Source organism: Enterococcus sp. 1001283B150225_161107_E12, from assembly GCF_015556925.1.
Classification (GTDB): Bacteria; Bacillota; Bacilli; order Lactobacillales; family Enterococcaceae; genus Enterococcus_B; species Enterococcus_B mundtii.
In genome coordinates this window covers 57,672-173,014 of the sequence record NZ_JADNNI010000002.1, presented here as the reverse complement: position 1 = coordinate 173,014, position 115,343 = coordinate 57,672, and the positions used below count along the sequence as shown (strand labels likewise).

Below are 115,343 nucleotides of genomic sequence, written 5' to 3'. Positions count from 1 at the left end.
ATGGAAGTTTCTTTGAAATCATGCCTCATAAGATTCTTAAAGGTAGAGCAATGACTGAAACCGAATTACAATCACAAAAACAAGTCGCTCTGATCACAGCTGACTTGGCAGAGTTTTTTTTTCAGTATCGCAACCCTTTAAATCAACTGATTGAGATTAATGGAACACCTTTTCGAATCATCGGTATCGTAGAGTCTGAAACGGATCAACTTTCAGGGAAATATGCTTTCATTCCTAGAAATAGCCAACGTCTAGTTGAAGGGAAACTTGATCAAAAGCCAACGGTATTGTTTCAGGCTACGAATGCAGAAGTGTTAGAATCAGCTGTCGTTCAGGCTAGCCATGAACTGACAAAAAGCATCCCACCATCAGATTTTGTTTTTTCCATTCGAAATTATGATGAAGTAAAGAAGATGACTGATGATATCAATCGTTCAAATATGATTTTATTGGGCGGAATTGCCAGTATTTCCTTGTTAGTCGGTGGGATCGGAGTCATGAATACGATGCTGGTCAGCGTGACAGAGCGAACTAGAGAGATTGGCTTAAAGAAGGCATTAGGCGCCAAGCGAAAAGTGATTTTGCGACAATTCCTGACAGAAGCAATCGTCTTATCAGTAATTGGTGGATTGATTGGTATAATTTTAGGCACGATCATCAGTCTGGTCGCCCTGAATCTGCTCAATTACCCACTGACGATATCTCTGCTTTCTATTTTGATCAGTGTTACTTTTTCGATGCTGATCGGTACTATTTTTGGCTATTTACCCGCCTATAAAGCGTCAAAATTAAAACCAATCGAAGCATTACGATATGAATAAACAGGAAGGTGTTTTTATGAAAAAAAGAATGTTATCCATTCTCTTCTTAGCGATAGTATTGACTGGCTGTGGTACTAGCTCCAACCCGTCACAGGTAAACAATGACAACGTCCCCACCAATGCACAAATCACTCCCCCACAAAAACAAACCGAAACGAGTCAAAGTGGCGATGATGAGCAAAACAACAACGAGCAAACAGATTTTGATCGTGCCAATGATTTACTTGATCAAGCAGATGAGTCTGGGATTCTTGTGTCTATGAATGGTGATCAATTTGAACTAGAGATCACAAAATTTTATCAAAAAAATGAAGATGAAGATTCCTATGACATGGCCGTTTCCTCTGACGAAAAATTAAGCTTTACTATTACCAGTGAGACTGAGATTACAGTCGTTATTTATGATGCACAAACTCAAAACTCTCGAATCGTTGAAGGCTCAAGAGCAGACTTACAGCTTGAAAGATCCGTCAATCTTTATGGTCAACAAGTTGGCGATACCTTTATTGCCACCAAAGTCATCGTCATGCAAGTCAATTAGATAGCTAGAAAAGCTGGTTGATTAGAAAAAAAAACTAAATGTACCACCCTTATACTTTAAAATCACACACCAATCTATCTAGATTGATACTTCGATCCTATCCAATTGTTTGGAGAATGATATGATCCTAGTTTTCTAAGTTTTTCAACAAAAAAAGTGCGGGTAGAAAACAAGACTGTTTTCTACCCGCACTAAGTATTAAAGAACTACTTTTTAGAAACACTACAAGCTTCTATGCTCTCTTTTTGAATGCATCAGCATATCATTTACTGTTTTGCTTGATCAATGGAGATATTATGCAGATTTTCAACTAAGGTTCGATGTTCACGAGGTCCGGTTGACTCTGGTGCTTGATCGAGCTGTTCAATCAAAGTCAATTCTTCTTCTGATAATCGGAAATCAAAAATGGCGATATTTTGCTTCATACGATCCACATGGACAGACTTAGGGATCGTGATGATCCCTAGCTGTGTTTGCCAACGTAGGATGATTTGTGGGACAGTTTTATGATATTTTTCAGCTAATTCTTTTAAAACTGGTTCATCAAAGATCCCATCTTTTCCTTGGTTAAAGGGACTCCATGCTTCAGTCACGACATCAAAATGCGTGGCTGTTTCTCTTTGTTGTTTTTGTTGACGGTATGGATGTTGTTCGATTTGGTTGATCACTGGCTTGATCCGATGATTCAAAATCAAATCAGTCAAACGACCTGTTGAAAAATTGGAGACTCCGATCGCCTTTACTTTGCCTGCATCATAGAGTTCTTCCATGGCACGCCATGCACCATAATAATCATTGTAAGGTTGATGGATCAAGAAAATATCAATATAGTCTACCCCTAATTTTTGTAAAGAACGTTCATACGCTTTGTATGCGCCCTCGTAAGAAGCATCAGTGACCCATAACTTGGTTGTAATAGTGATCTCTTCTCTTGGAATCCCACTTTTTTTGATTGCCCGACCAACGGCTTCTTCATTGTAATAAACAGCCGCAGTATCAATCAGGCGATAGCCAGCATTCAGGGCTTCTAAAACGACTTGCTCACATTCTTCTTGATCCCAGATTTGAAAGACACCAAATCCAAGTACAGGAATTGTCAATCCGTTGTTCAAGGTCCGTGTTTCCATCATTGATTTCCTCTCCAAACTCCACGTTATTTCGTTAATTCAGCAACGACTTTTTCTCCTAATAAATGTGCAGACTGTGGGTTTTGTCCTGTTAATAAACGCCCATCTGCATGAACAACTTCAGTAAAAGCTTTCCCTGCCTGATAATCGGTCCCTTTTTCCTTCAATGAATCTTCGGTCAGGAATGGTACGTTATTCGTTGTTCCGTTTAATTCCTCTTCTTCATTACTAAAGCCAGTCACTTTACGTCCAGCTAAAATGGACTGTCCGTTTTCATCAACGACAGGTAATAAGCCTACGACACCATGACAAACCGCTGATACGATCCCATTATTTTTGTAGATCGCAGAACCAATCTCTGCTAATTTTTCTGATCCGGGGAAATCCCACATCGTTCCATGACCACCGGCATAATAAATCGCCGTATACTCTGTTGGGTCCACTTCATCCGGACGTAACGTTTGACCTAACGCACGATTACGAAAGTCTTCATCTTGGTAATAGGTCCAATCCACTTGGTCCATATCTAATATACTTTTTGGTTCCAATGGTACGTATCCGCCATTCGGGCTAACAAAATCAGCTTCGATCTTTTTTTTGACTAATACATCATAAAAATGAGTCAATTCACTTAACCATAAACCTGTTGGACGCTCGATATTGTCGTATTTTTCTACATTTGTCAAAACAATCAAAACTTTCATTTTTTCAGCTTCTTTCTTAGATATTGATGGTTGATCCATAGCGTTGATCAAGAAAATTATACAACGGACTTGGTAAATACAAGTCTTTGTATGCTTCAGAAAAAGGTTTCGTCACAAATTCAGCATCTCGACCTTCTAATAATTTGACTGCCCATTCTGGATCTACCAACATTTGTTGACCTACTGCTACGAGTTCCGCATGAGCTAACACAGACTCGACATCTTTGCTGTTACGGACATTACCGACACCTACTAACGGGATTTTCCCTTGAATCGTTTCGTGGACATATTCAAGAATTGATTTTTCGTTGTAGGTCTCAGAACGAGCCACACGATCATAGGTATTCAATGAAACATGCAGATAGTCTAATTTCGTTTCACGTAATTGTTCCATCAACCAAATCGTTTCTTCAAAACGGATACCTGGTGTTTCAAATTCTTCTGGTGAAAAACGATAGCCAACAATAAATGGTTTGGTTGCGTGTGTTTCAACTGCTTGGAAGACAGATTTCAATAATTCTTCAATAAAATGATAACGTTTCTCTAAAGAACCACCCCATTGATCTTCTCTACGGTTCGAATGAGGAGAAAAGAATTGTTGGATCAAGTAAGTATTCGCACCATGTAATTCTACTCCGTCAAATCCTGCTTCAATGGCTCTGCGTGTTGCTTCGCCAAATGCTTGGATCGTTTCACTAACTTCTTCATCACTTAATGCCCGAGGTGTTTCGGCATCTGGACGTTCTGCCGGAATCGCACTAGCAGATACGATTTGTTCTCCTGATAATGTCGCACGACTTGTCATACGGCCGCCATGGAAGATCTGCACGATTGCTTTGGCACCTTCGCCTTGAATGGCTTGTGCTAACTCGCTTAGACGAGGAAGCATTTCATCATGGGCGATACTCAATTCACCTGGCCAACCTTTACCGATGTCTTGCACATTTGCCGCACCAGTGATCACGGCGCCTAATCCTTTTGAGCGTTGTGCATAATATTCGATCTCGTCTTTTGTGATTACCCCATTAAAAAAGCTAAGTTCTGTAGTCATTGGTGATAGCATCAACCGATTTTTCAGCTCACTACCTGATGGAAATGTGATTGATTCATTGAATTTTGCCATTCTTCTTCCTCCAATATGACGAATGTCACTTATTTTTTCTCGTATTTATTTAACCATACGATTAGTTGTACATGCAACTGTTATGTTTAAAAAATTTTATTTTTTTTGTAATTTATTGGTCGCTTCATTCAGCTCTTGAGAAAGCCGCTCGCTCTCGGCAGCACCTAAAACAACTTTATATGCGTGGTGCAGCTCATCCCAACTACTGTCGATCTCTTTGACAAATTCACGACCTTCATCAGTTAAAAATACCAAAGATAACCGTCCTTCTGTGACCGTTTTGACATAGCCTTTATATTCTAATTTTTCTACGAAACGTGCAATCGTTGACGGCGCTGAATACAACATCTGCGCGATATCTTTTTGAGGAATACCGTTTTTTTCTTTCAAAATCAGTAAGATAAATCCATAAGTAGGTGCAAGTCCCGTTTTCTTGAAGGCTTCATCAGCTAATTTGTTCAATACTCGATCGAGCTTCTTCACACTAAAAAAAAGACATTCTTCTAACGAACGTTCAATTGATTTCCCCATTTTTACACCTCCTGTTAGCGTACATATCATAGTATGATTTAGTTGATTTGTCAAAGAGGAGAACATTGATCGTTTTGTACCATACCTTTGATACTATTTCCAATGAAGTCCTTCACCTAAAAAAATGGAAGTGGGACATTAGTCCTCTCCCACCACCTAAAACCGAATAAACGGCGGGAGCAGAAGTAACCTCTTCGGAAATAAGGCGCCATCCACAAAAATTTGAAGAACAATTTTCGTGGATGGCGCCTTATTTCTCGAGGCTAAACACTTCTGTCCCGACCTCACTATTACAATCTATCCTCTATGCAAACTCGACTTTCAACTCTTTTCCTAGAGCATGAGCAAGTTTTGATAACGTATCGAAACTTGTATTGTTTCCTCACTCAATACGGGCTACTGTCGATTGAGGTAAAGAAGCCAAATCTGCTAATTCACGTTGTGTCAATCCGGCAGCTTCTCTAGCATTCATCAAAGCGATTGCGCTTGATAACTTAGCATTCTCTGTTTCAAAATTATTTTTGAATACTGGTTCTTTCAATTTTTTTCTAGATAACCATCAAATTTAACTGTTGCCATTACCCAATTTTCACCACAAATGCTTCATAAGGACGTAATTCGATTTCTCCTACAGGTACTTCTCGATCATAGTTGGCAATGATCAGTTCTGTTGTTTCTTGTGGAACAGTTAATTCTTGTGTTTGCTCGGATAAGTTACAGACAATCAACCAACGTTCTTCATTTAGTGTACGATAATAAGCAAAGACCTCAGCTGGAGTTTCTGTCAACAATTCATATTCTCCCCAAACGATGATTTCATTGTGTTTGCGTAACTCGATCAAGCGTTTGTACGTATGGAAAATCGAAGAGGAATCTGCGACTGCTTGTTTCGCATTGATGGTTTTGTAGTTTGGATTGACGGATAGCCAAGGCGTTCCTGTCGTAAATCCACCATGTGCTGTTTCATCCCACTGCATTGGGGTACGCGCATTGTCACGCCCTTTGGCATTGATAGACTGCAAGATCTCTTCTTTACGATAGCCAGATGCAAGACGCTCGTGATACATATTGATCGTTTCGATGTCTTTTGCTTCTGAAATGTCCTGGATCGGAGCATTCGTCATACCTAGTTCTTCTCCTTGATAAATGTAAGGAGTCCCCTTCATCATGTGTAGTAAAATAGCAAACATCTTTGCACTTTCCACGCGGTATTCTTGATCATTTCCCCAACGTGAAACGATTCTCGGTAAATCGTGGTTATTCCAAAATAAGCTATTCCAACCTTCATCACCTAATGCTGTCTGCCATTTGGACAAGACTTGTTTCAGTTCTGAGACATCTAAAGCTTTTAGATCCCATTTATCCTTGCCTGCTTGCTGGTCCAAAGTCATATGTTCAAATTGGAAGATCATGGATAGCTCATTTCGTTTGGGGTCAGAATAAAGCTTCGCGATTTCTGTCGTTGCCCCCCAAGTTTCTCCTACCGTCATCAAATCTTTATCTCCGAAAGTTGCTTGATTCATTTCTTGTAAATATTCATGGAGTCGAGGACCATTATTGGTAATTTCTTGATCCGGTAATTTGCCGATCGTATCGATGACGTCCATACGGAATCCACCAATTCCTTTGTCGATCCAAAAATTCATCATATCATAAACTTCTTGTCTGACCAGCTCGTTCTCCCAATTCAAATCAGGTTGTTTCTTGCTATATAGATGCAAATAATATTGACCTGTCGTTTCATCAAATTCCCAAGCCGGTCCACTAAAGATCGAACGTAGTGAATTAGGCACGTCACCATTTACTGGATCACGCCAGATATAATAATCTCGATATGGATTGTCTTTGCTTTTTCGTGATTCGATAAACCATGGATGTTCATCAGAAGTGTGATTGACGACTAGATCTAAAATGATTTTGATGCCTAATTTCTTCGCTTCCTCAATCAGTTCGTCCATTTCAGCCATCGTCCCAAATTCAGCCATGATTGCTTCATAATCGCTGATGTCATAGCCATTGTCATCATTTGGTGATTCATAGACTGGGGAAAGCCAGATCGTATCGATCCCTAGATAGGTTAAATAATCTAATCTTGAAATAATCCCTCTTAAATCACCGATTCCATCTCCATTCGTATCTTGAAAACTACGTGGATACACTTGATATACAACTGATTGATGCCACCATTTTTTCTCCATATGATCCTCCATTTGTTTTGTCCTATTCTTAAAGAATTGTAACGCTTACAAAAACAAGAGTAAACAGGCAGAAGAATGTTACCGATAACATTAAAATCTGGGGTTTAGAAATAAAAAAGAGCGTGGAGAAAGTTTCAATCAATGGATTAGCGCCTTAAAACAGAAACTATTGATTGAAATAAGGATAAATTGTTATCAACATGCCTGTTTAGGGTGTACCCTAGATAGACATTATATAGAACATTTTTCACATGTATGGGCGAATTTTATCTTAAAATCATAAAAGTATGCTTTTCTATAATTAATGTTCTCAAGAATAAGTAATTTTTAATAATATTTACATTAAGCGTACTTAAATTTTTATTTGAAGTTCAGTAACAAAATCCCCATCATAAAAAAAATCCAAGAACTCGTAAACGAATGTTCTTGGATTTTTTTCAATCGTAACAGATGATTAACTGATAGTTAATCACCACCAGCAAAAATTTCTTCTTTATTATAAATCGGCGTATGATTTTTCAAATCTTCAAGGGTTCCTACCTGTCTACCTTTAGAATAAAAACCATCTAATAAACCTAAGGATTGGAATATCGTCTGCTTATATGCAATTTCGGCATTCCATTCCGTAGTATCTAGAATCTGTAAAGCTTTATGGATCGCTTCAATGCCCGATGCTCCTGGCGCACTGATCAACACTCCATGACTGTTGAGTAGCAACATATTTGGTAAGGCTACTTGTTCTTTTTTCATGTAATCAGAAACTAATTCTGCTAATTCTGGCGAGCAATTAGGTTCAAAGTCTAACACAGGAATATAGCCGATTTTTTGGGTCGCTTCCGTTAAATTAGGCATATCCAAGCCGGCGGTTGCCCAAAACATCGAGTGTGGCGAATGGGCATGTAAAACCGCTTTTATCGCTGGATTCGTATCATAAACCGCTTCGTGTAAGTTGATTTCTCGTGTAAGTTGACCTACCCCATCAATCACTTTTCTTGTATGAGGCTCAACGACTAAGATTTGTGCTGGTGAGACTTCCCCTAAATAAGCTTCTGACATCATAGTCGGTGTCATAATAATGTATTCTTTCCCTACTTCATCAGTTGTTCTAAAAGAGAAATTACCGCCTGCCACATTCGTATTCTTCCTTGTAAAGATCAATTTTACGATTCGTGCTAAATCTTCCCGCTCTCTTTCAAAAATCATCCGTCCATCTGACATATTCAAGACCACCTTTTTTATTTTTAAAGCGTTTTGTTACGTATGATTGTTTGTACAGCTGCTCTTATTTTAGATGCTTCTTCATCCTGTTTCTTTTTCCGTTCATCGTATTCTTTGAAAAGTACTGGATTGCCATATTTATATACACAGACTGCTAGACCAATAGCTACGACATTAAATAGGTACTGTTGTGTCACCAAAGCTAAGAGATAGCAGCCAATTGCTAGTAAAAGAAGCAGTTGCCATTTTATTTTTTCGCTCTTTCCCATTTTTGCCGCCCCTTTACTTTTTGAAAATTTTAGCCATTCGTCGCACGTACTTGCGTAGATTGTGTACCTTGTTCTTCGTATCTTTGACTTGGCACCTTTACCTTGCTCATATATTTATACAACCAAACAAACATTGCGATAAACAGAACTGACCCGATGATACCCAAGATATTTCCTTTAAACGCTTCTGCAAACAAGATTCGAAATTCCGGTCCTTCGATCGAAGACCAGGTAATTTGTTGGCCTTTTTGTATTCCTTCAACTGCACCGGTTCGATCTGCTAAGCCCGTTAAGATTGGAGTTAAATAAGTGGCTGCATACAGATAAATTGGCATCGAAATGACCCCCATGATCAGCATACGAACCAAATTTCCGCCTGTGAGTAATAAACCACCTACTGCGATCGAATAGTTGATAATTCCCGCTAAAGGTAAAACAGCATTTCCCGGTAAAACGATTGCATAACCAATAAAGACTGGTACTAATAAGATCGCGGCGACCCAAATCTCAGTGCGACCAGCTAAGATAGGCCAATCTAACCCAATATAAATTTCCCGGTCTTTAAACCGTTTTTTCATCATTTCCGACATTGCATCGGCAAGTGGTGAAAGAGACTGCATAAACATTTTTGAGATCATTGGGAATAAAGCCATTGCTGTAGCGATTTGAATAGCTAAATTTAATGAACCCGAAACCCCATAAGCTGCGGCCAACCCTAAACCCAAGCCGATGAGAAATCCCATCACCGAGTTTTCAGAGAAGATACCGATTTTCTTTTTTAATGCTTTTGTATCGGCGCGCCGGTTAAAGAAAGAAATTTTATCCATGATCACATTGATTGGTAATAAGAGTACTGCTGAAATATTCATTAAGTGTGTTACGGTTACTAAAGGGATACCTGTCAAATCCTCAATATGGCGTTGGAACATATCCCCCATCTTAAGTTCCAATATGACCTGGATGATGGCAGTAACAAACCCAGCCAGTAAACTACCACTGACAAAGTAGACAAGATAGGCCGTTAGTGCTTTGCCCCACACATTCCACATATCGACATTGAGCGTCTTTGTCCAGTTAAAAATCAACATAATAAAATTCACACCGAGAACAACTGCGAAGAAAATAAATGCATAGGACCATGACCAGGTGATACTCGCCGCTCCAGTCCATCCTAGATCTAGCGCCGGCAAATTCAATCCCGTATTTTTTGCCAATGCTTCAGATGCTGGACTAACTGCGTTTGACATAAAACCAATGACCATCGACATCCCTGTAAAAGCAATGCCTAACGTAATCGCGGACATAAATGCTTTTTTGAATTTCATACCCGCAATCAAACCTAGGAGCAAAATGATTAGTGGTACAAAAATGGCGGAACCCAAATCTAGAATATAATTGATAACATCTTGAAATAGTTGCATTTTTTTCACTTCTTTCTTTTGATAAGATTTTTTTGTGCTAGGCAATCAATTCCTTGATCTCATCATAAATAGCATCCATACCCATGCCCGTCAGAAACGGAATTCCGGCAAAAACATGTACTCCTAACTCTTCTGCTTTTTCCAATACTTCATCATCTGGCTGTGCAACGTAAACATAAATCCCTGTCAATGGCAATTCATTTTGGATAGACTTATAATCCACTGCTTCAACGGGGAAATCGATCCCATCGTCTTCAAGCATCCCAGCGATTTTACTTGCGATCGTTTGACTTGTTGCAACACCACTCCCACATGCTACGATTAATCTTTTTTTCATCTTAAAATCCTCCCCAAAATTCATTTTATATTCTGCGTTACCAATTGATAAATTACTTGTGCCTCTCGCGCTTCAATGAATGCCTTTACAAATTTTCCATCCATAAACAATGCCATTAATGATTGTAATAAGCCGACTTGTTCTTTTGGTTCTTTGATTCCTAAAAAAAAGAGATTCCTTACCAGCATTTCTTGACTATCTCCCATTTGCTTTATCTTCACCTCAGTACTTAGACGTACAATAGCAATAAAAGGCTTTTCGACATACGCTGGTTCTGAATGAGGTAAGCCAATGTTTAAATACTGCGTAATCAGCCCAGTTGGAAAAACTTGTTCTCTTGCTATTAATCCCTTTAAATAATTCTCATTAACAAAAGCTTCTTTCTGTAGTCGTTTCGCTACTTCTCCAAATAGATCTTCCAAATTGTCTCCTTCCAAATCGAGAAAAATCAGCCTTTCATCAAACATACTCGTGTAGTCCACCTATTCTTCCTCCTCGTTCAACTTACATGATAAAAAATGTTAATGTTTGTTAAGATGTGTTTCACAATGTAAATATACAATAGTATTTATTCGTTGTCAACGCTTTCTTTTTTGTCAGTTTTTTCTAAATGTCGGCTCTTTTCTGCAAATAAAATTAACAAACTTTAACACATCCAAACATTTATCCTTGCTTTTTCTGAGTGTAAATGCTATTAATTAATGTATAAAGAAAGTTGAAAAAATTAACTTGAAAGATCGTTAATCCAACCCGAGGTGAAACTATGTTAAAGAAAGAACGGCAAGAAAAAATTTTAGCGTTAGTGAATCAGCATGACTACTTATCCATTGCAGAAATAGCTAAAACATTAGACGTTTCCGGTATGACTATTCGTAGAGATATTACAGAGTTAGCGGATCAATCTTTATTGGTAAAAATTTATGGTGGCGCGCAAAAACTAGAAAAAATCGAGCATGAGCTTTCTACCCAAGAAAAAATCGATACAAATGTTCTTCAAAAAAAATTCATCGGAAAAGTCATGAACAGTATCATTTCAGATAACGACACTATTTATATTGGTGCCGGAACAACGACGCTCCATGCTTTACCTGAACTAAAAAAAGCAAACTTATTCGTGATCACAAATAGTTTGCTCGCCTTTAATTACTTAATTTACAATACAAATTATCGTGTACTGTTGACAGGTGGGGAATTTTCCCGCACAACGGAAGAATTTTATGGAGAAACCGCAGAAAAAAGTTTTGAAAATTTAAATATCGATTTCGCTTTTGCTGCTACAAATGGGATCTTCGAAAACAATATCACCACTGCGAATCTTGTTGAAGGTTCGATCCAACAAGTTGCTTTCGAACATTCCCGCAAAAAATGCATCGTTGCAGATAGCTCTAAATTTAATCGTTCCGACGTTTACACCTTTTACTCCCTATCTGATGTCGACTATTTAATTACTGATAATAAACTTTCTGAGACTACTTATGAGCATTATCGTTCCTTTACGGAAATCCTTAAGGAGGAAAAATAATGATTTTAACGATTACAATGAACCCTTCGATGGACTACACCTATCTTGTGCCCTCACTACAATTGGATCAAGTGAATCGGGTGGATAACCCGCATATATCAATTGGGGGAAAAGGCATCAACGCTGGCAGAGTCATCGCACAGTTAGGAGAAGAAGTTTTATTAACCGGTATTTTGGGAGGAAATGTTGGCAAATCGATTCTTGATTCTTTACTAGCTGAAGAACATTATTTATTAGATTTTCTCACTATCAATGGAAATTCTCGCAATGCGATTACGATCATGCACGACGGAAACACCCATACAGAGCTGGTAGAAAAAGGACTTTACTTATCTGATGAAGATGAGAAACTTTTTTATCATCATCTCTCCATGTTAATTGAGCAACATCCGATTACCGTCGTCTGTATTTCTGGCTCAGTAAACTCTGCGAATGGTCACTTTCACGCTCAATTGCTTCAATTTATCCGTAAAGCATTAGGTGAACAGATACCGATTCTAATGGATATATCTGGCGAACAACTAAAAAATTGTTTAGCCCAAACGAATGCTCGTCCGAATTTTGTTAAACCAAATCAGCATGAATTAGAAGAGCTGATTGGACGAAAATTATGTTCATCTCAAGAAATTTTTACTGTGCTAGAGAGCACTCTTTTCGAGGGGATCGACACCGTTATGGTTTCCCAAGGTGGCGATGGGGCAATCGTTAAGTACCAATCCACTTTTTTTAAGATTGAGATTCCTAAAATTGCTATTGTAAATACAACAGGTTGTGGCGATTCAACAGTTGGTGGAATGGCCGTAGCATTGAATAAACAGTATCCAATTGAACAAGCATTGTCCTATTCGATGGCTTGCGGCATGTCTAATGCGCTCTCGAAAACAAACGGTACGATTGATGCCGCGCAAGTCGCTGAATTCAGCAAAAAGATCCACCTTTTCAAGATCAAAGAATAAATCGCTACATATTCTCTGTTCCCTTGACTGTTCAAAAAATTCTTTGATACAAATAAAAAAAGCCCTGGATAAGTACAACTGATTTTTCCAGTTTTTCGGCTCTATAATTTATGGAACAGAATAATCAATTCTGATTCATAAATTATAGAGCCGAAAAAAGCCAGACAATTGTCTGACTATAACAAACCTACTTATTTTTTTTGTTTAGCAATTAGAAGTCTTGATCAATGAATTGGTAACAATTTTCACAATGATATTTTTTCGTTTGAATATTGAACTGAATCAGTTCACAACAAGCATAATCGAACGATACAGCCGCTCTTCGTTCTAATACTTATAATGGACGTCCCCAAAAAGTATAGACTAATTGTTGTTCTTTCATTTACTTCGTTCCTCCCTAAAAATATATTTATTCGTAGCTGGTATGATGACTCATTTAGCCAATGATACCTCTCAACGTGTGAATCTGACCTTAGAATGCTCGTATGAACACGTTTTTTATATAATAGTTCTCTCTTTTGCTAAATAAACATCACTATCAATTTTATAACATAAAACAAAATACTGAAGTAGTGTACAAGAGACGTACATAACTAAAATCCCTCTATATTTTCTCACGAGTTTAAAGAAGCCTTCTTTCAAAATAAAAATTGTCTACCGAAACTCTTACGGTAGACAAAATCAGTAAATTATTCTTCAACTCGCTTATATCCGTATCCCTCATACAGTTGGATAACAGATTCCACGGAATAAGTCGAATCCTTAGTATCTGTGATAGATACTAGGTCAGCAACGTTAACTTTATTTTCTTCACCAAGAAATAAGTCTGAGTAGCCAATTATAGCAGTAAATTCAGAATTCAACTTGTTCTCAGTTCCACCGTAATACCTCTTTACGCTGACAATCTTTATCAGATTTCCATTGTTTGTTGCAGAATGAAAACTAAACTGTGAGTCAGTGCTATTTCTAGCAAATTGTCGATAAGATAGACCCTCCTCTTTTATCTCAAATCGAGATCCGTAAGATTTTTCCGGGCTCCAATCTTTATATGATCTATTCACTTCTTCATCGATCATACGTTAATATCGTCTAAATTAACATTATCAGTAGCTTTTTCGGCAACTTCATCTAATCCTTTAACTTCAAAACTAGGATCAAAAGTATCATCTAAAAGATAACTTCTATCTGCCAAACGATTCTCTAAATCTTCTGATATATCAATTTTTGCTAGATCCCATTCTTAAATTTCCCATCATCAACTAAAGTAAATTGAATATAACGTAAATCGTCCGGAAGAGTATTATCAATTGTTGCAGTGCCAAGTCCACTAACACCGTTAAAGTTAACAACTAAATATTTTTCAACCTCTCCTGTTATTAACTTCTTTGGTTCATCAAGACCTTTAATAACTATTTCTTTATCCCCACCGACTAAATTTTTAACTTTTGAAGAATCAACTTCAAGTGTTAATTTAGCACTATCTCCATTGGATAACTCTGAATTTTTATCTAAATTTATACCTAACATTTCTTCAAGTTGTTTATCATCATAATAGGCGTTGTTACTTTCAAAGGTTAACTCCTTATCATTCTCAACCAAATAATTACGAAGACGTTCATGATCAACAAAATAACTAGCAGTTCCTCTAGTATCTAACCCCTTAAAATTGACATCAACAAAGTCTATCATCTCGATATTCCCTTGCCCACAACCCGACAATAGAACCACACTAATAACACTACCTAAAAACAAAAAATTTTTTCATCACTAACTCCTCACAATTTTCGTAAAAATAACAATATTTGAAAATATTACTTATTTTATGAGATTTTACTATAATTATATCATAAGGATTTAACACTATAGGAAAGATATTAAAGCTGTTGCTGTTGCTTTTTAGGATCAATACTTGGAGGATCTAGAATATAGAAACAAAAATAAACGGTAAGGGTAAACAATAAACATTATAAACTTTTTAACTTTCAGTTTTGAGTAAACTCAATTATACTCACACAATATCTTCCTGCGATTTACACAAATTTACACCTTATTCATTCACTAATTCTTGATTGAATAACTAGATTTCAGACCATCTAAACTCTTTTCCAAATAGAAAAAGGCATTCTTATTGCTGAAAATATCGATCGAATTGATTATCTGGAATGTTTTCTTGATCCAGATATTACTTCTCTTTTAAGTGGAGGATACAAAGCAACGGGCAAAAAAATATATGAGAATTCTTTAATGGACTTGTAGAGACATAAAAAAATTTTGGTATATTTTTGATCTCTCAATAGAGTACAACAAATTTAAAGGTGACTTATTTCAACCTCTTGATATATTATTCTCGTACATTATGATTTTTTACCGAAGAATTTCTAACTGATCCTCTGGAGACGTTTGGCTCTATAAACATTGACATAGTTAAAGCTTTCTCTTTAATGTTATTAAAATTCCTACTTATTTTTTCTTTATCTTTTTCTACATTTTTTCTAATATCGTTAACGTTTAATCGTATCACCGATATTTCTTCCTTAGTCAAATGATTGACTCGAACTTTCTTTCCTTCTAATTTTATAAACTTTTTAAATCTACTAAAAAGACTCTTTTTTTTATTGTTATCATTGAGTGATACTTCAATCTTATAAGAAGCTACTCTTTTAAATTCTGGAATGCTATTAGTGAAATGTTTATTTAATATTTTACCATTTTCTATCTTCCTCATAACTTTAATGTCTTCTGGATAGTTTTTTCTATCATCTTTTAAATAACAATACATTTTATATTGATCTCTTAAATAGTTGCTGATATCAGTTCCATACCCCATTTTTTCTAACCGGAAACAAGCAACTTCTGTAAGAATACCGTTTAAAGAATCCGTTCTACCTTGTTTATCAGTCGCAAAGATCAGCTGCCCTGGAGAACTTTTTTCTGAGAGTACTCTTTTTAGTGAAGCTACTACCTCTTTCATTAAACAGTTCCCTTGTATATATTGGCTTGATGTAACATTGCGTCCATAATGCTCGCTCTTTGCTATTTTACTAAGAAAGTGTAACGGTTGATATTTTATATCAGAAGGTTTAAATCCTCTATCTGTAAACCCACTTGCAATAGCTTTAGCCATTGAATTAATTCCATCAGGAGTATTATCTATTTTATAGAAATAATTGCTTACAATATAATTTCTTCCATAATTATCGAGAATTTCATTTGCTTTTTCAAGACGTTCAGGAGGAGAAACACCCGCTTTGTCAAATATTTCCACTTGAATTTTTTCATCGTTTTTTTTTATGATGCATGACACTTCATGCGCTCCAGTTCCAGTTCTAAAACCAGTTGGCACTACTAAGAAACTATCATCATTATGATTGATAAGTTGTTCAGTATAATGAGATAAAAGAGTAGCATTTTGGGAAGCATAATAGCTTCGATCTAAAGAAGACTTTATTAAATCAATATTACGATGTTGAAGTTCTTCTGGGTAAGATTCAATAACCTGTTTTACGAGTGGAAATATTTCTTTTTGAACATCTAATTTATCTAACGTATTTCCTTTAAAATTAAAATTTTGAAGGAATAATTCACATATATCTTTACCATACCTTTTACTCTTCATGTACTCAGTTCTTTTTTTATCGATTTCTGCGATTAATTTTTTTTCTTCTTTCTTACTAATCATTATGTTTCCCCCTGGCGAATCTTCTTAAGCATGGAAGATTTTAACTAACACTTCACTAACTTATCTAAAATTAATACAACGATTTTAACCATAAATACACAGCAAATTATTTAATTTATAAAATGAGATAATACATTATTGATTTTGTTTCTAAATTGACCATATCTTCTACTTAAGTTTCATTATCAATATGTTTAAACTTTCTCTCTGTTTTCATTCAACTAAATTATTTGGTAGTTAACTTAGTCCTTTAATATAATAATCAGCTAATCTGTGATTTTTTTGTTTAATACCTTGGGTGCCAATTACTATATTCTCGTTCTTTCAATAAAGTATAGTATATCTAACACAGAAAAATGTAATCCTTCTTTTTCATAGACACATGAAAAAACTTTCATTGGTGTAGATGATGAATTATTAGGGTGTATTTTAAATAGTTCGAGAAAGTAGGTGAAAAATTGAAAGTTGCATACATTCGTGTCTCTTCCCTTGATCAAAATGAACAACGCCAAATTGAAGAAATGAAACAATTTGGAGCAGAAAAAATTTTTATTGAGAAACAATCAGGAGCCACAATTTCAGAAAGACCAGCTTTTCAAAAAGCTTTAGATTTTGTACGTGAACAAGATACTTTTATTGAGAGGCTATTGATCGATTAGGAAGAGATTATAATGAAATTATTGCTTCAGTTAATTACCTAAAAAATAATAACATCCGACTGATCATTACTAGTCTACCTATCATGGCTGAATCAATTAGTAATCCTCTCCTAGATAAGTTCATTAAGGATTTAATCATTCAGATTCTTGCCATGATTGCCGAGCAGGAACGTACAGAATCTAAATGACGTCAGGCACAAGGAATTAAGATTGCTAAAGCAAACGGTGTTTACAAAGGGCGACCTAAATTATATAGTGCAGACACAAAAGATCCCCAACGTCGCCTTGTTTATAAAAGCATCGTTGAGGATCTGAATAAGGGTGTTGCTATTTCAACAATTTCAAAAAACTACAATATTACTAGACAAACAGTTTATAGAATTAAACATGAAATCAACAATAAGAATGACTATATAAAAACAAATAATCATTAACCAATGAAAAAATTCTTACCAAAATAAGAGTCTACGCATTTAAGTTACTCCAATCAGGCCATCGATCTATTATACTACATTGAAAATCATGGAGTGATTCGGTTCCTTACTGCGATCGTACCCACATAATTCTTTGAAGTAGGTGAGATAGTCACTTTCAACGATTCTAAGTATTTCTTTCACATCTAGAAAATTATCAAAGTTGAGCAAATCTGCTAATAGCCTCATCTTGGCATCGATTCCTAAGATCTCCGGAAATATTTCCCAAAAATTTTCCTGACAGATCTGACTCACTAAGGTCTCCAATTGTTGGATCTGGGTGTTTAAATAGACCTTTAGGTCTTCACTTGCTCGCTTTTCAGCCTCTTCAAAGATACTTTTAAAGCCCTCCAGATACGCTTTTTTTGTAAAAAATGTCGTCATTTTTTTCATTCCTTCTTTTAAAATGTTTCCTGATCGATCAGTGGATTCAACTGATGCTTGACTCTTGCCCAATCTTGCGCCGTAGGAATACTGCTCATAAGAATATGATCCGTGTCAAGAGCGAAATCCAAAAGATACGGTCGATAGTTCGTTACAATCAAATCAACATGCACATCATTTAAACGTTCCGGCGTCAATTCTTGAAGCTGCATAAACACAGCTTATGATATTCTCCTAATAGTACACGTGCCTGCATTCGAATCGATTGAACTATTAAGTAGTCACCTTCTAATAAAAATAAAACTTTTTTGACCGGTTGGTAATAGTGGAACAATAAGTTCATATATGTCGTAAAACTCACCACGATATCTTCAAAATATTGGGCAGAAAAACTGAGTACTTGGGCGTGTTTTAAGAGGAATTGTTTATGGGCCTCATAAATCTGTTTATCGCTTTTCTTCACCATCCAATGGATTTCTTCTAGCTCTTTGTTCAACACCGGACCCACTGCTTCATTCATCAAACGCGAAATGAAAAAAGAGGTCATAAACTGTCCTAGAGTATTCGTATCCCACTGTTCAAAGAAAGGGTCAGAAAGGTAATCTGACACGATAAACTGAAGATCCTTCCAGTGGCTGAATCGTTGGTTAAAAGTTTGTTCTTGGTCCACACGATGAATCGTCCGTTTGGAAATAATCAATAAATGGATCCAAGCAAATTCTTCTTTTGGTAGATAAATCTCATATTCCTCTTTGATCCTTTCTTGTAAAGAATAAAGCAACTGAAAATCTTTTTCTTGATAAATGCTTGCTTTTAGCCATTCAGGTAAGGACACAAAATGGTTTTGATGGACTCGGACCATTGCGATATAAAGATGGTAATAAAAGGCTGAAATCGTGATTCCTGTACCCAATTCATACTTCCCCAATTTACCAGACAGTTCATTCAAGACCAACGTATGTAAGCTTTCTGGCGGACGGATTGTATACGGAGTCTGTTCACTGCTATAATAAAAATCAAAAAAGAACTTTCGGATATTGACTTCTTCCCCTAAAAAATTGACTGGATTAAAAGCCAATGTTAACTCATACTCAGCTAATACCGGTCGGATTCTTAAAAAAAACCTTCGTAAAGTACTCTCTGCGTAACTGTATTGGTGAGCTAAGTCAGCTATTGTAAAATCTTTTCCACAAAAAACATTTCCCACGATTTCAAATAGCACTTCGTTTTCCAACAGTTGTTCTTTTTTCTCTTGGTAGTCACTACGATTTCGTTCTTCAAAATGATACCCACTGTAATTCGAACGTAATTCGATGCTTGTACCAAAATATTTTTTGAATGTTTGAATATCTTTTATTAAGGTACGTTGTGAAATAGCTAGTTGTTCACTCAGCTCTCCAATCGTAAAACGCCGTTCTTGTTCCATCACACTTAACACCTGCATCCATCGCTTGACCTCTGCGCTGGTAATAAAAGCCATCTGAAACTCACGCAACTTTTTTCCTCCTCACTTTTTCAAATATTTATCTTTCCTGACCGTTAAATCATCTTGACTCAGAAAATACAGAGAGCACTTCAGCGATTTTCTCCTTGCTAGGTACGTAGGGAAGTTCAATCGTTGCACGAGCGTTTCTAGCTTGTGGTTGATTCACGATTTGTACATAGCGTACTAGTCCGAGCGGATTCATTTGGGCAGCTTCAACCGCCTGTAAGCCAGATTTTTTTAAAATCGTTTCAACTTCCTGTTTGATCCATCGTGTCAAAGCACGTGGGCCTACTAGCTGATAGGAAACATAAATCGTCTGGCTATATTTTTTCTTCTCGGCTAAAAAACGTTTCATGAGTGCGTCTAAAGGAGACGGTTTCTCACGGCTTGCATACGGCACTTGTGCTGGTGCTTCAAGTGTAGGCAACTGGAAAAAGGCCTCCATTAAAAAGAGGAGTGTTTCGAAAAAACCATAAGTCAGACCTTCGGTCTCACGCATTGGTAACTCATACTCACTCACAGGTGAAAATGTGTGGATAAATACTTGTTGTGTCATAGGGTTCAGAAACTGGCGTTCATCTAATGAGAGGAGGAACAACGCGGCTTTTTCTGATCCTGGAAGAGCCACACTGACCTGTTGATCCAAAGCCTGGGTTAGAGTCGTCTGAACTTGTTTATATGCCACTTTTTCATGTAAGCAATGTCCCTGGTCAACCCGTTGCTTGGCTATTCGCAGCCATTGATTAAACAAAGTTTGGTCTAGGTGCCAAGGTCCTTCTCGAATCACCACTTTCTCCTGATATAGGTCCTGAATATGTTCTGAAAGAAACCTGGGATACAATGGTAAGGTGAAATAAAAATCATAAAGAAATTGGCGAATCTCCGCTTCTTCCCCCCATAGTTGATTGGTTTTAGATTCAATTTTTATCCCATAATAGTTCGTTAATAACGTTTGAAGCTGTCGTTTCATCCGTTGAAAGCTTGTACTCGAAACATCAAGATGTGCCACCCACTGTTGATTGTCTAAACACTTTCCCGCAGCCAACTGATCCACCAAGAGAAAAAGTTTCTCTTTATCCAGTAACGCTTGTTTCTCCTTATAATACCCTTTAGGGTTAAGAAAGGAAAAGTGATAGCCCTTCTCATCACCGATCAAATGGATCCTCTCACCAAAGTAGTCCTTGATCTCCTTTATGTCCTCAATAATCGTCCGTCGCCCAAAACCAGTTTGCTCAACTAAGGTGTGGGCGATAACGTGTTCCTCTTCTTCTAACGTTGCCAATAAGACCAACCAGCGTTTAGTCTTATCCGCCATGACTAAATGATCAAATAAAATGTGCATATTTTATCTCTCCTTTCTAAGAAGAAAAAGAAAAGAGCCGCAGCCCTTCTCTTTCTTGTGACTAATTGTCGGGAACTACACTTAGTTCCCAAGTGAGTGTTGTTTCATATGTGCTTGCTCTTGGATTCGCGGTTGGAGGGACTTCAAGTGCCACGCTTTCGCTTGCACTTTCACCGTCACCAAACCGATAGATCCAGGTACCTAACCCTTGGCCGTCAAGCGCGGTCAAAAGTTCAGTCTTTTCTCCTGGAATTAAGGTGACACCGCCTTGATTATACAACATCGGCTCTTCACTTCCGTGCATAGACTCCAATTGTTGGTTAGTTAAAAACAAACGTGCCCCTCTTAGTTCATTTTCCTGTAGATCCGTAAATTGACTGTTTTGCGTAACTGCTAATTGCCAGCCGTGACGTTCCTCTTCTGGCCGTCGATCACTGATCTGGATATAATTTGGTCGCTCTTCAGCCTCATTAACGGTTCCATCAGGATTTAACAAGCGTTGCGGTTGCGCATAATACCGCTTCGTTCTCGTAGAGATCGCTTGTTGACCAAATGTGAATTGAGAAGCAAAATCAATGCTTAATAAACCTTGTTCTTCTTCGAGCTCAGGTTTATTTTCTGGATCGACTTCAATTTCGGGATTCATCGGATCCTTAGGATTAGGTGGTCTTCTCGATTTTTCAACAATCGTACTTGCATTAGCAGATTTTCCATTTAGGTAGGCATAAGCCGTCACTTCGTTTCCTTCAGTGAATAGTGAATCTTTAGGTAACTCATATAAATAGTCTCCATTTTCATCAGTAGTCACATGATATTTATCGGTTTCCGAAAAATTTGGTGATGGAATTTCACCATCTGGTATTGCTGGATCACCAGAGAACCGTATTACACTGTGCGGAGAAGCCTTGCCGGTAATAGTATAAGAATTTACTTCCAATGCGTCTTCTGTTAGAGGGTCAATAGTTATCTCCACATCTGGTATTTTTTCAAAGAGTATTCTCTGAACGTTACGTGTAGTGAAAGCTTCATTGAAGCTAGTCATCGTCTCTTGAAAGATAGAAGAAACATTCGTGATTGTTGGATTTATCGTATTGTAACGAAGAATTAAATTAAAAATAGGGGTCCAAAAATAATCGGGTTCTTCTGTAAAATTATCTCTATTCCATTGCTTAACAGATTGAACATCAATATCCAATTGCCCTGTACTTCCTGTAATATTAATCAGTCCATTAGTTACAGAACCTGAGATCTGGTTTGTCCGTTCTAAATTAACCTTTTTTGCATCAGAAAATTCAAATTTTGAATTTGCCGAAGCAAAAAATAGTAAATTTTGATTGATTGAATTACTGTCACTTTTTATGTCCATGGATCCATCTTTAGCAATTTTAAAGTTAGCAGCACCTGCGACATAAATGATGCTAGAAGATGCACTTCCCCGACCTTCAGCATTTATATTAAGTTCAGCATCTGATCCCACTAAAAGCGAACTTCCCGCATTCATAGAAACTAAGTTACGATTGACTCCATTACCTGTGAAACTGTGATTCGTAGATTCAATATTGAATTTTGCCCCATCATTAACCTCTAAAGTAGAGGTAGTACTACGCAAAGTTAGTGCTGCAAAATTCCGAGTCGTATCAATATTGATTGCTGATCCTTCATTCATTATTAAATTTCCATTTGCAATATCAATGCTGGATCCAGTCTGCGCATTCGCATTCGCACTGGCTACTGTACCGTTTGATTCTAGGTTGAAGGTAGCATTTTTTTCAAGTGTAAGACTACCTGACTGGTTACCTACGCCAATTACGACATTACCAGAGTTTAAAGTAGAAAAATTGACAACAGCATCTTCTTTAATTGTTAAACTGCGTGACTCAATATTTATAGAATTGGGAGTATTCACAGCAAAGTTCGTTCTAAAAGGTGAATTATAGCTTGCTACTACATGGTTATTAATTTTACCATACAGATCTACATGGGTATAATACGGTGCAAGCATTTGATTACCCACAACAGACACATCTTTCAACGCTATTCTGGAGATCTGTTGCTGTGCCAACGTGAGTCCTTGCTGAACTGACCAAAATCCCCACCAGTTACCTGAATAAATAGTCGCATCGTTAAAAGTGATATCCCATGGTGATTGTGCATTATGGGTAGCTCCCATCGGAACAAGTGACACTGAGCCAAAATCTATATGATGTCCATTCCCATTCACTACTAATTTTCTCGAACTATTTGCAGGTGTTAAATAAACAAATTGTGCAGTTCCTGATGGATTAGAACCTACGCCAGTAATAAATCCCGATACAGTGGAGTTTGCTGGAACTTCAAAGTCTTTTGTCACTTCTATTGTCGTAATAGAAGGCGTACCTAAAGCCCGGCCAAAGTCTGTCCAGTTAGTTACCTCAGCTATTCCTTCTTCAGGAGAAATATAGGAAACAGCCTTGTCAATTTCAACTTCATCATCTGTAGCTGTATGTTTATTTTCTGTACTTTCTTTGGCTTCAGTTGATTCATCTTTATCTACATTAGTTTTTCCATGTTCATCCGTTAATATTGTTTCCACTGGCTGTATATAAATTTGTACTTTTGCTTCATCGATGACGGCTTCATACCTTCCTGCTTCTTCGAATACCACCGGAAAAATGAATGTTTCTTGTATTTTTTCAGAATGAATTATCCAGTAATTTTCTTTCTTGGATTCTTCGATCGTAACGCCTACTGGCATATCTTCTTCAACAATCCTAGCTTCTTCAGACAATTTTACGGTTGCTTCATTTATTTTTTTATTTGCATGAAATGAGAGAATGATATTTTCTCCAACTTTGCCTACAATAGTTGAATCAATAGTCGAAAAAGAAAGAGGTAAATCTTCAATTTCTATCAACTCAGGAATATTAGGGAGAACTTCTTCACTAAAGCCATCTAGTGTGGTTTGATCTTCTTGAATATCGATTGCATTTACTGAAGATAAACTGACGGATGCAACTGGAAAAATGAGTACTTGAATAAATAGTAATCCTATACTAATAACATTCAAAAGATGGAAGAGTTTATTTTTCATTACGACATTTCCTTTCTATCTCTATACGAGGAAAATTTGTATACTTATAATTCTTTTTCACTTTCACGTGCTCTTTTCTTTTGCCACATCAGGTAAAGAACAAGCCCAAGCATTAAAATGAGCAAAATAATCGCACCGATCATCCACCAATTGACACCAGAATCAATCATTACGTCTTCTCTATTTAACTTGCGGGCTTCATCGGCTTCAATCGTAAATTCACGCGTCCATGACCATTCATTCTCTCCCGATGTAGCTGTTAATTCTAGGACATAGTTCCCACTTCGAAAACGGTCACCTTCTAAAGAAATCGGGAAGTTGAAATTAGAATTTGGGGCCATCTGCATCATTTCTTTCTCAGCCTTATAGAGCACCTCGTTCTCCCCTGCTCGTTTCACGGTAGCTTCCACCGCCAATTGATTGACAAAAGTGGGCGTAAAGTTTTGTAGCGTGGCACTGATCACATTGCGATAGTTCAATTGATCCGCAAACACATCTAATAGTTCCAACTCCGGTTGTACCGAGTCTCGGGTATTACTGACGACCACACCTACCACATGGGCAAATTCATTCTTGATAGCTACGCCTTCTCCTTCTGGAACATCACTATCTTCCTCTTCTTTTACTTCGGCGATTCGTAAACCGCCAGCTAAATACCCTTCAAAGGGGTCTTTAGGCATCTGTAAAGGAATGTCTATGACCTTTGTTTCATTTTCCGCTACAGTAATGACCTCCGAAGGAGTCATCAACTCATCCAAAGAGTAGGGTAAGGTTGGATCCACTTCTTCGGCATCTTTGCCATACTCGACATTCCCCAAAGTATTCGTATAAGCTGTATGTGGTGTCACCTGAACGTTGATTGGTTCTGAACTGGAATTGCCGACTTCTACTCGCAAAGTCTCTTTTTGCCCGGGTGAGAGCAATAACTCATAGTATCCTTTGCTTTCATCCACTTGGCTCTCTGGAAAAAGAGGGGTAACGTACGTATTTAAACCAGCTTCTTCGGCCTGGACCGTCGGATGTGGCAAGAAAAAGAAGAGCACCACTATAAGCAACCATAGACTTTTTTGCATCGTTTGTTTGTGTATCATTTGTCATAATCCTTTCTAAAAAAGCAGCGTCACAGAAATCTGTAACGCTGCCAGTGACTAATAGAACATAGAAATAAGAATGGTTACTTCTTAAACCTCTTCAGGTGCCTCATTATCTGGTGTTAGTTCTAATTCCCATGTCAATGTAGAGGTATACGTTACTGCATCTTTGGCAGTCGAGCCAGGAACAAACAATTGGATCGCCTTATTTTCGACGACATCTACTCCATCTTCAACTTGTTTTGCGAGCGTATCATGATCTCCCCAAACAACGGAAGAAGTTCCACCACCCTTTCGGTTAGCAGCCGTCATGATCGGCACGGCATCTTCATTTGGAATCAACTCTAAACCACTTGCGTGAATCGTTGGTTCCTGATCTACATCATTCACACTGTAACGAAGAGAAGGATCGAATAACGTGATTTGGGCGCCTTTTAACACACGATTTAGAGTATCAGTTTCTGCTTGAAATTCACTTAAACTCACGCTCAGTTCCCATCCTTCATTGGTACCGCGGGTGTCTTGAACTTGTGCCATACTAATATAAGGAATCATATTTTCTTCGCCTGTTGTTCCGACTTTCTGTTGCATTTCCGCAATCATGTTGTAATGTTCATCAGTAGTTGAGATAACTTTAGTCCCAAAGTTCATTGTTGGAACTGTTGCAATAGTTAGTGGTCCTGTACCAGGAATTGGTGGAATCGTCACCTCTGGACCTTCCGGATCAGGTTCTACTACTGTGTCTTCAATATTTGGAGTGAAGGTGACCTGACCGGTCGTTGTTGTTTTACGTACTTCTTTTGAATCTTGGTCTGTATCTTCAGCAAAGACTTGTACTCCTCCTGCGAAAATCGTTGTTGATAATGCGGCTACAGTTGCTAAACGAATAAATTTCATACTTAAATTCCTGCTTTCTTTAAATTAATTTTTGGATATTGCTTTTCTTTTTTTACTCCCTACGACTAATAAAACGCCTGCCACTAAGAAACTTCCGATCCACATTCCGAGTGAGCTATCGGTCATATTGGTTTTCGGCAAAGTGCCTCCTGGCTTTTGCGGGCTAGTGCTAGGGGGGGGATCTGGTGGTCCGATCGGTTCATAGGTACCTGTAAATCCAATAGATCCTTCTGACTCGACGGATCGGACCTGTGTACCATACACCTGCAGCGGAAATTGTATCGCTATTATTAGGGACATTAGACCAATCATAAGACCAATAGTTTTTCGCATCTTTCCTCCTCCTCTAAGATTTATCTCAAAAACGACTGTTTTTAATAATTTTTAGTGAAAAAAAAGTCATATCTTCCAGCCTTCTTTACAATCATTATCTTATAACAATTTATTTAATATTAAAAATCACAATTTTCACCTCATTATGCATATTTAGAAAATAAATCCTGAAAAGAAATAAGATCACGAATTCATCAGAATGAATGCGAGAGAATAATTAGCGTGCAAGAAAAATAACAGGTAAGGATCAACCACTTAAAGATTTTCGACCCTTACCTTTTATTTTTCTTGCTCAACTTCGATGTCATTTTCTAATTTAAGTGTTCAATAGCTAAATAGAAAGTCCAACAGGGCACACCCTGTTGGACTTTTTTGAACATCAAGAAACATACAATTTTTAATCTTTAGATACATTGAACATTTTATTTCCATATAAAGTAACCACAGCTAGTTTTTAATTGTCTGCATCATAAGTACAAAACAAACTTGATTGCCCGCATCTAAATATCCCCCCCACGTTACATTCCAAATATATTTCTTGATTAACCAATCACTTTGTCAGTCATCTCAGATGTAAATGTTAATATAGTAGAATAAGTACCAGCTTTAAATGTATTTGGCGAACCAAGGATACCTAGTTCTAACCTTGCTAGTTCTTCTGTTTGTCCAGCTGTATAGTCATAAGTTCTGAGAGTATTATTAACTGGTAGTGCATTTCCATCTAAAGTAACATAAGCATTTATAGTTGTTGTAGGATCAATGAATCTTTTAAGTTCAATTTCTCTTGCATCAATTAAACCATCAGTTAACGAAATTGAAACTAATTTCATTGGACTCAAATTGTGAGAAACAGAGTTGATTGTTAATGGCACAGATCCAAAATTATCTAAAACAACCTTAGAAGGTATTGAAATAACATACTCACTTCCAACCTCGTATTCCACTTCAGTTTGGTCATCTGCTTGTACGATGCCACTAAATAGACTTAAAGACGCTAGCACTGTAAATCCTGTAATAATTTTTTTAATCATAAATATTCTCCTTTTTTTCTGATTTGATTTTCGTTCTATTATAGTTTTTTACCTCTATTACAATTCTATAACCCCACTTTCCTTATCTGAATCCCTATAATTAATGCAATCAGATTACAAATAACAACCAAACAAAATGTATAAAGTATTTTTTTAGTTTCATTCATGTACTTACTCCTAATAAAAATCTATGGTGAAATTTAAAATCCCTTCGTAGGTTCCTGCTAATTCTTTTTCTTCAGCTTGCTGAATGTATAAAGTATTTTCTTCCTTTTTTATACCTGCTACTTCTAATACATTAGTTGATTCAGGATATTCTTTTTCTTTAGTAATCTCCTTCTCAAGTATCCGTGTACTATCGTGTATATTTCTTAATGACACTTTTTCATCTGTTGAAATGATCAAAGTCTTTGCTTCCACATAATTTTCCGCAACTACCTTTAATTGATTAGTTTCGTTTAGATTTATAGTTGCTGGTATGCTCACGGTATAGGCTGGAGTATATTGTGCATACAATATGAGTGAGCTGGAGATAGGAGTTTTGAAATCATATGGATTTTCTCCATCTTTGTCTGTCGACCAATAGTCAAATATATATCCCTTCTTTTCTGGTATATCAGGAACAATCCAATTTTTACCGATAATACTTCTTTGACTATCAACTTCTGACCCTCCTATCGTATCAAATGTCAAGGTATGCAACTCTTCGATTCGATAGGTGTTGCTTACTCCATTTTTATTATGAAAAGCAACTAATTGATCACTATCTATTATTTCATCATTTGTGTCTGCCCATACGTATCCTCTACTAAGATCGGGCATATACATAAGGGGATTTAATGTTACTCTAGAACCAATCGTAATTTTGGTAGATAAGGTACCTTCAAAGAATTTATAAACTGAAACATTAGACGGTATAATCCAATTATCAATATTTAATTCTTTTAAATTCGTCATATTTCTAAATACATACTCTGCTTCTCGCAAATTGTTTGTCACAAAATGAGATAGATCTAATCTTTCAATGCTAGCTAATCCAGAAAAGCACGCAGAAATTTTTTCTACATTTGAAACATCAAATCCTTGTAAGTTCAAGTTTGTTAAACTAGTCATTGCTGAAAACATATACTCCATATTTTTAACGTTTTTCATTTGAAAGTTTGAAACATCTAATTCAGCAATATTAGACACATTTTGAAACATAAAACTCATATCAGTTGCTTTTTCAGTATTAAAGTTTGAAACATCCAGTTGAGTTCCTTTATAACCTATAAACATTGAACTAAAATTAGTAGTATTTTCAGTGTTGAATTTGCTTACATCTATTGAACTTATAGAATTACAGCCTTGAAACATTCCTGATAAATTTATTGCCTTACTCACATCGAAATTAGCTACGTCCAACTCTTTAACATTTCTACAAAATGCAAACATTTTACTAAAATTAATTGAATTAGTGGTTTTAAATTTAGAACAATCAATTTTTTCTAATTTCACACAATTTTCAAACATAGAAGCAAAACTTGTTGAACTACTAGTATCGAAACTAGATAAATCTATCGTTTCTAATCTTTCACAGTTATAAAACATCAAAGCAAAAGACTTTGCATTCCCTGTTTTTAATTTTTCCAATCCTTCGACTGCTATTAAATTGCTACAGTTATAAAACATCGTACTAAATCCGTCACTATTGTTGGGCGGATCTATTTCGTCAGTAATAATGACTTTAGTTATTTGACTTCGCCAAGAGTACCATGCAGAAAAAGATCCTGACCATGTTCCTCCCCCACAGACAAGTACCCCATCTTCGTACAGAGTCCAAGTAAATCCAGTTCCATTTTGACCTGAAGCAATTACCTCTGCTTCTTTATTTTGTGTCTTTATAACTTCTATTGAACTTTCTTTTACTTCTTCTTGATCTACTGATTCAGAGACTGTCGACTCATCAGACTCTTTTACTTCCTCCGAAGCTTCCTCTAACCCTGATTCAGCGTCTATCTCCACAGATGATTCAATATCCTCTAATTGATCATCTTGTATTTCATCAAGTACTTCACTATCAATTGTATCTTCAAATAAAACTTCATTTTCAACCGCATAACTTATATTGGCTGGAATACTTAATCCCACCAGAATCATTACTATTAAAGTTTTCCTTTTCATCGTTCGCCTCCGTTTCAAATAAACCAACGCCTCAGAACAATTAATAATTTAACAAAATTAGATTCCCTTGAGGTTTACAAAAACGAACCGAGTGTACATTTATTTCATATTGTTAAATTTTTAAACAAAAAAAGAACTTATAAAGAATCATCCTTATAAGTTCTAGCATTCTATACAAATTAAAGAGGGGAAAATTTTAATTAAAAACTAACAGGGTATACTCTGTTGACCTCTATAAATGGGACTTTCTGACCTAATTATTTGGGTTACTGAAAGAGCTGTGGAATGGAGAATCAAAAAGAGAGTGGGACATTAGTTCTCTCCCACCAACTAAAACCGAATAAACGGCGAGAACAGAAGTAACCTCTTCGGAAATAAGGCTGAATACCTCTGTCCCGACCTCCTAAAAGGTAAATACACGAAATTACTTAATAGACTTTTTTCCTGAATATCTATTTATAACAGAATTGATATCGAAAAAAACTATGTATTTATAATCCGCTTAATCATTAGTAAGAAACTAACATTACAAAAAAATAAGAACCAAAAACTACAGGTTTCCGGTCCCTATTTTTGGTAAAATTTCAAAGGGTATCATGTACGGTCTTTTTAAATTAATATTTCTTTTTTTAGATACCTGCCAGTTTTTGACTCATGGCAATCTACAATATCGGTAGGAATTCCACTGAAGAGAATGTTTCCGCCGTCGTTTCCTCCACCAGGGCCTAGGTCAATTATCCAGTCACACGCAGCTATCAACTCTAGTCTATGTTCGACAAGAATAACTGTATTAATTTGATTCACTAATTTTCTTAATAAGCTGAGCAGTTTTTGTATATCTTTATGATGTAAACCCGTGCTGGGTTCATCTAATACGTAAATATTTCCTTTTTTATGAAGTTCACTAGCAAGTTTTACTCTTTGAACTTCTCCTCCAGATAATGTACTAGTAGGTTGACCTAACGTTAAATAGCCAAGTCCTACATTAATTAAGCTATTGAGCAAATCGTTTATCTTTTCTGATTGAAAGAAAGATATTGCTTCAATAATTGTCAAATCCATCACTTCAACAATACTTTTACCATTAAATTTGTAATTCAACGCTTTACTATTATAACGATTGCCCTTGCATTCTTCACACACTACAGTGACCGAATCAGCAAATGCCATATCGTAAGAAATCGTTCCTTTTCCCTTACATATTTGACAAGCCCCTTTAGAGTTGAAGCTGAACCAACTTGCTGAAACGTGATTTTTTTTTGCAAATAGATTTCTTATTTCGTCCATCACACCAGTATATGTTGCCGGAGTGGAACGAATAGAAGTTCCAATGGGTTTTTGATCAATCACTATTGCCTCAGGATAGCGTTTAACAAATTCTTGTCTAATCAAAGAAGACTTGCCCGAACCGGCGACACCTGTTACTGCGGTCATTATTTCTTTAGGAATAGTAACATCTATATTTTTCAGGTTATTTTGACTTGCATTTAAAATTTCATATCCTGTACTCCATGGTAACGGATTTTCATTCAGTTCTATTGTTTGTCGAAGAGCACTTCCTACAGAGGTATTCGATTTTTTTAAACTCAGTAGATTCCCTTCGAACACAACTTGCCCTCCTTTTATACCTGCCTCTGGTCCTAATTCAACAATATGATCAGCAAGAGCTAGCATCTGTTGACTATGTTCGACTATAAGGACATTATTTTTTTTATCTCTAAGATCAACAAGTAAATTCCCAATCTTTTCTGCATCAAAGGGGTGTAGTCCTGCTGTTGGCTCATCAAATATATACGTTATATTATTCAAGCTACTTCCAAAATTACGAACAATTTTTATTCGTTGTAACTCCCCCCCAGACAATGTATTAGTCATTCTTGATAACGAAAGATAGCCTATCCCAACGTCAATCATTTGAGTCAACGTAGGAATAAGTTGTTGCACGATTGAAGTTCCTATAGGATTCTCAATTTTTTTCATCAAAGGCAATAATTCTGAAATCGTCACATTCATAAAATCAATTATATTATACCCATTAATTTTAGATACCAGTGCATTAGGATTTAATCCCGTCCCATTACAAACTGAGCATGTCTTTTCATAAACATGTTCAGCAATTTCTATCTGCAAGTTTTTCTTCAATTTTGAAATATCCCTATTTACATAAAGCCTTTGAAAGCGAGGGACTACACCCTCATAATCAACTTTGTCGATTCGTCCAGAATTATTAGATCTTATTTCAATTTTGATAGGATCATTTGATCCATAGTATAATATATCCAACTCTTCTTTTGAAAAAAATTTCACCAATTTGTCAGGATCTAATAGAGGATTATTTTGATATAAGTGGCTTTGCCATCCTGAAGAAAACTGACTGAATCGTATTGCCCCTTCATGCAAACTTTTTGTTTTGTCAAACAAACTTTCAACGTTTATATCCAATTCTTTACCTATACCAGAACATTTAGGACATGCACCTGTAGGATGATTGGTGGAGTATGCCATAGACCCTCCTGCGCTTGGATTTCCTACACGCGAAAATAGTAGTCTTAATAACGGAGAAACATCTACAGCTGTTCCTACGGTCGATCGACCATTATGTCCTAAAGATTTTTGATCTACGACTATTGAGGGAGTTAGATTATATATCCCTTCAACATTCGGTCTTTCATAATTTTTCATTTTATTACGAACATACAAAGGATAGGCAGCCTGCCATTGGCGACTACTTTCTTTTGCTATCGTATCAAAAACTAAAGAACTTTTTCCAGAGCCTGAGACACCTGCAAAAACTACTAATTTATTTTTTGGTATAGTGATATCTACATGTTTCAAATTATTCTCAGAAGCATTTATTATCCTAATATCATCATTATCGTTGTTCTTCATAATCTTTCCTCCAATCGTTTTATTCCCTGTGACTGATCAATTTTCAACTATAAGCACTATAGATATTTATCTAGGATTTCTTTAGGAATTTTTTTGCTGCCATCATAGAATATATCATCCTCAGCATTTATCTTCCTTAACAATTTTGCGGGAGATCCAACAACAATGCTATCTGGTTCTACATCACGTGTTACAACACTTCCTGCTCCTACAATCGAGTTGTCCCCGATTGTTACACCAGGAAGAATAGTCGCTGCAGCACCGATCCAAACATTATTGCCAATATGAACTGGCTTGTTAAACTGGAGCTTGTGTTTTCTTAACTTCGGGGAAACAGGATGGACTGCAGTTGCTATAGAAACATTAGGACCAATCATACAATCATCACCAATAAAAATATCACCATCGTCTACAAAATTCGCATTAAAATTAATAACTACGTCTGTACCAACATGTACATTCCTCAATCCACAGTTTGCAAAAATTGGAGGAATAATGTATAACCCTTCATTATATGTTCCAAGCACTTCTCTCAATATCTTTTCTCTCTTTTTATGTCCTTCAGGTGTTTCTGAAGTATGATTAAACTCACTTATTTTTTTCACAAGTTCTCCCTGATATTCAATTAATTCACTATCTACACTGTCATATATTTCTCCGCTATTTAGTAAATCATGATATTTTTCCTTATTATTCATTTTACCAATTTCTCCTTTTTCTAAATATTAAATCAACTAGTTCATATTCATTCAAAAAAATAAATTTTAGTATTTCACAAAAATGAATACTTTTTTATCCGACTAAGGCATTATACATCCACAATGCAATTAAAATAAGATAAAATCAGATGTTTATATGGTAAAATAGTACCAATTATTTCTTTTCAACAATAATTTAATTTAGGAGTAGGTTTTAAATGGAAGTGAAAATGCTAGAATTACAAAACGATTTAAGAGAAAGAATTTCCCATAGAAATCAATATATCCCTGTGACAACATGTGTAGATCATTTTGATGACTATTTTAATAGAACATGGGAATGTCATTGGCATGAAGAAGTGGAGTTTTCAGTTGTTTTAAAAGGAAGTGTTGAATATATTATTTTCTCTAGTGAAAAAAACACAACAACCGTCACTTTACATCATGGGGAAGGAATCTATGTTCCTTCTGGTAAATTACATAGTGTTAGAGCATTGCAAGAAGGAACTATACTCGCAGGTTTAGTATTTCCCATTAGTTTTTTTGAATTAACAATCTTCGATAATTTTTACTTTAATAATATAAGCAAAGTGTTCGATTCCCATTTTCCATTCATATATTTAAATACTGAAGAATCGATTGATATATCAATAACTGAAAGCATCATAGAAATTTGTGGATTAACTGGTACTGAAACAGGTTTTGAATTATATTGTATTGAATTAGTTTCTAGAATATGGCGTCTTTTGACATCAAAAATGAATCATCTCACAGAAAAAACTATGTTTTGCGAAGAATCGATTCAAACACAATATATGAAGGCAATGTTAACATTTATCCACTCAAATTACGGAAAATGTATCACGGTCGAAGAAATTGCCAAACATTCAGGAATTAGTAGAACTGAATGTTTTCGCTGCTTCAAAAAGTTTCTAAAAAAAACACCTATGGAGTATACGACCAGCTATCGTTTATCAATGGCAACAATGCTATTAACAAGTACGAGCCGAACAATAAAAGATATTTCAAGCTCGTGTGGTTTTTCCACACCAGAATATTTTGGGAAAGTATTCAAAAAATATTTGGGAACAACGCCTGGCCAATACCGCAAGTAAAGGAACCATGATAATAATTATGTTATTATTAAAAAATCATAGTCTTAATACTATCGCGCTTTTTTAATCAAAAACAAGAACCTTTGAAAAGATACATTAAAGAGATTGCACCCTGACTAAAATTAAATGGCCCTAAACTTATAAGTTTCTGAACCCATAAAATATCTCAACAAAAAACTATAAATTACATGTTCAACTAAATGTTTGTTTAGTATGCATTATCGATTCTGAAAAAGAATTCGTTTCTTAGATAATGATTATCCTGCTAATTTTTCTTCATATCGATTAAGATTGTCAGCGAGCGGATAATCATAAAACATTGAAAATCATGGAATGTTTCGGCTCCATGCTAAGATTAAACCCACACAATTCTTTGAAATAGGTACAATAATCTGTTTCAACCATTCGAACAATATACTCATTCGAAAAATCATCAAAGACAATCAATTCTGAGAAGATGCCTAGCTTCGCATCAATCCCTAAGATTTCGGGTAAGACTTTCCAGAAATTTTCTTGAGAAACTTGTGATACTAACTTCTCCAATTGGTTCATTTGGCTCTGTATATAGTCCTTCAGGACTTGGCTTTCTCGTTTCTCTACTTCTTCCAAAGTACTTTGAAACCCTTGAAGATAGGCTTCTTGGGTAGTAAATACCGCCATAGTTCTTTTTCCTTCTTTCTTTTAAAAAACGATCCGATCGATCAATGGATTCAACTGGTGTTTGACCCGTGTCCAGTCTTGCACCGTAGTAATACTATTCATTAAAATATACTCAGTTTCCAGCGCGTAATCCAAAAGGTACGGCCGATAGTTTGTGACAATTAAATCAATCTGTGCATCATTCAAGCGTTCTTGCGTCAATTCCTTTAGCGGAAGAAAGAGTAAATTGTAATGGTCACTCAAAAGTTCTTGGGCTTGCAGGCGAATCGATTGTACCACCAAATAATTCCCCTCCAGTAAAAACAAAACCTGTTTGACTGGTTGATAATAATGAAATAACATATCCATGTATAACGTAAAACTGACGGCCACATCTTCAAAGGTCACTGCTGAAAAGCGAAGTGTCTGCGCATGCTTTTGTAAGAAGTAGGAATTGATCTCATGGAACTGTCCATAGGTTTTCTTGACCATGACACGGACTTCTTCTAACTCTTTACTCAATACCGGACTCAACGCTTCATTGATCAGATGTGAGACAAAAAACGAGTCCAATTTTGACAAAAAAACATCAAAATCAGACTCGTTTTTTATTTTCGAGAAAGGACGACTGGACTGTTCCACACTCTTTTAAAAGCGAATGAACACTCAAGTTCTACCTAAATCAATCAAACATTCAAGATCCACATGAATCCTATAAAGACAAAGAACAGCGCGTACATGATCGGTGAGACTTCTTTGCCACGTTTTGCTGCTAACATGGTGATTGGATAAAAGATGAATCCTAATGCAATCCCATCTGAGATACTATAAGTCAACGGCATACCGATCAAGATCAAGAAAGCGGGAATCGCAATCTCCATTTTTCCCCATTCGATCTGACGTAACGATTGGGCCATCAACACACCAACTAAAATCAGCGCAGGTGCAGTTACTTGAGAAGTCACGACTGATAATAATGGTGAGAAAAACAACCCGAACAAGAATAAAATCCCTGTTGTGATTGCAGTTAATCCAGATCGTCCACCAACGGCGATCCCTGCGGATGACTCAACAAAAGCCCCAACTGGCGATGTACCTAACAATGAACCAGCTAACATCGCAGTAGAATCCGAAGCTAATGCTTTCCCAACACGTGGCATTTTGTTATCTTGCATGAAACCAGCTTGGTTTGCTAGGCCAACCAATGTTCCAGCTGTATCAAAGAATGTCACTAACAAGAACGTCAAAACGACTACCCACATTTGTAAGCTATTGATATCACCAACGTGTTTCAATGCAACTAAGAAAGTGGGTTTCAAGCTAGGTGCTGCCGCAACAAGCTGTGAAGGCATAGGAATCAGTCCAGTGACTAGTCCTAGAAGCGTGGTTGCTACCATCCCGATAAAAATCCCTCCTGGTACGCGACGAACTAACAATACCGCGGTAATGACTAATCCAAAAATCGTCAACCAAGTGGAACCGACACTCAATGAACCTAAGCCAACAAGCGTTGATTCATTTGCCACGATCAAGCCACCTTCACTCAAGCCTAGAAAGGCAATAAACAAACCAATCCCGCCAGAAATCGCAAACTTCAAGTCTGTTGGAATGGCATCAATGATCATCTCACGTAATTTAAAAATGGTGATCAAAATAAAAATCAACGAAGCGACAAACACCCCTGCCAATGCTGTTTCCCATGGAATCCCCATACCTAAACAGACCGAGTAAGCAAAAAAGGCATTGATTCCTAGCGCAGGTGCTGTTCCAATCGGGTAGCGTGCAACGACCCCCATCAAAATACAGCCAATGGCACTGGCTAATGCTGTCGCAGTAAACACTGCCCCTTCATCCATCCCCGAAGCACCAAGCACTGTTGGATTGACAAATAAGATATATGCCATAGAGATAAATGTCGTAAACCCAGCCAGTATCTCACGTTTCACCGTCGTATTCAGTGCGTCAATCTCGAAGTAGGAAAGTATCTTTTCCTTCATCGTTCATCCCCCTAAAACCGAACATTTATAAAAAAGTTCTTACTATATTAGATTTATTAATAAAACAACGTGTTTAATATTATCCCAAATAAAGAAATAAGTAAACAAAAAATTCGGATTTAATCAAAAATCCGAACATTACTATTTACCTATTCCGCTTTCATTTAGAGAAGAGTATGTCGATTACTAATAAATAAAACTAAGTACACAATAGTTGAAGAAGCTTCTATCTATGGGTTTCTTTACCGATTCGCTTTTGTTCTTCCGCACGAAATTGCTGATTGTCGATTTGGCTGATCGGTAAATTACTCCCTTTTCCACGATAATCTAATGAATTTAAACCACCGAAGCCTGTATCGACCATTTTATTCCATCCTTTGGCAGGATTTTTCCCAGATTTCAAATTCTTCATTCTCAATTTATCACTCTTTTTCATCCGTTGCTTTTTGAAATAATCTTCAAGTGTTTCAGTGATCGAGATTTTCATCTTCTGTCTCCCTTTCATCTACTTTTTCTGTCGATTCTAATTTTGCCATCACAAAAAAATTTCCTTCAGGATCGGAAAAGTTAAACGTCAACAAGCCATTATTCTCCAAAATTTCACCAGCTGTTTCGATTTGTTCGTAAAGTTCGTCAAACTTATCTGTAAAGAAAATCATAGACGGTGGTGGTCCTAACACTTCTGGTGAAAATCGTTCAACGAATGTCCGAGGAAAAATAGCCAACTCCAATTCTTGCGACATACGCAAGACAATGCTTTGATATTCCTCTGGCAATTCCAACGTTTCAACTATTTCTGCCTTCAATTGCTCAACGAAAAACCGACTGACTAATGCGACATCTTCGACATATAGCATGACACGAGATTTATGGATCATTTGACAACGCCTCCTCTAAATAAAAGCTTGTTTTCATTATAGCACGAAAGCGGAAACACACTTAGTGGAAGTTACTGCTATTAAGCACAAGATGATTGAGCGAACGTTGCTTATTTTCGTGTTAAGCGATCAAAAGACAAATCACCCGCAATCTTCAAGTTTGCTTTGTTTGAAGATTACGAGTGACTCCATCGTTTTGGTTATTTCCTACGTGTCCGGTCACAAAGTGATTTCTGGTTGTTCTTTCGTCACTGTTTGTCTAGTACTCGTTACACCAAATGTTCGTTCAATGTCTTCTTGTAAAGCAGTCATTGCTTTTCCGGCAACTTCTGCTTGTTGTGCGTTGACTGCCTCGATCACCAACACAGCGTTCGTCGTTTTTTCTGTTAACATAGTCCGTTGCGCTTCACGCCAGTTAAAGCAGCGACAAACTGCGCCTTCTTTATCATAATAAATGATTTCTTCTGGTAATGCGGGCGCATCTGCTTCTGCGCCTAATGGCAAGAAATTTTCTCCACCTTGAGCTTTACCCAAATGAAGATCCCCAACGATCGTGTCAAGATCTTCTCCGCCACAGGGTACGCCAAAGCGCAAAGAGATACTATTATAGATATCCACTAACGGACTGATCGGGAAAAATTCGCGACCTTGACTGGCTCTTTTTAGCAGTGCCTCGATCGATGAACGTGCACCTTTTTTTGTCTTGAACTGGGTAAACGCTTGACGCCATTGTGCAATCACTTCATTTTGACTAAAAGGTTCTTCTGTTAAATAATTTCTTGCTTCTTTAGCAGCACGATTTAATTTGTCATAGTAATCTGCTTTGTTTTCTTCAACGACTTCGTTATTGATCCCTTCTACCGTTAGGATCTCAATTTTTGCTTCTGGGAACACTTCCCAAAATGATGGATCTGCTACAAATTTTTTCATTCGTTACACCTCATTGATTTTTTTGACTAAAATATGATCGATCTGTGCATCGTCTCCCATATAAAACACATGTTGTCCTTGGCGTATGAAACCATGCTTACGGTAAAAAGCTTGGGCTGGATCATTATGTTCCCACACACCTAACCACACAGCTGTTTTTCCCTGTGCTTTCGCTTGAGCCAACGCCCAGTTCATCAAGTGAGTGCCGATCCCTTTTTTCTTATAGGATGGTCGAATATAGATCCGTTCGATTTCTAGATGATCCTCAGGCATTTCCTCGGATTGTGCTTTTCCTATGTTCAGTTTTAGATAACCCGCAATTTCGCCATGATCTAGCGCCCAGAAAAAAGCTGATTCTGGATGGATCAGTTCTTTTGTCAATCGCTGCAAATCATATGCTTGCGAAAGATATGCATCCATATCTGCCTGCGTGTTATATTCGCCAAAAGTATCTGTGTACGTTTCAATGCTGATTGCTTGAAGGCGTTCCACTTCACTTCCCACAATCGGTCTGATTTCTACCTTTCCCACTCCAACATCCCTTTCAATACAGGCGTTTATTGCCCTTTTTTACAAAATTCCAGTCTTCGCTGATATTTTTCCTTACGTGTGTCAATAATCTTTCCAACTGTTGGATTTCTTCTTCAGACAAGCCAGCTAAAGCGACTTTCGTAGAATGATGGTGTTCTCGGATGATCATCGGATAAAGTGCTTCTCCTTGGGCTGTTGGATAACACCTTTTATTTTTCTTGTTCTGTTCGTCCGTTACACGTCGAATCAAGCCATTACTTTCCAGCTTTTTCAGCGCACGGGCAGTTGTCGTTCGATCGACTTTAAGCATTTCGGCTATTTTTTCTTGAATGATGCCTGGATTTTCACAAATCCGAACGAGATACAGGTATTGCCCCCTCGTCAAAGCGACTTCCTTGAACTCAATATTACTGATCGAATCTAACGCTCGTGCTATCGCGCCGATTTCTCTTATGATCTCAGCCATCTCTTCTCTCCTTTAGTTGTACTTTTATTGTACTGATTTTTGTTGCAAATGCAACAAAAACATATTGATCAGTCAAAATAAGGCAAATGACCTGTCGCTAAGATCGCAAGCTGTTCTTCTGTCGTCCGTTTTTGGGAAAGAGTAGGTAAATCGTCCAATGCAAAAAAGGCGCTGTTTGAAGTTTCATTATTTGTGATAAAAGAACCTCCGATGATCGAACATCCAAAAATGACTTTATAGTATTGAAAGGCTTGTGGAATATCTTTTCGGGTATTGGTATCAAAAATCGCCAGTAGTTGATCCACCGTCACCGTTAGCCCGGTTTCTTCTTTCACCTCTTTTTCGATATTTTCCTTTGGTGAATAGCCGATTTCCGCAAAACCGCCCGGCAATGCCCATTCTTTTGTATGGCTGTCTTCCACTAACAGTACTTTATCCTCTTGTTTGATAAAGGCACGTACATCGACTTTGGGTGTTGGATACCCTTCATTTTGTTCTAAAATAAATTCAAGGCGTTCTTCGATTTCCTTGTCGCCATTACTTAATAATGATAAAGCGATCGCTTTCAATTCTTGGTAACGTTCTTCGTCAAATGGATCTTTGCCATAGAAGAGACCGGCTTCTGCGATCGCTAATAAACGTTTGTATTTTTCGTTTTTTGTTGTCATTACAATTCATTCCTTTCAATAAATCCACGCTGTTATCTCTTACTCCAAAACTACAAGAAACCGCTTATGTAAGTCAAGGATTGTGTTATAATTTGTTTTAAAAGGAGGGATGTTGGATGTACTCGCTCATGCATCAAATCATCACTGAAAAAGATTTACAACGACAAGTCACGTTGATTGAACTACTTTTAAACCATCCCAAAATCACTGTCAATGAGCTTGCTGAAGAAACAAATACAACGGAACGTACGATTTTTTCCGACTTACAAGTCATCCGCTCACAATTACCTGATGGCTGGTTGATCGATAGTGATCAGTCAGGGATTCGTTTACTCAACCAACAAAATCTACTTGCCAATGATCTGTGGGAATTGTTTCTAAAGCAATCCGTTAGTGTACAATTGATCAAAGAACTATTGTTTACAAAGGAATGTTCCACAACCAATTTCTTAGCAGCCAATGGACTTTCTTACGAAACGCTGAAACGCCATACAAGAAAAGTCAATCGCCAACTCCTTCGTTATGGGTTACAGATCAAGCTGACAAAATATACAAGTACGATGAGTGGTTCTGAGAATGCGATCCGCTTGTTTTATCATCGTCTTTTGATGCCATTTACTCATAATAATTATTTTTTTGAAGATTATTCCATCCATGAATCCCATTACTTTCGTTTTTTGAAACGCTTGAAGCAAACCCCTTTTTCTGTTGAAACAGAAGAGATTTTTGGCATTTGTTGGTTTTTCATCAACACGATACGTGTTAAGGCAAACTGCCGTATCGAGGACTCTTTCTTTGAACCTGAGGATACTCTTTATTCCACATATGCCACTGAATTGACCGCACTTTATGAATTAGAAGGCGTTTATTTACAAAAAAATGAATTGATTTTTGCCTTCTTTTGCTTTTTAGAAAGTTGGAATTACAATAACCAATACCAAGAACCCGTAGCAGATATCTTGCAAAGTTATCCTTTTTCGGGCAAGATCAAACAATTCGTTCAAGATTTAGCTGATACGTTGCACTTAGAAGAATTAAACGAGACAAAACTTGCTGATAACCTGATCTTGTTATTGTTGAAATATCATGAATCACCTATCTTGATCGAGCAGTTGAATTTGCAGTATCACTATTTCTTGGAAGAATATGAGCAACAATATCCACAGTTGTACCCATTCAAACAAGAATTACTTGAGCAACTGAAACAAGAGTTACCTGTCCAAGAAGACGAATACTTTCTACGCCTACTATCCTTCTTGATCCAACAAGCGATCTTATCCATTCGTCCAAATAAATTGAACCTGTATTTCTTCTTTCAAGGCGAACCCTCTTGGAAAGCCTTTTTGCAACAAGAATTAAATGATTACTTTGGGAAACGAGTTCAATTGATCCCAGTAGAATTATCTCAACTTTCTGACATCACGTTCCATAAAAGCGACTTGTTCGTCTCAAACACCCCCCTCGACCAAGTCCCGATACCAATCATCTACATCTCTACCATACCAACAAAAAATGAGCTCGACCAATTGACCGAACTCACATTTAGAAGTTATTTGTAAGGTTGTGAAAGAAGCGATCAGCACTGAGTAATAAGAAAGAAAAATCGAAAATGGCTTTTTCATTTTTGATTTTTTTGGCTTATTATTGAAGTGTTGCTTCTTGAACACCGTTTATCTAGGTTGTGAAAAATCCGTTCAGCTCCAAGTATTAAGGCAGAAATTGAGAAAATAGCTTCTCATATTTTTTCGATTTTTGACTTAATATTGAAGGAGCTGGCTTTTGAACACCGTTTATCTAGGTTGTGAGAAAAGCGTTATGACCTGAGCAGTAAGATGGGAAATCAGAAAATAGCTTTCCATATTTTTTGATTTTTCAGCTTAATGTTGAAGGTCAGCTTTTCGAACACCGTTTATCTAGGTTGTGAAAGAAGCGATCAGCACTGAGTAATAAAACAGGAAAATCGAAAATGGCTTTTTCATTTTTGATTTTTTTGGCTTATTATTGAAGTGTTGCTTCTTGAACACCGTTTATCTAGGTTGTGAAAAAGCCGTTCAGCTCCAAGTATTAAGGCAGAAATTGAGAAAATAGTTTCTCATATTTTTTCGATTTTTGACTTAATATTGAAGGAGCTGGCTTTTGAACACCGTTTATCATGTTGTAAAAGAAGCGTTCAGCTCCAAGGATTAAAACATAAAACGCGACAGCCTTCCTCTACTGTAACCTAGGGGAAGACTGCCGCTTTGCCTTTATCTCTTGAACGATCGACGATTCTCAGTTACCGGCAAAAGCTTCTCTTTCTTTTCTTTTGATCCATGTTTTACTGATTCGTTTCTCAACTTCTACGATTGTAAATAATAGAAGTACATTTGCAAGGATTGGTAAATGTTGAGCAAAGCTCAAACTTGTTGTTTCAATGACTTGTTGCGCAAAGGGTAGATAAATGACTCCAGTTTGGAGGACAAATAAAATACCTAATGAAATAAATAAGAATTTATTTTGGAAGAAGCCTTTATTCAATGAAGCATCGACTTGCTCACGGCAATTGATCATATAGACGGCTTGGGCAGCAACAATGTTTTGTAAAAGAACAGTTTGTTGTAAGGCTTGACCTTCAAACTGCATTGCCAACCAATAAGCTGGGATAATGATCAAGAGGGACACATAGAAAATCCGGAAAACATTGTACTTAGTCAAAATCCCTTGGTTGGGATCTCTTGGTGGCCGACTCATCGTGTCTTTACTTGCTTGTTCAAAACCTAACGCATAGGATAACGTGATTGTTGTCACCATATTGACCCATAAGATTTGGATCGGTGTCAAAGGCAATGGCTGATTCGCAAGTAATGCCCAGATGATCACCAAACCTTGTGCTAAAGATGTAGGTAAGAAGAAGCTGATCGTTTTTTGTAAGTTATCTAAAATCCGGCGTCCTTCTTTGACTGCTTTAGCGATCGTATGGAAGTTGTCATCGCCTAAAACCATATCTGCGGCTTGTTTACTGACTTCACTTCCTTTGATCCCCATAGCGATTCCCACATCTGCTCGTTTCAATGCGGGCGCGTCATTGACACCATCACCGGTCATCCCAACGATTTCACCATTCTTCTGCAAAGCTTCTACGATCCTTAATTTATGCTCCGGAGTCGTTCGAGCAAAGACATCGACTTTGCTCACTTTCTTCGCTAAATCTTGATCAGAGAGTCGATCGATATCGATCCCTTCAAGGACATTACTCGTATGCTTCAACCCGATTTGATCAGCAATTGCTTGGGCTGTGTCTTTATGGTCACCAGTAATCATTTTCACCGAGATCCCTGCTTGCTGACACTCTCTTACCGCTTGGATCGCGCTCTCTTTTGGTGGATCAATGATTCCTGCAATCCCAACAAATGTCAGTTGTTGCAACTGTGCATGGTCTAATTCTTGCTCAATAGGCAATTGCTTGTAGGCGAACCCTAATACACGTTGGCCTTTTTTTGCTAGTTGTGATGCTTGGTTGATCCATTGTTGCTGTTCTGATTGTGACAAAGAAGATTTCGATAATAAAACTTCTGGCGCTCCTTTGACAAACACTACTGCATGGTCCTGTTCTTCATGCAATGTTGCCATATATTTATAACTTGAGCTAAATGGCAGTTTAGCAAGCGCCGTTTTTAGGGGAAGATTCTGTTCAGCTGTGTATCGTAATAAAGCCAGCTCAGTTGGATTGCCACTCAACGTTTCAACTACTTGATCATCTTTCGTTTGCACTTCTTGACAATTTTTCATGATTTCAAGTAAGCGTGTCTCATCTTCTGTCATTGTTTCCACAACAGTCATTTCATTTTTAGTCAACGTACCCGTTTTATCTGAACAGATCACCGTCATTGAACCAAGTGTTTCAACGGAAGGTAGTCCTTTGATAATCGCTTGTTCTTGTGCCATTTCATTGACCCCCAGTGAGAGGATCATCGTCAATACCGCTGGCAAGCCTTCGGGGATCATAGAAACGATCAACGCAATGATCGTTGAGAATAAAAAGTTCCATTCTAAGCCATACCTAAATGAGGTAAAGAAAATCAAGAATAAACTTAGAAAAACGATTCCTCTGAAGATTTGCTTGTTCAACTGATGGATCTTGCGAACCAAAGGGGTCGTTTGTTGTTGAACTGATTGTAATGCCTGATTGATTTTACCAATCTCTGTCGTATTCCCTGTTTCAACGACGACACCAAGCGCCGATCCAGCTTGGACAAGTGTACCTGAAAAAGCCATATTGAGTTGATCTCCTGCGCCTAATTCATCGACTAACGGCTCACTCATTTTCTTTACCGCATCGGATTCACCGGTCAACGCAGCTTCTTCGATCATCAAACCATATGTTTCGACTAAACGAATATCGGCAGGCACGACATCTCCAGCTGTTAAACTAACTATATCCCCTTGCACGATCTCAGTGGCAGGGATACTTTTCTTGACGCCTTCAGAAAGAACCACTGCGTCTTGACTCATTAAACTTTTTAGCCCATTGAGTGACTCTTCTGCTTTTCTTTCTTGCCAATAACCAACAAAACTATTGATGATCACTACAAGTAAAATAATACTACCTTCAATATAATCACCCGTTAAAAACTTCAAGACAGAAGCCACCATCAGGATGATCATCAACAAATCCGTAAAATGCTTCAAAAACTTCCGAAGCGGACTCACTTTCTTTTTTACTTCTATTTCATTTCGTCCTTGTATTTCTAAACGACTGGTACGTTCTTGATTTGAAAGACCATCTTTGGTCGTCTTTAATTTATTCATTGTTTGTTCAGCAGTTTCTTTGTACCATGTCATCGGCAATCCCTCCTGTATTTCATTTGATAATACTTATTATACGTAAGAAGGAGGGTTTCTTATGTCGATTATTTCAGGCAAACATGAAATAATTAGTGTGATTTAATATGAGCCAGGTTTCTAGGTTTGCTTTTCAAACGAAATTTTCCCCTTTACTCCGATTGCTTCGTTGATTTTTGTTCACTCAATTTGTTTTTTATTTCTTGTTCCCAAGAAGGTTTTCTAATTTTTTCGATACATAATGGGGCAACAAAAAGAATGCCGCTGATCAATGCGACAGCCACAAAGTTGATCCATGTACCAGCTTTTAATGTAAGTCCGACAGAAAAAACGATTGCTGCAAATAAGACTAACACAACAAGCCATGCACCGAGATTCCCATTTCCCTCTTTTTTACCGATTCGAAATGGACGAGGGATAGTTGGATTTGTTTTTCTAAAACGTAAGAATGCGACACCCATGATAAGATAGACGATACAATAAATCACTGTCGTTGCATTTACTAACATCAAAAATGCTTGATTGACTCCTGGAATCAATAAATAAAATAGGGCAAACACAGAAATGATAATAGATTGTGTCAAGATCACCGCTTTTGACACATCAAATTCATTGGTTTTCCAAAAATTGAAACGAGGAGGATACGCGCCTTTTCTTGCACTTTCTGTAACAGTTTTGGCTGGACCAGAAGCCCAAGCAGACAATTGTACAGCGACACCGACAAATACAAGTAAGCTGAATAGGTTCACAATCATATGTGGCAAGCCAAGAATTTGGCAATCGATCGAAATGGATTGGGCAATATTATTCAACTCCATTTGACCCTTTGGTACGACATTGGCAACGACCAACGCATTCAGCGTGTTTACTACAAATAAAAAAACTAACGCAGCGAAAATACCGCGTATATAAGTTTTAACTGGATGTGCCAATCGAGTGATATAAACAGAAGACATTTCGATTCCAGTAAAAATGAACATGATCGGTGCAAAATAAACGAATGATTTTGCAGTACTTGGATCGGGAACTAAAAGATCCCAAGAAAATTTTCCTAATGTTCCATTTGGCATGATACCGACCTTGATCCATGCTGCGACACCCAATAGGAGCATCAATGCCAACGGGATATACAACCCCAACCAGACACCGATTTTCCCGCCAATTTTTGCCATGTCGAATTTTAAGTTCAATAGTGTGATGATCCAATAAACGACTAAAATCACGAGTAATGTGAATTTACTATTCAAGCCCAATGGGACGTTATTGACCATGTTGCCAAACAATGGGGCAAGTGCTGAGGCAACCATGACCATCCCTGGAAACATTTGAACCCATAAAAGCCAAGAGACGACAAATCCCCATTTTCTACCGAGGGATTGAGAGACCCATAGTTCTGGCCCTCCCTTTTGAGGAAACATCCCTGCAAACTCTCCTGAAATCAGAGAGATCGGAAACGCATAAAAGAGTACAGCAACTAACATATAAAACAACATCGTCCAACCAGTGGCAGCGACATCAGGAATATTACGGACGCTTGCGACTAAAGCGCAAGTCATCCCAATAAACGTTAACGTTGACAGTTGTTTGGTAGATTTTGAGTCTGTCATGATCGATCCTTCTTTCTATCACTAAAACTACGCAAGAACTTCTCTTAGTTTTTCTTCCATTGCGTGTTTGATGGCTTCGGTGTAATAATCAAAGATGTTGTCATCGGTTAAATACGGAGTCATGATAGCAGCTCGCAACAAAGTAACTTGTTGTTCTTTTTGCCATTCCTCTTTTGGAACACCCATGCTTTCAACAAATGCCACTGGAGAATCGCCATAATCCGCTTGCGTGAAGGTCGTATGAGAAGTGATGAAGCGTTCTGCGTACACATCCCCTTCCATATAAGAGGACACATCGAACATTTTTTCATTCAAACGGTTGATTTCTTTTAAATCCGTACAGCCTTGGACTTTGAATGCCCAATCGACCATATTGAAATCTGGGTGATTCAATGGATAGACTTCAATTGTTTTGCCATTGACAGTAAAGCTTAATTGACCAAGAAATTCTCGGAAACGTTGAGCAGCTTCGATTGATGCACCGATCAATTGACCATAACCAGTGACATTCAAAGGGAGAACTTGGTGCGCCGTCCAAACTGCTGCAGCCGTTGCCCCAGCTTTTGAGCCTTCTAAAATATAGGCACCTAACATATCAGGAGCTTTAACCGATTTTTCAAATACATAAGGTGCAAAATAAGAGATGATATTCCGCATACTTTTATGTTTGATCGTGATTCCTCCAGCCGCATAAGGAACGTAACCCATCTTATGGGGATCAACGGTCACTGATTCTGCTTCACTGATTGCCTTGAATCCTTCATAAACACTTCGTTCGATTTTCACTTCATGATGGAAAACATGATGTTCTTCATAAAATTCTGCTAATGATGCGTAAGGCACAAATTCATACGCTTCATTCATGAACAAACAACGAGCATAGCCACCATAAGCTGCATCCACATGAAGGTAGAAATAAATGCCTTCATCTTTCAATTTTTCTCTAAGTTCAACGATTTGATCGACACGATCGACTTGTCCTTCTTCTGTTGTACCTACAACAGCGACCACACCTAGGATGGGAATATGTTGGATAGCTAGTTCACGAATCGTCTTTTCCAATACTTGGACATCCATTCGGTAGCAGTCATCAACGGGGATCGCGATCATTTGATCCAACCCGACACCACAAATATCTAATGCTTTCATCCATGAATAGTGTTTGGTTTGAGGAACAAGCCATTTGCCCAATTCTTGGATGTGTTTCCCACTTCGTGAAGATGCAGCTTTGACATTGTCTAATTCTTCATCAGTAAATGTTTCGATCATTTCTAAGATTTCTTCTACAGATAGATTAAGTAATTCCCAATCCGAAAGGTCCTTCACTTTTTCAGGGTAAGTTTCTTTGACCGCTAAAGGAATTGATTTGATACAACGGGCATACCATAGACCTTCTAAATTCGCAATCGAACCATCCGCTGTCAGATGTCCCCAACCATTCGGCATACTGAACAGCTTCGCAAAGTCTTCTCCGATTTCTGCTTCCATTTGTGATGTGGCCATTGAGGATTCCAATGCCACGTTATTAGGATTCCAAAGCATCGCAAAGTGATAAGCCAACAAAGCTGGCATCAATGTTTCTGCATTCATTTGTCCCCAATAACGTCCGGCTGAATGCCAAGGAATTGAACCGGCACGCATTCGTTCACTGACTTCATCTAAGACTTCCATCATATGTTGTCGAGTCGCAAGATAAGATGTTGTTGATTTGTCTGCTTCACTGATTGCGGGAAGGTCAGCTGGTAAATAATTTTCACGCCAACCTAAATGTTCATCCACCATCTTATTCAATAACATTTTATACACTTGGCCATTTTCTGTTTTGTCGCCAATAAAGACGGCTTTGATATCCATATCTTTCATGATTCATTTCTCCTCTCTTATTACCTGATCACAGGAAATAATCAGCCGGCTGTTGTTTCTTGATCAGTTTACGTGTTTGACTATACGCTCAAATTTTAAAATTTTTTTTTAATAACATCTATTTACACTCCTTACTTTGAAGACAAAAAAAATAAAGTCTGATTATTCTGTATTTTCAGCTTAAAAAAACGAACGATGTGACTAAACTTCCTGCCAAAGAACGGTTTACTATATTGATTATAACGTTTAATTCACGAACAAAAAAAAGAAATCCAATGTACTTATTCGTTGAAAAATAGTCATATTTATTTTTTCTATTTGGTTCTTTTTATCAATCAGTTCCCAATTTTTTTAAATAAAACAGATACAATAACAAATATAAGTAAATTTAGCATCTTGTTTGCTAAGAAAGATTAAGTGATAGGTGCGTATCTACAAAAAACATGGCATAATAGCTAAGTGCTTGTGCATGACTATACAAATAGGGAGGATTCCCCATGATTGAACATTATCTTGAGAAAAATCTCTTACGCCAACTCTTTCTTTGTGGTCAGTTTTATGTAAATAAAGAAGTCCATCTTCCAACGACAGCTACTTTGTTACATGTTTGTCAAACCACTCTACTTAATGATATCAAATCATTAAGTAGAGAATTGAGCGACCAAATCATTTATCAATCAAAAGAAAAAGAAACCTATTCTTTATACTTCGCACCAACAACTTCTCGCTTCCAATTGATGCAACGACTCTCTCGACCGTCTTTATTTTTAAAAACCTGCCTTCTTTACTTAGAAGATGAACCAGATTATATTCAATTGACTGAACTCGAATTTATTTCAGTCAGCAAAGCTTATGCATTGAAGAAACAAGTGTTAGACTACTTTCAAGCATGCGATATCGCTATTGAACATCATTCCCCCCACTTTACTGACATCGAAAGACGCTTGGTTTTGCTAAATGTGAGCTATCGGACAGGCACATTGCCAGACTTCTCTCTTCCTCGCTCCTTTGATGTCCAAGCGCAAGAATTTATTCAAGCAGTCACTAAAAAAAGTGGACGTATCTATGATCGGGATACCCAAGAGATTTTGCAAACAGGCTTTCTGATCAGTCTGTTCTATCAAAAAGATGCCCCGCTATCAATCGATCAATCATTCATCGATGAAATCAAAAAGAGACCGATTTATCATTTCGTTCTTGCTGCTTGGGAAGAAAGTCCGTTCAAGCAATTTTTTCAACCAAATGAATTTTATTTTATTCTGATACTGTTCAATCTATGTGATTATGGATTTGATTCTTATGAAGCAATCGAAGATGATTTTGCCCAATTGCATCAGGTCTTTATTGAAAATAATCCAGAGACAAAACAATTGATCCAACGATTTGAACAACATTTTGACCATCCTTTTCTTGGAAACAAAGCTTTTGAGCGTGCGTTGATCCGTATTTTGCGTTCTGCTTGGAAAAACTATCAATTGTTCTTACCTGAAAAATTTCATTTATTGACCGATGAACAACGAGAGTTATTTGAAGAAGTAAAACGGATCGTTAGCGATTGGAGCCATGCACTTCCTTATCAATTAAAGATCAATCCAAATTGTCTGCGGTCATTCGTTATTGAATTGACTGGTATTTTACGCTTAGATAAACAAAAATTAACTGTGCGGATCGTGACCAACTCAGATATCAAATATCTGATTTATCGCGAAGCTTTAGAGGCCGTTACGACATGTGACATTTCCGTTGAGCCAATGATTTATAAACAATTAAGTAAAGAAGCTCTCGATTTTGTGGCAGCCTCTTCTAACCGGCTGTTGTGTGAACGTACACTCTACACCCCTGTTGCCTTGTCCATGGAACATGTTATTCCAATCTCAGTCGAAACAGTGGAACAAGCGATTATATTGCTTGTAAAAAATAGTTCATGAGGGAGGCTTTCGTAATAGTAACTCTTGCACACATTTATTCTGTCGAATAAAGCGTGTGAAAAAACTAGACAGTTCCATAAAAAAAGCTAGAAAACCAAAAATTCATCCTACAAAATTTTGGTTTTTCTAGCTTTTTTTATAATCGTTACTTTCTGAAAAACTATTTATTCAATTTTAAGAGACGTGATCACTAATATCATTTGCACATTCTGTCTATGATGATCCTGCAAACTTAGACATCCGCTGGACCGATTTCTTTATTCAAAAAGTAAGAGATGATCGTACGAATCACCACTAATGCGGCCAACTGAAAAATATCTTGTAATGTCGGTTTGATGATTGACTCGATGATCCCAGCAGAAATCAATATCTCTAAACTCAATAAGATATACCCACCTAGCATTTTTTTGATGCCATTATTTTGATGAATCCGTTCATTTTGTTTGAATGACGGGTTCAAGGAATCTTTCAAAAAATCTTTGATCGAAAGAAAGCCACCCCATAATAAGACCACAATAGCAAAAATATCTAAAATCAAGACCAACCATTCAAGATATGGATAAAGAAGTGTCATCCAACTGATCTCCATCAAACTTCCCTTCTTTCATGCGATACATGACTCGCGATTTCTAAATTTAAGAAATAAGAGATGATCGTGCGAATGATAATGATCAATGCTAATTTTAAAATGTCTGTCCAAGTTGGTTTAATGACAGATTCAATGAGATCTGCCACGATCAGTACTTCTAAACTCAACAAAATATAACTAGCTAGTAGTTTTCGAATATCCGCATTCCGCCGATTACGCATCGCATAATCTTTGATCAATGGGCGTTCCATTATCAAATTTTTTAAAACTAAAAAAATACCAACCAATAAGACTAAAATCGAGAAAATATTCAAAATCGCAGTCACCCATTCCAACAAATGGACCAACGTTTCACTAAACATCTTTACACCCCACTTTTTCTTCTACTCCTATCCTACTAAGAGTATGGAGTTTCGTCCAGTTTGAGCAAAACTAACTATTAGCTATTGAACGCTGAGCTTCATCTGACGTTGCTGAAAAATATTGCCAATCAAAATAAGATGTTTCTTTTTATTTATTCGGTAAAATATGGCATATTTGTTTCCGATTAATATACGATATGTACGTTCATGAAAATGATACAACGCAGATATTTCTTCATGCATTTCGAGAAAATTTTTAGTAAGTTCGATTGATTGATAGATCATCCTTGTAAAATGTCGAATATTTTCTTTAGATAAAAATAATTCATTTCCCCATCCATTGATCAACTGCTCTAACCCCTGGCGAAAACTCTCCGAATACACGATCGTATACACCATCTACTCACCTCAACCATACTTACTAAAAGTATCTTTCATTTCAGATTCGGAAACTACTAAACCTTTTGAGAAATCAGTAAATGCTTTTTCTATTTCTTTACGGTCTTGTTCTCTCATCACTTCTTTTGTATCAATTATCAATGTTGTACCTTCTTTCGTATAGCTCAAAATATTCCCCTCATGTAACCTAAGTTCCTTAGGTAAAATGATACCGACACTATTCCCAATTTTTCTCACCTTTAAACTCTTCATCTTTTCCACACCTTTCTGATTCACATGAATTAAAACGCGTTATAACTCATTCCCAAATTTTTTTTTACTTCTCTTTGTTAAGAATTTATTACAAAACACACGAAAAAACAGACACTTCCTCCAAACTGTCAAAAACCCAGGTTGTTTCCTTACCCTATCATTTGGCTTATTTTTCTAAACGCTCTATGCTTTGAAGTAGAAATAGTTCACAAACCAAAAGGAGGTTTTTTTATGAACAAGAAATGGTTGAAAGTAGGCATTGGCTTAGGACTAGTCGCTATAGGTGCTGTTTATCTTGGCAAAAAAACAGGCTTACTAGAAGATGATAGTCACCTTTATGACGAATTTGAATCAATCTAGAAAATTAGCCAGAATACAATGATTTAGGAGATATTGGAGGATTGGACAATGCAAAAAAAGAAAGCAATTATGATTGGTGCAGGAATCGCGAATATGGCAGCAGCTGTTTATTTGATCCAAGAAGGCAAATGGCGTGGAGATCAAATCACTTTCTACTCCTTAGATGACCATGGATCAAATGATGGCGCTCCTGTGGACACAGTTACTGATGAATATTGGAACAAAAATCACCCATTAGAAAATCAAAAAGGATACGTTGCACGTGGTGGACGTATGCTGAATTACCGTACGTATGTCGATTTGATGGATCTACTCAGTCGCATCCCTTCTGCTACAGAACCGGGCATGACAGCCGAAGAAGATACACGAGATTTCGATGCCAAACATCCGACTTTTGATAAAGCTCGTTTGTTGGAAGGTGGCAAGGGAATCATTGATGGCGGTAAATTAGGATTCAACAATAAAGATCGCGTATTATTAACGAAACTGATCGCCATGCCTGATTCAGAAGAAGAAAAATTAGATAATGTGACGATTGCTGAGTATTTCAAAGATGATCCTCATTTCTTTGAAACAAACTTCTGGTTTATGTGGGAAACGACTTTTGCTTTTCGAACACGTAGTTCTGCACAAGAATTACGTCGCTATATGCACCAAATGATTTATGAGTTTACTCAAATCGAGCATTTAGTTGGGGTCAATCGGACACGCTATAATCAATACGAAAGTATTATGTTGCCACTGATCAATTATTTGAAAGAACAAGGTTGTAAAATCATTTTGAATCGTCGTGTCATTGACTGGGAATTCAAAGAAACAGCGATGCAAGATGAAATCACTGTGACTGGCTTGAAAATGATCAATACAAAAACACAAGAAGAAGAACATGTCGTCGTTGATGGAGATACTGGCGTATTATTTACGAATGGTTCGATCACTGATTCGGCAACACTTGGCGACTACGAAACACCCGCAGAGGAAAATATGGATTACGGTGCTGCTTCTAGTTTGTGGAAAAAAGCCAGTGAAAAATTCTACAATTTAGGTAATCCAGATAAATTTTTCGCAGATCGTGACGCAAGTGAATGGGTCAGCTTTACGTTGACAACGAAAAATCATGTGTTGCTAAACGAGATCACACGTATCACGACACAAGAACCAGGTAATGCGTTGAATTCATTTATTTCAACAACACCGATCACCCCACTTGGTCAAAAAGATGTCAATATGTCGATCGTCGTGCATCACCAACCGCATTTCACTTCACAAAAACCGAATGAAACAGTGATTTGGGGCTACTTCTTGTATCCAAGACGTCGTGGTGAATTTGTCGACAAAGAGTATATTAAAATGAACGGAAAAGAAATGTTGGAAGAATTGCTTGGTCAGCTTTCAAAAGTTGATCCTGGTCCAGTAAACATTCGCGAAAAAGAAACCGAAATCTACGATAGTGTCATCAATAATATTCCGGTTTACATGCCATATGCTTCTGCCTTATTCAACAATCGTGCGAAAAGTGATCGACCAAAAGTCATTCCTAAACATTCAACAAACCTTGCCTTTACCGGTGAGTTCGTTGAACAGCCTTACCAAATGATCTTTACCGAACAAAGTGCTGTTCGTTCAGGAGAAATTGCGGCATTCCATTTTGCAGGTATTCCAATGTCACGTTTGGTGAAAACACCACGTTATGACAAAGATATCCCTACGTTGATGCGTGCAGCGAAAAAAATGTTTGATTGAGGTTCACTAAAGGAGTTCACTTTCCTGTGCTACTTCAGTCCTAAAACAAAAGTCCTCCACCTATTTCCATAGGTAGAGGATTTTTGTTGTTTCGCTACTTTTGATTTTGCCCGACAGTTCTTTTTTTGTTTTCTCTTCTCGCAAGGAGCCATGCGAAGCCGCCCACAACAATCTCACTTCCTCCGACCAGTAAAACAATCAAAGTAAAGTTAGAAAGATATGTTCGCATCAAGACTTGAAGTGACTCCATTTGCTCATCCGTCTGCAAAATCTGCGCATAATATAAAGTTGCGGCAAATGCTAGACTTATCAGTCCAGCGCCCATCAGACTACACGCAAATTTTTTGATACGTGAACGGATAGAGCCTGGATTGAAATACATGAACCCCGCTAAGATCAATAGGCTCACACTCACAATGCCCCAAGCATAGTGAAGTACCTGGTGGCTCAGGTCATTGATTCCTCGAATAAAAAGATGCAGATAACTTGGTTGGACACTCCGTTCAAAGATCCCGCCGATCATATGTAAAGCGAGTTCTTCTCCCGCAATCCCTTCTTCAATATTGATCTCATGTTCTGTTTTATATGTATGGATCGTCTCTTTGATATGTTCTTCCAACTCCGTTGCTTGGATCAAGCTTGGTTGCTTGCCGCGATAAGTTTCTTTGACAAAATGCTCGATATTCTTTTTGACTAATTCCTCAGATACACTGTCGGCAAGTAATTCTGGAGTGACTCTTGCTTCTTGGTGGTAGCTCTGGACACGACCATTGATCTCTTTCGTTACTTTTTGTATGTAGTTTGCTTGTTTGATTTGCTCATTCATAAATCCTTCATTTGCTAAAGTCGTATAAAAAAGTCCGCCAATCGATAAAAAAAAGAGCAAGACTGTACACACGACTCCTATAATTATTTTGATTAATCGACTATTTCTCATTTCTCTCCTTTCCTATGTCAGCACAAAAAATTGTTCTTTTACGTTTTATTTTTTTGAAAACCAACTACTCTAATTATAACTTTCAGTCAATAAAACTACAACTTCCTTTTTTCGTCAAAAGTTATTTTACTGTTTTAAACTAAAACTAAAAGCGCGTTTCATTGTGAAAAAAAGTAACATTCCCTTAGAATGAGTTTATAAATAACTATCGTTAGTTTTATTAACGAAAACAGGAGAGGAGCACTACGATGAAAGCAGTCACTTGGCAAGGAAAGCAAAAAATGGAAATTAGAAATGTTGATGATCCAAAAATTTTAGCACCAACCGATGCAATCATCCGTATCACTGCAACAGCGATTTGTGGATCTGATCTCCATCTTTATCACCATGGGGAATCCGTTATGGAAAAAGGCTATGTTGTTGGACATGAACCTATGGGGATTGTCGAAGAAGTTGGTTCCGAAGTGAAGAAGTTGAAAAAAGGGCAACGTGTAGTTATTCCTTTTAATATTAGTTGTGGCCATTGCCATTTTTGTGCAAACCATATGGAAAGTCAGTGTGATAATTCCAATCAGGAAGAATTATACGGCGGATTATTCGGTTTTGGTAAATTGAACGGAAATCACTGGGGTGGTCAAGCAGAGTATCTTCGGGTACCTTTCGCCGATTCTACGTCATTTATCGTTCCAGATAATGATTTACCTGATGAAAAAGTTTTATTTTTATCTGATATTTTACCAACCGCTTATTGGAGCGTTGCAAATGCAGGGGTTAAAAAAGATGATACAGTCGTCGTCTTAGGTTCAGGTCCTGTTGGTTTATTTGCACAAAAATTTGCTGTGATGGCAGGAGCAAAACGTGTCATTGCGGTCGATCCTGTCAAACATCGTTTGGACAAAGCGGTCCGCTATAATCAAATCGAAACCTATCTATTAGACGACGTGAACCAAGCCGGAGATGATTTATATGAGTTAGCTCGTGGCGGTGCAGATGTCATCATTGATTGTGTCGGAATGGATGGTTTAGAGCCAACAAAAGAAAAAGCTAAAAATTTAATTAGCTTACAAAGTGGAACGATCTCACCTATCCAAATGGCTGCTAAAGCGGTGAAAAAATTTGGTACAGTACAAATCACTGGTGTTTATATGACACCTGCTTCTTCCTATCCACTTCAAGAATTCTTTATGCGCAATATTGACGTCAAACATGGGCAAGCACCAGTTGTCCACTTGATGCCAAAAATTTATGACATGATTGCAGAAGGAATGTTTGATCCAACTCAGATCATCACTCATTCAATGCCGTTAGAAGAAGCGGCTCGAGCATACGAGATTTTTGACAAAAAAGAAGATAAAAATATCAAAGTTGTTTTGAAACCGTAGAAATAAAAACTAGTTAGGTGATTTTATATGCCAAGAATCAAACGAAATACCCATGATGTCGAGATTGGCAAAGAAGAAGATATTGAGATCCGCGGACGGCGTTTTCGCTTGTATTTTCAAAATCGTTACACGCTGATTTCATTAGCTGTCGATTTGCTGACAGGAATCTTTTATGTCCTGGGAAGTGTTGCTTTGATCACGAAAATCCCTGATTATTACAGCAATTACTTATATTTAGCAGGCGCCATCTTCTTGACCACTCGCCCCATCTTGCGTATCGTACGTAATATCTTTATCTATGATGAAAAAAAACAACGAAGAGAACAAGCCAAACAAGAGAAACGCGAGATTTGAACACACCTCTCGCGCTTCTCTTTTTAGTTTATTGTAGCGATTTGATACAACCGGGCAGTTGTTCCACTTTCTTCCTTGACCATCGTTAAAAATGACCAATCGTATCGTTCATAAAAGGAAGTGTGGTCTGTAATCAAATAAAGTTGTTTAAACCCTAATCGATGCATCTCTTTTCTGGTTTGTTCCAATATCCACTTCGCTACTCCCTGATTACGATGCTCCGGTTCAACATATAAAGCACAAAGATTAGGTGCTAAATCTGGACGGTCGTGGAAGTCATTTTCGATCACGCCAACTCCACCAACGATTGCTTCATTTTTATCTAGAACGACGTACCATTGTGGAATACTTTCCTTCGCAATGATGCCAGTACGAATACTTTCCTTATACACTACAGCAGGAATTCCCCATTTTGAGGAAAACCAACTTGCGGTTTCTTCCATTAGCTCTGGGTGTTCATTTAACTTGATCCATTGATACATATTCAATTTTGCAACCTCCAGTCATTCTATACGCAGTGTCAAATTAGACCATGAAGTACTTTTATCTGTTGCTTGGATTTTTGCTTCTTTTTCTAACCTAAGCTAGAATAGAAATCAAAGGAGTGAGCGAGATGATTGCACACAAAAGAGACGAGCTCCATGTTGTTTAGTGGTATAAAATAATGACATGGAGGAAACAATTATGACAAACATTTACGACGATCAACAATTTTTTGATCAATACAAAGAAATGCCTCGTAGCAAAAAAGGCTTACAAGGTGCTGGAGAATGGCCAACGCTTGCAACTATCTTCCCCAATCTCCATGGACAAACAGTCCTTGATCTTGGATGTGGCTATGGTTGGCACTGTCGTTACGCTGCTTCGCAAGGGGCAAAAAAAATCATTGGTGTCGACTTGTCTGAGAAGATGCTAGAAGAAGCCCGAGCTCGAACAAATGACACCACGATCAGTTATATAAAAGATGATATTTCAACGATTCAGTTTGCAAAAGACTCGTTTGATGTCGTGTTCAGTTCTTTAGCTATCCATTATGTGGAAAATTGGGAGCAGCTCGTCAAGCATATCCATCACTTTCTAAAACCGAATGGCCAATTTCTTTTTTCAGTTGAACATCCTGTTTTTACAGCGGATGGTCGGCAAGATTGGATTTATACAGAAGACAGTCAGATCATGCACTTTCCAGTTGACCATTATTTTGACGAAGGGGAGCGTGACACAAACTTCCTAGGATCTTCTGTAAAAAAATATCATCGAACGATTACAACTTATCTTGAGACATTATTGTCTAATGGCTTTCAAATCAACCATGTGCTTGAACCAATACCACCGTCACATATGTTAGATATGCCTGGTATGAAAGACGAATTAAGACGACCGATGATGTTGATTATTTCTGTGACAAAAATGTAGAGGCGAATCATCGATCCAAACATTCTTAGTCCATCTGCACAAATTTTATTAAGCGTCTGGAAATAGGTTGCCCCTATTTCCAGACCTTTTTTATCAACTTGAGAATGATTTCTGCCCTTTCAACCTTTCAATCACTTTCTATCACTGAGTTTTTGATTTCTTCTTGTTTCTTTTTAGCGAATTTAGCTAGTACCAATTCATAAGAAATCAAAATCATTTTCTCGATTTCCTCGTCTGACAATTCATCTTTGCCTAACATGATCGAATTCCAATGTTTCTTATTGGCATAGTAACCAGGTATAATGATCTCAGGGTACATCGTTCGTAATTCCTCGTTTTTTTCTGGAAAATGTTTTAACGTGATCAATGCTTTTTCATTTGCTTCTGGACTCATCATCCCAAACTGTTTACCATCCAAATCAAAATAAAGCGTTTCCCAATCTTCACGAAAATATACCTTAGCTCCTGGAAGTGTGTTCCCATATGCTTGGAATCGTTCGATCCTTTTTTGAATATCTGTTGTATTCATACGCTATCCTCCTATTCAAATAAAATGCTTACAAAAACTATACGTTGCTTTCTGAAAAATAGCAATGATAACAGTAGTAACACAAAAAAACGGAAAGCAATCACTTGCTCTCCGTTTTTTATTTCTTACGCGTTCAATGCGTCTTTTTTCATTTCTTGGATCGTTGCTACTTTAACGAATGGTAGATAGATCAGAATTGAAATCAGTAAGTTGACCGCAGATAACACTGCGCCTGAAAGACTGTTTGTTGCTAAAAATCCGCCGATCACTGGTGGTGTTACCCATGGTGGCATTACTGTAGCTGCTGGTACAAGTCCTGTTGATGTCGCAAAGTACGCAACAGTTACTAAAACCATCGGTGTTAAAATAAATGGGATAAACATCACTGGATTCAAGACGATTGGTAGACCAAACATTGTTGGTTCGTTGATGTTGAAAACACCTGGTGCAATCGATAAGTTCGTTACGACCATATAAGGTTTGTTTCTACGTCCTACTAAATAGATCGCAATCAGTAAGCCTAGTGTCGCACCTGTACCACCTAAATTGACAAAGCTGTCAAAGAAAGGTTTGTTGACGATAAATGGTGCACTTTGACCGTTAGCAATCGCTTCGACGTTTGCTTGGATCGCCGGCGCATTGATGGTTTGCATCAATGGATCGACCATGTTTGCTCCATGTAATCCGAAGAACCAAAGGAACGGTGTAATAAATGCAAGCAATAATGCAGATGGATAAGAGTTAGCAAGACCCATAAATGGTTCTTGAACCACCGTGTAGAATGCTCCGACAATATCAGCAACACCGAATGCTGCAAAAATTGCAGCGATTAGTGCGAAAAATGAGATCGTGATCATCGCTGGTAATAATGACGCAAATGCTTTTGCTACTGCTGGTGGCACTCCGTCTGGCATTTTGATGATCAATTTTTCATTTCCACTTAAACGAACAAAAATCTCTGTTGAAATAATTCCGACAATAATTGCAATAAATAATCCGTTTGAACTCATACCTAAAGCGCCGCCTAGTGCGAAGAATGAACCTAATGAAATCACTCCGGCAGATACGCCATCTTTACGGTAACCGTTTGCTAAATGATAAGCTAATAAGAACGCAATCAAAACAGAAAGAATCGCAAACGTTCCGTTCCAAGCAGCCGCACCGAATCCTTTCCATGCTTCACCACCAAAAATCGAATTCATCAATTCTTGGAATCCAGGGATCGGCAAGTTATTGATCATTACAGCTAAAGCGCCTAAGATCATTAATGGCATACTGACCATAAAAGCGTCACGAATGGCCACTAAATGGCGTTGCGCACCGATTTTTGATGCGACTGGTATAAAGTGTTTCTCCATAAATGCTACAAAGCTATCCATATCTTTTCCTCTTTTCTCCTTTAAAAAACTTTTATTTAAGCATCTATACGACGGTATAGATCAATAATTTCTTTTGCTAAATCTGTAAACGCGATCGATGTCATCAAATGATCTTGACTATGAACGGTCAACAAAGTAACTTCCATGTGTTCCCCTTGTGCTTCTTGTGTTAATAACCCTGTTTGCGAATGATGTGCTTGAACCAATGATTCTTCTGCATCTTTGATTTTTGCATCTGCTAATTCAAAGTCACCTTTTTTCGCAGCCGCGATCGCTTCCATTGCATCGCTTTTTGCGTTGCCGCCGAACATGATCAAGCCCATGATCGCTTCTAAATTTTTTTGATCTTCCATTTTCTTCCCTCTTTTTCTTGTTTTTATTTATTAATCAATGATTCTGCTTGTTCCAATACTTTTGCCCCGTTCATCATGCCATAGTCTTGCATGTTGATAACATCTAACGGAATCCCTTTTGGTGCTAGTTTTTCAGCAAATTGACTTTGCATGAAACGTACTTGTGGTCCTAATAATAAAACGTCTACATTTTTTGATTCTAGTTGGCTATCAGCTTCTGATGCTGAAACTGCAAAGATATCCGCTTCTACGCCTTTTTCTTCTGCTGCTTTTTGCATTTTTGTCACTAATAAACTTGTACTCATTCCTGCAGAGCAGACAAGCATGATTGTTCTTTTTTCCATTGTGAACACTTCCTTTTCTTCTTCTTACACTTTTATATAATGCAAGTATCGTGCCAACTTTGAAATCGCTTTATCAAGTTGGTATAAAAGGGTTTTCATGTTAATTTTTATCAAGCACACTCTATTTTTTACATTGCACACTATTTTTAGTGTGCAAAAAGAGAGGATGGAGTATTAAAAACCACCAAGTAAGTATAGCTACTCCTTACTTGGTGGTTTTCAGTGATTGTTTGATAGAATAAATCAACAAGCAGTTACTTCGTTGACTTATTTTTTGATTCAATTGCATCGATTCTTTTCATAAATTTCAATTCTTGTAACACTTCGATAGAAGTAACACGTTTCTTAGCCAACACTTCTAATTTTTGTCGTTTGTAAACCCATGCGCTTTTATTGATTCCTGTCACCTCTTCAACCTCCAAACTTTTTCTTGCTGAACTAATCCAACGTTTCCCTCTTCTTATTCCTTAAACTTTCGCTGATGTTTTCATTTAGCTGAGTCATCGAACTGCACCATACTTCGATATTCCTTGTTCGAAAATCTTCAAATTCATATAACCTCTGTTTTAACTCGTTCTTCAAACAATGGATTCTTTCTTTTTCAATAGATAGCGCTTCTTTTGCTTGGGTGATTTGAATCGCATCCGTTAACTTTTCAGTCTGTTTGGTTGGGGAAGACCCTTCTAACACCTTTATCTTAGACATTTTTTCTTTTAATATAGAAGAAACAGTGGCATTTGCTTGGATCAAATTGATTAATTCAGTTGTTTTCTTTGCGTTCTCACGTATTAGCTCTTGAATCCTATGATTCTTTGCTTCCTGTTCTACCTTGAGCTTTTCCAAAAAAGAATCAACTTCCGCTTTATTATATCCTCCGACTAAGTTCGTGGTGAAAGTAGGGGAAGTCGAAAGGTTGTCCGAACTATTCACTCCCATCACTAACCGTTTGTTTGACTGCATTTATCCAGTTTTGCCATTTCCCCTCAGACAAATTATTGATGGCACGTTGATATTCTGAAATGATTTGCAAGCGGACATTGTTTGCTTCACTTTCTAACTGGATGATTTCTTTCGTCCTTTTTTCTTTTTCACTTTCTAGCTTCGTCATCTGTTCTTCATAATAAGTGTTCGCTTCACTGACTTTTCCATTTGCTTCAGCTAATAAATGATAGGCTTCGGCTTTGATATTATTCCCTTCGACCTTTGCTTCTTTGAGAATATTTTCTTGTTCAATCCTTGCTTCCTCTACGATACGTCTGGCTTCTAATTCAGCATTTTCTTCAATCTTCAAGGCGGCATCTTGCGCAATAATCAAGGCATTTTCAAAGCTTCTTTTTTTCGCATGTACATCTCTGCCCTCTTTACTTGCTTCATCCAACTTAGCATTTAATTCATTGATTTCAGCTAAATAATCACTTTTTTCTTTTTCAAATACTTTTACTAAATTCTCTTTTTGATTTTCTGCAAGCGTCAATTTTTTCTCTAATTCTGTGGTTGTCTCTTTCATCACGTCATAATCATTTGCTGCGTGTGTCAAAAAATCATCCACATCTTGTTTTTTGTACCCCGCGAGAGAAACCGTGGGGAAAGTGATTTTCCTTAATTGCTCTGCATTAAAGTTCATAGGTTACTCCTTTTCATAGTTGTATGATTTCAAACGGATCGATTAAAAATCGTTGTTCCATACTGGCATCTGTTGATAGCTCAAAATGCAAATGTGGTCCAGTTGAATTCCCCGTCGAACCAACAAAACCAATCACTTCCCCTTTTTGAACGACTTGCCCTGGTTCAACAACATTGACACTTTGATGCGCATATAATGTAAATAATCCGTTCTCATGACGTATCGAAATGACATTTCCCCACGAAGCGTGATATTCGGATTTTATAACTGTTCCTGCTTCACTGGCAAAGATCGGCGCTCCGGCATTGGCTGCTAAATCGATCCCTCGATGGAACTCCGCTCCTCTCATACCGTAGTGACTCGTAATCGTAAAGTGTTCCAACGGGTTGATAAATCCATTTTCTCCAATCATTAGTTGATCGATTTCAATATCAAACTTTTCCAAGTCATAGACATCGATCAATGCATCTAATTTTTGATAATAGGACGTATCAGTGGCATATCTGCCCGTTAGAAACCTTGTAGCCTCTTGATATGAAGAAGTATTCGAACGCCAGACACCAGAATAGAAATCAGCATCTTGAGTTAATCCTTCTCTTAATAATTTGGCGTAATCTAAAAAGCTTTCTTCGTAGGATTCATAAGATTTGAAACGTGCGCTAAGTGTGTATAAGTTTCCTGTTCCATCATCCTCTTGTGTTAAAAATTCCACCGAATTTTCCTCGGTGTAAGCTTTTATTCCAAAGAGATTATAATGAGGAGATGCACTTAATTGACTACTTCCACTACCCGATTCTAAAATGGCTTGAGCAATCATCACAGATGCATATAGATCGTTGCTTAAAGCAACTTTTCTAGCCTCCGGCGCAATTTCTTGAATAAAAGCTTCCGTGGTCGTATTGGCAGAAAACCCTCTAAAAAAGGGACTACTCTGTTCGGTTCGGGCAATCGGTCCTTTGGTTATCGTTATGCTTTCTACGGTTTCAGTTGGCACCGTCTCAGCAGGGGCCGCTCCCAAAGATGTTTCAGGTGGAGACGTCCATACTTCTCCCTCTGATTCCGTTTGAACTGGGATTGACTCAACACCATTCGTGCCTGAATCCTCATTACCCTTTATTTCTGATCCTATCGGTGGAGGCGTTGTTGGCATCTCAGGTGTGATTGCTGGAGGTCGTGATATTGGTGGTTTAGGCGTTTCTGGCACAGATGGTTGAGGGAAAGTTGGTTCTGGTTCCGGATTGTCCGGCAAATCAGGAATAGGTGAAGGAGTAGTCACTTCATTATCTTCTTCTGTAGATACTTCCTCCTCCTCTTTCGCTTCAAGTCGCTCACTATCTGAGTTTGTGGTACTTTCTGATAAGACCATCTCATCGATTGGCGAAATGGGTGTATCTTCCATTTCTATCGTATTCGTAATGATTTGATCAGCTGATACAATACTATGACTAAAACTACTTGCCACCGTACCAATGACTATAAACGCCCCAGCGATCTTTCGTTTATACACATTACTTTTTTTGATACTTGTACTTCTTATAGTTATTTTCTTACCATTTTTATATAATATTTTTTCTTTTTCCATAAAAAGTTACTCCTTTGACTATCCCATTGATTTTCAGCGATCCTATTTTATCTCCTACATACAAGTAGCTAACAGCTTAATATCCTTACACTAAACTTAAATGGATCTAGAGTGTCAGAGAGTTTCATATATGACACTACTCTTCTACGATTTATTAGGTACGTTCTAAGAATTTTTTGTACAAATTTTCACAGAAATCAAAATAATACACCAATTCTTAAAATTTTCTTAACTTGAAAATAGGTTGACTCATTCATAAGCAAATAACTTTATCACTACATCAAAAAAAATTACACTTAAGATAATAAAATATTATTTTTAAATAACAAAATAAAAATAATTAATGTTATCTAAAATTAAATATATATTAGATTAACCTTATTATTATAATGTTTATATTTAAAATAGTTAGATATAATTTTATTTATCAATACAAAACATAACTTATTTTAAAAATAAAATAACTTATATATTTTTATTTTCCAAGATAAAAGAAAGGGTGAATCCGATGATCAACCATGTAAAAACTCCTCTTGCTTTGGGGGAATTATTGAATGATATTAGAAAAGAAAAAAAAATTTCAACAAAAACGATTTTTGCTACAGGAATCACAAGACCTACTTATTATCGCTTTGTTCGCGGAGAAGGTGAAATCAGTCTAAACAATTTTTTAAAAATCATTGACATTCTTGGGATCGAATTAACTGAATTTGAAGAAGTAATCCCTTTGATCAAACAAGGTTCTAAAATTTTAGAAAACCAGTTGGCTGAAGCCCTTGCTAAATTTGACTATCTTGAAATCGCAAAAATAAAAACTCAAGCGTTGGACCAATTTGTTAAAACAGATGGTTTAGGTTATCAATATGTATATTGGCGCGCTGGTCTAATCCACAGCAAGTTCATTGGCGCTTATCAAGAATACGAAACATTGATCCAACAAGTAAAAACTTATTTAAATAGTATTGATCTATGGACAAACATCGAACTAAAACTTTTTTCTTCAATTACGGAAACGCTTAATTTTGAAGAATATGATTATTTTTTTAAACGATTTTTATACCGCAGAACGAATCATGAAGAAGTCTTAGACCCATTAGTCTTGGATCTATTGTATTTTGGGTATTACGAAACAGCCCTAGATTCTTGCCGTAAAAGCAATGTCACCGTTGCAACGACATTTATTTTGAAACGAACACCTCACCGTTTTAATTATCGCTTTCGGATTTGGCGATTATTTTTATATGCTGCAAAACTAACGCTTCATGGTGAATTGGAAAGAGGGCAAAAAAAATATAGTCGATTACAAAAAATCATCGCCTATGTCTTCCGAGACGAACAAAAAGGGGTTTTCGAAATCAAGACACTCAATACCTTATGGGAAAAAGTAGAGATCATTGCACAAATGTCCGAGTAATGACAATCACCTATTCCATCAGGTTACGCTTTTTATAGCCATTGGTCTGATTTTTATTATCTACTTAGAAGCTACATTTGCTAAAAGTTTTTTAGTAAATCCAATATTTCATTTACTTTATTCTTTTATGGATGTTCATCTAGTACAATCAACCAGCAAACGTAAATTAATCTTATTACCATCATAAACTCACCTTATTCTAATGATAAAAGTGTCATTTATGAAACTTTTGCTTTGGAGATCACTTTCATCCTCTACTCTTGACCTATGTATGTAAGCAGGCATACATGTTCAATCACTCAGCAAATCTAACGTACACACACATTTGGACATGCATTGCTTGATAGTTGAGGAGGGAGAAAATGAAGAAGAAATCCATAATAAAAACATTATCAAAATTAGTATTTGCTACAACACTTTTATCAATCGGTCTATCTTCTATTGACCATTCGTTGCGATTACCTCATGTACCAATCGCCTTAGCTGAAACAGTTGATAACGCAATTGCCAATGAAACATCTAGGCGAAGCTTAACGATCTGGAAGTACGCGATCACTGACTTTAGTGAGTTGGAACCTCGAGGAGACGGAACCCTCACCAATCCAGATAGAGAGTTGATTCCTGGAATCAACTTCAAAGTGGAACGGGTGAAAAAATTATCGAGTGGTAGCTCTTTAACTGATCCAAAACAACAACAATTGGGCACAGATTACGAAATCGACACCACTTTCAACGCCCAGACAATTACAACTGACACAAGTGGAAAAGCAACGCTTGACTTAGGCATTGGTCGAGCCAATGATGGCATCTATTTAATTACTGAATTACCAGATGAACGTACAGGCGAAAATTTAGCTACAACCGATGGAAAAAAAATCGAAACAGCTGTTTATCCTTTTTTTGTGCATATTCCCCAAACTAGTCGTACCGATTTATCTTCATTGATCTATGATGTACAAGTTGAACCAAAGAATATTTTAGAAGATTTATTGCATCCTGACAAAACAATCAATGGTGAAAAAGGCGATTCTGTTCAAGCCGGACAATCCTTTCGCTGGGAATTGACTACTAACATCCCAGCAGGTCTCTGGCAAGTCGCCAGTCAAACAGGAACGATCGATATTTTAGATGCCGCTGGACAGACGGTGGATACTGTCGAGATGATCGCTGGTCAGCCCATTGTATATCGAGATACTAGTGGGTTATTACAGCCAAATTTTTCAATGGTAGACGAACTGAATAGTGACTTAACTTATGTTCCAGATAGCGCAAAAATGCAAGTTAGACAAGCTGGTGGTGAATGGACAGACTTGGCGCTTACCGATTATACGGTCTCGTTTGATGCTGAGACAAATAGACTGACAACCACTTTGACAGAAGCTGGTCTGATCAAAGCCGGATCAGTCGCAAATGGCTATACTGATATCCGTACGGTGCTTACCACGCATGTTCCAGAATATTGGAACAATATTGTTGAAAATACCTTTACTGTCAACCATCAACTTCCGGGCCAACGACCAAAAAGTACAACACCACCAGAAACAACGAATCCAAAATACTATACTGGTGGCTTTGATATCGAAAAAATTTCAGAAAATAGCGGGACTGGTCTAGCTGGTGCCGAATTCAAAATTGCCACCTCTGAGAGTAATGCGAACAATAAAACTTTTATTGCTAGTAATGGAAATAGCTATGCAGAGGATGCCAATTTACCATCAGGGATAACTTTCTTAACTTCTACTTCTGATGCAAATGGTCACGCGACTTTTGATGGGTTAGCCTTAGACTGGACGGATGCCAATGGTAATAATTACGTGGAAAATCACGAGGTTACACGCGACTACTGGGTTGTCGAGACTACTGCTCCTCAGGGCTACGAATTATTGAAAGCTCCCCAAAGAGTAACTGTCGATTTGACGACCGCAGATGATGCAACGATTGAGCTGACAGTCACTAATAAACCGCAAACAAGCTTGCCATTTACTGGCGGTATAGGCAGAAATCTGATCATCACAATTGCACTTGTAGCCATCGTTATTGGCACAACAGTGGTCATTATCCACAAAAAGCGAAAACAGACGTAAGTCCAGAATGAAAGGAGACTGCAATGAATACTAGTTTTTCTAGACTCAAAGTAAAACCTCCTATTCTAATAGTGATTGTTTTAGCGATTATCCTTGGTATAATCGCTAAAGTCGTTATTGTAGGTGGTCCCCTTCGAGCCAAAGAAGAAGCACATTTAGTTGAAGTAATCAATCAGGATCAAACCTTTATGACAAAAGAAACACAAATTTATGATGATCCTGCAACCATCACGATCAGAAGTACTGAAAATCGTTTACTCGCTCTCCCAGCTAGTACGGATTATGCAATCACCACCTTAAATGAGGAACAGGAGCAAACCATCCCTATCTATTCCACCGAAAATTTTGTTCAAGAAGAAGAGCTGGCTCGTCTAGGTATTGGTGTAGAAACGACGGAAACAACCGTCTCCTCAACTACTGCGTCCATGGTTGAGCCTGCCCTCCCTACAATTGAACAAGCAGTAGCAAGTGATGTAATTGGTGTAGCATCCGAGGAAAACTCGGAGCAACCGACTATTTACTTACGCTTAGTCAAAGATCAGCCAGTCACTCTCGTTTTTCGGGAACCAACGAAAGATATGAGTATCGTATTGACGGATGTTTATTCTCAGCAGTATCAATCCCTTTTTCAATGGTTAAGACCAGATGATGTGACTGCATTAGAAGAAACATCCGAATCCCACGTTGAAGAAACGTCATCTTCAGCCGAAGACTCAGACTACGAGGCCCAAACAGAACAAGCTGAAACCCATGATGAAAGAAACGATACAGCACTTCCTCCATTTGAGGAAACTATCGCCGATGAGAATATCTTAGTGGTCGAAACAAAGGAAACTGATTTAACAATGGAAGAACTTCTCGAAGAAGAGTTCCCTGCAGAAGACTCCATCATTACACCAAAATTAGTGGCTGAAGAAATAGATACCAGCGAAGAAACTAGCAGTAATCCTATCGTCATCAAAGATGCCAAATTAACGATGGCCACTGGTACAGACAGTTTTGATTCCCACGATGATCCTGGCTATGATAGTTCTCCAAATAACGATATCGTTCGTTCCAATGATCAAATCTTATACCGACTTGGCTTCTCAATACAAACACAGTTACCAAACGATTACACAAATATCCGCTATCGTGTCGTTAGCACCTTGCCTAACGCGACTACCCTGATTAATGATGCGCCTTTTATTAATGGAGAAATTGCCAATGGCACGTATATTGATACAGGCATCGGTGATGGCACCATGTATTCTGAAGGCATCATGGAATCGATCATCAGCACTTCGGGACAAGTTTTCGTGCCCATCGTTGTCAATGTGTCTGGTGCAAAGAACGGAACGATCATGCAACCCACGTTCAAATTGCAACTGATTGATGCCATAAATATAAATACTGGTGAGTTAGAAACATTTAATCACACTTATACAGTCGAACATTTAGCAAATCTAACTGCGCCGCCAACAATCGTTTCTTCCGCACCTTCTATTGCTGCAACACTCGTCCGTGGCGAGCAAACGACTTATCAAATCTATGATCCTAACGCTACAAATAATGATTCGGTATACAACCTAGGATTAGTCATTGAGCTAAAAAATCTAGATGGACGAAGTATCGGTGATATTCGCGGTTCCACCTACCCTGAAGGACCGATTACTTTTGATCTTATTCAAAATGTCACCGGAACTTTGGGAAATACTCAAATACCTGTAGATCCATCTGAATATGACTCCGCCCAAACACGTTTCTATTCTGTCACAGATGCCGATCGAACGACTGCTGATTGGCAAGCAACCACAGAAGGTAGTCCGTATGAAGCAACATTTGATCCGACAATATTAGCGCACCCATTGCCTGTACCCCACGGAAAAACAAATGAACTTTACTTTTCTGAACCTTATAGTGATCACAAAAAAATCGGGGTGTTCAACTCTGGTAATGTCATGATTGAATTAGGAAATTATCAAGAATCTTGGGAAATCTCAAACTATAAAGGAATCAAAAATATCTATACTTATGACACTTTAGGTCATACCTTTTCAAACAAAGCTTTTATCAGCATTGAATTTATTTTTGACTGGGATCATTCGAGGTTACAGGAATTAATGTTAACAAACAATTGGTCGTATTACACATTAAACTTAAGTATTCCTACTTTAAATTATGATGGAGTAACTACTACTAATGACGCTAAAGTACATTTTAGTAGTTATATGATTCCGACAGGAGATATTTCCTCCGGTCCAAACTTCGTCGTTTTAAATCCTCCAGATCCCATAACAGGTAAGATACACAGTTGGGGAAATCAGGATATTGGATTCAATACGTGGGAATTTAATGTTGGCAAACCGACTCTTATGAGAGGACAAAAATTACATTTAGGAGGCTGGTTTGTCACACAGAATGTTCCTGGAACAGCAACCTCTGACCAAATTTTCCAATGGAATTCCAATGGATTTGAGTATGATATTTCTAGACAACCGTATACACAACGTTATTATCCAAACGAAAGTGATTACTCTTATTTAACGTATGGTGTTAGAAATAATGGAAATGCTATGCCCGACTTAACCGTCCCACATATTGATACAATCGTTTCAAATTACACTTGGTACGACACTCCCCAAGAAGCACAGGAAGCTGGGGTGATCAGTGCCGTCCGATTCCAATACCATATCAATAACGAGCCTACCTTTTTACACTGGAATGGCGTTCCAATAAGAGTCATCGGTCAATCAGGCGCATTGGATGAGGAGGGCGATCCTTATGTCCACCTATCACGTGCTGCTCTCAGAAATGATTCAGGTGTTGTTTTTAAGCAAAGCCCTGCGGAAAATAATCTTACTTTCTTTCCAGCTACTTGGGCCGCGGATGGTTCTAATGTAACCATTCCCTACGATAGTAGTATACCAAGTGCTGTTACTACGCCTTTTCTTGGTACAAATGCCTTTATTAAGAATTTTGGAATTGAAACAGAAACACTTGTATCGAAACCTTTGTATCAATCCGACGAACAAATCGATGTCAAAGTTCGAGGAACATTCTCTGGATCGGAAGAAGTTGATTATGATAGTGCGCTGAATACCATTCTTCCAAAAGGAATCAATTACCTAGCTGGTTCTTCGAAAGATGAACATGATAATCCTTTACCTGATCCAATCATTATCCAACACGAAAACGGAGAAACGACATTGCGTTGGGTGTTTCCTGACTCCTCTATTACAGAGGGGATTGAAGTGAATTTCACGGCTATCAGTGATAGTTCGCAACTAGCATTCAATGACATGGGCTTAACTCATTCACTCGTCATACGTAGTGTTGGTGAAATGTGGATTTCCGATACTCCAGAAATTACAGATACCCGTGCCGAATCAGCTCGATCATCTCAAGACCAGTTCATTCAAGAGCTTGTCCAGCAACTAACAATAAGCAAGTCCGTCAACAAAACATCAATTGAAACAGGAAATCAAGAAATGAATCCTTTGACCGAAGCGGATGCTGATACTTCGTTCACTTATTCGATCACTTCAGCCAACAGTGCCTTACAACCCGCTCATGATTTTCGTCTGATGGATATCTTACCGTATAACGGTGATTCTCGTGGCTCTTCTTTCAATGGTACGCTAGAGGTTCTTTCAGTGGATATCGACACAGAAGGATATACGATGTATTACACCACCGAACCAGTAGAAGATGCGACGAACCCAAATGAGATCGACCTTGCTACATGGACGGAATACACACCCGGTTCAACACCTGATGAAGAAATCAAACATGCCACAGGTTTTATGATCACTAAACCAACTGTTCCGATTGGTGAATCGGTCACTCTCTCCATCACTGTCCAACCAGTTGACCAATTACCGGGTGACCAATATCGAAATACCGCCCATATGAATGCGCAAATCGACTTACCTGTCCATTCACAAGAAACGATTACCCGAGTATATGGCAGAGAGTTGAGCGGGTTCGTATGGTTAGACGAAGATCGCGATGGTCTATACGATGATGGCGAGGAAAGGCTAGCAAATATCCCTGTCAAACTCTATCGAACAAGCCTGACTCACCCAAGCGAAGTAGCCGATCAGTTGGTCGAGCATAACTTGAAAGGAACATCATTTGTTGACAGTAACGGAAATGCCACACTAAAAACAGATGCAAATGGTCATTACAGTTTTAATTATCTACCAGAAGGAACCTATGTAGTAGAATTCCAAATCGGCGATCAAATCGAACGAAAAGAAGTTGCAGTAACGAGGCCAATGGTTGGTGAAGATCCTTCCATCAACTCAAAAGCAAATCAAACCACCCTCCGAACCAATGAGTATATCGCTGAACCTTTAGCCAATTTACCGGGAATGATCACGACAGATGATTCTATCTATCATATTCCTTATTTGAATCTAGGGCTTGTCAGTACACTTGGAGAGATTTATTTGTATAAGTTAGAAGCAGGTACCGCTGTAGATGATGATCAGGATGATCAACCAGATATCAATGACGAAAATCAGTTGATTGGAGGAAAGAAACTGGCTGGCGCTGAGTTTTCCCTCCACGAAAAAGAATCAGGCGTGATCCTCCAAACGAAGACAACTGACGCGAATGGTCGTATTCATTTTGAAGAGGTTCCCTTCGGTACCTATGAGTTGGTTGAAACAAAAGCACCCGATGGCTATGAACTATTGAAACAACCAAGCGAGGTCACATTGGATGAAAACAACACGATCGTTCATCTCTTTGCCGAAGATGAGCTGATCACTGAATTGCCTTTTGCCGGTAACAGTTCAATCATGCAACGTGTCCTTATCGCAGCTGCTAGTTTATCCCTGATTGGTTTAATCGGATTAGGTACAAAATACCAATTGGAGGAAATGAATCGAAAAAAAACAGGAGGAAAGAAAGATGAACCCAAAAAAAGATAATCATTCCATTTTATTTATTCGCCTCCTGTTGGTTCTACTATTCCTCTTCGGTGGTTCAATTGGAAAATGGACTACTCCTGTGGCATACGCAGAAGAAGCCTTCCAATTAACCATTGTAAAATATAAGCTTTCAGAGCAGGAAATGGATAATCACCTACTTCCTTCTGAGCCAACTGGCTCCTTAGAAACGGGATTAACGAACGAACAGGGACAGGCATTAACCCCCTTCCCTGGGATTCGTTATCAAATCAAGAAGGTCACACCGAGTAATGATGCCAGTGATCCTTTTACGGAAATCCCAAGTTTTGAACCAATCGAAATCATCACGGGGTCAAACGGGCAAGCGACTATTCCATTGACTGAAGGACTCTATGAAGTCACCGAACTTGCAAACGATGCATTGTCTTCCCCAGCTAAGCCAGTCGTTGTCCAATTACCTGCAATTACTGCCGATGGCACTCGTTTAGATCAATTGTTTATTTATCCAAAATCAAGCGTGGTCGTCTCTCCTGAAGAAGGAGCTACTCCTAGATCGACTATACCGAAACAAGGGCAAGCGACTACAAAAAGGATTCCACAAACAAGTGGGAATCTCGGTTCACTTTTTCCGGTTTATTTTACACTGGCATTGATCATCTTACTAGGGATCGTCACAATCGTTAATTTTAAACCAAAAGGAAAAAAAAAGCCTTAAACAGTCTAGAACCAATTGTTTCTAACCTAAGAAGTAAGAAGAAATTCACAAAAATCGAGTGTTGATTTTTGTGGATTTCCGCTTATTTCAGAATTTTTTACAACTCTCGTTTTTACATTTCCGAAAGCAGAAAAGAGAAATGACTTTGCTTTTTTCGCAAATCTAAAAACAAAAATAATGAAATGAAAATGAGGTGAACAACCTTGATTGAAAAAGAAAAGAAGTCTGTTCTTTTGTTATTTGCTTCACTATTGATTCTTTTAGGAACGCTCACTTTGATCTATCCGATTTTTGCGAACTATCTCGCAAATCGTGAACGTAGTACTGCTTCCATCAATTACCATCAAGCATTAGAACAGCTAACGAAAGATGAATTAGGGCATAAATTCGAGCAAGCAAAACGTTACAATGAATTGATTTATAAAGAACAACAAGGAGACTTGGTTGACTTCGATGAAATTGAGTACCAAACATTGATCAATACCGCTGGGGTAATGGGTACACTAGACATTCCCGCTTTGGCAATCGAAACCATGCCTTTTTATCACGGCACTGATTTTTTGACACTTAATCGTGGCTTAGGACATTACGAAGCGAGTTCGATTCCAGTGGGCGGTGAAAACACACGATCGATCATCACTGGACATAGCGGTGTCCAAAACCAAGTTTTATTTACTGATATCATCCATCTTCAAATTGGCGATCTATTCTTTCTCACGATTTTAGGTGAACGCCTCGCTTATCAAATCGAATCCTTTGAAGAAGTCTTGCCTACTGAAGTCGATAAAGCCAAAATCATCCCTGGAAAGGATATGGTCACCTTATTGACTTGCACGCCACCAGGAATCAATACGTATCGATTATTAGTAAATGGTGTCCGGATTCCTTACAACGAAGCCGTTAATCGACAAGTTGAAAAACGAAATTTCTGGAGTTATCAAACCATTGTATTAGGCTCTTTCAGTGTTTGTCTCACTCTCGCTACCCTACTTATTGTTCGTTTTCGTTATCTAGTCAAACGCTTCCGCTCTGAAGACCCCTTTGTCAAAGAAAAATCCAGAAAAAAATTGCTTCGCCTTTATTTCTTGACCAAAGGGCTCTTTATTACTTTAGTTCTTTCAATGGTTGCTTTACTAAGTGTCGGAATCTATGGCTATACACAGATCCAGAAACAACAAGAAATGGAGAGCATTGATATAGGACAAAATACAGACCTTTCAACGTTCAATTTGCCAAAAATAGCGGAAGCTAACTACTCTGAAATCGGCATTGCGAGTGTCAATCTCAGTAATTTTTCCAAAGCGAAGATCAATTACCAACAAAGCATCAATGACTGGGGCATCGGAAAAATAATGATCCCAGAAGTAGCGATCGACTTACCGATACTTGCCGGTATGAATAATGACAACTTGATGAATGGCGTAGCCACTTACACGCAAAATCAACAACTCGGCAAAGGCAATTATGTCCTCTTGTCACATAATGTATTTGAACAAAATGTCTTGCTTCATCAAATCGCTCAACTTCGTCTCAATGCAAAGATCTATGCGACAGATTTCAACGAGCTATTTGTCTATGAAGTGAGCTACAACGATGTCGTTGTTGATACAGAAATCGAGTTACTCGAAATCAAAAAAGAAGCACCACAAGCTATGATCACTTTAGTGCGTTGTGAAGGTGACATCGGCACACGTTTTCGTCGAGTCGTTCAAGGGAATTTAAGTAGCGTAAAAAGTCTAAGCACCTTATCCGCTACTGAATTAGCACAATTAGGCTTAGAAAAAAACCGTACAAACATAGATGGTACGATTCTCGCGGACTCTCCCGTCCATCCCATTAATTCGTGGTCAATGTCCGTGGCGTCTAAGATCGTCGCCGAGCCATTACAGACCTTGATCCCGATCGTTTTTTTCTTATTGATACCGATACTGTTGTTCCATCTTGTTTAAGTGTTTTCCCCCATTGAGCAAAACATCTTCAAAAGAACTACTTATAAAGGAGGTCTCTTTCATGCTTATCAACAGTATCTTATCCCTTGTTGTGTTGGCTATTTTATTTTTCTTGGGAATTCAAATGATAAAACAAGTGAGATTGATTTTGCTAAAAAAGAAAGCCGGTGATCAACCGCTTCTATATAAAAAAATCAGTATTTATGAACTGAAATTATTGAAAAAACAATTTTTTTATCTTTTGATCATTAATAGCTTGCTAACTATTGCATTGGCCTTTTGTGTCTACATGCTGTTTGAACTACAAAATGCTCGAATAAATGACCATCAGACAATCCTTGAGTTAGTTGAACGGGTCCAAGAACTAAAAAATCGATTGGACTAATCAAAAAGAACAAGCAAGTAAAAAAAGGGGGCTGTTTTCTTGTTTATTTGGGTGAATGGTCAACTTCGAAAAAGGAAAAAGAAAGGACCCTATTTCTTAATATGTCTGCTTCTATGCGTTACGTTTACTTATTCGCTTCACCGCTATCACTTTCATCAAGTTACTGGAACATCAATGGAGGATACTTTAGTCAACGGCAACATAGTGATCGTGGACAAATTTTCTTCGCTTACACGTTATAGCATCATCGCTATTCAGCGATCCTCTACGGATGAAATCGTAAAAAGGATTATCGGAATCCCAGGAGATTCTATAAAAGTACATGGGAATGAACTGACCTTGCATTTAGGCAACAAGCCGCATTCTCCTACAGAGATTTTTCGACTGAGTCCAGAAGCAGTCGCGCAAATGAAACATTTGACCTATCTTCCTGAAAATACCTATTTTGTTTTAGGCGATAATCCGGATATTTCTGAAGATAGTCGGACATTTGGACTTGTTAGTCATTCTCGTATTTTAGGAAAAGTTATTTTTAAATAAAAGGAAGTGTTTGACAACTATGGGTAAAAAAAAGAATGATGGTTGGTTTTTCTCAAAAAGTTTATTAGATGAAATTTATCAACTACCACTAGAGGAAGAGATTGATTTGGAAACTGAGGAAGAACTACATGAACCATTCACAAGAAAAATAAGCGAGCTAACGCTAGAAACAGCGACAGTGTCAGAAAAAAAAACAGAAATCGATAGCCACTCGTCTCCCGTATCTTTAATAAAAACCGGAGAAGATGGGCGTATGTTGTATGTGAAGGCTCCTTCTGTTGCGTCTGAAACAAATTTGGAACAAATAGAACAGGAACAAAAAAAGCAAGACGATAAAACCTTCACTTTAGAAGAACAAGCAGGCAAGTTATTGTACCAAGTAAAAAAGAAGTGAAGAAAAACAATCTGCGCCGTCTGTCTCTACACCACCTCTCAAACACAAAATACGATAGCAGAAGCAAGAAGAGGTTGGAACAGAAGTGTTTAGCCTCGATAATTAAGGCGCCATCCACGAAAATTGTTTTTCAAATTTTTGTGGATGGCGCCTTATTGCCGAAGAAGTTACTCCTGTTTCCGCCTTTTATTCGGTTTTAAAATATGCTAGAGGACTAATGCCCCAGACACTCTTGCTTATGTTGTAGCCACTTCAACAAGATTTTCTCACACGTTAATTTTCTGCCAAAATCGTTTCGATCGTTGCTAGTTCTTCTGGTGCAAAGACGAGATTATCTTTCATTTTGACACTTTCCTGCAACTGACTCAAACGGCTAGCACCGACTAAGACACTTGTCACTGATGGTTGTCGCACATTCCACGCCAATGCCATCTGAGCCAATGTTTGTCCTCTCGCTTCCGCCACTTCCTGTAACTGTGTGATTTTACGTAGTGTCGGTGCAATCTGTTCTTCTGAAAGAAAAGGGATTTCTTTTCGATGGGCACGTGAATCTTCAGGAATACCATGTAAGTAGCGATTCGTTAACAAGCCTTGTGCTAAGGGACTAAACGTGATTGCACCTAGTCCATTTTCAGCAAGAACAGGTGCTAAGTCCGTCTCAAGTAATTCTCTTGAAAACAGATTGTAACGCATTTGATGGATCACGAAGGGTGCATCTTTTTTGCGTAAAATTTCCGCCATTCGCTGTGTGTCCGCCCCATTGTAGTTAGAGATACCGATATAAAGGGCCTTTCCTTGTCGAACTAATTGCATCAATGCCTCTGCGGTTTCTTCCAAAGGTGTTTCAGGATCTGGACGATGATGATAGAAAATATCCACATAGTCCAAACCCATACGTTGCAAACTCTGGTCACAACTGGCAATGATCGACTTACGAGACCCCCAATCGCCATAAGGGCCATCCCACATATGATAACCTGCTTTACTAGAGATAATCAGTTCATCTCGATAGGATTTGAAATCTTCTTTAAAAAGTCGCCCAAAGTTTGTTTCAGCTGCTCCAGCAGGTCCACCATAATTATTGGCTAGATCAAAATGGGTGATGCCTAAATCAAAAGCCCCCCTTAAAATTTCCCGCTGATTACTGATGGGATCATATTCCCCAAAATTTTGCCATAACCCTAAAGACAGTAAGGGCAGCTTTAAGCCAGATCGACCGCTTTTACGATACTCCATGTTTTCGTAACGCGTTTTATCAGCTACATACATTTCATTCACTCCTTATTTTTTATGATTATCACAGAAGTCTTCCACTCCGAAAAAATAAGGAGTTACTTCTGGAATGCCGTTTTTCATTTTCAAGGATAGCAGATGACTACTAACCCAGCTTTTTGATCCATCTCTATTTCAAGTACCCATGTAACCTCGTCTACTTTCAAGTGATACATCAGCTCTGGCAGAAAACGCCATCATAATTGTGTTAACTTATTTATTTCTTGGCTTTTTTTCCCCAATTGTGCGTCATTCTTTGCAAAAATGCTAATTGACGACGGGTTTTTTTTATTTTTTTGTAACGTTTTGGTTGCTTCTGGTAAAATTGTTGATGGTAATTTTCAGCCGGCCAAAAAGCTGTCGCTGGCAAAATAGCTGTAACTATCGGTTTTCTGTAGCGACCTGATACGCTTAATGCTTGTTTCGACGCTTCAGCAGTTTTTTGTTGCTCTTCATTTTGAACAAAAATGATTGGGCGATATTGTTCTCCGCGGTCTTGGAATTGTCCAAATTCATCCGTCGGGTCCGTTACTTGCCAATAAATCTCGACTAGCTCTTGATAACTGATCACTCGCTTATCAAATATGATCTCCACTGCTTCCACATGACCAGTATAGCCGCCACTGACTTGGTCATAATTAGGGGAATCAAACTGCCCACCTGTGTACCCGGACATCACAGAAACAATCCCTGCTTTTTGCTCAAAAGGCTCTACCATACACCAAAAACAACCGCCAGCAAATACTGCTCGTTCTTGAACAGTCGGATCTGTCATTTCGTGTTTAGAAAAATCATACCGCGCTTCCCCTAACGGATCGCCGACCATTTGCAAATAGAAATCCATGACGTCTGGCGTTAGATTTTGTCGTAAAGCTAATGGTCGTAAAGAAACTTCCAACTTTTCAAGTACCTCTTTTAGAGAAACAGAAGTTGCTAACTCTTCTTTTGCTGTAATTAGTTGTTGCCGTTCCCAGTCTCGCGTGTTTGGGTTTAAAATCAAATTATAGAGAGTGGTGATTTCTTCCTCTTTCTTCATCGGATCTCCTCCTCCCAAAGTGTCCACTGTCGATCCAAGGAAACAGGAAAAAGCTGAGATTGCTTTTTCACTATTTTCTTTGAATCATTTAACATCTCTTAATAATACACTTCATCTAGAAAAAGCGCATGTGCGGGAACTGTCTCGCCTGCTTGCTGTCTGACTTTCGTTTCAAAAATCGTATCGATCAAAGATAAATCAGCTTTACCTGAACCAATATCTAAAATCGTTCCCATTAAGATCCGTACCATTTTATACAAAAAACCATCTCCTACAAATGTAAAATGAAGCATATTGCCTTCTTGTTGGACCGATAATTCTTCAATTGTACGTACTGTTGATTTTTTTGTTTTTTTCAATGCTGAAAATCCAATAAAGTCATGTTTTCCTTCTAGTTTCCGACAAGCTTCTTCCATTTTCTCCAAATCAAGTGCCTTCGGATAATCAAAACTATGGTTTCTTTCAAACACTGTTGGAATCGGTGCATTCCAAACGTAGTAACTATATTTTTTCCCTTTTGCATTATATCTAGCATGAAAACGTTCAGGTACTTCTTCCACTTTTTTCACCACAATATCTCTTGGCAAATAACGATTGAGGAAATCCAGCATCTCCATTCGACTCATTGTACTAGCTGTTTTGAAGTTAGCTACTTGACCTCTGGCGTGTGTCCCAGCGTCTGTTCGGCCAGAACCGATAATCTCAATCGTTTCACCGGTCATTTGCGAAATGATCGCTTCGATCTTTCCTTGGATCGTTTTTTCATCATTACCAAGTCGTTGCCAACCAGAATATCTTTTTCCATCATATTCGATCGTTAATTTTATATTTCTCATGTATTCTCCTTCTATTGGATCAAATGGTCCATTGTTTTCATTTAGTGTCAGTATAGCAGATAACACCAGCTTCTTCTCAAAAAAAAAACGCAATCCAGAAATTTCTCTGTTTTGCGTTTTTTTCTTTTATAATTTTGATCAACCTAAGAATTTGAAGACTTCTTCCCGGTCGTAAAGTTTTAAGACTTTTTCAAATACCAATTGCGTAAATAAAGCAGCCGCGACTGGTACGACGAACCAACAAATCAACACCATCACGATATTTAGTCCAGCATCTAATGAAGCAAGAGGGCCAACTAAACCAACGATCCCAAAGCCCGCAGAAGCTGGTGTTCCTGATACAGAGAAAAGTGCAACAGGTATCGCTGTGATAACCGCACTTACTAAACATGGAACTAAGATGATCGGTTTACGGAATAAGTTCGGCATCATCATCTTCATCGCACCTAACGCAATCGCGATCGTGACACCTGATTTATTGACACGCCAAGAATTGACGATCAACACAAAGGTTGTTGCTGCGACACCCATAGCAGCAGCACCAGCAGAGACACCGTCTAACTGGATTGCTAAACCAATCGCCACTGTTGAAATCGGTGAGATGATCAAAAAGGCAAATGAACAACCGATCAAAATAGACATCAAAAGAGGTTGCAATGTCGTGAAGTTATTGATACCTTCACCGATTGCAGAGGTGATCGCTGTCACATAAGGGAATAAATAAAACCCAATAAGACCTGCGCCCACACCGACTACGATTGGTGTCAATACGATTGCGACTGACCCAAAACGATCGCCGATCAATAGGATCAGACCAACAGCAATCGCTGCAGTAATCATAGTATTGATGATATCTCCTGTACCTGACCCTACATATACACCTGCTTCACCAAGGTCTGGCATAAAGCGGACAACACCAGAGCCGACAAATGCAGCACCAGCTACTACCATCATTTGCATCGGATTAAACCCAAATTGTAACCCGATCAAACCACCAATGATCAACGGTGTCGCTAATTGGAAGATCACAGCTAGTTGTGCGATCGTCACAGCAACAGGATATTCACTGAAATACTTTAAAATAGCTCCTAAAACAGCATTTGGAATCAGTCCTACGATGATCCCTGTTGCTGTTCCAGCTAATACTTTGTTCAAAAAAATTCTTGGCGTTAATTTATTCGTCGTATCCATTTATTTGTTCCTCCTATTTCGCCTGTAAAATCTGTTCTTTTGCATGCACGAGCGCTGTCAAAAAGTCACAGTAAGGCGTAGCGATCCCGTATTTCTTTCCTTTACGTGAAATCGCACCGTTGATATAGTCGATTTCTGTCAATCGGTTGTTTTTGATCAAATCTTGATGCATCGATGGGAAATGCATACCGATCGTCTCAGGATCAAAACAAGTTTCACAGTGTGCGACTGCTTCTTCCACATCTAAATCAATATTTTCTGCTTTTGCTACTTGACCAAATTCATTTACGATAGCAACAACCATATCATGAGCCGTAGAAGTACGACCAAGTCCTGCCATGTTCACGTCTAAAATCGTACATAAGCCGTTCATCGTGCCATTGACACAAGCTTTACGATAGATCGAGTAATGGATATTACTTGAATACTTCGCATTCAAACCCGATTCAGCTAAAGTTTCTGCCAATTCTTTCGCAGCTTCTTCTTGTCCGTCTCCTAAGTTTTGTAGTTCTACTGAACCACTACCAAATAATTTCACACGTCCAGGACCTTCTAGGCCTGCCGTCCACATTGTATTACCAATAAAAATATTTTTCATTGGTACAAATTTTTCAATAATATCTTCATGGCCGATTCCGTTCAATAAACAAAGGACTTTTGTCTCATCTTTGATCATTGGACGAATATCTTCCAACATTTTTTCTAGTTGCATTGCTTTCGTGAATAAGACGATCAAATCAACTTTTTCTACGTCATTGATTTCTGATTGAAGAACGACTGGGATATCGACAACGATGTCCTCACCGTTAAAGTTAGCTTTCAATCCGTTTTCTTTGATCGCTTCTACATGGTCTTTCCAACCATCGATCAATGTCACGTCATTTCCACCTTTTTGCAACATGAGTCCAAACCGACTCCCCATTGCACCTGCACCAGCAATTGCTATCTTCATTTCTTTGTTCTCCCCCTTTAATTTGGTTATACGACGAATAAGCAAATAATTCCCCTTACGATCATTCAATCATTCACAATGTCCGCTAGTTATGACTGATTATTCGCTTGAAAAACTATTTTACTTGACTCATTTTCCCATTTCCTTTGATTTATTTCAAATAGCCTGATTGATTGCTCACAAACGTAAGCGTTATCTAATCATTTTAAGCCCAATTGGATGGGTTGTCGCACGACACTAAGGAGTATTATACACTAAAAACAGCCCGTTTTTTTAATATAACCCTAATTTTTTTTGTTAATTTTCAAATCAATTATGTTATATAACTAATCAGATACGATTGTGAATCACCACACGATATTATCCGAAAAATAGGATATCTGGTACTTTATAGACATATATTTCGCTAAAAAGTCTATTCCTCCTATTTGTTACAAAAAAAAAGCAGCTACCAGAAAGAATCACTGGCTTGCTGCTTTTCATTACATCATCTTGTCTATTTTTTCTTCAATCAGGGTGCCGCATCAATCGATTGATATGCACACCTAGATAGGTGACTTCCTCATTCGTGATTTCCTGTTGGATCATTTTCTGGATATACTGCCTTACTTTGTCTGCATTTTCCATCGCCAATGGATACAAGATACACATTTGTTGATATAGCCCATCATCTTGACCATCCAACATCTTATTCGCAAACAACCGTTCAACGAAAAAACGAACATGAGTAATAAAGCGACTATAATGGATCGAGTCTGGAGCAATGTCGATCCGAATCGAATATTTTACTAAGTTGACGATGCCACCAATCATTTTCGCTTGCTTCATACTATCGGTTCCCTGACTTTCTTGAGACAATGAATTAATGACATGAAAGGCGATATTTGCCGCTTCTTCAATGGGTAACTCGACATCGGATTTTTCATTGAAGATCGTTAGCGCTTGCTCGGCTGCTTGATATTCTTCCGGATAGTAATTCTTGATCTCCCAATATAACCGGTTAGTGATGATGATTCCTTTGGTCATACGTTCAACTGAAAAATGTAAATGATCAGGTAATGTTAAATAAATACTAGAGTTTAACCGTTTCCCTAGTCGTTTTTCCATACTAGAGACCATTGCTTTCGTTAATTCAAAATAGGTCAAAGGAACCTCTTTGATCAAATCCAATAATTGCATGGCTTTGCCTTCATCATAGGGCAGATAGATTTCATCAATCGAATCATCCGAGATGATCTCACCGGGCTTTTTGCCAAAACCAATCCCTTTTCCTAAAGCAATCATTTTTTGCTGATTGCTGTCGATCAATACCACACTGGAGTTAAGCACCTTTAGTATTTTCCTCATGATAGCCTCCTTCGGTCAAGGTTACTCCTTGAACGCATCGAACAGTTCCTTCACTCGATGGATCGACCGTTCGTTCTAATAACTTCTTTATACCAGTAAAATGAATCTTTACGCAAGCGATCATAACTTCCATTTCCTTCATCATCCGCATCTACATAAATGAATCCGTAACGTTTTGACATTTGAGAGGTTCCGGCACTGACTAAATCAATAGGTCCCCAACTTGTATACCCAATCAAATCAACCCCTTCATCGATGGCTGCTTTCATCGCTTTGAAATGTGCAGTAAAATAAGCGATTCGATAGGGATCATGGATTTCATCGTCAATCACTTCATCAAAAGCTCCCATGCCATTTTCAACGATCATCAAGGGTACTTGATAACGGTCATATAATTCTAGTAAAGAAATTTTCAAGCCTAAAGGATCAATTTGCCAACCCCAATCTGTCGCTTCTAAATAAGGATTTTTAACACCCAAAACGGTATTCCCCGGTGTCCGCTCTGCCTTTGGATCTGCGGATTCACACATAGACATATAATAACTAAACGATAGGAAGTCTGCCGTATGTTCTTTCAATAATTCTTTATCACCAGGTAACATGTCGATCGTGATATGACGGTTGGCTAAGTCTTTCAACACGAGTGGCGGATACGTACCTTTGACTTGAACATCCGCATAAAAATGATTGTTCATATTCTTTTTCAATGTTCGTTCCACATCTTCTGGTCGACTCGTCAACGGATAGGTCATCAATTTGGTCAACATACAACCAACTTGGCTACCAGGGATCTTTTCATGGCAATGTTTCGTTGCTAAAGCCCCTGCCACAAATTGATGATGTAACGCTTGATAGATAGCCGCTTCGATTTTGTCTGGTTCGATCGTATCAGTCAAAATCCCGGCAGTCGTAAATGGGTGTCTAAAAATACTATCCACTTCATTGAACGTCAACCAGTAATGAACGTACTCCCCAAATTCGTCAAAACAAGTATCTGCAAATCGAACAAAGTCATCCACCACACTTCGTTGAATCCAACCGTTGCCTTTCATCGCTAATGCTAATGGCATCTCATAATGAGACAAGGTCACAATCGGTTCGATTCCTAAGCGCTTCATTTCTTTAAAAACTTCTTTGTAAAATGAGACACCTTCAGGATTAGCTGTCTTTTCATCCCCATTTGGAAAGAGTCGGGACCAAGCAATCGACAAACGTAATGTAGTAAACCCCATTTCCGCAAATAACGCTAAATCCTCTTTGTAACGATGATAGAAATCGACCCCTCGTCGTTTAGGGAACCACTTGTCTGTAGGGTCGGCTATTGCTTCTTCTACTTTTTCGATCGTCACACCTACATGAGCTGCGTAATCTTTATTGTCTACATTGGGTTTGTAGGTTGCAACATCGGCCACAGATAACCCTTTTCCACCAATATCCCATGCCCCTTCTACTTGGTTTGCTGCAATTGCACCTCCCCATAGAAATCCTTCGGGAAAACCTGTTTGTGTCATATCCATTTTTCTATTCCTCACTTTCATTTTTTCATTTTGCTAAAGCAGAAATCATCAATAACTCAGTTTCGGGTGTCACTGATTGATTTTCTACTTGACGATCAATGTGATACTCCTTCTGATTGGTCACGACCACCACAACGACTGGATCAAATCCTGCTTGTTTGATTTTTTCAATATCAAACTCAAGTAAACGCTCGCCTGGTTGCACCATCTGCCCTTCTTGAACAAGGGCATGGAAACCTTCACCTTGTAACTTGACTGTATCGATTCCTACATGAATCAGTAATTCTACTCCGCTCACCGTTCGTAACCCGATTGCATGACCTGTCTCAAATAGCATGGTCACTTGTGCTTCTTCAGGAGAAAAAACAATACCTTCTTCTGGAATGACCCCGACACCTTCGCCAACCATCCCACTAGAAAAGACATCATCTGGGACTGTTTCAAGAGGAATCACTTGCCCTTTGACTGGGCTCACGATACCCCAAGCTCCTCCCCTACGACTCTCGTTCTCTTCTTGTGTGGTTGCTTCTTCTTGATCTTTAAAAAATACCAAGCCACCTACAAACGACACAACAAAAGAAAGAGCTGTACAGACGAATGCCCAGACAAGATTCATCGGTTGATCTGCACTGGCAAACATAGTGATACTCGCAATCCCTGGTCCAACCAATGCGAAGGCTTCTAAAGCCATGATTCCGGCAAATATCCCGCCGATGAAACTAGAAACCATCACGATACTCAATACCCGTTTGTGTAAGATCGTTACCCCATATAATGCGGGTTCAGTGATACCAAACAAAGCTGAGATTCCTGCAGAAATCGCTGTTTGTCGCAATTTCATATTTTTTGTCTTTAAACTTACGGCAAAACATGCACCAGATTCAGCGATATTATGTGCCAAAGAAGCCGGTAAATAGAGCATCTCTTTTCCTAACTCTCCCATTGAAGAAACAGCATAAGGAATCATCGCTTTGTGCATGCCAGTAACGACCATCAATGGTAGAACTGCGGCAAGTAAGCCTGTTGCTAACCAGCCTAATCGTTGATATAACTCGACGATCAAATACGAGAATGCGCCACCAACGTTATATCCTAAAGGGCCTAAAATCAGCAGTGCAACTGGAACAGTCACTAATAAAGCAACCATCGGAACAAAGAAAATACGAATCGGCTTCGGAGAAATTTTCGTGACATATTTTTCGACGATACTGTAAAATAACACCGTTAAGATTGCTGGGAAGACTTGAGAAGCATACGCAATATTTTCAATTGAGAACCCTAGAAAGGAGGTTCCGTCTGCTAGAAGGGTTGCCATCTCTGGTAAAAGCAAAGCACTTACTGCTGAAACAGCTACGATTTCATTGACTTTTAGCTTTCTTGCTGTCGTCATCGCAACTAAAATCGGTAAGAAGTAAAGAGGCGCTCCTCCGATCAAATTCAATAGCAGGTAAGTAGATGAGTTTGTATCCATCACACCCAATAAAGATAAGAGCAGTAAAAGTGATTTTAAGACACCGCCACCTGCAATCGCGGGAATCAACGGTTGAAAGACTGAAATGATAAAATCAAGTAAAATTGTGCCAACAGGTTTCTTTTCTTTGTTTATGTTCTGATCTGCAGAGATTTCTCCGATCAATTTGGCTAATTCGTCATAAACTTCCACTACTTCATTCCCAATGATTACTTGGAATTGAGCATTGCTACGAACACCAATGACCCCATCTAAGCGTTCTAACTCTTCACGATTTGTTTGTTTGACATCTTTCAACGTAAAACGAAGTCTAGTTGAACAATGTTCCAAATGAATGATATTTTCTTTTCCGCCAACGAATTGTAAAATATGCTTTGCTAAAGTTTGATAATCCATTTTTTCCACTCCTTCTTTCGTTTTCCTTTTTCGCTGCGCAGACAAAAAAGAAAAAAGCAGGCAAGACCATAAGAAATAACAACAAAGGATTCTTTGTGTGTCTTTCTTTAGGTCCTGCCTGCTTTACCAGTCACATGCCTGTTTTATTTACATTTACTATAACAAGTATTTTTTAAAATTGCAACCCCTTTCTTTTTATTCATTTAGCCACGGTTAAAAATCTCATAATCGATTTCATCGACTGATTTTGCCACTAGGATCGCTGAATACACATCAGAATTGACATTCAAAATCGTGCGCAACATCCCTACTAACCATTCGACACCGCCAAAAATGGCAATACTTTCAATAGGTAACCCCATTTGCGGCACGATGATGGCTAAAGAAACTAGCCCCGCACCAGGAACTACCGCATTGGCTAAAGAAATAAAAGTAGCTAAAATCGCAAGATAGACCATGGTCGTCCATTGAAACTCTACTTGGTACATCTGAGCGATCGTGATCACCGTCAGTGCCATGTGCATTGCTGAGCCATTACTGTTCAATGACATCCCTAATGGTAAGACTAAGTGACTGATTCGCTTACTCAACCCTAATTTATGTTGTGCTTCTTCTAATTCGATTGGTAAAGTGATGGCTGAAGAAGTCGTTGCAAGCGCCATGATCGACATATTCTTCATATTCATGATCAATTTTAACGGATGTAATCGGCCGTATATACTGACAACAACTAACCATCCCAGTAAGAACAATACTGTAGCTAAGCTATACACCAGTAGATATTTCACCATTGGCAGAATGACTTGTGCGCCTAATTGGCTGATACTGCTACTCACCAAGGCAAATATCCCAATAGGGGCAAAATGCATCACATACTTGATGACTTGGATAATCACTTCGTTAAAATCAATGATTAGTTGAAACAACTTCGATTGGGGCTGTTTTTGTCCATAGTGATTCAAGGCTAGGCCGAAAAAAATCGCGAAAACAATGATTTGGATAATCGAACCTTGCGTAAGGGAGTCAAAAATATTTTTAGGCACAAACTGGAGAAATGTTTCTTGGATCGACAGCTCTTGCGCCTCGATCGTAGGACTTAATCGCTCTATATGTTCCATGCCAGATCCAGGCGTAAACAAAACAGCCAATAACACACCCCATAAAGCTGCCAATAAGGAGGAAATCCCAAAGATGAGCAAGGTGCGTGTCCCAATACTTGCTAATTCCTTCAAATCAATACTACCTAAAGCTTGAATGATCTGACCAAGGATCAATAATGGAATCGCCATCTGCATCAGTCGTAAAAATACTTCGCCAATCGGTTTTAACACAGACGCACTCATAGGCCAGAACATCCCCACCAGAATACCTAAAGCCAATGCAAGGCTAATTTGAGTGATCATGGCATTTTTTTTCATCACTCGTTACCTCGTTTGTTGAATCACTGTTCCCGCACCTTCAGTCAAATGGTTCAATTTTTCAATGGAAGTAATGACTGCTTGACGTTTTGGATCACTTGCAACAAAACGGACCGCTGCCTCTACTTTTGGCAACATACTTCCAGCTGCAAAATGACCACCAGCTACGTATTCTTTTGCTTCTTCGGGAGTCATCGTCCCTAAGGCTTGTTCTTCTGGTTTTCCATAGTTGATATAGATATGCTCGACACCAGTTAAAATGATCAAACGATCGGCACCCATAGCGTCTGCCAATACGGCTGCTGAGAAATCTTTATCATTGACCGCTTCCACGCCTTGATAAAGCCCAGATGATTCAATCACTGGGATACCACCACCACCTGCACAAATCGTGACAACATTAGCTGCTACTAATGCTTGGAGTGCTTCTTTTTCCACAATTTCTTTTGGTTGAGGAGATGCAACGACTTTACGGTAGCCATGTCCTGCATCTTCCACGTATGTTCCTTCATTCTTTTGTACCGATTTTTTTGCCTCCTCTTCTGTATAAAATGGTCCAATCGGTTTCGTTGGCTTCTGAAACGATGGATCATTCGGATCAACTAACACTTGTGTCACGATGGAGACGACCGGTTGGTTGATCCCATGTTGCGTAAACGCATTGGTTAACGCTTGTTGTAACCAATAGCCAATACTTCCTTGCGTCATTGCGACACATGTATCCAAGCTCATTGGAGGATTTTTTGCGCTTATTCCTGCTTGTTGCTGCAATAATAAATTGCCAACCTGCGGACCATTGCCATGACAAAGAATGACTTGTTCTCCTTGTTCAACAAAAGCTGCGATAGCTTCAGCCGCCTGTTCGACTACGGCTTTTTGTCCTTTATCGGTTGGATCAGTTTCTAAAATAGCATTCCCACCTAAAGCAATCACATTTAATCCCATGTCTTTCCTACACCTCTTTCTATTACTTCAGCGTTTGTGTACGATCCTCTTTTGCCAATAGGGCAAAGAGAATCAACCCGATGATCAACAAGACACAAGAGAGGTAAAAACCAACTTGCATCGAACCTGAAGTATCTGCTAAATAACCAGTAACGTAAGGCGCTAAAATCGATCCTGACATCCCGATAAAATTATACGCACTTAACGTCGTTCCTAAGGCTGCTCTTGGTGCATGTTTCGTGACAAACGTCACCATGATCGGGTCAAGTGCTAATTTCCCAGTCAATCCATAAAGAATAAGCACTGTGATCAATAAGGTACGATTGGTAACAAAAGCGATAGCAAAAACCGAAACGATTGCTAATGGAACCAAAACAAACACTAGTTTCTTCGTCGCTCCTGTCTTATCATTGACCCGTGCAAAGAGTAAGGCGCCTGGTATCGATGCCCAAGGGACTAAAGAAGAAATAAAGCCGACACTCGCTCCAGTAAATCCACGTTCTGCAATCAAAAACTGCGGCAACCAAGTGAGAATCACAAAATTAGCATAAATGCTGGTAAAACATAAAATAAAGGCTGCTACTAAGTTACGATTTGTAAAAATCTGCTTCAAAGAAATTTTTTCTTTTGGACCTTCTTCCACTTCCGCTTCTTCACCCGGACGGATCACTTTTTCTTTCAACAATACATAAAACAAAATGCCGACAATCAATGTAGGGATCGCCATAAGATAAAAAGGTTTGCTCCAATCATCTCCGTTTTCTAAGACCAATTTACTTGATAGAAGATAACCGCCTGATGTTCCAAAAGCCATACCACTATTAATGATGGCATTTCCAATCGTCCGTTTACTCTTTGGAATCGCTTCTGTCGACAAGGCAAACTGTGGACCGTAGTAAGCACCTTGCCCGATCCCAGCGATGGCACGAATCACTAAGAATAAAATAAACGTCGTGGCTAATCCGGTGAAGTATGTCGCTACTGCCAAAAGTAAAAATCCCACTGTGATGACTAACTTTCGTCCAATTTTGTCTCCGACGATCCCAAAAGGAATCTGAGCGATGGCATATGTCAGAAAGAAAATACTATTTGCTAAGCCTAATTGCGTATTGCTTAAACCGAATTCTTCCCCGACCACCCCCATGATCGGGTTGAAAATCGTTCGTGTGGCATACATCAAGATCCAACCAATAAAAAAGATTACTACTACTTTGATCCAGTAAGTATCACTGACTCTTACTGCTTGTTTTTGTTTACTCGCTTCCATGTTTCACCCTCACTTTCTTCTCCTTCGATTGCTTGTAGCGCCAACCAAATACCAAAAGCTAGATCCTTTCCCGAAGAATGACCGATTCTCATGATTTTCTCTAACTGTTCTTCTATTTTCCCCTCTTGATTTTGTGCTAAGTCTGAAAATAATTGATACACTAGTGAGTTGGCGTACCCCTTTGTCGCACAAGTTAGATACGCTTGACTGATTGCAGTCGTTGCCGTTTGGGCTTCTCCCAGAGCAACCGCTAGCGCGATTCCTCTGGGATCTGAAACAGTCCCTAAAACAAGCTGATAGCCCATCAATAGGTCATCACCACTAGGCGTCAACCCTTTGCCTCTGCCTAAAAGATAACCAACGACTTCTTGCCATTCAGTTGTCGTCCACTCTCTGTTTGGCTGTGCCATTCGAGCAAACAGCGTGGATGCACGTTTATCTACCGGTAACCCGATTTTTGTCTGCCAGTTTTTTTCAGCCAAAAATGGTTTCAATAAAAGTAGTTGTTTTTTTGATAGCCCTAACGTGAAGACGTTGAGAGGAACCAGCCGACACGGTTTTAATGTCACTTGTCTGACACTTGAAATACTGTAAATCGTCAATACATCATCATTTATTTTTACACGATTTCCTGTTTGAAGAGCCGAAGCAAGTGTGTTAAATCGATATTCAGGAAGATTGATACCAAAACTAGATAGATAGTCATGAAAACAGGCGATATTGATCAATTGTTGCTTTATTTCAACATTAAAGGAATGCTCAAATACGCTGTGGATCACACCTATTTTTCCAAATTGCAAAAGTGGAGATAAATACTCGCTCATTTGAATTTCTTGATTACTCAACGTTGATCCCTAGCTCCTTAGCATAGGCCTCTAAGGCTTGTTCAAAGCAAGCGAGTGGTGCCCGAACTGTACCTGCGCCAATTTGCCCCACTCCAGCATTTTTGTGCGCGATTCCAGTATTTATAACAGGAGTGATTCCTGTTTCCACCACTTTGCGAATATCGATTCCTAAGCAAGTTCCTTGAAAATCCCAAGTTGGTATCGAAAACGTTGGGTTATGCCCTTCGCAGATTTTCGCCATTTCATTTGAGGTTGCTAACGCATCTTCAAAACCACCTGCGCCAACAAAACGGGTCACACCTGGTGCTGCCACCATGGCCATTCCTCCTACACCGACAGTTTCTGTGATAGCACTATCGCCAATATCGGGATTACCATCTTCTTCATTGAATCCTGTAAAGTACAAGCCCTTTGGTGTGTTTACAGGCGCTAGATGCCATGTATCGCCTGTTTCTGCGATTCGAACACCAAAATCAACACCATTACGTGTCATCGTTGTCACGATTGTTCCTTTAGTCCCTTGGCGCGCACCATCGACGATTGCTTTTCCCGTAGCCATCATGATATTCAAGAAAAATTGATCCGTATCTGCTAAGAACTTGATTACATCATATTTTTGTTCTTCAGGAATCTCCGTTTGAATGATCAATGGAGCGATTTCTTTCAGGAAATTCAAAGAAGCAGCAATATTTCTTTGATGGAATTCATCCCCCATCGTAATCGACCGAGCGATCAAAACATTTAGATTCAATCCTTCCTCGGTGAATGCCAACGCTTGATGAATTGTTGGTCCTAGTACTTCTTTGATCCAATCTAAGCGATCAACGACTTCTTGGGAATACGCACCAAAACGTAATACCTTACCGATACCTTCATTCAAGATACAGAAGGCTTGATTGCCTTCTTTCCGGTTTTCAACAATGAAGACCGGCATATCACCAGAAGTGATCCCTCCCATCGGTCCTACTGCTTGTACATGATGACAAGGAATGAATCGCACTTCATTTGCTTCAAAAAGTGCTAATGCTTCTTCTTCGTTTTCTGCCCAACGTTCGAATAACGCTGCACCTAGACACGCGCCTCGCATCGGTCCGGTCATCGCCTCCCAAGTGATTGGCGGACCTGCATGCAATAGTGTTTTTTGCTTTGGATCATTTAATTCAGGAATCACCGTTTTTGCAGGGACCACATCGACCAGAAACGGCTGTGCGTTCTTGATTTTTTCTGTCACTTTCTGATTTTCTTCGTCAATTTGCTCCTGATGCTCTTCCAACGCATCTAAAATTTTGATCATTTTCTTGTTACCGCTTGCGCGAGGCCGCCAATCCAACTGGACTGTTTGTCCACCATAGGTGACAATCGATTCGGTGAAGCTTTTCAAACCGACATTCACTACACGCGGTTTCGTCGTCAATAATTCCATGACTTGCTCACTCGGTTGTGGTACAGCAACTGTTTTTCCATCATATGCTAAGACTTCTTTATCTGCTTCAGACAATCTGATGCCTTTTAACAACAATGCCAGTTGAACCGCTTTAGCATTACTCTCTGCGACAAAAACACCTGCTTCTTTCAAGCGTTCCACTGATTTTTGGTAGTCTTGTGGATCATTCTTCGTCCCACAGACTGTCGCCACGAAATAAAGTTCACGTCCTGCTTTTTCCGCTTCTGACTGCGCAGATTGGAGCGTTGGTAACAATGCACCCACCATGTCTTCATGTGCACCATATCCTAAAACAATATCAAATAAGATGACGCCAGTTTCTTCTTCCTTGGCGTACTCTTCTATTTTGTGGATCCGGACTTCCGGATCGATCATTGGATGTGGTTTCCCTTGTGTATAACTATCATCTCCTAAATCAATCACTTCATAACCTTGAGATTTCAAGATGTACCCATCTTCTTTGACCAGACCACCTAAATCTAATGCTTCTGAAATCAGCATGCCTGCTTCAGCTGCGAGCGTTCCTCCAGAATATAGCCCTTTGACGACTTTTTCTTTAGCAAGCGTCAAGACATCCGGTTGTTCTAGTGCTTCAAAGTAATTTTTTTTCACTGTTGCTTCGTTTGCTAAATCTACAGCGATACGGGCAGTTTCCTCTAACGTGTGTGCCAGATAGACTTTTCCTTCGTGATTCGTTGGTTTTTCTCCTAAAAATATAGCGACGACTGGTTTTGAAATACTCTGCAATAATTGCACTACTTCGTCACGTACCTCTTTTGCAGGTGGCTTAGAAATCACACAGATCACATCTGTTGGTTCATGGTTTTCAAGTGCCACGATTGCATCTTTGACCGTTATTGCTCCCACCTTGTCGCTCAGGTCACGACCACCGGTACCAATAGCATGAACCACACCTCCACCTAGACGATCAATGATTGTCGTCACTTCTTGGATACCCGTACCAGATGCACCAACTACGCCAATATTTCCAGGTGCGACAACATTCGTAAAAGCAATTGGAATACTCGATAAAATACCTGTCCCACAATCTGGCCCCATCATCAGTAATCCTTTTTCATGCGCTAGTTTTTTCAGACGGACTTCATCTTCGATCGCAATATTATCCGTAAATGAAAAAACATGCAGATTATTCTTCAACGCACGTGCCATTTCTGCTGCGCCGTATTCCCCCGGAATACTAAACAAGGCGACATTTGCATCTGGTAATTGTTTCAATGCTTCTTTCCACGTGGTCACTGATTTATTCGGTTGCGCTGTCTCTTTTGCTGATAGATCCGCTAAAAAATCATCAATCATTGGCAGTACCTTTTCCATGATTGATTCATCCTCACTCTCTACCACGATCATTAAATCGTTCGCAGACGCAGTTTGTGCCTTTTCTGTTAAAAGTGACGTGTTATTCAAAATATCTTTATTAGCATCCGTTCCCATCATGATCTGGCTCATGTTGACTTCCTCAAGCGAATTGATTTGATTAGTCAATAGCATCAAGTTGATGGAATCTTGATAATTATTTGGTAAAACAACCGTTTCTAACATAATGCCCCTCCTTATTCATTCTTACACTGTCATTGTAGAAGATTAAGAAAGTGTTTTCATCGGACGTATTTCTAAAAGAATGCTATACTTTTTATCCATAAAAGGAAAAAAGGAGAATATGATGAAATTAAGGGAGTTATTATTGCTAGGTGAACTAAAAAAAGGGAAGATTCTAACGAATGAGATCGGTTTAGATAATGAAGTCGAAACTGCAATGGTCTTAGAAGCCATTGATATCGAAAATTGGAGTAAACAAAATCAGCTGATCCTGACCTCGTTTTATGCATTGAACGACTTGTCAGAAAAAGAACTGGAAGATTTTTTCATCAAGATGTGTCAAATCGGGATCAGTGGTCTTGTGTTAAAAACCGATCGTTTTATCAAGGTGATCCCCGAATGGTTTATTGCATTGTGCTTCAAATATGAAATCCCATTGATCAAAATCAGCCAAGAAATCAGCTATGAAAAAATTCTATTAACGATTTATGAGCCGTTACTCAATGCACATGCCCATACTTTACGAACCTACTATGAAGCACGCCAAAGATTCAACCGTCTAGAAAAGCAGTTTTCTTCTTTAGAAACGATCATGCAAGAGTTTTATCAAATCATCGAACTTCCTTTTTCCTTAAAATTGCTTGATAAAGAAATCGAAATTTGCGAAGGGCTGGTTCCAACCGATGCCATCGTACTCTCACGTGAATCGCTACCGCAAACAGATTTCATGAAAAACGATTATTCTTTACTGACACTTTATGCTCAAACAGACTCGAAAAAACGCTATGCATTAGAGATTGCGATTTTCAATAACTACTCTCTCAATTGCTTATTGCTTGTTTATCTGAACAACCAACAAATCAAAGAAACCGACCTAGTCATTATCGAAAATGCCATTGACGCCTTGCAAGAAAAATTCAATACAGAAAGCCTATTGAAAAAAGAACGTTATACCCGTTTAAATAATTTAGCTGATGCGATTTTACAAAATACACCACGAAATCCTGAAGAATTAGATAGCTTGCTACAAGAAGCGCATATGCAGTCAAAAGATACTTACCAGACAATCGTCTTTTCAACTAAAGAGATGCAAACGCAATTAATGAAAAATCGCATCCTTACACTTTTACGGACACTGAAAAAAGAGGCGATTTTCTTTGACCAACATCAATATTCAGCTGTTTTATTCAACTTTGCTCAATCGGAAGGGCCTATCACTAAAGATCAGATTTCACGTCTGATGGTAGAAATACTCGCAGAAAATGAACAAGTAACCTTTGCCATCAGCCAAGCAAAACCACGACAAGAAATCAAGGAATTGTTGTTTGAATGTTTGGATATTTTGAATTTCAATACCTCATTTTACAACGGTCCTGTTGTGACATCCGAAGATATCGGCATATTCAAACATTTTATTCGAGAAAATCAGATAGCAACATTGCAAGAAGCAATCCCTCGAAAATTGGCGCAGTTGGCTCAAACAGACTATGACTTATTTGAAACTTTTTATTGTTTTTTACAACACAATCGCAACTACAAACAAACAGCAGAAGCAATGTTTTTACATGCTAAAACGATTCGTTATCGTCTCCACAAAATTTCCGATTATTTATCAATTGATTTAACAAATCCGTTACAAATGGTCAATCATGAGATTGGCGCCTATATTATCAAAATGAGGAGACAGGCAAATGAAAGAAACCAAACAACTACTCGATGACATTACAGTAACCATTTATCTTGCTCAGAGCGATACACCAAAATATATCCTTTATCTGCATGGCGGCGGATTGATTTACGGATCAAAAGGTGACATACCCCATACACTAAAGGATCTCTTTCTAGCTCATGGCTATACTCTACTAACTCTTGATTACCTGTTGGCACCAAATACATCTGTAACAGAAATCATTGCAAAACTAAATGAAAGCTTTGATGTCTTAAAAAAGACAATCATCCATGAACACCCCTTTGGTATTTGTGGACGTTCTGCGGGAAGTTATTTGATGTTCCACCTAACCAAATATTTGCTTATGGATAAAAGGATTTCACCCAATTTCTTAATCAATTTTTATGGATATACTGATTTTGAATTTCTGAAGAAACAAACCAATCCCACCACACACACATTAACAGAAGAAATGCTTATAGGCATTGATCAACAAACACCCACGGCAGACGATCCACTGATGGGTCGCGCCTTACTTTATCACTACGGACGACAACACGGGATCTTAGCCGATTACTATCACTTACCGAAATCACTGGATTGGTCGGATTATGCCATTCGTGAAAAAGAACTTGCAGCTTTTCCTCCTTGCTATAGTACCGCCAGTACCTCAGACCAAGAAGTACCTTTTGCTTCAAGTAAAAGGATAAGCAAACAGATCTCGAATAGTCGATTCAAACCTGTTTATGATCTAGAACATGACTTTTTGAAACAAACAAACGAGCCACAAGTCCAAACAGTCTTAAAGAAATTATCAGATTGGTTATCCACCAAAGAGTCGCTTTGACATATGGCACGGAAATCCAGTAATAAAAATAAAAAAGCCTATCTCTCAATAAATAGGAGGATAGGCTTTCACTTTTTACGATTCATTCAAAACTTGAATCAATCAACTAGATATTAATTTTTATTGATCATTCGCCACTCGCCACTCTAACTCGTCTAACAGCGGCGTATAATCCACTTTGGAAAAATCAGTCACATCGAATGTATAAAGCGTTCCAAGTTCAAAGTGTTCATACTTTCGATCATTTATAACAGCTCTAAATTCTTCTTTGGTAATATGATTGGTTCCTAACGATCGATCGTCCAACGTATCTCCATAATGATAATGGTCCATAATATAACTCAAATGACGTTCAGGATCGCGATCTCTTTTATAACGTCGTTGCCATAGTACATCAAAGTCTGCGTGCAAGCGAATCGTGATCACTTCATAGCCATATTTTTTTGATAACGCTTCTAATGGTCCTTTTTGTTTGTCACTGAAAGGATACTCTGAAACAATCACTTTCTTCCCTGCTTCCATGTACAGTTCCAATGCCTGATAAAAGAATGGATACACCTTGTTTTTTTCTTGCTCTGCTCGTTCAGCTAAATTGTCGAACCCAATTGATTCAGCGTAATACTCTTTGACTTCATCTAAGGTAAGACGATACATCGTTGGAAACCGTTCGAACAGTCGTTCCATCAAATAAGTTTTTCCTGTTCCCGGACTTCCTGCCAAAAGAAACAAATATTTTTTCATTTTAGCTCTTTTCTGCATAGATCTCACTTCCTGTATTCAAAAACAAGCCGATTTTATGTTTGATGATTGCCTTCACTGCTTCATTGGCTGGGATCACGTTGTGGCGTAATGATCGGCTGACTTCTGTTTCACCAAAGCTTTCTTTTGCGGTTTTCGTCCAGTTGACAAGTAGCTCTGTCCCAACATTGAATTTACGGATTCCGTGATTGATCAACTCTGGATAATCTTCCTCTTTCACTCCAGTACCACCGTGGATGACCAAGGGAACATCGACTACTGCGTCGATTTCTTTCAGGAGTGGTAGATTGACTTCTGTTTTTGATTTGAATTGCCCATGATTTGTTCCAATAGCAATTGCTAATGCGTCTACTTCAGTTGCTGCTACGAATTCTACCGCATCTTCTGGTTTGGTATACACTTTATCATCTTCTGCCACATGGATTCCTTCTTCCGTCCCACCAATCGTTCCTAGCTCCCCTTCCACTGAGACACCACGAGCATGGGCGTATTCAACGACTGCTTTTGTTTTCAAGATATTCTCTTTAAAAGGTAAATGGGAACCATCATACATCACCGAAGTATAACCGCTATCGATTGCTTGCTTGATATCAGAGAAATCACGCGCATGGTCCAGATGAAGGACAGCATCCACCATTTCTTCTTCAGCGATCGTTTTCACTACATTGACTAAGACATTCATCCCAATATATTTCGCCGTATCCACACTTGTTTGGATAATGATCGGCGCACCCATTTCTTTCGCTGCTCGTAACATTTCTGGCAACATCTCCAAGTTATGCGCATTGAATGCGCCCACGGTAAAATTCAAAGCTTCTGCTGTTTTTGTTACTTCTTTTAATGTCGTATACATTTTTTATAGCCACCTTTATTCTTATTTATTCCCTGTAATCGTGAGTTGTTTAGCAATTTGTCGCATCTCGTCCATTTTCCCCATATAATGATCAATTCCTTGATCGTTCCCAGCTCGTGCAGCTTCTGCTCTTTTTGCATTATATAAAGACATCAACTTCTTGTACCCATCATTGATACTTTTCTTCAGTGATAAACTTTTTTCAAGCTGTTCGATTGCCTGATCGTTATCCCCTAATTCAGCGAGTTTTAGTCCTACTTGTTCAAAAAGAACAGCTAGTTGGTCTGTTTCTTCTGTCTGGTCGATATCTTTCTTGAGTCGTTCGATTGCTGTTTGAAGTTCTTCTTTTTCTTCGCTGGAAAGCGTCTGTATTACTTCAGGTTGCTCTTTTTTCTTTTTCAAAAAACCAAACATCATGATCCCTACTTTCACATTAGAATGCTTTTAAAATCGGACTTAAGATCCAAGCGTAAAGTAGCGCTACCACTACTGTGTCGACATCTGTCGCTGTCGCACTAACAAATCCCATTGAATTGAAAATCGTTACTAGTAATGCTGGCAACAAGGTAATAAAGAAACCATGAGCGATCCCGCCAATGATTGCTCCTCGTCGTCCACCAACTGCATTACCAAAAATACCCGCTGTCCCCCCAGCAAAGAAATTCGTCAACATCCCTGGCAGAATCATCGCTAATCCAAACATCGGTAATGTAAACATCGCAATGACCGTACCGATCGTTGTGGTGATGAACCCTAAAATCACTGCATTCGGGCTATAAGGGAAGAATACCGGACAGTCTAACGCTGGGATCGCATCAGGAACTAGTTTCATCGCAATCCCACGAAACGCTGGAACAATTTCGCCTAGTAATAAGCGTACCCCTGAAAGTAAGACGTATACACCGACAACAAACTGGATGGCTTGTAAAAAGGCAAACATGATGTAGTTTTGCCCCCCTGATAGCTCAGCCGCAAACGTCTCTCCTGCAAATAACACAGTCACAATATAAAGTGGTACCATCACCACCATGACGGATAAATACGTATCTTGTAAAAATTCAAAGTGAGCAGGCAATTTGATGTCTTCAATCGATTTCTTGTTCTCGCCTTTTTCACCAAAAATTTTTGCTACCCCAGCCTCAAATAAATAACCGATCGTACAAAAATGCCCTAAAGCAATATCGTTTGAACCGGTGACCTTACGTATGATTGGTTGCGCCATCGCTGGCATCGCAACAGCAAAAACTGCCCCAATGAAACCACCAACTAAAATCAAGACAAATCCACGTAACCCAGCAAAGTACCCAAATACAGTGGTCATCGTCGCCATCCATAAGATTGCTTGACCAGTCAAGAAGATATATTTCCATTTGGTAAACCGTGCCAGTAAAATATTGAAGACAAAAATAGCTAAAAATGTTAATGCGATGTCTCTACCTAGACCAAGTTCATTCATTGCTTGACCATTGATTGCTTCAATTGAAGGAATGATCCCTTCCATTTGGAACCCTTCGGTAAAAATTTGCCCAAAATACGTCAAACTACCGACGATGATACTCGAACCCGCACTTAAAACTTGAAAGCCTAGCAATGTTTTCAATGTACCCGAGATAATCTGACCCGTTGATTTCTTTTGCAGAATCAGCCCTAACATCGCAATCAAGGCAATCGTGATCGACGCTTGAGTCAAAATGTTTTCGATAATAAAATTGATAACGCCCATGTTTTCTCCCCCTATTTTTCTTGATTAGATAGCTCCCTTACTTTGTAAAACTGGTGTTAACTTCTCTTCGATCTCAACTTTTGAGACGATATTTTTCAAGTAAATCATGGCTGTTGTCGGATCAATGGTAAATTTCTCAAATTGTGAACGAAAATTCTCTGCGGTAATGATCACATCCGGCTTCATCGAAACGGCTGACGAAATATCACAATGATCCAGCTTAGCTGTCACTCCTAATTTATTCAATACATCTTCAGCTGACATTTGAGCGGCAAAACTACTTCCTAGTCCTGCGCCACATACAAATAAAATATTCAATTTGTTCATTCCACTCTCTCCTTCTATCTACTTAAATAGTAGTTTTTTAAATGAATCTACATTTGGACTTTCGATCAAACGAGTCAATTTCGTTTCGTCATTGATCAACTCGATCAACTCCTTCATGATTGTTAGATGGGAATACGAATCCACCGCTGCTAAGCAGAAAACGATTTTCACCGGATCCATCTCTTCATTGCCAAAATCAACTGGCTGACGAATCGTTGCGACACTCACCCCTAACTTATTGACGCCATCTTCTGGTCTGGCATGGGCTAATGCCAGGTGCTTACCAATAACGATATAGGCGCCATACTCTTCTACTGCACGGACCATCGCATCAACATAACTTGACTCAACGATATTTTCTTTCAATAATGGTTTAGCCACTCGTTCAATCGCTTCTTGCCAATTGGCTACGTGTTCTTGGATCAATATATGATTATCTGTCAAAATGTCTTTTAGCATTGGTTGGATCTCCCTTTTATTGATTTCTAAATGATTTTGCTCAAATAATGTTTCTAATTTGGTGTAGATTGGCCGATCGATCTTGCCTCCACTTTCTTCCATGATCCGCAAGACATCGGTAAACAATTCTGTTTGCCCACTCTCTGTCGGAATCAGTCGTTGGACCTTTTGGTGAGCGTTTAAAAAATCTGCAATGATCGGACGATTCGCATCGGTTAAAATAGGCTCCAACACGAGCAACGGCTTGTTCTGATCTGCTAATTGGAACGTACTGAAAATCAAGTCGACATCTAACTTATCCACCAACTCCGCTTCTTTAGAACTCAATACCGCAACAACTTCAATTTGTGGGAACTTCTCTTTTAAATTTTCTGCTAATAGATTGCCTGTCGCCAGTCCATGGTGACAAATCACCACTGATTTATACATGTACGTGACATTCTGTTTGATCGTGCTAGCAATCGTCGAAAAATGAATCACTAGAAAAGCAAGTTCATCTTCGATTATCTCTCCACCAATGACTTCCTCGATCGTTGGGACAAATAATTCAACTGCTTCATAGATGGGGCGGTAATTGGCCCGAATATTTTCTTTCAAAGGATTCGTGACTTGGATTCGATGTTTGATGCGGATGATCAAAGCCGTCATATGTTTATAAAGATTTTCACACAAGATTTCTTCTTTTAAGTGAAATGGGATGCGGGTCTGTTCCTCGACGAATTGGATCAGTTGGATCGTCAACAATTGGGCTTGGACCCATTCCAACGAATTACTAATATCTTTTGAACTGAATGTCTCGATCGTAAAACGAAGGTAGTTTCTTTCGACCGGTGGAACGTCTGTCAAGCAAAACTCAACGATGACTTTTTCAATAAAATCAGTGAAACAGTCTTTTTTTTCGTTATTATTTTTCCAATTGATGGCTGAAATAAGTTCATGCTTTCTGACTCGCTGAACCCAAATCATCGTAAACAGCAACAGTTGATTTTTGTAGATATCATCTTCTTGTCTGATCATAGTATCTGTATAGATGGCTTCGAGCTTTGCAATCTCCGAAGGTGGAAAATACTGTTGGAAACTTCTTTGAGCTGCAGTGATTTTCGTACCATTTCTTGCTGAAAAATCAATTCTTCCTAGATTCTTATTGATCAAGTCATAAATCATCGTGCGGATGGAGCGCTCCGCTCCTTTATAGACGAGTCCCTGTCTGCCAAAACTCACGATCTCGATACCGTATTTGATCAAATCCGCTCGCAAACGACGCATATCTTCGTCCATCGTACTTTTCGAAATCATGAATGCTTCTTCCTTACGATTCAAATAAACTGGCTGTTGCTCATAAGCAATTGATAACACTAAATCAAAGGTCCTCTCATCACGATTCAACAACTCCTCTTGATAAGTCACCAATGCTTCTGCCAGTCTTTTTTCTTCCTCATCGCTTAAACGCAACAGAAACCCTTGCTTACGAACCGTTTGGATCTCTCCCAGCTGATTGGCTCGCAGCCAACTATTGGCATCAAGCACATCTTGACGAATCGTTCGTTGACTGACTTGATACTCTAACGCTAATTGTTCCGCTTTGATTGGATAATGATATGCTCTAAATCTTTGAAGTAACTCAATCGTTCTCGTTTTCATATGATTGATTTTCCTTTCTGAACCAAGTATATGTTTGCGCTTCCAAAATAAAAAGTAGAGATTTCTGCCAATTAAGTTGGCAAAAAAGTAAGAACGCCTGTACTAATTTTTCAAGCAAGAAAGTAGCAGAAGTACCTACTTTCGAAAAATGAGCCGCGCAAGTCGAAAATAGTCTCTCCTATTTTTGGCTTGCGCGGCTTATTTTTCGAAAAAATCCCCTTCAGGAAGCTCGCTTATTCGATTGTTTAGAAATAACCATTTCACTCAACCAGATAGCTATATTGTCACTCGTTTTAGTTGGATGATACCTACTGATAGAAGCGTTATATAGTTGAAGAAGTAACTCAATCTTTGACAAAAACCTAATTTATCTAGTAGTGGAAGGTGATTCAACATAGGAATCCTTGCCAGTCCGTAAATCATCGCACTCAGTAGACTCAAGCTTATTAAGACGATATACATTCGACTGATTGGTTGATTCGCTTCTTTTCGATAGAGCAATAAAGCAAAAACCGGAAATAAAAGAAAGCCGCTATAACCTAAACTAGAACCAACATTATGTACCCACGTTGAGAAATCCCACGAAGTAGCTTGGGTGTTAAGACTAAACAATCCTGTAAAAAGGCAATCGCCTATCGCATAGAAACCTAGTGAAACAACCAACCATTTCGCTAAATGAGTAGATCCTTTTTCAAAGGAAGAATACAACGCAGGTAAGGATAAGATAAAAAAGATTCCCGAAAAAACAGAACAAACAAGAAAGAATGTTCTCACTGGACTTGTGACGTCACCGAACACACTGATCGGTAGCGTCAATTGATCTAAGCCTGGATAGAACAAGCCCAAAATATAAGGTGTCGAAAAATCACTCAACACTCCTAGAAATAAAAAATAAAGCCCATATCGTCGTAAAAAATCCATGTACTCCTCCAAAACACTTTTATTCTTATATACAGAATAACATTTTCAATTTAATTGCAAAACAAAAAATCCTATTGATTCTGTCACACTCAGTGAGTTAGGATCAAAGGATTTTTTGCTTTGACATAGCTTATTTACTATATTCTCAAAAAAGTTATCTTTTTAAAATCAATGGCTCACGACGCGCTAGTTTAAGTGAATGGATAATGAATGACCTCTTTGTACGTTTCAAATAATTCAGCATTCAATTGATCGCCACCATCTATATTGGCAGAATAGAAAATCGGTGGATGTTTCACTCCCTCAGAAATCAACTGTTCACAAACTTCTACAATGATCGTATTGAGAATGGACGCTCCAATCACCGTAGAAGAAGGCCCGACCTTTTGTGATAGACCTGTTAGTTCACAACACGCATCTCCGATATCGCCGTGGTTATCGATCACGATATCCGCAATTTCAAATAATCGTTTCCCTGATGAATGGCGACTAGTTACAGATTTCGAGTAGGATACATTTGTTAGTGCAATGATTTTTACTCCTTTTTCTTTTGCCACTTTAGCTAAATCAATAATGATCGGGTTTCTGCCAGATACTGAATGAAGAATCAATACATCATTTCCTTTAAAAGGAATCGTTCCGGCTATGGCCATTCCATAGCCTTCTAATCGCTCCATTTGACTCGTAAAGGTTACTGGATTTCGATCCAACATCACTTCTCGTCCAAATATTGCATTGATCGTCATCATTCCTCCAGCGCGGTAATACATTTCCTCTGCTAAAATACCCGCGTGGCTGGCGCCAAAAATATAGATCGAATGTTTTTGTAAATTTGCTTGCGTCAATAATTTAATTGCTTCTCCAATTGATTGCCTTTCTTTTTCTTCGACAATTGTTAATAGTTCTCTGATTTTATCCATGTAACGAAACATTTAAAACCCTCCAAACAAACTGCTGATTCCTCGTCCAATCATTCCCCACAATGACAAATCGTTTCCGCCAAAAATCAAGATCCAACTTTGGATCGTTGTACTGAAAATCATGGCAGAAAAACCAACTAAAGCAACCATTGCGACAGATGCTGCAATCGTTCCGATAACTGCCCCACGAAAACCGCCTTGGCCTTCACCAATGACTGCGGCTCCACCACATTCAAAGAAACTTGTAATGACCAATGGTACGATCAGTACACCAAATAACTGGAATGAATTTGCTAAGACAACTAAAATCGTTGAAGTGATCATCGCAACGATAAAACCAATAATGACCGCATTCGGACGATAGTTGAATAGAATCGGGACGTCAAAAGCAGGTTTCGCACCTGGTACCACTTTTTCAGCAATTCCTTGGAAAGCTGGAATAATTTGATTAATCAATAAACGAACACCATACAACATGATCAATAATCCGGCACCGAAATTCAACCCAGCTTCAATGGCAAACATAACAAGATTCCCACCTTCTGGAATCAAAACTGGTGCGATGATCCCAACTACCACATTCATAAGAAACATGACCAATGCTCCCGTGATCGAAATTTCTCGGAAAAATGAAAGGTTCTCTGGAACATTGATATCTTCTGTCGATTTTTCTTTATTTCCCACACGCTTTGCCACAAATCCTGAAATCAATGATAAGATCCCTGTCGGATGACCGATCAAGAAAGAATCATCACCGGTAGCATCCCAAACATATTTCCGCATGATCCATGGCATGAATGACCAATAGCAAGCAGACAATAATGCACTGATCCCAATCAGTAAAGCGTCAGTTAGACCAGCCTCTACTCCGGCAGCTACAAATACAAATGGGAACCACCACAGCATATGTCCAGTCAGAAAAATCGTTTTGACTGGTGTAAACCTAGCAATCAACAAATGGATGATCAATCCTAAGAACATGGCTAAACCGACTGTACCACCGTATTCTGCTGTAAAAGTCACATCAGATAACCCTTCAGTAACTTGCACACCTAATTGTGTCTGGACCGCCGTATTGATAGGAGCTATCGTCCCTACCAACATATTTACCCCAGCCGTTAACGCCACCATCCCAAAGGCTGCGGTCAAGGAACCTTTGATGATTTCTGAAAATGACTTTCGTTGGATGATCAAACCGATCATCGCGATCAGGGCTAAAAGAACAGGTGGATTTTTCAAAATATGATCGCTAATAAAATTCATCAGTCTAGCCCTCCTTGTTTGCTAAATATTGTTCTAATTGTGCTTTCACTTCATTTGTATCCATATATTTTTTGATTGGATAAACAGGCGCTTTGACCGAAGCTTTCAGTTCTGGTAGTAATTCATTACTAGTAAAATAAACATCTGCTTGAGTCGCTTTTGCTGAGGATAAATCAGTATTCTCTACTGTAGCTTTAAGACCTAACTCTTTGATCACCTTATCAATCGACATTTTTAAAACCATTGAACTTCCAACACCAAATCCACATACTGCTAAAATTTTCATTTTTTTCTTCCTCCTTAGGTTAGTAATTGGATTATTTTTTCCTTATTTCCCGATAAAATAGTTTGGTACTTCACTTCATCCATAAATATGGACATGATTTCTTGCAATTTCTCCAGATGGCTCTCACTATCTTTCGCAGCTAAGATCAAAAATATTTTCACCGCTTTTTCTTTCATATCTACTGCATTTTTTACGACTAAAAGGCTCATGCTTTGTTCATTCACTCCTACACCTGGTTTGGCGTGCATGAGGGCAAAATAGTCGGTTAAAACCATATATGGACCATGCTCTTCTACACTTTTGATCATATTATCCAAATAGGTATGCGCTATCATTTCACTTTTTAACAAAGGCTCACTTGCAATCTCAACGGCAGTCTCCCAATTTTCCACTGCATCGATTACTTGGATCTGCTCTTTTGCCAATAATGGATCAATTCTGCTCATTCTTTTACCTCCAACATTTTTGAGATGAACCAGTTTTTATCACCAATCCCTTGCATGATCAGTTTCATCACTGCTTCAACTTCTTTCACATCTTCTTCTCGGATCATCAATAATACGATGATATCTGCTTTTTGATTTCCCCAATTAACTGGTTTATCCGCTACTAATATCGCAATAGCAGTTTCTTCTACGAATAACGGATTACCATGAGGAATCACAAAACCGTTATCGAGATAGGTTGATTGGATTGCTTCTCGGTCAAAAACCGACTGGGTGTATTGTTCTTTTTTATAGTCATTTTTAAAGTTTTGCTGCTCAATCAGAAAATGGATTGCTTCTTCTTTTGACTCATAGTGACCAAAATAAATATTGGACGCAAGCAAGTGTTTTGTTTTTTCAGGCAATATCCGCCTTTCCTTCATATGCTCATGATCAATGACTAAATCGATATAATGATTCATGATTCGTTTCATATCACGACTAGTCACCATGGGCGAGATTCTGACGACAGGCTTTGATTGCTTGGGTATATCAACTGTAGAAATAATAAAATCAATTTCTGATAGATCCATGTAAGTCAACTTATCAATAGAGGCAGTTTCAATGCTGTCAATATCAGGTAAGATTCTTCGTATTTTGGCTGAAACAAATGAACTTGTTCCAATGCCATTCGGACAGACAAATAATAATTTGTTCAATCGTTTGATTCTCTCAATAGCAGCTTGAAAATGGATGGTGACAAACCCAACTTCATCCTCAGATAGATTCACTTCACTTGGCCAACAAAAATCTTTTAATGCAAACCATACAACCCCATAAATGGATGGATAATTTTGTTTGATTTCGTCAATCAATGGATTGACGATCGTTGTTTGCGCTTCAATTCGTAAAAGTAATTGATACAGATGTACTAGAAGATCTTCTTCTAAACGGTTATCTTGTGTTAAATCAATCTGGATACCTTCGCTAACCTTTTGGATCAATTGCCGAATTTTCCCACGAAAAGCAAAAGGAATATTCTCACTTTTCATAAAGAATTTCAAGCCACTTCCTACGATAATGTAAGTTAAATATTGGACCTCTTCTTGCGTGAACTGATAAATTTTCTGGTCTTCTAATTTTTTTAATAGTTCATACACAAGCGGGTACTTGTTGAACTCCAAGAAATATTTTCCATACTGATTCTTACCAATCAAATCTATTTTTTTACCCTCTTTTGAGCGTTGGACAATCAATAAAATTGAAATCACAATGCTTTTGAAATAACTCTCTGGAATCTCCATTTGTTTTTCGTTGATTCCTTGACGAAAAGCTTGCTCAATTCTTCTTAAAAGTTGCTGTTCTACCAGTTCTGCTACCACTTCTAGTTCATTGAAATGATTAAGGATGGTCCGCTTCAACACACGTTGGATTTGAATTTCATTTCCTTCAAAAAATGTTCCCGAACGATCAAATGTCAAATTCAATCCTTCTTTGGTAAAAATATCCTTCACATAAGAAAGATCATTGGCAATACTACTTCGTGAGACAAAGTATTCATCAGAAAGCTGTTGGTAACTTAAGTGCTCAAAATTCAACAGTCGATTGAGAATGGTTATTCTGCGCATTTTATTTTCCTGATAGTGCATAACTGTCATTTTCCATCACCTTCTATATTTACTATAATTTTTCTAACAACCGATTAGAAGACCAAATAAATCATTAGAAAATAATGAGATAGTCTGCACATTACTAATCGAAGTCTTTTTTTAGTATACTCAGAAACAACTAAATAATTCTACTCGCAGTAAAAGACATGAAAAAAGCCAACAGACGATTGCTGTGGGCTTAAAAAAAATGTACTTTGAAATGATGGTAGAAAGATTCCTCTATTACAATTCACTCAAACGACTTTTGATCGAAACAGCCTCGCCATTTCTTTTTCTAGCACCTAATTCACCAATTGCGGTAAATAGTAAGTCACTGGAAGAATTCAGCGCTGTTTCAACTGAGTCTTGGATGACCCCAATAATAAACCCAATTCCTACCACTTGCATCGCAATATCATTTGAGATGCCAAATAAACTACAAGCCAAAGGAATCAACAGTAATGAACCACCAGCTACTCCAGATGCACCACAAGCAGCTAAAGCCGCCAAGATGCTTAAAATCAATTTTAAGCCAAAAGAAGCTTCGATACCTAACGCTTGAACAGTCGTTAACGTCATCACTGTGATCGTCACTGCAGCTCCCCCCATATTGATCGTTGCTCCTAATGGAATCGAAATGGCATAAGATTCTTTTGTTAATTTCAGTTTTTCTGCCAACATCATGTTGATCGGAATGTTCGCCGCAGAACTACGAGTAAAGAAGGCAGAGATTGCACTTTCTTTTAAACAAAAGAAAATCAATGGATAGGGATTTTCTTTGATGAACAAAAAAGTAAGTAATGGATAGATGACCAAAGCAACAAAGAGCATCGTACCTACTAACACAAGAACTAATTGGAGATACTCGGTCAGTCCAGAAAGACCTGTTGTGGCAATCGATTCATAGACTAATCCCAAAATACCGATCGGAGCGAAAGAAATAATCAATTGGACCACCTGTGACAATGCGACTGAAATCTGATCGATAACTTCTTTCGTTGCTTCTGTACGTGTCCGCAATGCCAACCCTAATAATACAGCCCAAAATAACACACCTAAATAATTAGAATCAATAATTGCTTGAATCGGATTTTGAGTGACATTGGTCAACATCGTAGATAAAACAGTCCCTATATTTTGAGGTGCTTGTTCCGAAGCTGTTTCTTGTAGCGTGATCGGCACTGTAAAAATCGAGCTAGTGATCACCGCAACAAAAGCTGCTAAAAAAGTTCCGCTTAGATACAATCCTAAAATCGGCTTTACAAATGTTTCATTCCCCATTTTGTGTTTCGCAATCGAAGCAGCAGTTAAGAAAAACACTAACAGCGGCGCAATCGCTTTTAAACAACTAACAAACAACGTTCCTAATAAAGCAATAAATCCCCAGGTCGGTAAAAAAATACCTAATATTATACCAATTAAAATACCACAACCAATACGTTGAACTAACGACATGTCCAAGAATTTCTCTAACAAACAACCACCCCTTTATAGTTTAACAACCATTCTAACATCTTCATGAGAGAAACAAAAGAGTAATTTTCAGAAAATTCTTATTATTTATCTTTTTAGTAATTACTTATTTTTATAATTAAGTTTTATCTAATCGTGCAATCTTACGCTTTATTATTTAGATTTATTAAAGGAACAAACTTTAAAAGTAGTTTATAAAATAACCAATATATGTTATAATATTATTAAATGTTTTTAGTAATAGATGAAAAAAAAGGAGAAAAAGATGAAAAAGAATAAATATCAATTAATAGATATCATGTTTATACTTTGCTTAAGTATGATGTATGTACTACCTTTATTTTTGACACATGGAATCTTACATAACTCGTCTCAAGACACATATTTTCATTTGTCACGCCTTGTAGGTTTAGATAATGTATGGGATTCTCCAGTCAATTTTAATAATTTTGCCCATCATGGTACTATGATAAACGTTTTCTACCCTTGGTTAACTTTTTACCCGGCTAGTTTTTTCTTTAAAATTACAGGTAATCTTGTATTGAGTTATAATTTATACTATTTTTTCATAACATTTTTAACAATGTTAATAGCTTACTTCTCAATGAATAAATTAAAAAGAAACAGATACATCGCTCTACTATTTTCTATCATATACACATTTGCAGGCTATCGCGCAATTGATATCTTTTTTAGAGCCTCACTAGGAGAAGCAGTTGCTTTAACCTTTTTACCTCTAATATTGGTTGGTTGTTATGAAATATATGTGGGCGATTATAGCAAGTGGTATTGGCTTACTATTGGTATGACTTTAGTAGTCTATACACATTTACTATCGGTAGCAATGGTTACAGGCTTTATAGCTATCACCATAATTTTATCTTTTTATTTTTGGAATAATAAAATGTCTAGATTATTAAGCTTGTTAAAAGCAACTACAGTGACCTTTTTATTAAGTGCGGCTTTTTTAATTCCATTTATTCAGCAATCTAGCGCACAAGAACTCAAAGTACCTCAAGGAAGAGAATTAATCGGGATGGCTCCTAGTGATATGCTCTCTCATATTTTAAATAATAATTATAAAAACTTTACGATCGGATTACTTATTTTTATTGGAATATTAGTAACTTGTACTTTTATAAAAAAATTGCAAATATTTGATAAATTTATTTATGCTATGGGTATAATCACACTTTTCTGTTCTACTAGTTTATTCCCTTGGCAGTTACTTAACAGTACTCCCATAAAGAATCTTCAATTTGTCTGGAGATTAAATGGCTTCACTTCTTTGTTTTTAGCTTATACAATAAGTATCTTAATCTATTATAATTTATATAATAAAAAAAATATGATAAAAATCATCAGTGTTACTCTAATTGGGATTACCCTTCATTTTTCTGGGATAATTAATCTAGTAGCGAATAATGACTCATTAACTCGCATCGAACCTGAAAATGCTATTTCTGCTGCCGAGAACTACCAGCATACTGATTATGCAAATAAAGAATCAATAAAATATCCAGATGTGATTAACAATCATAAATACTTCCTTAATAATGAGGAAATAAAACCCGAGACTTCTTTTACTAATAGTAAATATACAATTAAAGTTGATAATAAAAATAATGAAAAATCAGTTTTCACAACATCTCTTTACCATTATGATGGACAAATCGCAACAGTGAATAACACTCCAGTTGAAACTTCTTTATCTTCAATAGGTACAACTGAGTTAGTCATCCCACCCGGTAAAAACACAATTGTGATTACTTATACCTATACAAATCTCGCTATTTTCGCAAGATATCTCTCTCTAATTTCATTGATGATTTTCCTGATTTTTCTCTTATATAATTCCTATAAGACTAAGTTAGGATCCCATTATACTCATATCACGAATGACATTTTTTAGTTATTTAATCATGATAGAGAATCATCTATTTCAATAACTATAAAAAGAGGACTGAAGCATCTTATTGATTCTTCAATCCTCTTTTTTGTCATCTTATTTTATATGGTTGATCATTTATCCTCTAAAGACACGCTATCAATCTAAAAATATCGGTTGAATAAAATCTGCTTGCCAAATTTTGTCTTTTTCAGAGTAGTTGAAATACCATACTTGCGAAAAATAAAGCCTTTCCCGCTTATCTCCTGAAATCAACTGCTGGTTCTTTCGATCGACTAAGTAATCGAAACAACTAAAATCGATTCGAATAGAGAAACTAGTATCATTGATTTGTCGGTAGTTAGCCAATTCTTGAATGGCTATTTTCGTTGTATGATTTCTTACACCGTCATCTTTATTTTTTTGTAACACTTGCTGATGTTCTTCAAATAATCTTGAAGTATAACAATTTTTTGCTTTTTCAGGAGCCTCTTCTTCCCAAGATTTTTGTATTGCATAAAAGATTCTGTTGATCTCAGAAAGCAATTTTTTCTTTTCACGCTTTGTTCCAGGCATTCTTGATAACAAATCATTGATATCCATATTGTGCGTTTTCTTTTTTTTAAATAAAGAAAAAACAAATATACTTCCTAATGATAAGCCAACAAAGAGAAAATCTTCTGATGTACTGTTACTATTAGTCGTCCGACTCCTCCGATAATAGGAATTGGAACCTCCCCCTATCGAACCGCCACCAGAGCCCCCACCGGTTGAACCACCACCATGCCCACCTGCTACGGCAAAAGTTTGAACGGGCGTAAAAAACAAAAAAGCCATGATCAATAGACAAATCACTTGATAAGTTTTCTTCATCTGAACCCTCTTTCTCAATCCCCCACGATGATACCTTATCAAATAATTATTACAAGATTCCTATGGAACAATGAATGATTTCCTAATTTTCTTTATTTGGTAGGATTTCTTGATAGATTCTCAAAGATACAGCACCTATGCTCCTAAATGCTTAGAGGTGGACTAAAAAATACATACACATTCAACAGAAACTTAAATTTTGGTAGTCATATTATTTCTTTTCACACATTCATCTTTTGTTTATCCTCATAATCGATTAGAATAATGGGTTCAAAATATACAATCATTTCAATTGATAATCTTTTATGTAATTTTCATCTTTTTTCAATTTGATATTTAGAAGATGCATCTGGAACTTCTCTAAAATTTGATATGATTTTTCCAAATATTAATGAAATTGTAGGTGATACTAATGAAACAAAAATAACTTTCCAAAAGTCACCTGATAAGATTGCCGATATAAATAGGTAACCTACAAACATACCATATACACATGATAAAAAATTACTCAGAAATACATAAATTTTTGACCTTTTATTTTCAACAAGTACTAACTGTACAATTGTCGTATCTTTAACGATTTCTTTCACTTTCTTATTGTTATGTAATAGTCGACAGGTCGATATTATTCCATATGTACTAAGAACACTACCAATCAATAGAGCTAAATATATTGATTCAAGATAGCCCAAAAATATAAGAAAAGGACTAATTACAAAAACTCCGAAAATCCCATAAGATTCAGGAACATAAAATTGTATTTCAGGTATTTTTTTACCTTCAAAAATTTCTGCTGATCCAGTTACTTTATATGCAGCCCAACTTTTTTTCGGAGCGTTGTCGTAAAAGGTACTAAACGGAAAAAAGTTTCTCAGCCTCATTAACTTAAAATAATCAACAATGTACAATCCATCATTTAATTCCAGTAAATAATATCTGCCATTAATTCTTTTAATCTCTTGGGCACAGTTGTTTCCTATCATCTAAAGCCTCCTTCAAGTTTCTCAGTTGATTCTGGAAAATTTAGCACTATAAGCTATTACTTAATTAGTTTCAAAACAGTTCTATAGTATTTTATTTCTGTGATTTTTTCATAAAAAACCAACCAAAACGATCTTCCTCCTCATCTTTAAATTGTATTTGATGGGCTTAATAATCCTTGCTAGCATTCTCATTAACTCAATATAAAATTAAAAACCAAATGTTTCTCCTTCCAATAAAGATTTTTTTCCTAAATCCCCGTATTCTTTTTTCTTAGAAGTATGTTTTAGATCAATAACTTTACCTTTAGGGATATCCAAATTATTTTGCTTCCATTCTTCTAAGGCTGTTAAAACTGTTTTTTCATTTTCACTTATATATCCTTGATATAAAATTTCTCGAATGTCCTCGTTATTAAAATACGCTATTTCTTCAATATTATTTAAACCAGTTAGTTGATTTACTGCAGCATAATCTAAGTAATAAATTTCCTCTTGCATCTTCAAAATCGGTTGTCGCGCAACAATTAGTAATGGCATAATTCCTTCTTTCATGTACACAACACTACCCAAAGGCAATAAGTTAGTTTGTTCCATATGTATTCTCCATTCTAGTTATTATAGCTGTTGCTATTAGTAGGCTCAATCTCTGTATTTCCGACTTCTATTCCATAAGAAATTTAATACAAAAAAAGGATATACATATTTACCGATCATCTTTATCAAATATTATTTTATATTTCACTTTTTTTGTTGAATATATTTTGCCATTATATATAGTACTCACAAGAATAAACACTGTAAGAAAAAATAATAATCTTTCTTGTATCAAAAAAGGAAGCACTAGCGTAAATATGCCATAAAATATAAGCAATCCTATCCCTACTATTAATACCTTTACGCAATGAATCATCTTCATTCTTCTCACCACCACTTTAAATTTTTTTGTGTAATGATCAATGGAGTAATTGCATATCCCTTACCTATAAGCTTTAAAGAACTACCTCTTTTTTCTAATTCCATTTTTAATCTATTTTTTCTCCAATAAGAGACAACAGAAAGACAAACGACTAATGTTAACCAGAAGAATAATAAATTGATGATTCCTTCCAACATATCTATTGGCAAATTACTTTTGCCCCAAAGCCAATTCTGTGGAATAAAGTCCCTCACTAAGTTACTTAAAGGAAGTCCAATGGCTACTCCTAAATAACTTTTTTCTGATTTTTTCTTGATTTACTTCTCCATTTCTAAACCAGAAATACTGGGTTCACTCAAAGAAATACTGGCTTGATAGATCTTTCTATTAACCCTATATTGCTTTAAACCTACCATGAAATTGTTTTGTCTTATTAAATATTCTTCATTATTATCTGAAATCAATAGACACCAACCTGGAATTACTCTTTTTTTATCAAAGCATAAATTTCTAATCTCACCATCTTCTATTTCCATATCATTTACTCAAGATACACTTTCTAACATTATATATTTCACATCATTATTAACGAACCAAACTTTACCATTGAACAAAAAAATTTTAACTATATAAAAACTCAACAAACTTAGCAATCTTGCTTGTACTAAAAAAGGTATTATAAACAAAAAAATGATTGTAAAACAAATAATCAAAGCTAGACCAACTAGATTATTTATTGTCCATACTTTTTTTGTATATTTAGAATTATTAATCAGATTTATCTTTCCTAAAAAACTTACATCAAAATCATTATTCATCATTTTAAAAAGAAAATTTCTTTTTCTAAAGAAAGAACAAAAGTACAAGCAAACTATTATAGTTAGCCAAAAAAACAATAGATTTTTTATACCTATAGAAAAATTAAAAGATTGATCAGAATTATCCCATAACCATTCAACTGGAACTATTTTTCTTATTATTGGATATAATACTAAAGCAACCGCACTACCTATGTAATTACTGTTCGATTTTTTCTTATAATCTTTCTCTATCTCTTTACAGTCTACAGAAAAACTCATTAAAGAAGTATTAGATTTATATATTTCTCTCTTCAGATGATAGTTGCCCAACCTTAACAAATTTGAATTCTGTCGAACAACAAATTCTTCATTGTTTTCTGTTACTAATAACAACCATCCGCGAATAATTTTATTTTTTTGAAATGCAATATTATATATTTTCCCACCAATAATTTTACGGCTATATTCCATCTAATAGGCCTCCAATAAAACCGCTCACCCCTTCAGTGAAATCACCCCATCCAGATACTACTGCTTGTCCCACACTATCTTCAAAATCTCTAACAAATTTAAATTTTTCTCTTAAAATATCATTCGCAATACCTACACCTATACCTACAGCTATAGAACCTACTATACCAATACTTACAGGAGCAGAAATTAGTCCAACTGCAGCTAATGCTCCCGTACTAAGCTTTATACCACTTACTACTCCTGCACTAGCTAATCCTGTAATTATTCCTTTTCCCAAAGCCTCTTCAGCACTATCACCTGAAACTATATCTAT

Annotated in this window: 106 protein-coding genes and 2 pseudogenes (2 of these 108 cut by a window edge); 24 read left to right on the top strand and 84 right to left on the bottom strand. The window is 37.8% G+C overall.

What is annotated here, in order from left to right; translation table 11 throughout:
- Window positions 1–821 carry the 3' portion of an ABC transporter permease gene (locus I2F89_RS02660; RefSeq protein ID WP_195513394.1) on the top strand. It extends 385 nt beyond the left edge of the window, so only the last 821 of its 1,206 coding nucleotides appear in the window; the start codon falls outside the window, past its left edge; it ends in the stop codon at window positions 819–821.
- Between the two features lie 16 nt (window positions 822–837).
- Window positions 838–1,362: a hypothetical protein gene (locus I2F89_RS02655; protein ID WP_195513392.1), complete on the top strand. Its 525-nt coding sequence runs from the start codon at window positions 838–840 to the stop codon at window positions 1,360–1,362.
- A 266-nt stretch (window positions 1,363–1,628) separates the two neighbouring features.
- On the opposite strand, the gene I2F89_RS02650 is transcribed toward I2F89_RS02655, so the two are convergent.
- From I2F89_RS02650 to I2F89_RS02600, 11 genes and pseudogenes are all read right to left on the bottom strand, one after another.
- Window positions 1,629–2,489: an aldo/keto reductase gene (locus tag I2F89_RS02650; RefSeq protein WP_195513467.1), complete on the bottom strand. Its 861-nt coding sequence runs from the start codon at window positions 2,487–2,489 to the stop codon at window positions 1,629–1,631.
- A 26-nt stretch (window positions 2,490–2,515) separates the two neighbouring features.
- Window positions 2,516–3,193, bottom strand: coding sequence for a type 1 glutamine amidotransferase domain-containing protein (locus I2F89_RS02645; protein ID WP_195513390.1), 678 nt, complete (start codon window positions 3,191–3,193; stop codon window positions 2,516–2,518).
- 16 nt (window positions 3,194–3,209) lie between these two features.
- Window positions 3,210–4,316, bottom strand: coding sequence for an NADH-dependent flavin oxidoreductase (locus I2F89_RS02640; protein WP_195513388.1), 1,107 nt, complete (start codon window positions 4,314–4,316; stop codon window positions 3,210–3,212).
- Window positions 4,317–4,412: 96 nt separating this feature from the next.
- Entirely contained in the window at window positions 4,413–4,847 is a 435-nt protein-coding gene (locus I2F89_RS02635) for a MarR family winged helix-turn-helix transcriptional regulator (RefSeq protein ID WP_010736432.1), read from the bottom strand.
- Window positions 4,848–5,151: 304 nt separating this feature from the next.
- Window positions 5,152–5,426, bottom strand: a pseudogene (locus tag I2F89_RS02630) (helix-turn-helix domain-containing protein).
- The gene (locus I2F89_RS02625; RefSeq protein ID WP_115357208.1) at window positions 5,426–7,045 is read right to left on the bottom strand and encodes a glycoside hydrolase family 13 protein; all 1,620 of its coding nucleotides are present in this window, start codon (window positions 7,043–7,045) and stop codon (window positions 5,426–5,428) included. Before I2F89_RS02625 ends, I2F89_RS02630 begins: the two are co-directional and overlap by 1 nt.
- A 465-nt stretch (window positions 7,046–7,510) precedes the next feature.
- Complete coding sequence (locus tag I2F89_RS02620) at window positions 7,511–8,263, bottom strand: class II aldolase/adducin family protein (protein WP_195513386.1); 753 nt, start codon at window positions 8,261–8,263, stop codon at window positions 7,511–7,513.
- A gap of 23 nt (window positions 8,264–8,286) precedes the next feature.
- Complete coding sequence (locus I2F89_RS02615; protein WP_074800527.1) at window positions 8,287–8,532, bottom strand: hypothetical protein; 246 nt, start codon at window positions 8,530–8,532, stop codon at window positions 8,287–8,289.
- A gap of 29 nt (window positions 8,533–8,561) precedes the next feature.
- Window positions 8,562–9,953, bottom strand: a complete 1,392-nt coding sequence (locus I2F89_RS02610) for a PTS galactitol transporter subunit IIC (RefSeq protein ID WP_071866605.1) — start codon at window positions 9,951–9,953, stop codon at window positions 8,562–8,564.
- 37 nt (window positions 9,954–9,990) lie between these two features.
- On the bottom strand, window positions 9,991–10,290 hold the full coding sequence (locus tag I2F89_RS02605) for a PTS sugar transporter subunit IIB (RefSeq protein WP_071866568.1): 300 nt from the start codon (window positions 10,288–10,290) through the stop codon (window positions 9,991–9,993).
- A gap of 20 nt (window positions 10,291–10,310) precedes the next feature.
- Window positions 10,311–10,772, bottom strand: a complete 462-nt coding sequence (locus I2F89_RS02600; protein ID WP_071866567.1) for a PTS sugar transporter subunit IIA — start codon at window positions 10,770–10,772, stop codon at window positions 10,311–10,313.
- Between the two features lie 281 nt (window positions 10,773–11,053).
- Here I2F89_RS02600 and I2F89_RS02595 point away from each other — a divergent pair, with 281 nt between their 5' ends.
- Both I2F89_RS02595 and I2F89_RS02590 read left to right on the top strand, forming a co-directional pair.
- A complete protein-coding gene (locus I2F89_RS02595; RefSeq protein ID WP_071866566.1) occupies window positions 11,054–11,812 on the top strand; it encodes a DeoR/GlpR family DNA-binding transcription regulator in 759 nt (252 codons plus the stop codon).
- Window positions 11,812–12,768 (top strand): 1-phosphofructokinase family hexose kinase, encoded by a 957-nt coding sequence (locus I2F89_RS02590; RefSeq protein ID WP_115357203.1) that lies wholly within the window; start codon window positions 11,812–11,814, stop codon window positions 12,766–12,768. The genes I2F89_RS02595 and I2F89_RS02590 overlap by 1 nt, the downstream gene beginning before the upstream one ends.
- A gap of 689 nt (window positions 12,769–13,457) precedes the next feature.
- Here the strand turns inward: I2F89_RS02590 and I2F89_RS02585 are convergent.
- The 3 genes from I2F89_RS02585 to I2F89_RS02575 form a co-directional block, all read right to left on the bottom strand.
- The gene (locus I2F89_RS02585) at window positions 13,458–13,844 is read right to left on the bottom strand and encodes a hypothetical protein (protein WP_115357202.1); all 387 of its coding nucleotides are present in this window, start codon (window positions 13,842–13,844) and stop codon (window positions 13,458–13,460) included.
- A 151-nt stretch (window positions 13,845–13,995) separates the two neighbouring features.
- Entirely contained in the window at window positions 13,996–14,457 is a 462-nt protein-coding gene (locus tag I2F89_RS02580) for a hypothetical protein (RefSeq protein ID WP_229078030.1), read from the bottom strand.
- A 652-nt stretch (window positions 14,458–15,109) separates the two neighbouring features.
- Window positions 15,110–16,447 (bottom strand): hypothetical protein, encoded by a 1,338-nt coding sequence (locus tag I2F89_RS02575; RefSeq protein WP_071866562.1) that lies wholly within the window; start codon window positions 16,445–16,447, stop codon window positions 15,110–15,112.
- 458 nt (window positions 16,448–16,905) lie between these two features.
- Here I2F89_RS02575 and I2F89_RS02570 point away from each other — a divergent pair.
- Window positions 16,906–17,540, top strand: a pseudogene (locus tag I2F89_RS02570) (recombinase family protein).
- A gap of 69 nt (window positions 17,541–17,609) precedes the next feature.
- On the opposite strand, the gene I2F89_RS02565 reads toward I2F89_RS02570, so the two are convergent.
- From I2F89_RS02565 to I2F89_RS02515, 12 genes are all read right to left on the bottom strand, one after another.
- Window positions 17,610–17,963 (bottom strand): DUF7006 family protein, encoded by a 354-nt coding sequence (locus I2F89_RS02565; RefSeq protein ID WP_071866604.1) that lies wholly within the window; start codon window positions 17,961–17,963, stop codon window positions 17,610–17,612.
- 17 nt (window positions 17,964–17,980) lie between these two features.
- A complete protein-coding gene (locus tag I2F89_RS15460) occupies window positions 17,981–18,181 on the bottom strand; it encodes a hypothetical protein (RefSeq protein WP_229078029.1) in 201 nt (66 codons plus the stop codon).
- Window positions 18,157–19,458 carry a helix-turn-helix domain-containing protein gene (locus tag I2F89_RS02560; RefSeq protein WP_229078028.1) on the bottom strand — a complete coding sequence of 434 codons (1,302 nt, stop codon included), beginning with the start codon at window positions 19,456–19,458 and terminating at the stop codon, window positions 18,157–18,159. Before I2F89_RS02560 ends, I2F89_RS15460 begins: the two co-directional genes overlap by 25 nt.
- Window positions 19,459–19,507: 49 nt before the next feature.
- Window positions 19,508–20,791, bottom strand: coding sequence for a helix-turn-helix domain-containing protein (locus I2F89_RS02555; RefSeq protein ID WP_195513382.1), 1,284 nt, complete (start codon window positions 20,789–20,791; stop codon window positions 19,508–19,510).
- A 61-nt stretch (window positions 20,792–20,852) separates the two neighbouring features.
- Complete coding sequence (locus I2F89_RS02550) at window positions 20,853–23,861, bottom strand: WxL domain-containing protein (protein WP_195513380.1); 3,009 nt, start codon at window positions 23,859–23,861, stop codon at window positions 20,853–20,855.
- Between the two features lie 44 nt (window positions 23,862–23,905).
- Entirely contained in the window at window positions 23,906–24,952 is a 1,047-nt protein-coding gene (locus I2F89_RS02545; RefSeq protein ID WP_086335376.1) for a DUF916 and DUF3324 domain-containing protein, read from the bottom strand.
- Between the two features lie 90 nt (window positions 24,953–25,042).
- Complete coding sequence (locus I2F89_RS02540) at window positions 25,043–25,849, bottom strand: WxL domain-containing protein (protein WP_195513378.1); 807 nt, start codon at window positions 25,847–25,849, stop codon at window positions 25,043–25,045.
- 24 nt (window positions 25,850–25,873) lie between these two features.
- Window positions 25,874–26,182, bottom strand: a complete 309-nt coding sequence (locus tag I2F89_RS02535) for an LPXTG cell wall anchor domain-containing protein (RefSeq protein WP_086335374.1) — start codon at window positions 26,180–26,182, stop codon at window positions 25,874–25,876.
- A 542-nt stretch (window positions 26,183–26,724) separates the two neighbouring features.
- On the bottom strand, window positions 26,725–27,213 hold the full coding sequence (locus I2F89_RS02530; protein WP_195513376.1) for a hypothetical protein: 489 nt from the start codon (window positions 27,211–27,213) through the stop codon (window positions 26,725–26,727).
- Between the two features lie 177 nt (window positions 27,214–27,390).
- Complete coding sequence (locus I2F89_RS02525; protein WP_195513374.1) at window positions 27,391–29,376, bottom strand: BspA family leucine-rich repeat surface protein; 1,986 nt, start codon at window positions 29,374–29,376, stop codon at window positions 27,391–27,393.
- A 609-nt stretch (window positions 29,377–29,985) separates the two neighbouring features.
- Entirely contained in the window at window positions 29,986–32,265 is a 2,280-nt protein-coding gene (locus I2F89_RS02520; RefSeq protein ID WP_195513372.1) for an ATP-binding cassette domain-containing protein, read from the bottom strand.
- Between the two features lie 56 nt (window positions 32,266–32,321).
- Entirely contained in the window at window positions 32,322–32,963 is a 642-nt protein-coding gene (locus I2F89_RS02515) for a sugar O-acetyltransferase (RefSeq protein ID WP_071866221.1), read from the bottom strand.
- Window positions 32,964–33,181: 218 nt separating this feature from the next.
- Here I2F89_RS02515 and I2F89_RS02510 point away from each other — a divergent pair, with 218 nt between their 5' ends.
- On the top strand, window positions 33,182–34,078 hold the full coding sequence (locus I2F89_RS02510) for a helix-turn-helix domain-containing protein (protein ID WP_071866220.1): 897 nt from the start codon (window positions 33,182–33,184) through the stop codon (window positions 34,076–34,078).
- 309 nt (window positions 34,079–34,387) lie between these two features.
- On the opposite strand, the gene I2F89_RS02505 is transcribed toward I2F89_RS02510, so the two are convergent.
- The 9 genes from I2F89_RS02505 to I2F89_RS02465 form a co-directional block, all read right to left on the bottom strand.
- Window positions 34,388–34,738 carry a DUF7006 family protein gene (locus I2F89_RS02505; RefSeq protein WP_161641575.1) on the bottom strand — a complete coding sequence of 117 codons (351 nt, stop codon included), beginning with the start codon at window positions 34,736–34,738 and terminating at the stop codon, window positions 34,388–34,390.
- A gap of 21 nt (window positions 34,739–34,759) precedes the next feature.
- Window positions 34,760–35,299: a hypothetical protein gene (locus I2F89_RS02500; RefSeq protein WP_179948048.1), complete on the bottom strand. Its 540-nt coding sequence runs from the start codon at window positions 35,297–35,299 to the stop codon at window positions 34,760–34,762.
- A 104-nt stretch (window positions 35,300–35,403) separates the two neighbouring features.
- Window positions 35,404–36,714 carry an NCS2 family permease gene (locus tag I2F89_RS02495; RefSeq protein ID WP_071866218.1) on the bottom strand — a complete coding sequence of 437 codons (1,311 nt, stop codon included), beginning with the start codon at window positions 36,712–36,714 and terminating at the stop codon, window positions 35,404–35,406.
- Between the two features lie 226 nt (window positions 36,715–36,940).
- On the bottom strand, window positions 36,941–37,201 hold the full coding sequence (locus I2F89_RS02490; protein ID WP_019724093.1) for a hypothetical protein: 261 nt from the start codon (window positions 37,199–37,201) through the stop codon (window positions 36,941–36,943).
- On the bottom strand, window positions 37,182–37,592 hold the full coding sequence (locus I2F89_RS02485; RefSeq protein ID WP_071866217.1) for a glyoxalase: 411 nt from the start codon (window positions 37,590–37,592) through the stop codon (window positions 37,182–37,184). The genes I2F89_RS02490 and I2F89_RS02485 overlap by 20 nt, the downstream gene beginning before the upstream one ends.
- A 219-nt stretch (window positions 37,593–37,811) precedes the next feature.
- The gene (locus I2F89_RS02480; protein WP_019724095.1) at window positions 37,812–38,522 is read right to left on the bottom strand and encodes a B3/4 domain-containing protein; all 711 of its coding nucleotides are present in this window, start codon (window positions 38,520–38,522) and stop codon (window positions 37,812–37,814) included.
- A gap of 3 nt (window positions 38,523–38,525) precedes the next feature.
- The gene (locus tag I2F89_RS02475; protein WP_195513368.1) at window positions 38,526–39,053 is read right to left on the bottom strand and encodes a GNAT family N-acetyltransferase; all 528 of its coding nucleotides are present in this window, start codon (window positions 39,051–39,053) and stop codon (window positions 38,526–38,528) included.
- A gap of 13 nt (window positions 39,054–39,066) precedes the next feature.
- Window positions 39,067–39,519: a MarR family winged helix-turn-helix transcriptional regulator gene (locus tag I2F89_RS02470; RefSeq protein WP_062805801.1), complete on the bottom strand. Its 453-nt coding sequence runs from the start codon at window positions 39,517–39,519 to the stop codon at window positions 39,067–39,069.
- Window positions 39,520–39,587: 68 nt separating this feature from the next.
- Entirely contained in the window at window positions 39,588–40,187 is a 600-nt protein-coding gene (locus tag I2F89_RS02465) for an NUDIX hydrolase N-terminal domain-containing protein (protein WP_071866213.1), read from the bottom strand.
- Window positions 40,188–40,303: 116 nt separating this feature from the next.
- Here I2F89_RS02465 and I2F89_RS02460 point away from each other — a divergent pair, with 116 nt between their 5' ends.
- Window positions 40,304–41,746 carry a helix-turn-helix domain-containing protein gene (locus tag I2F89_RS02460; protein ID WP_195513366.1) on the top strand — a complete coding sequence of 481 codons (1,443 nt, stop codon included), beginning with the start codon at window positions 40,304–40,306 and terminating at the stop codon, window positions 41,744–41,746.
- Window positions 41,747–42,458: 712 nt separating this feature from the next.
- Here the strand turns inward: I2F89_RS02460 and I2F89_RS02455 are convergent.
- From I2F89_RS02455 to tdc, 3 genes are all read right to left on the bottom strand, one after another.
- On the bottom strand, window positions 42,459–45,008 hold the full coding sequence (locus tag I2F89_RS02455; protein WP_195513364.1) for an HAD-IC family P-type ATPase: 2,550 nt from the start codon (window positions 45,006–45,008) through the stop codon (window positions 42,459–42,461).
- Window positions 45,009–45,160: 152 nt separating this feature from the next.
- The gene (locus I2F89_RS02450) at window positions 45,161–46,615 is read right to left on the bottom strand and encodes an amino acid permease (protein WP_062805805.1); all 1,455 of its coding nucleotides are present in this window, start codon (window positions 46,613–46,615) and stop codon (window positions 45,161–45,163) included.
- A 27-nt stretch (window positions 46,616–46,642) separates the two neighbouring features.
- Window positions 46,643–48,478, bottom strand: a complete 1,836-nt coding sequence (tdc, locus tag I2F89_RS02445; RefSeq protein WP_195513362.1) for a tyrosine decarboxylase — start codon at window positions 48,476–48,478, stop codon at window positions 46,643–46,645.
- A gap of 497 nt (window positions 48,479–48,975) precedes the next feature.
- Here tdc and I2F89_RS02440 point away from each other — a divergent pair, with 497 nt between their 5' ends.
- Window positions 48,976–50,406 (top strand): DNA-binding protein, encoded by a 1,431-nt coding sequence (locus I2F89_RS02440; RefSeq protein WP_195513360.1) that lies wholly within the window; start codon window positions 48,976–48,978, stop codon window positions 50,404–50,406.
- A gap of 232 nt (window positions 50,407–50,638) precedes the next feature.
- Here the strand turns inward: I2F89_RS02440 and I2F89_RS02435 are convergent, their stop codons facing one another.
- The 4 genes from I2F89_RS02435 to I2F89_RS02420 all read right to left on the bottom strand — a co-directional run bounded on the left by I2F89_RS02435 (window position 50,639) and on the right by I2F89_RS02420 (window position 52,008).
- Entirely contained in the window at window positions 50,639–50,995 is a 357-nt protein-coding gene (locus I2F89_RS02435) for a DUF1622 domain-containing protein (RefSeq protein WP_019724648.1), read from the bottom strand.
- The gene (locus I2F89_RS02430) at window positions 50,995–51,357 is read right to left on the bottom strand and encodes a DUF1622 domain-containing protein (RefSeq protein ID WP_115357175.1); all 363 of its coding nucleotides are present in this window, start codon (window positions 51,355–51,357) and stop codon (window positions 50,995–50,997) included. The genes I2F89_RS02435 and I2F89_RS02430 overlap by 1 nt, the downstream gene beginning before the upstream one ends.
- An 81-nt stretch (window positions 51,358–51,438) precedes the next feature.
- Window positions 51,439–51,756, bottom strand: a complete 318-nt coding sequence (locus I2F89_RS02425; protein WP_086335364.1) for a hypothetical protein — start codon at window positions 51,754–51,756, stop codon at window positions 51,439–51,441.
- Between the two features lie 9 nt (window positions 51,757–51,765).
- Window positions 51,766–52,008: an AbrB family transcriptional regulator gene (locus tag I2F89_RS02420; protein ID WP_086335363.1), complete on the bottom strand. Its 243-nt coding sequence runs from the start codon at window positions 52,006–52,008 to the stop codon at window positions 51,766–51,768.
- Window positions 52,009–52,239: 231 nt separating this feature from the next.
- Between I2F89_RS02420 and I2F89_RS02415 the strand changes: the two genes are divergently transcribed.
- Entirely contained in the window at window positions 52,240–52,368 is a 129-nt protein-coding gene (locus tag I2F89_RS02415) for a methanol dehydrogenase (RefSeq protein WP_074799651.1), read from the top strand.
- A gap of 48 nt (window positions 52,369–52,416) precedes the next feature.
- On the top strand, window positions 52,417–54,111 hold the full coding sequence (locus I2F89_RS02410; protein WP_074799650.1) for an oleate hydratase: 1,695 nt from the start codon (window positions 52,417–52,419) through the stop codon (window positions 54,109–54,111).
- Window positions 54,112–54,205: 94 nt separating this feature from the next.
- On the opposite strand, the gene I2F89_RS02405 is transcribed toward I2F89_RS02410, so the two are convergent.
- Window positions 54,206–55,048: a hypothetical protein gene (locus I2F89_RS02405; protein ID WP_195513358.1), complete on the bottom strand. Its 843-nt coding sequence runs from the start codon at window positions 55,046–55,048 to the stop codon at window positions 54,206–54,208.
- Window positions 55,049–55,296: 248 nt separating this feature from the next.
- On the opposite strand from I2F89_RS02405, the gene I2F89_RS02400 reads away from it, so the two are divergent.
- Both I2F89_RS02400 and I2F89_RS02395 read left to right on the top strand, forming a co-directional pair.
- On the top strand, window positions 55,297–56,430 hold the full coding sequence (locus tag I2F89_RS02400) for an alcohol dehydrogenase catalytic domain-containing protein (protein WP_195513356.1): 1,134 nt from the start codon (window positions 55,297–55,299) through the stop codon (window positions 56,428–56,430).
- 27 nt (window positions 56,431–56,457) lie between these two features.
- Window positions 56,458–56,784, top strand: coding sequence for a YrhK family protein (locus I2F89_RS02395; protein ID WP_115357166.1), 327 nt, complete (start codon window positions 56,458–56,460; stop codon window positions 56,782–56,784).
- A gap of 23 nt (window positions 56,785–56,807) precedes the next feature.
- On the opposite strand, the gene I2F89_RS02390 is transcribed toward I2F89_RS02395, so the two are convergent.
- Complete coding sequence (locus I2F89_RS02390) at window positions 56,808–57,266, bottom strand: GNAT family N-acetyltransferase (protein ID WP_181880084.1); 459 nt, start codon at window positions 57,264–57,266, stop codon at window positions 56,808–56,810.
- 202 nt (window positions 57,267–57,468) lie between these two features.
- Between I2F89_RS02390 and I2F89_RS02385 the strand changes: the two genes are divergently transcribed.
- Window positions 57,469–58,197, top strand: coding sequence for a class I SAM-dependent methyltransferase (locus I2F89_RS02385; RefSeq protein ID WP_074799647.1), 729 nt, complete (start codon window positions 57,469–57,471; stop codon window positions 58,195–58,197).
- Between the two features lie 127 nt (window positions 58,198–58,324).
- On the opposite strand, the gene I2F89_RS02380 is transcribed toward I2F89_RS02385, so the two are convergent.
- The 8 genes from I2F89_RS02380 to I2F89_RS02345 all read right to left on the bottom strand — a co-directional run bounded on the left by I2F89_RS02380 (window position 58,325) and on the right by I2F89_RS02345 (window position 64,008).
- Window positions 58,325–58,726: an MmcQ/YjbR family DNA-binding protein gene (locus I2F89_RS02380; RefSeq protein WP_074799646.1), complete on the bottom strand. Its 402-nt coding sequence runs from the start codon at window positions 58,724–58,726 to the stop codon at window positions 58,325–58,327.
- Window positions 58,727–58,851: 125 nt separating this feature from the next.
- Window positions 58,852–60,105: a PTS sugar transporter subunit IIC gene (locus tag I2F89_RS02375; RefSeq protein ID WP_019723248.1), complete on the bottom strand. Its 1,254-nt coding sequence runs from the start codon at window positions 60,103–60,105 to the stop codon at window positions 58,852–58,854.
- Between the two features lie 35 nt (window positions 60,106–60,140).
- The gene (locus I2F89_RS02370) at window positions 60,141–60,458 is read right to left on the bottom strand and encodes a PTS lactose/cellobiose transporter subunit IIA (RefSeq protein WP_010736486.1); all 318 of its coding nucleotides are present in this window, start codon (window positions 60,456–60,458) and stop codon (window positions 60,141–60,143) included.
- A 23-nt stretch (window positions 60,459–60,481) separates the two neighbouring features.
- The gene (locus tag I2F89_RS02365) at window positions 60,482–60,802 is read right to left on the bottom strand and encodes a PTS sugar transporter subunit IIB (RefSeq protein WP_010736487.1); all 321 of its coding nucleotides are present in this window, start codon (window positions 60,800–60,802) and stop codon (window positions 60,482–60,484) included.
- Window positions 60,803–61,056: 254 nt separating this feature from the next.
- Window positions 61,057–61,209 (bottom strand): hypothetical protein, encoded by a 153-nt coding sequence (locus tag I2F89_RS02360; protein WP_157811363.1) that lies wholly within the window; start codon window positions 61,207–61,209, stop codon window positions 61,057–61,059.
- Between the two features lie 31 nt (window positions 61,210–61,240).
- On the bottom strand, window positions 61,241–61,645 hold the full coding sequence (locus I2F89_RS02355; protein WP_229078027.1) for a hypothetical protein: 405 nt from the start codon (window positions 61,643–61,645) through the stop codon (window positions 61,241–61,243).
- A 79-nt stretch (window positions 61,646–61,724) separates the two neighbouring features.
- Entirely contained in the window at window positions 61,725–62,426 is a 702-nt protein-coding gene (locus I2F89_RS02350; protein WP_071866200.1) for a DivIVA domain-containing protein, read from the bottom strand.
- A 13-nt stretch (window positions 62,427–62,439) separates the two neighbouring features.
- Window positions 62,440–64,008, bottom strand: a complete 1,569-nt coding sequence (locus I2F89_RS02345; RefSeq protein ID WP_081367404.1) for a peptidoglycan DD-metalloendopeptidase family protein — start codon at window positions 64,006–64,008, stop codon at window positions 62,440–62,442.
- 508 nt (window positions 64,009–64,516) lie between these two features.
- Between I2F89_RS02345 and I2F89_RS02340 the strand changes: the two genes are divergently transcribed.
- The 8 genes from I2F89_RS02340 (at window position 64,517) to I2F89_RS02305 (ending at window position 76,387) form a co-directional block, all read left to right on the top strand.
- Complete coding sequence (locus I2F89_RS02340) at window positions 64,517–65,422, top strand: helix-turn-helix domain-containing protein (RefSeq protein WP_195513352.1); 906 nt, start codon at window positions 64,517–64,519, stop codon at window positions 65,420–65,422.
- A gap of 362 nt (window positions 65,423–65,784) precedes the next feature.
- The gene (locus tag I2F89_RS02335; protein ID WP_195513350.1) at window positions 65,785–67,506 is read left to right on the top strand and encodes a SpaH/EbpB family LPXTG-anchored major pilin; all 1,722 of its coding nucleotides are present in this window, start codon (window positions 65,785–65,787) and stop codon (window positions 67,504–67,506) included.
- 23 nt (window positions 67,507–67,529) lie between these two features.
- Complete coding sequence (locus I2F89_RS02330) at window positions 67,530–72,425, top strand: SpaA isopeptide-forming pilin-related protein (protein WP_195513348.1); 4,896 nt, start codon at window positions 67,530–67,532, stop codon at window positions 72,423–72,425.
- A complete protein-coding gene (locus tag I2F89_RS02325) occupies window positions 72,406–73,119 on the top strand; it encodes a pilin N-terminal domain-containing protein (protein ID WP_195513346.1) in 714 nt (237 codons plus the stop codon). The genes I2F89_RS02330 and I2F89_RS02325 overlap by 20 nt, the downstream gene beginning before the upstream one ends.
- 203 nt (window positions 73,120–73,322) lie before the next feature.
- Window positions 73,323–75,068: a class C sortase gene (locus I2F89_RS02320; RefSeq protein WP_195513344.1), complete on the top strand. Its 1,746-nt coding sequence runs from the start codon at window positions 73,323–73,325 to the stop codon at window positions 75,066–75,068.
- A gap of 61 nt (window positions 75,069–75,129) precedes the next feature.
- Complete coding sequence (locus tag I2F89_RS02315) at window positions 75,130–75,453, top strand: hypothetical protein (RefSeq protein WP_074799638.1); 324 nt, start codon at window positions 75,130–75,132, stop codon at window positions 75,451–75,453.
- Window positions 75,454–75,504: 51 nt separating this feature from the next.
- Entirely contained in the window at window positions 75,505–75,993 is a 489-nt protein-coding gene (lepB, locus tag I2F89_RS02310; RefSeq protein ID WP_205216901.1) for a signal peptidase I, read from the top strand.
- Window positions 75,994–76,012: 19 nt separating this feature from the next.
- Window positions 76,013–76,387, top strand: coding sequence for a hypothetical protein (locus tag I2F89_RS02305; protein WP_161641609.1), 375 nt, complete (start codon window positions 76,013–76,015; stop codon window positions 76,385–76,387).
- Window positions 76,388–76,660: 273 nt separating this feature from the next.
- Here I2F89_RS02305 and I2F89_RS02300 read toward each other — a convergent pair whose 3' ends face one another.
- The 13 genes from I2F89_RS02300 to fdrA all read right to left on the bottom strand — a co-directional run bounded on the left by I2F89_RS02300 (window position 76,661) and on the right by fdrA (window position 93,884).
- Complete coding sequence (locus I2F89_RS02300; protein WP_071866190.1) at window positions 76,661–77,656, bottom strand: aldo/keto reductase; 996 nt, start codon at window positions 77,654–77,656, stop codon at window positions 76,661–76,663.
- Between the two features lie 220 nt (window positions 77,657–77,876).
- Complete coding sequence (gene msrA / locus I2F89_RS02295) at window positions 77,877–78,695, bottom strand: peptide-methionine (S)-S-oxide reductase MsrA (protein ID WP_195513342.1); 819 nt, start codon at window positions 78,693–78,695, stop codon at window positions 77,877–77,879.
- A gap of 98 nt (window positions 78,696–78,793) precedes the next feature.
- The gene (gene truA, locus I2F89_RS02290) at window positions 78,794–79,531 is read right to left on the bottom strand and encodes a tRNA pseudouridine(38-40) synthase TruA (protein WP_074799635.1); all 738 of its coding nucleotides are present in this window, start codon (window positions 79,529–79,531) and stop codon (window positions 78,794–78,796) included.
- A 138-nt stretch (window positions 79,532–79,669) separates the two neighbouring features.
- On the bottom strand, window positions 79,670–80,722 hold the full coding sequence (locus tag I2F89_RS02285) for a PTS transporter subunit IIC (RefSeq protein ID WP_115357153.1): 1,053 nt from the start codon (window positions 80,720–80,722) through the stop codon (window positions 79,670–79,672).
- Between the two features lie 13 nt (window positions 80,723–80,735).
- Window positions 80,736–81,674 (bottom strand): 2-dehydropantoate 2-reductase, encoded by a 939-nt coding sequence (locus tag I2F89_RS02280; protein WP_019722895.1) that lies wholly within the window; start codon window positions 81,672–81,674, stop codon window positions 80,736–80,738.
- 507 nt (window positions 81,675–82,181) lie between these two features.
- Window positions 82,182–83,021 carry a PRD domain-containing protein gene (locus I2F89_RS02275; protein WP_195513341.1) on the bottom strand — a complete coding sequence of 280 codons (840 nt, stop codon included), beginning with the start codon at window positions 83,019–83,021 and terminating at the stop codon, window positions 82,182–82,184.
- 50 nt (window positions 83,022–83,071) lie between these two features.
- Window positions 83,072–84,532 (bottom strand): glycoside hydrolase family 1 protein, encoded by a 1,461-nt coding sequence (locus I2F89_RS02270; protein ID WP_195513465.1) that lies wholly within the window; start codon window positions 84,530–84,532, stop codon window positions 83,072–83,074.
- A gap of 31 nt (window positions 84,533–84,563) precedes the next feature.
- Window positions 84,564–86,405, bottom strand: a complete 1,842-nt coding sequence (locus tag I2F89_RS02265; protein ID WP_195513340.1) for a beta-glucoside-specific PTS transporter subunit IIABC — start codon at window positions 86,403–86,405, stop codon at window positions 84,564–84,566.
- Window positions 86,406–86,608: 203 nt separating this feature from the next.
- The gene (locus I2F89_RS02260) at window positions 86,609–87,823 is read right to left on the bottom strand and encodes a dicarboxylate/amino acid:cation symporter (RefSeq protein WP_074799632.1); all 1,215 of its coding nucleotides are present in this window, start codon (window positions 87,821–87,823) and stop codon (window positions 86,609–86,611) included.
- Window positions 87,824–87,829: 6 nt separating this feature from the next.
- Entirely contained in the window at window positions 87,830–88,768 is a 939-nt protein-coding gene (gene arcC, locus I2F89_RS02255; protein ID WP_195513339.1) for a carbamate kinase, read from the bottom strand.
- 22 nt (window positions 88,769–88,790) lie between these two features.
- Window positions 88,791–90,035, bottom strand: a complete 1,245-nt coding sequence (locus I2F89_RS02250; RefSeq protein ID WP_195513338.1) for an MFS transporter — start codon at window positions 90,033–90,035, stop codon at window positions 88,791–88,793.
- The gene (locus tag I2F89_RS02245; protein WP_074799629.1) at window positions 90,005–90,880 is read right to left on the bottom strand and encodes a DUF2877 domain-containing protein; all 876 of its coding nucleotides are present in this window, start codon (window positions 90,878–90,880) and stop codon (window positions 90,005–90,007) included. Before I2F89_RS02245 ends, I2F89_RS02250 begins: the two co-directional genes overlap by 31 nt.
- On the bottom strand, window positions 90,873–93,884 hold the full coding sequence (gene fdrA, locus I2F89_RS02240) for a DUF1116 domain-containing protein (RefSeq protein ID WP_195513337.1): 3,012 nt from the start codon (window positions 93,882–93,884) through the stop codon (window positions 90,873–90,875). The genes I2F89_RS02245 and fdrA overlap by 8 nt, the downstream gene beginning before the upstream one ends.
- Window positions 93,885–94,005: 121 nt before the next feature.
- Here fdrA and I2F89_RS02235 point away from each other — a divergent pair, with 121 nt between their 5' ends.
- Both I2F89_RS02235 and I2F89_RS02230 read left to right on the top strand, forming a co-directional pair.
- The gene (locus I2F89_RS02235) at window positions 94,006–95,601 is read left to right on the top strand and encodes a PucR family transcriptional regulator (protein WP_074799627.1); all 1,596 of its coding nucleotides are present in this window, start codon (window positions 94,006–94,008) and stop codon (window positions 95,599–95,601) included.
- Entirely contained in the window at window positions 95,573–96,397 is an 825-nt protein-coding gene (locus tag I2F89_RS02230; protein ID WP_074799626.1) for an alpha/beta hydrolase fold domain-containing protein, read from the top strand. The genes I2F89_RS02235 and I2F89_RS02230 overlap by 29 nt, the downstream gene beginning before the upstream one ends.
- A gap of 120 nt (window positions 96,398–96,517) precedes the next feature.
- Here the strand turns inward: I2F89_RS02230 and I2F89_RS02225 are convergent, their stop codons facing one another.
- The 13 genes from I2F89_RS02225 to sstT form a co-directional block, all read right to left on the bottom strand.
- Window positions 96,518–97,138, bottom strand: a complete 621-nt coding sequence (locus tag I2F89_RS02225) for an AAA family ATPase (protein ID WP_074799667.1) — start codon at window positions 97,136–97,138, stop codon at window positions 96,518–96,520.
- 1 nt (window position 97,139) lies between these two features.
- Entirely contained in the window at window positions 97,140–98,009 is an 870-nt protein-coding gene (locus tag I2F89_RS02220; RefSeq protein ID WP_195513336.1) for a class II fructose-bisphosphate aldolase, read from the bottom strand.
- Between the two features lie 21 nt (window positions 98,010–98,030).
- Window positions 98,031–98,423 carry a hypothetical protein gene (locus tag I2F89_RS02215; RefSeq protein WP_074799666.1) on the bottom strand — a complete coding sequence of 131 codons (393 nt, stop codon included), beginning with the start codon at window positions 98,421–98,423 and terminating at the stop codon, window positions 98,031–98,033.
- Window positions 98,424–98,442: 19 nt separating this feature from the next.
- Window positions 98,443–99,732 (bottom strand): PTS sugar transporter subunit IIC, encoded by a 1,290-nt coding sequence (locus tag I2F89_RS02210; protein ID WP_074799624.1) that lies wholly within the window; start codon window positions 99,730–99,732, stop codon window positions 98,443–98,445.
- 24 nt (window positions 99,733–99,756) lie between these two features.
- Window positions 99,757–100,059: a PTS sugar transporter subunit IIB gene (locus tag I2F89_RS02205; protein WP_010736508.1), complete on the bottom strand. Its 303-nt coding sequence runs from the start codon at window positions 100,057–100,059 to the stop codon at window positions 99,757–99,759.
- A gap of 18 nt (window positions 100,060–100,077) precedes the next feature.
- Window positions 100,078–102,159: a BglG family transcription antiterminator gene (locus tag I2F89_RS02200; RefSeq protein WP_195513335.1), complete on the bottom strand. Its 2,082-nt coding sequence runs from the start codon at window positions 102,157–102,159 to the stop codon at window positions 100,078–100,080.
- A gap of 276 nt (window positions 102,160–102,435) precedes the next feature.
- Window positions 102,436–103,080, bottom strand: a complete 645-nt coding sequence (locus tag I2F89_RS02195; protein ID WP_195513334.1) for a DUF998 domain-containing protein — start codon at window positions 103,078–103,080, stop codon at window positions 102,436–102,438.
- 191 nt (window positions 103,081–103,271) lie between these two features.
- Window positions 103,272–104,012 (bottom strand): sugar isomerase domain-containing protein, encoded by a 741-nt coding sequence (locus tag I2F89_RS02190; protein WP_195513333.1) that lies wholly within the window; start codon window positions 104,010–104,012, stop codon window positions 103,272–103,274.
- A complete protein-coding gene (locus tag I2F89_RS02185) occupies window positions 104,013–105,263 on the bottom strand; it encodes a PTS ascorbate transporter subunit IIC (RefSeq protein WP_142432892.1) in 1,251 nt (416 codons plus the stop codon).
- A gap of 4 nt (window positions 105,264–105,267) precedes the next feature.
- On the bottom strand, window positions 105,268–105,549 hold the full coding sequence (locus tag I2F89_RS02180; RefSeq protein WP_023518991.1) for a PTS sugar transporter subunit IIB: 282 nt from the start codon (window positions 105,547–105,549) through the stop codon (window positions 105,268–105,270).
- Between the two features lie 14 nt (window positions 105,550–105,563).
- On the bottom strand, window positions 105,564–105,995 hold the full coding sequence (locus tag I2F89_RS02175) for a PTS sugar transporter subunit IIA (protein WP_074799620.1): 432 nt from the start codon (window positions 105,993–105,995) through the stop codon (window positions 105,564–105,566).
- A complete protein-coding gene (locus I2F89_RS02170; protein ID WP_074799619.1) occupies window positions 105,992–107,632 on the bottom strand; it encodes a BglG family transcription antiterminator in 1,641 nt (546 codons plus the stop codon). The genes I2F89_RS02175 and I2F89_RS02170 overlap by 4 nt, the downstream gene beginning before the upstream one ends.
- Before the next feature lie 234 nt (window positions 107,633–107,866).
- Complete coding sequence (gene sstT / locus I2F89_RS02165) at window positions 107,867–109,099, bottom strand: serine/threonine transporter SstT (RefSeq protein WP_071866175.1); 1,233 nt, start codon at window positions 109,097–109,099, stop codon at window positions 107,867–107,869.
- A 262-nt stretch (window positions 109,100–109,361) separates the two neighbouring features.
- Between sstT and I2F89_RS02160 the strand changes: the two genes are divergently transcribed.
- Complete coding sequence (locus tag I2F89_RS02160) at window positions 109,362–111,008, top strand: 6-pyruvoyl-tetrahydropterin synthase-related protein (RefSeq protein WP_195513332.1); 1,647 nt, start codon at window positions 109,362–109,364, stop codon at window positions 111,006–111,008.
- A 135-nt stretch (window positions 111,009–111,143) separates the two neighbouring features.
- Here I2F89_RS02160 and I2F89_RS02155 read toward each other — a convergent pair whose 3' ends face one another.
- From I2F89_RS02155 to I2F89_RS02130, 6 genes are all read right to left on the bottom strand, one after another.
- Window positions 111,144–111,857, bottom strand: coding sequence for a TIM44-like domain-containing protein (locus I2F89_RS02155; protein WP_071866173.1), 714 nt, complete (start codon window positions 111,855–111,857; stop codon window positions 111,144–111,146).
- 314 nt (window positions 111,858–112,171) lie between these two features.
- On the bottom strand, window positions 112,172–112,840 hold the full coding sequence (locus tag I2F89_RS02150; protein WP_229078026.1) for a hypothetical protein: 669 nt from the start codon (window positions 112,838–112,840) through the stop codon (window positions 112,172–112,174).
- Between the two features lie 207 nt (window positions 112,841–113,047).
- Window positions 113,048–113,434: a DUF4176 domain-containing protein gene (locus I2F89_RS02145; protein WP_071866172.1), complete on the bottom strand. Its 387-nt coding sequence runs from the start codon at window positions 113,432–113,434 to the stop codon at window positions 113,048–113,050.
- 639 nt (window positions 113,435–114,073) lie between these two features.
- The gene (locus I2F89_RS15455; protein WP_229078025.1) at window positions 114,074–114,292 is read right to left on the bottom strand and encodes a hypothetical protein; all 219 of its coding nucleotides are present in this window, start codon (window positions 114,290–114,292) and stop codon (window positions 114,074–114,076) included.
- Between the two features lie 9 nt (window positions 114,293–114,301).
- Window positions 114,302–115,027, bottom strand: coding sequence for a hypothetical protein (locus tag I2F89_RS02135; protein WP_071866169.1), 726 nt, complete (start codon window positions 115,025–115,027; stop codon window positions 114,302–114,304).
- Window positions 115,017–115,343, bottom strand: partial view of a hypothetical protein gene (locus I2F89_RS02130; protein WP_195513331.1) — the 3' portion only. It continues 960 nt past the right edge of the window; 327 of the gene's 1,287 nt are visible here — the last part of the coding sequence; its start codon lies off the right edge, out of view; it ends in the stop codon at window positions 115,017–115,019. The genes I2F89_RS02135 and I2F89_RS02130 overlap by 11 nt, the downstream gene beginning before the upstream one ends.

Bases quoted from the DNA above. Each gene is read 5' to 3' on its own strand.
- I2F89_RS02655 (WP_195513392.1), top strand. From the start codon at position 838: ATGAAAAAAAGAATGTTATCCATTCTCTTCTTAGCGATAGTATTGACT.
- I2F89_RS02650 (WP_195513467.1), bottom strand. From the start codon at position 2,489: ATGGAAACACGGACCTTGAACAACGGATTGACAATTCCTGTACTTGGA.
- I2F89_RS02645 (WP_195513390.1), bottom strand. From the start codon at position 3,193: ATGAAAGTTTTGATTGTTTTGACAAATGTAGAAAAATACGACAATATC.
- I2F89_RS02640 (WP_195513388.1), bottom strand. From the start codon at position 4,316: ATGGCAAAATTCAATGAATCAATCACATTTCCATCAGGTAGTGAGCTG.
- I2F89_RS02635 (WP_010736432.1), bottom strand. From the start codon at position 4,847: ATGGGGAAATCAATTGAACGTTCGTTAGAAGAATGTCTTTTTTTTAGT.
- I2F89_RS02625 (WP_115357208.1), bottom strand. From the start codon at position 7,045: ATGGAGAAAAAATGGTGGCATCAATCAGTTGTATATCAAGTGTATCCA.
- I2F89_RS02620 (WP_195513386.1), bottom strand. From the start codon at position 8,263: ATGTCAGATGGACGGATGATTTTTGAAAGAGAGCGGGAAGATTTAGCA.
- I2F89_RS02615 (WP_074800527.1), bottom strand. From the start codon at position 8,532: ATGGGAAAGAGCGAAAAAATAAAATGGCAACTGCTTCTTTTACTAGCA.
- I2F89_RS02610 (WP_071866605.1), bottom strand. From the start codon at position 9,953: ATGCAACTATTTCAAGATGTTATCAATTATATTCTAGATTTGGGTTCC.
- I2F89_RS02605 (WP_071866568.1), bottom strand. From the start codon at position 10,290: ATGAAAAAAAGATTAATCGTAGCATGTGGGAGTGGTGTTGCAACAAGT.
- I2F89_RS02595 (WP_071866566.1), top strand. From the start codon at position 11,054: ATGTTAAAGAAAGAACGGCAAGAAAAAATTTTAGCGTTAGTGAATCAG.
- I2F89_RS02590 (WP_115357203.1), top strand. From the start codon at position 11,812: ATGATTTTAACGATTACAATGAACCCTTCGATGGACTACACCTATCTT.
- I2F89_RS02585 (WP_115357202.1), bottom strand. From the start codon at position 13,844: ATGATCGATGAAGAAGTGAATAGATCATATAAAGATTGGAGCCCGGAA.
- I2F89_RS02580 (WP_229078030.1), bottom strand. From the start codon at position 14,457: ATGATAGACTTTGTTGATGTCAATTTTAAGGGGTTAGATACTAGAGGA.
- I2F89_RS02575 (WP_071866562.1), bottom strand. From the start codon at position 16,447: ATGATTAGTAAGAAAGAAGAAAAAAAATTAATCGCAGAAATCGATAAA.
- I2F89_RS02565 (WP_071866604.1), bottom strand. From the start codon at position 17,963: ATGACGACATTTTTTACAAAAAAAGCGTATCTGGAGGGCTTTAAAAGT.
- I2F89_RS02555 (WP_195513382.1), bottom strand. From the start codon at position 20,791: ATGCACATTTTATTTGATCATTTAGTCATGGCGGATAAGACTAAACGC.
- I2F89_RS02550 (WP_195513380.1), bottom strand. From the start codon at position 23,861: ATGAAAAATAAACTCTTCCATCTTTTGAATGTTATTAGTATAGGATTA.
- I2F89_RS02545 (WP_086335376.1), bottom strand. From the start codon at position 24,952: ATGATACACAAACAAACGATGCAAAAAAGTCTATGGTTGCTTATAGTG.
- I2F89_RS02540 (WP_195513378.1), bottom strand. From the start codon at position 25,849: ATGAAATTTATTCGTTTAGCAACTGTAGCCGCATTATCAACAACGATT.
- I2F89_RS02535 (WP_086335374.1), bottom strand. From the start codon at position 26,182: ATGCGAAAAACTATTGGTCTTATGATTGGTCTAATGTCCCTAATAATA.
- I2F89_RS02530 (WP_195513376.1), bottom strand. From the start codon at position 27,213: ATGATTAAAAAAATTATTACAGGATTTACAGTGCTAGCGTCTTTAAGT.
- I2F89_RS02525 (WP_195513374.1), bottom strand. From the start codon at position 29,376: ATGAAAAGGAAAACTTTAATAGTAATGATTCTGGTGGGATTAAGTATT.
- I2F89_RS02520 (WP_195513372.1), bottom strand. From the start codon at position 32,265: ATGAAGAACAACGATAATGATGATATTAGGATAATAAATGCTTCTGAG.
- I2F89_RS02515 (WP_071866221.1), bottom strand. From the start codon at position 32,963: ATGAATAATAAGGAAAAATATCATGATTTACTAAATAGCGGAGAAATA.
- I2F89_RS02510 (WP_071866220.1), top strand. From the start codon at position 33,182: ATGGAAGTGAAAATGCTAGAATTACAAAACGATTTAAGAGAAAGAATT.
- I2F89_RS02505 (WP_161641575.1), bottom strand. From the start codon at position 34,738: ATGGCGGTATTTACTACCCAAGAAGCCTATCTTCAAGGGTTTCAAAGT.
- I2F89_RS02495 (WP_071866218.1), bottom strand. From the start codon at position 36,714: ATGAAGGAAAAGATACTTTCCTACTTCGAGATTGACGCACTGAATACG.
- I2F89_RS02490 (WP_019724093.1), bottom strand. From the start codon at position 37,201: ATGAAAATCTCGATCACTGAAACACTTGAAGATTATTTCAAAAAGCAA.
- I2F89_RS02485 (WP_071866217.1), bottom strand. From the start codon at position 37,592: ATGATCCATAAATCTCGTGTCATGCTATATGTCGAAGATGTCGCATTA.
- I2F89_RS02480 (WP_019724095.1), bottom strand. From the start codon at position 38,522: ATGAAAAAATTTGTAGCAGATCCATCATTTTGGGAAGTGTTCCCAGAA.
- I2F89_RS02470 (WP_062805801.1), bottom strand. From the start codon at position 39,519: ATGGCTGAGATCATAAGAGAAATCGGCGCGATAGCACGAGCGTTAGAT.
- I2F89_RS02465 (WP_071866213.1), bottom strand. From the start codon at position 40,187: ATGACAACAAAAAACGAAAAATACAAACGTTTATTAGCGATCGCAGAA.
- I2F89_RS02460 (WP_195513366.1), top strand. From the start codon at position 40,304: ATGTACTCGCTCATGCATCAAATCATCACTGAAAAAGATTTACAACGA.
- I2F89_RS02455 (WP_195513364.1), bottom strand. From the start codon at position 45,008: ATGACATGGTACAAAGAAACTGCTGAACAAACAATGAATAAATTAAAG.
- I2F89_RS02450 (WP_062805805.1), bottom strand. From the start codon at position 46,615: ATGACAGACTCAAAATCTACCAAACAACTGTCAACGTTAACGTTTATT.
- tdc (WP_195513362.1), bottom strand. From the start codon at position 48,478: ATGAAAGATATGGATATCAAAGCCGTCTTTATTGGCGACAAAACAGAA.
- I2F89_RS02440 (WP_195513360.1), top strand. From the start codon at position 48,976: ATGATTGAACATTATCTTGAGAAAAATCTCTTACGCCAACTCTTTCTT.
- I2F89_RS02435 (WP_019724648.1), bottom strand. From the start codon at position 50,995: ATGGAGATCAGTTGGATGACACTTCTTTATCCATATCTTGAATGGTTG.
- I2F89_RS02430 (WP_115357175.1), bottom strand. From the start codon at position 51,357: ATGTTTAGTGAAACGTTGGTCCATTTGTTGGAATGGGTGACTGCGATT.
- I2F89_RS02425 (WP_086335364.1), bottom strand. From the start codon at position 51,756: ATGGTGTATACGATCGTGTATTCGGAGAGTTTTCGCCAGGGGTTAGAG.
- I2F89_RS02420 (WP_086335363.1), bottom strand. From the start codon at position 52,008: ATGAAGAGTTTAAAGGTGAGAAAAATTGGGAATAGTGTCGGTATCATT.
- I2F89_RS02415 (WP_074799651.1), top strand. From the start codon at position 52,240: ATGAACAAGAAATGGTTGAAAGTAGGCATTGGCTTAGGACTAGTCGCT.
- I2F89_RS02410 (WP_074799650.1), top strand. From the start codon at position 52,417: ATGCAAAAAAAGAAAGCAATTATGATTGGTGCAGGAATCGCGAATATG.
- I2F89_RS02405 (WP_195513358.1), bottom strand. From the start codon at position 55,048: ATGAGAAATAGTCGATTAATCAAAATAATTATAGGAGTCGTGTGTACA.
- I2F89_RS02400 (WP_195513356.1), top strand. From the start codon at position 55,297: ATGAAAGCAGTCACTTGGCAAGGAAAGCAAAAAATGGAAATTAGAAAT.
- I2F89_RS02395 (WP_115357166.1), top strand. From the start codon at position 56,458: ATGCCAAGAATCAAACGAAATACCCATGATGTCGAGATTGGCAAAGAA.
- I2F89_RS02390 (WP_181880084.1), bottom strand. From the start codon at position 57,266: ATGTATCAATGGATCAAGTTAAATGAACACCCAGAGCTAATGGAAGAA.
- I2F89_RS02385 (WP_074799647.1), top strand. From the start codon at position 57,469: ATGACAAACATTTACGACGATCAACAATTTTTTGATCAATACAAAGAA.
- I2F89_RS02380 (WP_074799646.1), bottom strand. From the start codon at position 58,726: ATGAATACAACAGATATTCAAAAAAGGATCGAACGATTCCAAGCATAT.
- I2F89_RS02375 (WP_019723248.1), bottom strand. From the start codon at position 60,105: ATGGATAGCTTTGTAGCATTTATGGAGAAACACTTTATACCAGTCGCA.
- I2F89_RS02370 (WP_010736486.1), bottom strand. From the start codon at position 60,458: ATGGAAGATCAAAAAAATTTAGAAGCGATCATGGGCTTGATCATGTTC.
- I2F89_RS02365 (WP_010736487.1), bottom strand. From the start codon at position 60,802: ATGGAAAAAAGAACAATCATGCTTGTCTGCTCTGCAGGAATGAGTACA.
- I2F89_RS02350 (WP_071866200.1), bottom strand. From the start codon at position 62,426: ATGAACTTTAATGCAGAGCAATTAAGGAAAATCACTTTCCCCACGGTT.
- I2F89_RS02345 (WP_081367404.1), bottom strand. From the start codon at position 64,008: ATGGAAAAAGAAAAAATATTATATAAAAATGGTAAGAAAATAACTATA.
- I2F89_RS02340 (WP_195513352.1), top strand. From the start codon at position 64,517: ATGATCAACCATGTAAAAACTCCTCTTGCTTTGGGGGAATTATTGAAT.
- I2F89_RS02335 (WP_195513350.1), top strand. From the start codon at position 65,785: ATGAAGAAGAAATCCATAATAAAAACATTATCAAAATTAGTATTTGCT.
- I2F89_RS02330 (WP_195513348.1), top strand. From the start codon at position 67,530: ATGAATACTAGTTTTTCTAGACTCAAAGTAAAACCTCCTATTCTAATA.
- I2F89_RS02325 (WP_195513346.1), top strand. From the start codon at position 72,406: ATGAACCCAAAAAAAGATAATCATTCCATTTTATTTATTCGCCTCCTG.
- I2F89_RS02315 (WP_074799638.1), top strand. From the start codon at position 75,130: ATGCTTATCAACAGTATCTTATCCCTTGTTGTGTTGGCTATTTTATTT.
- I2F89_RS02305 (WP_161641609.1), top strand. From the start codon at position 76,013: ATGGGTAAAAAAAAGAATGATGGTTGGTTTTTCTCAAAAAGTTTATTA.
- I2F89_RS02300 (WP_071866190.1), bottom strand. From the start codon at position 77,656: ATGTATGTAGCTGATAAAACGCGTTACGAAAACATGGAGTATCGTAAA.
- msrA (WP_195513342.1), bottom strand. From the start codon at position 78,695: ATGAAGAAAGAGGAAGAAATCACCACTCTCTATAATTTGATTTTAAAC.
- truA (WP_074799635.1), bottom strand. From the start codon at position 79,531: ATGAGAAATATAAAATTAACGATCGAATATGATGGAAAAAGATATTCT.
- I2F89_RS02285 (WP_115357153.1), bottom strand. From the start codon at position 80,722: ATGGATACGACGAATAAATTAACGCCAAGAATTTTTTTGAACAAAGTA.
- I2F89_RS02280 (WP_019722895.1), bottom strand. From the start codon at position 81,674: ATGAAGATAGCAATTGCTGGTGCAGGTGCAATGGGGAGTCGGTTTGGA.
- I2F89_RS02275 (WP_195513341.1), bottom strand. From the start codon at position 83,021: ATGAGGAAAATACTAAAGGTGCTTAACTCCAGTGTGGTATTGATCGAC.
- I2F89_RS02270 (WP_195513465.1), bottom strand. From the start codon at position 84,532: ATGACACAAACAGGTTTTCCCGAAGGATTTCTATGGGGAGGTGCAATT.
- I2F89_RS02265 (WP_195513340.1), bottom strand. From the start codon at position 86,405: ATGGATTATCAAACTTTAGCAAAGCATATTTTACAATTCGTTGGCGGA.
- I2F89_RS02260 (WP_074799632.1), bottom strand. From the start codon at position 87,823: ATGAAAAAAAATGCCATGATCACTCAAATTAGCCTTGCATTGGCTTTA.
- arcC (WP_195513339.1), bottom strand. From the start codon at position 88,768: ATGGGATTAAATGTGATTGCTTTAGGTGGGAATGCTATTTTAGAAACT.
- I2F89_RS02250 (WP_195513338.1), bottom strand. From the start codon at position 90,035: ATGGAAGCGAGTAAACAAAAACAAGCAGTAAGAGTCAGTGATACTTAC.
- fdrA (WP_195513337.1), bottom strand. From the start codon at position 93,884: ATGTTAGAAACGGTTGTTTTACCAAATAATTATCAAGATTCCATCAAC.
- I2F89_RS02235 (WP_074799627.1), top strand. From the start codon at position 94,006: ATGAAATTAAGGGAGTTATTATTGCTAGGTGAACTAAAAAAAGGGAAG.
- I2F89_RS02230 (WP_074799626.1), top strand. From the start codon at position 95,573: ATGAAAGAAACCAAACAACTACTCGATGACATTACAGTAACCATTTAT.
- I2F89_RS02225 (WP_074799667.1), bottom strand. From the start codon at position 97,138: ATGAAAAAATATTTGTTTCTTTTGGCAGGAAGTCCGGGAACAGGAAAA.
- I2F89_RS02220 (WP_195513336.1), bottom strand. From the start codon at position 98,009: ATGTATACGACATTAAAAGAAGTAACAAAAACAGCAGAAGCTTTGAAT.
- I2F89_RS02215 (WP_074799666.1), bottom strand. From the start codon at position 98,423: ATGTTTGGTTTTTTGAAAAAGAAAAAAGAGCAACCTGAAGTAATACAG.
- I2F89_RS02210 (WP_074799624.1), bottom strand. From the start codon at position 99,732: ATGGGCGTTATCAATTTTATTATCGAAAACATTTTGACTCAAGCGTCG.
- I2F89_RS02205 (WP_010736508.1), bottom strand. From the start codon at position 100,059: ATGAACAAATTGAATATTTTATTTGTATGTGGCGCAGGACTAGGAAGT.
- I2F89_RS02200 (WP_195513335.1), bottom strand. From the start codon at position 102,159: ATGAAAACGAGAACGATTGAGTTACTTCAAAGATTTAGAGCATATCAT.
- I2F89_RS02195 (WP_195513334.1), bottom strand. From the start codon at position 103,080: ATGGATTTTTTACGACGATATGGGCTTTATTTTTTATTTCTAGGAGTG.
- I2F89_RS02190 (WP_195513333.1), bottom strand. From the start codon at position 104,012: ATGTTTCGTTACATGGATAAAATCAGAGAACTATTAACAATTGTCGAA.
- I2F89_RS02185 (WP_142432892.1), bottom strand. From the start codon at position 105,263: ATGAATTTTATTAGCGATCATATTTTGAAAAATCCACCTGTTCTTTTA.
- I2F89_RS02180 (WP_023518991.1), bottom strand. From the start codon at position 105,549: ATGAAAATTTTAGCAGTATGTGGATTTGGTGTTGGAAGTTCAATGGTT.
- I2F89_RS02175 (WP_074799620.1), bottom strand. From the start codon at position 105,995: ATGAGCAGAATTGATCCATTATTGGCAAAAGAGCAGATCCAAGTAATC.
- I2F89_RS02170 (WP_074799619.1), bottom strand. From the start codon at position 107,632: ATGACAGTTATGCACTATCAGGAAAATAAAATGCGCAGAATAACCATT.
- I2F89_RS02160 (WP_195513332.1), top strand. From the start codon at position 109,362: ATGAAAAAGAATAAATATCAATTAATAGATATCATGTTTATACTTTGC.
- I2F89_RS02155 (WP_071866173.1), bottom strand. From the start codon at position 111,857: ATGAAGAAAACTTATCAAGTGATTTGTCTATTGATCATGGCTTTTTTG.
- I2F89_RS02150 (WP_229078026.1), bottom strand. From the start codon at position 112,840: ATGATAGGAAACAACTGTGCCCAAGAGATTAAAAGAATTAATGGCAGA.
- I2F89_RS02145 (WP_071866172.1), bottom strand. From the start codon at position 113,434: ATGGAACAAACTAACTTATTGCCTTTGGGTAGTGTTGTGTACATGAAA.
- I2F89_RS15455 (WP_229078025.1), bottom strand. From the start codon at position 114,292: ATGGAAATAGAAGATGGTGAGATTAGAAATTTATGCTTTGATAAAAAA.
- I2F89_RS02135 (WP_071866169.1), bottom strand. From the start codon at position 115,027: ATGGAATATAGCCGTAAAATTATTGGTGGGAAAATATATAATATTGCA.